The 115,343-nt window shown below is 42.8% G+C and carries 108 protein-coding genes (1 of these 108 only partly in view); 48 read left to right on the forward strand and 60 right to left on the reverse strand.

Annotated features, from left to right (window positions below; genetic code table 11):
* The first annotated feature begins 173 nt into the window (after positions 1 to 173).
* From ACRD67_RS08720 to ACRD67_RS08735, 4 genes are all read left to right on the forward strand, one after another.
* On the forward strand, positions 174 to 1,265 hold the full coding sequence (locus tag ACRD67_RS08720) for a sensor histidine kinase (RefSeq protein WP_430966747.1): 1,092 nt from the start codon (positions 174 to 176) through the stop codon (positions 1,263 to 1,265).
* Positions 1,246 to 2,001: a LytR/AlgR family response regulator transcription factor gene (locus ACRD67_RS08725; RefSeq protein WP_430966748.1), complete on the forward strand. Its 756-nt coding sequence runs from the start codon at positions 1,246 to 1,248 to the stop codon at positions 1,999 to 2,001. Before ACRD67_RS08720 ends, ACRD67_RS08725 begins: the two co-directional genes overlap by 20 nt.
* 122 nt (positions 2,002 to 2,123) lie before the next feature.
* A complete protein-coding gene (locus ACRD67_RS08730; RefSeq protein ID WP_430966749.1) occupies positions 2,124 to 3,776 on the forward strand; it encodes a tetratricopeptide repeat protein in 1,653 nt (550 codons plus the stop codon).
* Positions 3,777 to 3,984: 208 nt separating this feature from the next.
* Positions 3,985 to 4,782 carry a hypothetical protein gene (locus ACRD67_RS08735; protein ID WP_430966750.1) on the forward strand — a complete coding sequence of 266 codons (798 nt, stop codon included), beginning with the start codon at positions 3,985 to 3,987 and terminating at the stop codon, positions 4,780 to 4,782.
* Between the two features lie 388 nt (positions 4,783 to 5,170).
* On the opposite strand, the gene ACRD67_RS08740 is transcribed toward ACRD67_RS08735, so the two are convergent.
* Positions 5,171 to 6,574 (reverse strand): alpha/beta hydrolase family protein, encoded by a 1,404-nt coding sequence (locus tag ACRD67_RS08740; RefSeq protein ID WP_430966751.1) that lies wholly within the window; start codon positions 6,572 to 6,574, stop codon positions 5,171 to 5,173.
* Between the two features lie 411 nt (positions 6,575 to 6,985).
* Here ACRD67_RS08740 and ACRD67_RS08745 point away from each other — a divergent pair, with 411 nt between their 5' ends.
* Positions 6,986 to 7,420, forward strand: a complete 435-nt coding sequence (locus ACRD67_RS08745; RefSeq protein WP_430967156.1) for a LytR/AlgR family response regulator transcription factor — start codon at positions 6,986 to 6,988, stop codon at positions 7,418 to 7,420.
* A 610-nt stretch (positions 7,421 to 8,030) separates the two neighbouring features.
* Positions 8,031 to 8,291: a transposase gene (locus ACRD67_RS08750; protein ID WP_430967157.1), complete on the forward strand. Its 261-nt coding sequence runs from the start codon at positions 8,031 to 8,033 to the stop codon at positions 8,289 to 8,291.
* Between the two features lie 285 nt (positions 8,292 to 8,576).
* Here the strand turns inward: ACRD67_RS08750 and ACRD67_RS08755 are convergent, their stop codons facing one another.
* The 6 genes from ACRD67_RS08755 to ACRD67_RS08780 all read right to left on the reverse strand — a co-directional run bounded on the left by ACRD67_RS08755 (position 8,577) and on the right by ACRD67_RS08780 (position 12,470).
* Complete coding sequence (locus tag ACRD67_RS08755) at positions 8,577 to 9,089, reverse strand: hypothetical protein (protein ID WP_430966752.1); 513 nt, start codon at positions 9,087 to 9,089, stop codon at positions 8,577 to 8,579.
* Between the two features lie 146 nt (positions 9,090 to 9,235).
* Entirely contained in the window at positions 9,236 to 10,033 is a 798-nt protein-coding gene (locus ACRD67_RS08760; RefSeq protein WP_430966753.1) for a hypothetical protein, read from the reverse strand.
* 273 nt (positions 10,034 to 10,306) lie between these two features.
* Positions 10,307 to 10,639 (reverse strand): helix-turn-helix domain-containing protein, encoded by a 333-nt coding sequence (locus ACRD67_RS08765; protein ID WP_430966754.1) that lies wholly within the window; start codon positions 10,637 to 10,639, stop codon positions 10,307 to 10,309.
* A gap of 10 nt (positions 10,640 to 10,649) precedes the next feature.
* The gene (locus tag ACRD67_RS08770) at positions 10,650 to 10,982 is read right to left on the reverse strand and encodes a type II toxin-antitoxin system RelE/ParE family toxin (protein ID WP_430966755.1); all 333 of its coding nucleotides are present in this window, start codon (positions 10,980 to 10,982) and stop codon (positions 10,650 to 10,652) included.
* 219 nt (positions 10,983 to 11,201) lie between these two features.
* Positions 11,202 to 11,825, reverse strand: coding sequence for an FMN-dependent NADH-azoreductase (locus tag ACRD67_RS08775; protein WP_430966756.1), 624 nt, complete (start codon positions 11,823 to 11,825; stop codon positions 11,202 to 11,204).
* Positions 11,826 to 11,888: 63 nt separating this feature from the next.
* Positions 11,889 to 12,470, reverse strand: a complete 582-nt coding sequence (locus ACRD67_RS08780; protein WP_430966757.1) for a Crp/Fnr family transcriptional regulator — start codon at positions 12,468 to 12,470, stop codon at positions 11,889 to 11,891.
* 995 nt (positions 12,471 to 13,465) lie between these two features.
* Here ACRD67_RS08780 and ACRD67_RS08785 point away from each other — a divergent pair.
* Both ACRD67_RS08785 and ACRD67_RS08790 read left to right on the forward strand, forming a co-directional pair.
* Positions 13,466 to 13,597, forward strand: a complete 132-nt coding sequence (locus tag ACRD67_RS08785) for a hypothetical protein (protein WP_430966758.1) — start codon at positions 13,466 to 13,468, stop codon at positions 13,595 to 13,597.
* Between the two features lie 26 nt (positions 13,598 to 13,623).
* Positions 13,624 to 14,181: a hypothetical protein gene (locus ACRD67_RS08790; RefSeq protein WP_430966759.1), complete on the forward strand. Its 558-nt coding sequence runs from the start codon at positions 13,624 to 13,626 to the stop codon at positions 14,179 to 14,181.
* A 242-nt stretch (positions 14,182 to 14,423) separates the two neighbouring features.
* On the opposite strand, the gene ACRD67_RS08795 is transcribed toward ACRD67_RS08790, so the two are convergent.
* Positions 14,424 to 15,107, reverse strand: a complete 684-nt coding sequence (locus tag ACRD67_RS08795) for a LytR/AlgR family response regulator transcription factor (protein WP_430966760.1) — start codon at positions 15,105 to 15,107, stop codon at positions 14,424 to 14,426.
* The gene (locus ACRD67_RS08800; RefSeq protein WP_430966761.1) at positions 15,100 to 16,119 is read right to left on the reverse strand and encodes a sensor histidine kinase; all 1,020 of its coding nucleotides are present in this window, start codon (positions 16,117 to 16,119) and stop codon (positions 15,100 to 15,102) included. The genes ACRD67_RS08795 and ACRD67_RS08800 overlap by 8 nt, the downstream gene beginning before the upstream one ends.
* 182 nt (positions 16,120 to 16,301) lie before the next feature.
* On the opposite strand from ACRD67_RS08800, the gene ACRD67_RS08805 reads away from it, so the two are divergent.
* On the forward strand, positions 16,302 to 17,219 hold the full coding sequence (locus ACRD67_RS08805; RefSeq protein WP_430966762.1) for a hypothetical protein: 918 nt from the start codon (positions 16,302 to 16,304) through the stop codon (positions 17,217 to 17,219).
* Positions 17,220 to 17,381: 162 nt separating this feature from the next.
* Entirely contained in the window at positions 17,382 to 19,379 is a 1,998-nt protein-coding gene (locus tag ACRD67_RS08810; protein WP_430966763.1) for a serine hydrolase, read from the forward strand.
* A gap of 410 nt (positions 19,380 to 19,789) precedes the next feature.
* On the opposite strand, the gene ACRD67_RS08815 is transcribed toward ACRD67_RS08810, so the two are convergent.
* The gene (locus tag ACRD67_RS08815; RefSeq protein ID WP_430966764.1) at positions 19,790 to 21,283 is read right to left on the reverse strand and encodes an amidohydrolase family protein; all 1,494 of its coding nucleotides are present in this window, start codon (positions 21,281 to 21,283) and stop codon (positions 19,790 to 19,792) included.
* 547 nt (positions 21,284 to 21,830) lie between these two features.
* Between ACRD67_RS08815 and ACRD67_RS08820 the strand changes: the two genes are divergently transcribed.
* The 8 genes from ACRD67_RS08820 (at position 21,831) to ACRD67_RS08855 (ending at position 32,664) form a co-directional block, all read left to right on the forward strand.
* Complete coding sequence (locus tag ACRD67_RS08820; RefSeq protein ID WP_430966765.1) at positions 21,831 to 22,100, forward strand: hypothetical protein; 270 nt, start codon at positions 21,831 to 21,833, stop codon at positions 22,098 to 22,100.
* Positions 22,100 to 22,948, forward strand: a complete 849-nt coding sequence (locus ACRD67_RS08825; protein WP_430966766.1) for a hypothetical protein — start codon at positions 22,100 to 22,102, stop codon at positions 22,946 to 22,948. Before ACRD67_RS08820 ends, ACRD67_RS08825 begins: the two co-directional genes overlap by 1 nt.
* A 294-nt stretch (positions 22,949 to 23,242) precedes the next feature.
* Entirely contained in the window at positions 23,243 to 23,809 is a 567-nt protein-coding gene (locus tag ACRD67_RS08830; RefSeq protein WP_430966767.1) for a hypothetical protein, read from the forward strand.
* Positions 23,810 to 24,277: 468 nt separating this feature from the next.
* A complete protein-coding gene (locus ACRD67_RS08835; protein ID WP_430966768.1) occupies positions 24,278 to 25,000 on the forward strand; it encodes a DUF2971 domain-containing protein in 723 nt (240 codons plus the stop codon).
* Positions 25,001 to 25,008: 8 nt separating this feature from the next.
* Complete coding sequence (locus ACRD67_RS08840; RefSeq protein ID WP_430966769.1) at positions 25,009 to 26,406, forward strand: hypothetical protein; 1,398 nt, start codon at positions 25,009 to 25,011, stop codon at positions 26,404 to 26,406.
* An 82-nt stretch (positions 26,407 to 26,488) separates the two neighbouring features.
* Positions 26,489 to 27,217: an HNH endonuclease gene (locus tag ACRD67_RS08845; protein ID WP_430966770.1), complete on the forward strand. Its 729-nt coding sequence runs from the start codon at positions 26,489 to 26,491 to the stop codon at positions 27,215 to 27,217.
* A 191-nt stretch (positions 27,218 to 27,408) separates the two neighbouring features.
* A complete protein-coding gene (locus ACRD67_RS08850) occupies positions 27,409 to 28,770 on the forward strand; it encodes an SIR2 family protein (RefSeq protein ID WP_430966771.1) in 1,362 nt (453 codons plus the stop codon).
* Between the two features lie 381 nt (positions 28,771 to 29,151).
* A complete protein-coding gene (locus tag ACRD67_RS08855; RefSeq protein WP_430966772.1) occupies positions 29,152 to 32,664 on the forward strand; it encodes a BspA family leucine-rich repeat surface protein in 3,513 nt (1,170 codons plus the stop codon).
* 26 nt (positions 32,665 to 32,690) lie between these two features.
* Here ACRD67_RS08855 and ACRD67_RS08860 read toward each other — a convergent pair whose 3' ends face one another.
* Positions 32,691 to 33,248 carry a Riean_0653 family protein gene (locus ACRD67_RS08860; protein ID WP_430966773.1) on the reverse strand — a complete coding sequence of 186 codons (558 nt, stop codon included), beginning with the start codon at positions 33,246 to 33,248 and terminating at the stop codon, positions 32,691 to 32,693.
* Between the two features lie 12 nt (positions 33,249 to 33,260).
* Positions 33,261 to 34,550 carry a M43 family zinc metalloprotease gene (locus ACRD67_RS08865; RefSeq protein ID WP_430966774.1) on the reverse strand — a complete coding sequence of 430 codons (1,290 nt, stop codon included), beginning with the start codon at positions 34,548 to 34,550 and terminating at the stop codon, positions 33,261 to 33,263.
* A gap of 854 nt (positions 34,551 to 35,404) precedes the next feature.
* Between ACRD67_RS08865 and ACRD67_RS08870 the strand changes: the two genes are divergently transcribed.
* The 13 genes from ACRD67_RS08870 to ACRD67_RS08930 all read left to right on the forward strand — a co-directional run bounded on the left by ACRD67_RS08870 (position 35,405) and on the right by ACRD67_RS08930 (position 49,485).
* Entirely contained in the window at positions 35,405 to 37,516 is a 2,112-nt protein-coding gene (locus ACRD67_RS08870; protein ID WP_430966775.1) for a DNA/RNA non-specific endonuclease, read from the forward strand.
* Between the two features lie 93 nt (positions 37,517 to 37,609).
* The gene (locus ACRD67_RS08875; RefSeq protein WP_430966776.1) at positions 37,610 to 38,692 is read left to right on the forward strand and encodes a hypothetical protein; all 1,083 of its coding nucleotides are present in this window, start codon (positions 37,610 to 37,612) and stop codon (positions 38,690 to 38,692) included.
* A 491-nt stretch (positions 38,693 to 39,183) separates the two neighbouring features.
* Complete coding sequence (locus ACRD67_RS08880) at positions 39,184 to 39,477, forward strand: hypothetical protein (protein WP_430966777.1); 294 nt, start codon at positions 39,184 to 39,186, stop codon at positions 39,475 to 39,477.
* 77 nt (positions 39,478 to 39,554) lie between these two features.
* The gene (locus ACRD67_RS08885) at positions 39,555 to 39,806 is read left to right on the forward strand and encodes a hypothetical protein (RefSeq protein WP_430966778.1); all 252 of its coding nucleotides are present in this window, start codon (positions 39,555 to 39,557) and stop codon (positions 39,804 to 39,806) included.
* Positions 39,807 to 39,977: 171 nt separating this feature from the next.
* Positions 39,978 to 41,108: a hypothetical protein gene (locus ACRD67_RS08890; RefSeq protein WP_430966779.1), complete on the forward strand. Its 1,131-nt coding sequence runs from the start codon at positions 39,978 to 39,980 to the stop codon at positions 41,106 to 41,108.
* Between the two features lie 175 nt (positions 41,109 to 41,283).
* On the forward strand, positions 41,284 to 41,994 hold the full coding sequence (locus tag ACRD67_RS08895; protein WP_430966780.1) for a restriction endonuclease: 711 nt from the start codon (positions 41,284 to 41,286) through the stop codon (positions 41,992 to 41,994).
* Positions 41,995 to 42,269: 275 nt separating this feature from the next.
* Positions 42,270 to 42,572 (forward strand): hypothetical protein, encoded by a 303-nt coding sequence (locus ACRD67_RS08900; protein ID WP_430966781.1) that lies wholly within the window; start codon positions 42,270 to 42,272, stop codon positions 42,570 to 42,572.
* 1,277 nt (positions 42,573 to 43,849) lie between these two features.
* On the forward strand, positions 43,850 to 44,710 hold the full coding sequence (locus ACRD67_RS08905; protein WP_430966782.1) for a DUF4238 domain-containing protein: 861 nt from the start codon (positions 43,850 to 43,852) through the stop codon (positions 44,708 to 44,710).
* Positions 44,711 to 44,732: 22 nt separating this feature from the next.
* The gene (locus tag ACRD67_RS08910) at positions 44,733 to 47,114 is read left to right on the forward strand and encodes a hypothetical protein (protein ID WP_430966783.1); all 2,382 of its coding nucleotides are present in this window, start codon (positions 44,733 to 44,735) and stop codon (positions 47,112 to 47,114) included.
* Positions 47,115 to 47,545: 431 nt separating this feature from the next.
* A complete protein-coding gene (locus ACRD67_RS08915) occupies positions 47,546 to 48,133 on the forward strand; it encodes an Xre family toxin-antitoxin system antitoxin (RefSeq protein ID WP_430966784.1) in 588 nt (195 codons plus the stop codon).
* Entirely contained in the window at positions 48,130 to 48,594 is a 465-nt protein-coding gene (locus ACRD67_RS08920) for an RES family NAD+ phosphorylase (protein ID WP_430966785.1), read from the forward strand. Before ACRD67_RS08915 ends, ACRD67_RS08920 begins: the two co-directional genes overlap by 4 nt.
* A gap of 167 nt (positions 48,595 to 48,761) precedes the next feature.
* The gene (locus ACRD67_RS08925; RefSeq protein ID WP_430966786.1) at positions 48,762 to 49,031 is read left to right on the forward strand and encodes a hypothetical protein; all 270 of its coding nucleotides are present in this window, start codon (positions 48,762 to 48,764) and stop codon (positions 49,029 to 49,031) included.
* 217 nt (positions 49,032 to 49,248) lie between these two features.
* Positions 49,249 to 49,485 (forward strand): helix-turn-helix domain-containing protein, encoded by a 237-nt coding sequence (locus tag ACRD67_RS08930; protein ID WP_430967158.1) that lies wholly within the window; start codon positions 49,249 to 49,251, stop codon positions 49,483 to 49,485.
* 22 nt (positions 49,486 to 49,507) lie between these two features.
* Here ACRD67_RS08930 and ACRD67_RS08935 read toward each other — a convergent pair whose 3' ends face one another.
* Positions 49,508 to 50,326 (reverse strand): universal stress protein, encoded by an 819-nt coding sequence (locus tag ACRD67_RS08935; RefSeq protein ID WP_430966787.1) that lies wholly within the window; start codon positions 50,324 to 50,326, stop codon positions 49,508 to 49,510.
* Positions 50,327 to 50,612: 286 nt separating this feature from the next.
* The gene (locus ACRD67_RS08940; RefSeq protein WP_430966788.1) at positions 50,613 to 51,557 is read right to left on the reverse strand and encodes an alpha/beta hydrolase family protein; all 945 of its coding nucleotides are present in this window, start codon (positions 51,555 to 51,557) and stop codon (positions 50,613 to 50,615) included.
* Between the two features lie 215 nt (positions 51,558 to 51,772).
* On the opposite strand from ACRD67_RS08940, the gene ACRD67_RS08945 reads away from it, so the two are divergent.
* The 3 genes from ACRD67_RS08945 to ACRD67_RS08955 all read left to right on the forward strand — a co-directional run bounded on the left by ACRD67_RS08945 (position 51,773) and on the right by ACRD67_RS08955 (position 55,175).
* The gene (locus ACRD67_RS08945) at positions 51,773 to 52,144 is read left to right on the forward strand and encodes a hypothetical protein (protein WP_430966789.1); all 372 of its coding nucleotides are present in this window, start codon (positions 51,773 to 51,775) and stop codon (positions 52,142 to 52,144) included.
* A 96-nt stretch (positions 52,145 to 52,240) separates the two neighbouring features.
* Positions 52,241 to 54,292, forward strand: a complete 2,052-nt coding sequence (locus tag ACRD67_RS08950; RefSeq protein WP_430966790.1) for a TonB-dependent receptor — start codon at positions 52,241 to 52,243, stop codon at positions 54,290 to 54,292.
* 28 nt (positions 54,293 to 54,320) lie between these two features.
* Positions 54,321 to 55,175 carry a hypothetical protein gene (locus tag ACRD67_RS08955; RefSeq protein WP_430966791.1) on the forward strand — a complete coding sequence of 285 codons (855 nt, stop codon included), beginning with the start codon at positions 54,321 to 54,323 and terminating at the stop codon, positions 55,173 to 55,175.
* Positions 55,176 to 55,295: 120 nt separating this feature from the next.
* Here the strand turns inward: ACRD67_RS08955 and ACRD67_RS08960 are convergent, their stop codons facing one another.
* The 4 genes from ACRD67_RS08960 to ACRD67_RS08975 form a co-directional block, all read right to left on the reverse strand.
* A complete protein-coding gene (locus ACRD67_RS08960) occupies positions 55,296 to 55,880 on the reverse strand; it encodes a GIN domain-containing protein (RefSeq protein WP_430966792.1) in 585 nt (194 codons plus the stop codon).
* Between the two features lie 112 nt (positions 55,881 to 55,992).
* A complete protein-coding gene (locus tag ACRD67_RS08965) occupies positions 55,993 to 56,349 on the reverse strand; it encodes a hypothetical protein (protein ID WP_430966793.1) in 357 nt (118 codons plus the stop codon).
* Positions 56,350 to 56,530: 181 nt separating this feature from the next.
* The gene (locus tag ACRD67_RS08970; protein ID WP_430966794.1) at positions 56,531 to 57,562 is read right to left on the reverse strand and encodes a hypothetical protein; all 1,032 of its coding nucleotides are present in this window, start codon (positions 57,560 to 57,562) and stop codon (positions 56,531 to 56,533) included.
* A 91-nt stretch (positions 57,563 to 57,653) separates the two neighbouring features.
* Positions 57,654 to 58,202, reverse strand: coding sequence for a DUF4251 domain-containing protein (locus ACRD67_RS08975; protein WP_430966795.1), 549 nt, complete (start codon positions 58,200 to 58,202; stop codon positions 57,654 to 57,656).
* Positions 58,203 to 58,357: 155 nt separating this feature from the next.
* Here ACRD67_RS08975 and ACRD67_RS08980 point away from each other — a divergent pair, with 155 nt between their 5' ends.
* The 3 genes from ACRD67_RS08980 (at position 58,358) to ACRD67_RS08990 (ending at position 59,723) form a co-directional block, all read left to right on the forward strand.
* Entirely contained in the window at positions 58,358 to 58,546 is a 189-nt protein-coding gene (locus ACRD67_RS08980) for a hypothetical protein (RefSeq protein ID WP_430966796.1), read from the forward strand.
* 38 nt (positions 58,547 to 58,584) lie between these two features.
* Positions 58,585 to 58,722: a hypothetical protein gene (locus tag ACRD67_RS08985; RefSeq protein WP_430966797.1), complete on the forward strand. Its 138-nt coding sequence runs from the start codon at positions 58,585 to 58,587 to the stop codon at positions 58,720 to 58,722.
* A gap of 71 nt (positions 58,723 to 58,793) precedes the next feature.
* Positions 58,794 to 59,723 (forward strand): ketopantoate reductase family protein, encoded by a 930-nt coding sequence (locus ACRD67_RS08990; RefSeq protein WP_430966798.1) that lies wholly within the window; start codon positions 58,794 to 58,796, stop codon positions 59,721 to 59,723.
* Between the two features lie 11 nt (positions 59,724 to 59,734).
* Here the strand turns inward: ACRD67_RS08990 and ACRD67_RS08995 are convergent, their stop codons facing one another.
* The 7 genes from ACRD67_RS08995 to ACRD67_RS09025 all read right to left on the reverse strand — a co-directional run bounded on the left by ACRD67_RS08995 (position 59,735) and on the right by ACRD67_RS09025 (position 67,938).
* On the reverse strand, positions 59,735 to 60,247 hold the full coding sequence (locus ACRD67_RS08995) for a hypothetical protein (RefSeq protein WP_430966799.1): 513 nt from the start codon (positions 60,245 to 60,247) through the stop codon (positions 59,735 to 59,737).
* A gap of 3 nt (positions 60,248 to 60,250) precedes the next feature.
* Positions 60,251 to 61,546 (reverse strand): hypothetical protein, encoded by a 1,296-nt coding sequence (locus ACRD67_RS09000; protein WP_430966800.1) that lies wholly within the window; start codon positions 61,544 to 61,546, stop codon positions 60,251 to 60,253.
* Between the two features lie 104 nt (positions 61,547 to 61,650).
* A complete protein-coding gene (locus ACRD67_RS09005) occupies positions 61,651 to 62,778 on the reverse strand; it encodes a helix-turn-helix domain-containing protein (protein ID WP_430966801.1) in 1,128 nt (375 codons plus the stop codon).
* An 86-nt stretch (positions 62,779 to 62,864) separates the two neighbouring features.
* Positions 62,865 to 64,325, reverse strand: coding sequence for an alpha/beta fold hydrolase (locus ACRD67_RS09010; RefSeq protein WP_430966802.1), 1,461 nt, complete (start codon positions 64,323 to 64,325; stop codon positions 62,865 to 62,867).
* 25 nt (positions 64,326 to 64,350) lie between these two features.
* Positions 64,351 to 65,844 (reverse strand): M61 family metallopeptidase, encoded by a 1,494-nt coding sequence (locus ACRD67_RS09015; protein WP_430966803.1) that lies wholly within the window; start codon positions 65,842 to 65,844, stop codon positions 64,351 to 64,353.
* A gap of 101 nt (positions 65,845 to 65,945) precedes the next feature.
* On the reverse strand, positions 65,946 to 66,992 hold the full coding sequence (locus ACRD67_RS09020) for a helix-turn-helix domain-containing protein (protein WP_430966804.1): 1,047 nt from the start codon (positions 66,990 to 66,992) through the stop codon (positions 65,946 to 65,948).
* 70 nt (positions 66,993 to 67,062) lie between these two features.
* A complete protein-coding gene (locus tag ACRD67_RS09025) occupies positions 67,063 to 67,938 on the reverse strand; it encodes an alpha/beta hydrolase family protein (protein WP_430966805.1) in 876 nt (291 codons plus the stop codon).
* A gap of 94 nt (positions 67,939 to 68,032) precedes the next feature.
* Between ACRD67_RS09025 and ACRD67_RS09030 the strand changes: the two genes are divergently transcribed.
* Both ACRD67_RS09030 and ACRD67_RS09035 read left to right on the forward strand, forming a co-directional pair.
* Positions 68,033 to 69,250 (forward strand): multidrug effflux MFS transporter, encoded by a 1,218-nt coding sequence (locus tag ACRD67_RS09030; RefSeq protein WP_430966806.1) that lies wholly within the window; start codon positions 68,033 to 68,035, stop codon positions 69,248 to 69,250.
* Between the two features lie 51 nt (positions 69,251 to 69,301).
* A complete protein-coding gene (locus ACRD67_RS09035; RefSeq protein ID WP_430966807.1) occupies positions 69,302 to 70,570 on the forward strand; it encodes a mechanosensitive ion channel family protein in 1,269 nt (422 codons plus the stop codon).
* 1,010 nt (positions 70,571 to 71,580) lie between these two features.
* Here the strand turns inward: ACRD67_RS09035 and ACRD67_RS09040 are convergent.
* Entirely contained in the window at positions 71,581 to 72,381 is an 801-nt protein-coding gene (locus ACRD67_RS09040; RefSeq protein WP_430966808.1) for a hypothetical protein, read from the reverse strand.
* Between the two features lie 112 nt (positions 72,382 to 72,493).
* On the opposite strand from ACRD67_RS09040, the gene ACRD67_RS09045 reads away from it, so the two are divergent.
* Complete coding sequence (locus ACRD67_RS09045) at positions 72,494 to 73,555, forward strand: bestrophin family protein (protein WP_430966809.1); 1,062 nt, start codon at positions 72,494 to 72,496, stop codon at positions 73,553 to 73,555.
* A gap of 1 nt (position 73,556) precedes the next feature.
* Here the strand turns inward: ACRD67_RS09045 and ACRD67_RS09050 are convergent, their stop codons facing one another.
* The 4 genes from ACRD67_RS09050 to ACRD67_RS09065 all read right to left on the reverse strand — a co-directional run bounded on the left by ACRD67_RS09050 (position 73,557) and on the right by ACRD67_RS09065 (position 76,598).
* Positions 73,557 to 74,159: a hypothetical protein gene (locus ACRD67_RS09050; protein ID WP_430966810.1), complete on the reverse strand. Its 603-nt coding sequence runs from the start codon at positions 74,157 to 74,159 to the stop codon at positions 73,557 to 73,559.
* Positions 74,160 to 74,279: 120 nt separating this feature from the next.
* Positions 74,280 to 75,215, reverse strand: coding sequence for a pyridoxal-phosphate dependent enzyme (locus tag ACRD67_RS09055; protein ID WP_430966811.1), 936 nt, complete (start codon positions 75,213 to 75,215; stop codon positions 74,280 to 74,282).
* Between the two features lie 58 nt (positions 75,216 to 75,273).
* Positions 75,274 to 75,792 (reverse strand): DUF4251 domain-containing protein, encoded by a 519-nt coding sequence (locus ACRD67_RS09060; protein ID WP_430966812.1) that lies wholly within the window; start codon positions 75,790 to 75,792, stop codon positions 75,274 to 75,276.
* A 65-nt stretch (positions 75,793 to 75,857) separates the two neighbouring features.
* Positions 75,858 to 76,598: an NUDIX hydrolase gene (locus ACRD67_RS09065; RefSeq protein ID WP_430966813.1), complete on the reverse strand. Its 741-nt coding sequence runs from the start codon at positions 76,596 to 76,598 to the stop codon at positions 75,858 to 75,860.
* 106 nt (positions 76,599 to 76,704) lie between these two features.
* Here ACRD67_RS09065 and ACRD67_RS09070 point away from each other — a divergent pair, with 106 nt between their 5' ends.
* Together ACRD67_RS09070 and ACRD67_RS09075 are read left to right on the forward strand one after the other, a co-directional pair.
* Positions 76,705 to 78,639 carry a glycoside hydrolase family 3 protein gene (locus tag ACRD67_RS09070; protein WP_430966814.1) on the forward strand — a complete coding sequence of 645 codons (1,935 nt, stop codon included), beginning with the start codon at positions 76,705 to 76,707 and terminating at the stop codon, positions 78,637 to 78,639.
* 70 nt (positions 78,640 to 78,709) lie between these two features.
* Complete coding sequence (locus ACRD67_RS09075) at positions 78,710 to 79,588, forward strand: alpha/beta fold hydrolase (RefSeq protein WP_430966815.1); 879 nt, start codon at positions 78,710 to 78,712, stop codon at positions 79,586 to 79,588.
* A 7-nt stretch (positions 79,589 to 79,595) separates the two neighbouring features.
* On the opposite strand, the gene ACRD67_RS09080 is transcribed toward ACRD67_RS09075, so the two are convergent.
* From ACRD67_RS09080 to ACRD67_RS09095, 4 genes are all read right to left on the reverse strand, one after another.
* Complete coding sequence (locus ACRD67_RS09080) at positions 79,596 to 80,693, reverse strand: hypothetical protein (RefSeq protein ID WP_430966816.1); 1,098 nt, start codon at positions 80,691 to 80,693, stop codon at positions 79,596 to 79,598.
* Between the two features lie 9 nt (positions 80,694 to 80,702).
* The gene (locus ACRD67_RS09085) at positions 80,703 to 81,119 is read right to left on the reverse strand and encodes a nuclear transport factor 2 family protein (RefSeq protein ID WP_430966817.1); all 417 of its coding nucleotides are present in this window, start codon (positions 81,117 to 81,119) and stop codon (positions 80,703 to 80,705) included.
* 91 nt (positions 81,120 to 81,210) lie between these two features.
* The gene (locus tag ACRD67_RS09090; RefSeq protein ID WP_430966818.1) at positions 81,211 to 81,861 is read right to left on the reverse strand and encodes a class I SAM-dependent methyltransferase; all 651 of its coding nucleotides are present in this window, start codon (positions 81,859 to 81,861) and stop codon (positions 81,211 to 81,213) included.
* A 51-nt stretch (positions 81,862 to 81,912) separates the two neighbouring features.
* Positions 81,913 to 85,164, reverse strand: a complete 3,252-nt coding sequence (locus ACRD67_RS09095; protein WP_430966819.1) for a WD40/YVTN/BNR-like repeat-containing protein — start codon at positions 85,162 to 85,164, stop codon at positions 81,913 to 81,915.
* 204 nt (positions 85,165 to 85,368) lie between these two features.
* Here ACRD67_RS09095 and ACRD67_RS09100 point away from each other — a divergent pair, with 204 nt between their 5' ends.
* Entirely contained in the window at positions 85,369 to 85,968 is a 600-nt protein-coding gene (locus tag ACRD67_RS09100) for a hypothetical protein (RefSeq protein ID WP_430966820.1), read from the forward strand.
* Between the two features lie 97 nt (positions 85,969 to 86,065).
* Here ACRD67_RS09100 and ACRD67_RS09105 read toward each other — a convergent pair whose 3' ends face one another.
* Both ACRD67_RS09105 and ACRD67_RS09110 read right to left on the reverse strand, forming a co-directional pair.
* Complete coding sequence (locus ACRD67_RS09105) at positions 86,066 to 87,154, reverse strand: hypothetical protein (protein ID WP_430966821.1); 1,089 nt, start codon at positions 87,152 to 87,154, stop codon at positions 86,066 to 86,068.
* 166 nt (positions 87,155 to 87,320) lie between these two features.
* Positions 87,321 to 88,415 carry a DUF2652 domain-containing protein gene (locus ACRD67_RS09110; RefSeq protein WP_430966822.1) on the reverse strand — a complete coding sequence of 365 codons (1,095 nt, stop codon included), beginning with the start codon at positions 88,413 to 88,415 and terminating at the stop codon, positions 87,321 to 87,323.
* Between the two features lie 161 nt (positions 88,416 to 88,576).
* On the opposite strand from ACRD67_RS09110, the gene ACRD67_RS09115 reads away from it, so the two are divergent.
* On the forward strand, positions 88,577 to 89,944 hold the full coding sequence (locus tag ACRD67_RS09115; RefSeq protein ID WP_430966823.1) for a glycoside hydrolase family 113: 1,368 nt from the start codon (positions 88,577 to 88,579) through the stop codon (positions 89,942 to 89,944).
* Here the strand turns inward: ACRD67_RS09115 and treF are convergent.
* From treF to ACRD67_RS09145, 6 genes are all read right to left on the reverse strand, one after another.
* Positions 89,941 to 91,530, reverse strand: coding sequence for an alpha,alpha-trehalase TreF (gene treF, locus ACRD67_RS09120; protein WP_430966824.1), 1,590 nt, complete (start codon positions 91,528 to 91,530; stop codon positions 89,941 to 89,943). The two genes, ACRD67_RS09115 and treF, sit on opposite strands and share 4 nt — an antisense overlap.
* Before the next feature lie 40 nt (positions 91,531 to 91,570).
* Complete coding sequence (locus tag ACRD67_RS09125; protein ID WP_430966825.1) at positions 91,571 to 91,984, reverse strand: DUF3052 domain-containing protein; 414 nt, start codon at positions 91,982 to 91,984, stop codon at positions 91,571 to 91,573.
* A gap of 29 nt (positions 91,985 to 92,013) precedes the next feature.
* Entirely contained in the window at positions 92,014 to 94,524 is a 2,511-nt protein-coding gene (locus tag ACRD67_RS09130) for a TonB-dependent receptor plug domain-containing protein (RefSeq protein ID WP_430966826.1), read from the reverse strand.
* A 270-nt stretch (positions 94,525 to 94,794) separates the two neighbouring features.
* On the reverse strand, positions 94,795 to 95,250 hold the full coding sequence (locus tag ACRD67_RS09135; protein ID WP_430966827.1) for an MORN repeat-containing protein: 456 nt from the start codon (positions 95,248 to 95,250) through the stop codon (positions 94,795 to 94,797).
* A gap of 141 nt (positions 95,251 to 95,391) precedes the next feature.
* Positions 95,392 to 95,994 (reverse strand): hypothetical protein, encoded by a 603-nt coding sequence (locus ACRD67_RS09140; RefSeq protein ID WP_430966828.1) that lies wholly within the window; start codon positions 95,992 to 95,994, stop codon positions 95,392 to 95,394.
* Between the two features lie 3 nt (positions 95,995 to 95,997).
* On the reverse strand, positions 95,998 to 96,486 hold the full coding sequence (locus tag ACRD67_RS09145; RefSeq protein WP_430966829.1) for an RNA polymerase sigma factor: 489 nt from the start codon (positions 96,484 to 96,486) through the stop codon (positions 95,998 to 96,000).
* A gap of 179 nt (positions 96,487 to 96,665) precedes the next feature.
* On the opposite strand from ACRD67_RS09145, the gene ACRD67_RS09150 reads away from it, so the two are divergent.
* A complete protein-coding gene (locus ACRD67_RS09150) occupies positions 96,666 to 96,800 on the forward strand; it encodes a hypothetical protein (protein ID WP_430966830.1) in 135 nt (44 codons plus the stop codon).
* 21 nt (positions 96,801 to 96,821) lie between these two features.
* Here the strand turns inward: ACRD67_RS09150 and ACRD67_RS09155 are convergent, their stop codons facing one another.
* The 15 genes from ACRD67_RS09155 to ACRD67_RS09225 form a co-directional block, all read right to left on the reverse strand.
* Positions 96,822 to 97,301 (reverse strand): nuclear transport factor 2 family protein, encoded by a 480-nt coding sequence (locus ACRD67_RS09155; RefSeq protein WP_430966831.1) that lies wholly within the window; start codon positions 97,299 to 97,301, stop codon positions 96,822 to 96,824.
* An 11-nt stretch (positions 97,302 to 97,312) separates the two neighbouring features.
* Positions 97,313 to 97,579, reverse strand: a complete 267-nt coding sequence (locus tag ACRD67_RS09160) for a protealysin inhibitor emfourin (RefSeq protein ID WP_430966832.1) — start codon at positions 97,577 to 97,579, stop codon at positions 97,313 to 97,315.
* Positions 97,576 to 98,592, reverse strand: a complete 1,017-nt coding sequence (locus tag ACRD67_RS09165) for a M4 family metallopeptidase (RefSeq protein ID WP_430966833.1) — start codon at positions 98,590 to 98,592, stop codon at positions 97,576 to 97,578. Before ACRD67_RS09165 ends, ACRD67_RS09160 begins: the two co-directional genes overlap by 4 nt.
* 111 nt (positions 98,593 to 98,703) lie before the next feature.
* Positions 98,704 to 99,795 carry an amidohydrolase family protein gene (locus ACRD67_RS09170; protein WP_430966834.1) on the reverse strand — a complete coding sequence of 364 codons (1,092 nt, stop codon included), beginning with the start codon at positions 99,793 to 99,795 and terminating at the stop codon, positions 98,704 to 98,706.
* Positions 99,796 to 99,820: 25 nt separating this feature from the next.
* Positions 99,821 to 100,411: a nucleotidyltransferase family protein gene (locus tag ACRD67_RS09175; protein WP_430966835.1), complete on the reverse strand. Its 591-nt coding sequence runs from the start codon at positions 100,409 to 100,411 to the stop codon at positions 99,821 to 99,823.
* Positions 100,411 to 101,421, reverse strand: coding sequence for an XdhC family protein (locus tag ACRD67_RS09180; RefSeq protein ID WP_430966836.1), 1,011 nt, complete (start codon positions 101,419 to 101,421; stop codon positions 100,411 to 100,413). Before ACRD67_RS09180 ends, ACRD67_RS09175 begins: the two co-directional genes overlap by 1 nt.
* A gap of 1 nt (position 101,422) precedes the next feature.
* Entirely contained in the window at positions 101,423 to 102,622 is a 1,200-nt protein-coding gene (locus ACRD67_RS09185) for a molybdopterin molybdotransferase MoeA (protein ID WP_430966837.1), read from the reverse strand.
* A complete protein-coding gene (locus tag ACRD67_RS09190; RefSeq protein WP_430966838.1) occupies positions 102,619 to 103,404 on the reverse strand; it encodes a sulfite exporter TauE/SafE family protein in 786 nt (261 codons plus the stop codon). The genes ACRD67_RS09185 and ACRD67_RS09190 overlap by 4 nt, the downstream gene beginning before the upstream one ends.
* Positions 103,395 to 104,465 (reverse strand): ThiF family adenylyltransferase, encoded by a 1,071-nt coding sequence (locus ACRD67_RS09195; protein WP_430966839.1) that lies wholly within the window; start codon positions 104,463 to 104,465, stop codon positions 103,395 to 103,397. The genes ACRD67_RS09190 and ACRD67_RS09195 overlap by 10 nt, the downstream gene beginning before the upstream one ends.
* Positions 104,462 to 105,064, reverse strand: a complete 603-nt coding sequence (locus tag ACRD67_RS09200) for an NTP transferase domain-containing protein (protein ID WP_430966840.1) — start codon at positions 105,062 to 105,064, stop codon at positions 104,462 to 104,464. Before ACRD67_RS09200 ends, ACRD67_RS09195 begins: the two co-directional genes overlap by 4 nt.
* An 11-nt stretch (positions 105,065 to 105,075) precedes the next feature.
* Positions 105,076 to 106,059 carry a GTP 3',8-cyclase MoaA gene (moaA, locus tag ACRD67_RS09205; RefSeq protein ID WP_430966841.1) on the reverse strand — a complete coding sequence of 328 codons (984 nt, stop codon included), beginning with the start codon at positions 106,057 to 106,059 and terminating at the stop codon, positions 105,076 to 105,078.
* Between the two features lie 19 nt (positions 106,060 to 106,078).
* The gene (locus ACRD67_RS09210) at positions 106,079 to 106,333 is read right to left on the reverse strand and encodes a MoaD/ThiS family protein (protein WP_430966842.1); all 255 of its coding nucleotides are present in this window, start codon (positions 106,331 to 106,333) and stop codon (positions 106,079 to 106,081) included.
* Positions 106,334 to 106,335: 2 nt separating this feature from the next.
* Positions 106,336 to 108,570: a xanthine dehydrogenase family protein molybdopterin-binding subunit gene (locus ACRD67_RS09215; RefSeq protein WP_430966843.1), complete on the reverse strand. Its 2,235-nt coding sequence runs from the start codon at positions 108,568 to 108,570 to the stop codon at positions 106,336 to 106,338.
* Between the two features lie 54 nt (positions 108,571 to 108,624).
* On the reverse strand, positions 108,625 to 109,086 hold the full coding sequence (locus ACRD67_RS09220) for a (2Fe-2S)-binding protein (protein WP_430966844.1): 462 nt from the start codon (positions 109,084 to 109,086) through the stop codon (positions 108,625 to 108,627).
* A gap of 128 nt (positions 109,087 to 109,214) precedes the next feature.
* The gene (locus ACRD67_RS09225) at positions 109,215 to 110,156 is read right to left on the reverse strand and encodes a polysaccharide deacetylase family protein (RefSeq protein WP_430966845.1); all 942 of its coding nucleotides are present in this window, start codon (positions 110,154 to 110,156) and stop codon (positions 109,215 to 109,217) included.
* A gap of 135 nt (positions 110,157 to 110,291) precedes the next feature.
* Between ACRD67_RS09225 and ACRD67_RS09230 the strand changes: the two genes are divergently transcribed.
* The 3 genes from ACRD67_RS09230 (at position 110,292) to ACRD67_RS09240 (ending at position 112,758) form a co-directional block, all read left to right on the forward strand.
* Positions 110,292 to 111,380, forward strand: coding sequence for a vWA domain-containing protein (locus ACRD67_RS09230; protein ID WP_430966846.1), 1,089 nt, complete (start codon positions 110,292 to 110,294; stop codon positions 111,378 to 111,380).
* A gap of 158 nt (positions 111,381 to 111,538) precedes the next feature.
* The gene (locus ACRD67_RS09235) at positions 111,539 to 112,366 is read left to right on the forward strand and encodes an OmpA/MotB family protein (RefSeq protein WP_430966847.1); all 828 of its coding nucleotides are present in this window, start codon (positions 111,539 to 111,541) and stop codon (positions 112,364 to 112,366) included.
* A gap of 227 nt (positions 112,367 to 112,593) precedes the next feature.
* Positions 112,594 to 112,758: a hypothetical protein gene (locus ACRD67_RS09240; protein WP_430966848.1), complete on the forward strand. Its 165-nt coding sequence runs from the start codon at positions 112,594 to 112,596 to the stop codon at positions 112,756 to 112,758.
* Between the two features lie 3 nt (positions 112,759 to 112,761).
* On the opposite strand, the gene ACRD67_RS09245 is transcribed toward ACRD67_RS09240, so the two are convergent.
* The 3 genes in view from ACRD67_RS09245 to ACRD67_RS09255 are tightly spaced (at most 34 nt apart) and all read right to left on the reverse strand, a layout consistent with a single transcriptional unit that may run on beyond the window.
* Positions 112,762 to 114,246, reverse strand: a complete 1,485-nt coding sequence (locus tag ACRD67_RS09245) for a M14 family metallopeptidase (RefSeq protein WP_430966849.1) — start codon at positions 114,244 to 114,246, stop codon at positions 112,762 to 112,764.
* Complete coding sequence (locus tag ACRD67_RS09250; RefSeq protein ID WP_430966850.1) at positions 114,243 to 114,917, reverse strand: N-acetylmuramoyl-L-alanine amidase; 675 nt, start codon at positions 114,915 to 114,917, stop codon at positions 114,243 to 114,245. Before ACRD67_RS09250 ends, ACRD67_RS09245 begins: the two co-directional genes overlap by 4 nt.
* 34 nt (positions 114,918 to 114,951) lie before the next feature.
* Positions 114,952 to 115,343, reverse strand: the 3' portion of a protein-coding gene (locus ACRD67_RS09255; protein WP_430966851.1) for a 3D domain-containing protein. It continues 43 nt past the right edge of the window; 392 of the gene's 435 nt are visible here — the last part of the coding sequence; the start codon falls outside the window, past its right edge — the gene reads right to left on this strand; it ends in the stop codon at positions 114,952 to 114,954.

The following is a 115,343-nucleotide window of genomic DNA, read 5'->3' on the forward strand; positions in this document are numbered from 1 at the left end:
TACATTAGCCAGTGACTGCGTGGAACCGTATTCACAACAATTCAGAAACATATTACGACGCTTCAAAGTATTATGGTTTCATTTTTTTGTCGATCCCAAGATATTTGAACGGCTGACAACAGCTCATTTTTTTTGGTTTGCATGCCATCCAAATAATTCCGTTATTCACATTTATGCCGCTGTTCAACAAAAAGAAACGTATACAATATTTAGGGTTCGATGATCTATGGTATTCCATCATTGCCATTCTCGTCTTAAGTTTTATTACGAACTTTCTTTTTAATAATCCCAGTGAACGTAACACTTTGGATCTAAAATTAATTGGATGGAGTGTGGCCCTATTTTTTACCATTTGCGATTGGAGCATTATACGTAGTATCTTAATTTTCCTTAGAAAGAAATACCCCGACTTTAAGGATGACAAAAAGCGCATCGGTATCCTTATACCCGCTATTTTTGGTACCATAGTAATGGTAGATCTCTTTGTGGGTTGGTTGTCAAGTACGCTTGTCAACCTATTGTCCGATTATAACTCGCGTCACATAACACGCTTAAAAGAACTTATTCCGATTACCATAATCACCATTATGGTCATGGCAATTTATGAGGTGATTTATTCGTACGTACGGTTAAGAAAATCGATACGGGAAGAGGAGCAAGCAAAACAGGTAATGATACAGGCCCAGTTGGACACCTTGAGAAACCAGGCACAACCCCATTTTTTGTTCAACAGCCTAAACACCTTACGCGATATTATTGACCAGGACACCAAGGAAGATGCCAAGGATTTTGTAGATAGTTTGTCTGGCGTATATCGTTTTATTATCGAGTCTGGCAGTTCAAATTTAATTTCCTTGGAAAAAGAGTTGACATTTGCCAAAGCCTATATCCATATTCAATCAGAAAGATTTGGGGACAACTTAAAGCTGAACTGGAACATTCCCGAAGATAAACTCTTGTTGATGATAGTACCTATGAGCTTACAGCTTTTACTGGAAAATGCCATAAAGCACAACATCGTTTCCAAAGCCAAACCTTTGTTCATCACCGTGGCCATTAAAGACGACACCTTGGTGGTGGGCAACAAGATTCAAGCAAAATCGACCCAAACACCATCCACAAAAATTGGATTGAGGAATATTGAAAAACGATATCAGCTTATATCAAGTAAAACGCCTGTTATCGATAATGACGGGGAGTATTTTACAGTTTCCCTTCCATTATTAAATCATCAAAAGAAGAGTCATGAAAATACTGATCGTTGAAGATGAACCCCGTGCTGCAAGTCAATTACAAAACTTATTGAACAAAAGCGTTTTTGATTTTGAATTACTGGCCATTATCGATTCCGTTGAAGATACTGTTTCATGGTTTGGAAAAAATATGGCCCCGGATCTAGTGTTCATGGACATTCAACTGGCAGACGGCCTAAGTTTTGAGATTTTTCAGAAAATAGAGGTAACCGCACCCATTATTTTCACTACGGCCTTTGACCAATACGCCATCCAGGCATTTAAAGTGAACAGTATCGACTATTTGTTAAAGCCCATTAAACAAAACGACCTAGATGCCGCATTGAACAAATTCTCAAAATCCAAAAGCCTATCGAATCCCATAGGACCGAATATTTTAAAAGAACTTTTAAGCAGTATCCAGACCCCGCAAAAACGCTCGGGAATATTGGTAAAAGAGGGGAGTGGCTTTGTACAGATAAGGGTATCGGAGCTTTTATATATCTATTCGCAGGACAGTATCACTTTTGGCGTTACCCATAACAAACGCTACATCATAGATGAGACCATGGACCAATTGTTCGGTTCCTTGGATGACACCAAGTTTTACAGGATCAATAGGGGCCAGATCATCTCCAAAATTTCAGTTCAGAAAATAGAACCCTATTTCAATCATCGCGTAAAGTTATCGCTGTCAAATCCCCGTGACCAAGAATTTATTGTAAGCAGGCAAAAAACCAGCGATTTTAAAGACTGGATGAACAAATAGGAAGTCTGCGATGTTTCAAGCAACAATTCCTACGTTTCAACACAAAGCACTACTCTTGGGAACGGATTAAGACCATATTTGCGATGTAATAAATAATCAAATTCGGATTAAAAAACAACATCATGAAAAATGCACTTATCATCCTCAATCTATTATTCTTCCTTCATTCATCGGCACAGAACACCCTAAGCGCAACGGAATGGCAAGACGACCTTCGTTTTATTCAAAACACCGTACACAAAGACTATTCGTTTCTTTTTGTAAAAACAACAAAACAAGATTTTGACGACCAGGTGGAAGCACTCTATAATGCCATCCCCAACCTAAAAGAACATGAGATCCGTGTGGGATTGGCACGCATCGTATCCCTATTTAAGTACGGCCATACACAAATTACGTACGGCACAACGGCCAAAAGCGGAATGCTACCCATCAATCTCTATCATTTTAGCGATGGTATATATATTGAAGGAGTCCACAAGGACCAAAAAAAGGCTTTGGGCGCAAAAGTCTTGAAGATAGGTGATACTTCCATAGACAAGGCTTTGGAGTTAATTTATCCTGTAGTTCCTGTAGAAAACGGGCAATACTTTAAAGCCTATGGCCTACGATTTTTAACGTCGCCAGAGGTATTACATGCGCAAGGCGTTATCCCAGAACTTTCAGAGACCGTTACGTTCACTTTGGAAAAGGAGGGAAGGGTCTTTGAACATGTGTTTGGCACCATCAATATTGAAGATAAACCAAGAGCCTTCAATTTCACTTTACCGACAGGGGAGTGGTCAACAGCACGGAATACCGGGACAACCCCTTTGTATTTAAAACATTTGGAAGATAAACGGTATTATTTTGAATATTTGGAAGACCTAAAGACCATCTATGTTAGACAAAGCTCCGTATTTAATGATGACAACGAAACACTTGAGCAGTTTTATGACCGACTGTTCCAATTTATTGATACGAACCCCATAGAAAAGTTGGTCTATGATGTCCGCCTTAACGGTGGTGGCAATAATTACAACAATCTTCCCTTGATAAAGGGCATAATGGCACGACCAAAAATCAATAAAAAGGGCAGTTTCTATTTCATTATTGGTCGTGATACGTTTTCGGCCTGTCAAAATTTGACCAATGAGATCAGCAGGTATACAGAGGCCATTTTGGTCGGGGAGCCGACTTCGGAAAATGTCAATTTTTATGGCGATTCGAAACCCGTGGTATTACCGAACAGCAAGATCACGGCCTATTTGTCCTATTTATGGTGGCAGGATATGCCCGCTTTGGAAAATGCGGATTGGACAGCGCCCAGCATCCCCGTTACCATGAGTTTTGATGAATACACAACCAATCAAGACCCTGTATTGGAGGCCGCATTGAATTTTAACGCTGCGGATTTTGAACCCAGGCCCATGGACTATATAACCAAGTTATATGTAACCGGACAAACACAAAAATTAGGGGAAGAACTTCCTAAAATGATACAAGATCCACGGTATGCTTTTTGTGATTTTGAAACAGAATTGAACAAAAAGGGAAACCTTTTATTGCAAAGTGGTCGTGCACCGGAAGTTCAGGCTTCCGTTCAGGTATTTTCCATGATCGCACAACTGTTCCCGAATTCCGCAATCACCTATAAAAATCTAGGGGAGGCGTACACCGTGTTAAAAGACACCCATAAGGCAAAGGAAGTGCTCGAAAAGGCCATTGCTTTGGATACCCATGGAAAAATTGGCAAAGCTGCAAGAGAGATGGTATTGGAGATGGACAAGTTGTAGCTTGCGAACATAAAATAACTTGGCCGTAAAACGGCTGTGGAATGATTGTAGCTATAGCTCTAAAAGGACTATAGCTACAATGGCTTCAAACCGGCGACATGCGGATGGCGACTTGCGGATAACGGAGGAGGGGACTGGGAAAAACAGGGCAGGAATGCTACCTATATTATGAATATAGTTTTATATTGGTAAGAGAGAAATATAAAAAATGTTCCGAACCAAAACCATATTCATAGCCGTTCTTCTTTATATCGGTTTCATATATCTACAAGCGGAACACTACCCACACATAGCAAGCTGGCCAAAATGGATGGTAGTTTTAGGTTGTTTGGTGGCGGCATATCTCTTGCAAATTCCGACTGGTCCGGTGTTGCAAAAAGGATCCCCTAAAAAAGACGGGGAAGAATCCAAAGATAGCGGGGACACGGAAGACAAGGAAGCCCAGACCATTGCTCCTTCAGCCAATCCGTTTAGAGCTGATTATGAAACTGTTCCCCCACCATTTGATTCGGACAGCGCCTATGTCAGATTGATGCGAAGAACACAACAGGAAATAGGACATGGCATTTTGATACGGGTGGGGTTCCTGGTTCCCATGCACGGGGAGCAAGTGTCGTTGTCCAAATTTTTAAAGCACTTCCAGATAGTCATGCCCCTTGTAGAAGCAGCCAATGCTATTCGGCCATTTTCGGAAGACGAGCTATATACCAACACCCTGGGTAGTGAAGTGCTCTTTACGGATCGCACATTTTATATCACATCGGAACCGCCCATCTTTCTCGATCTTGAATCTATTGATACCCTAACCTATACATTTAAATTTTGGTCAAAAGATAGTATTGATATCACTTTAACCGATGGTACTGTTTTGAGCCATGAAGTGAAAACAGGCACAGGCACTCAAAATGATTTGGAAAAAGGCCTAAAATTTGCTCTGGATAAAGAGGGCATTGCCTATTTAAGGAAGACAACTGCTGAGGGCATTGCTAAAAATAATGCCCTTTAATAGGGCTGGTTGTGATACTGTGTCAACACGTTTTCCAAGCCTACGACACGCCCTCTGGAGCTTGTGCCTCCGCTATCCACATGCGGACGATGATATGTAGATAGTGTTTATGCATCATGATTAACAAGTATTACAAAACATTGATATAAGCGCGACAATGCGATAGAACTGCATCTTTTATTGTGGCTAACCACCAAAAATAGTTGTCTAGTTTGCTGCAGATTAATTGACACCATCGTACTGTCTATGTAATTTAGCGTAGTTCAATGAAACAATCAACCTCCAAGGTCTTGCTCAAAAAAACTCATTGTTCAAACGAGTCATTTGGAACACACTATTTCTGTTAGTTTGAGCAATATTATTTGCAAAGCCTGTATGGACATTGGCACTATTGTTCATATAAGCTTTTCATCCAATTCCGGACATCTTGCAATGGCTTTTCCGCACCAATTAAGTCGTTTTCTATCTTTCGTTGCCCCCCATAACCATGAAGTGCAGATTTATGAGAATCAAAAATCTCAAAACTATGATCCGTTGAAGGATAGACATTCATTTGAGCAAATCCCATATTTACGCTGTTTACGGCATTGACCAATAATCTTGACGCTTCTATTGATTCATATTGGTCATATTCTCCTATGAGCACCAATGCACGTGCACCACTTTCAATCCAAGCTCGGGCAAAATCATGTTTTTGTGCCTGCTGGTGAAACTCAATCGGCCTACCGTAATGTTTTGATTCACTATTATGGGAAATCAGATTGTCCCAAACATCTTTCATTGTTGGATGTAACTCGAATATTTTATCAAGAGGCATGGCTTTAATGAGATAGTAATGAAAGAATTCAGTAATTTTTTTAATATCCCTGTCGATTTCAATTATTGATTGATCCAAAAGTTCCCTTTGCAGTCTTTCAAACATTAACATACGTTCAAACCATGTCGAAGCACCACCTGCGCGTACAAAAATACCCTTAACATTTTCACCCTTGGCAACAAGGGGGGCCATAAATGAACCAACACTTTCACCATCGATAAAAATATTGGTGGTATCTACTTTTGGGTGTTGTTTTAGCAATTTCAAAGCTTTCTTTTGATAGGCAATTGTTTCATCAAAATCCAGTTCGGAACAGTGGCCCATACTGTCTCCACATCCGGGTTTGTCCACCCTGAGCACAATTGCACCTGTAGTCTGCACAATTCCCCTTATAAAGTTGACCCACCCCCTTTGATACTTCAATGGAACCTCTGTACTGCTGCAAGTTGTCCAATCAGAAACCAGAACAGCGGGCAACTTCCCTTGTGCCTTTTCAGGAATTGTTAAAATTGTTCTAAGCTCAATATCATCATCTGTAAACAACGAACCGTAAATTGTTGTTACTCCACTTAAGTCTTCCAATGCTGAAGAAAGTGGAACAAAGGAAATGACAAGTTCCTTTTCGTCTCGTACAATCCGAATGTTAGTGCTTTTCTCTCCTGGGAGGTTGTTCAATAGTTCTGACCCTAATATGCCTGTATTGAAGTTTTGTCCATTAATGGATAAAATGATATCTCCTTCCTTTAATCCAGCCAGCGCAGCCGGCGACCCAGGCTGTAATTTTACGACCTTTATCTGTTTGGCATCATACAAAAGTCTACCATCAGCTGAAGCCACTTTAAACCCCAATTCTGCATGTCTAGGCAAACTACCTTCTCTGAAAGAGTTGGCATAGACGTCCCATATCTTTTGTTCCTGGGCATTAAAAATTAGCGGCGCCACTAGAAGCGAAAAAAGTATTCTGTAGTGAGTCATGTTCTTTTTTTGGTCTAATATGATAAAAATGTTGATTGAAAATATTGATTCTATATTATTAGGACCAATAGCTATGTGAATTGCGTATATTTCAGGATAGGAGATAATGAAATGAAGAAAGACAAGTACATATTTGGCTCTCGAATCCTAACACATATTTTGTTTTGGGTGGTTTACTATGTTTTGTTCAGCTTAATCTGGGCAAAAGAAAATCAATATTATGAGAGTTTTGGGTTGGAATTTTTTCTGCTACCTATTCGCATCTCAGCATCCTATTTTGTAATGTATTATCTCATGCCTCGGTTATTATTTAAGGGCAAGGAGGTAGAATTCATAGTTAAATACCTTATCACTATTGTTGTTAGTGGACTATTGCAAAGGATATTTACACATTTTTACTACGAAGCACTGATGTTAAAGACAACTACTGAACTGTTTACAGTTCAATCCATAGTTAAATCCATCATTCGAATAAATAGCACGGTTTTGCTTTTGTCCGCTCTTAAGGTTTTTAAACACTGGAAATCTGATAGGGAAATCTTTCGAAAACAAGAGCAAAGGCACATATATATCAGAGCAAATAATCGAAACTATAGAATAGTTACTGCCGATATATTATATGCGGAAGGATTGGGAAACCACGTAATATTCTACATGAAGAAAGAAAAAAAATTGATTAGTTACATGTCCTTGAAACAAGCAGAAGAACAATTACCAGAAAATTTTACACGGTCTCATAAATCATTTCTAATCAACAAAGATGAAGTTGAGTCCTATAATTCCGAGACAGTCGAAATAGGTGGTCGGATATTACCTATAAGTAGATCTTTTCAACTTGACCTCTAGAGTACAGGTTATTTATCTTAAAAGAGAGGCTCCAGTTGGATGATCCATGGTTTCGAGGCTTACAATTAATAACACCCGAACCTAAAATGGAATCGGAATAGCCTAGATTAGGGAATTATAGTTATCAAAAGAATAATGTAAACGACTTGGCAACCTAGAAAATTTTCGTCCCAAATAGATAAAATTCTAGAATGGTCAGCGTCTTTATGAGCTTTTATATACTCTTCTTCCAATTCCTATAATAAATCTTCTTGGTTTTCCGCTGTTAGACTTTTATCTGTGCACGATAATACAAATCCTATTATTGAAATTGATAAAACAATAAATGGTAGTTTTTTAAAATATTTCATTCAGTTGGTTTTTCTTAGCAATGAATGGAGTTTATGTCTTTTTCAAATTATTGCTAACGTGCTCGGCTATGATTTCGTTATTTTTTTTTGAACAGATTCATAATTGTTATCAATGTAGTTGATCAAAAATGCCGTTTGTTCTTTGCTTGCTTCAAGGTCTTTAAGAAATTCCCTTTCTTTATATCTTTTCAGAAATAATAGTCCACGAAACTTACCAGTGAAATCCTTTTCATTTATTTCAGTCCAAGTGAAACATTTGGCTGGCCCCAGGGGTATACCAGAGCGGGGACACCCACAAGGCCATGGGAATGAGCGTGCGGGCCCATCGATTGATCCGCTCCTATTTTGTAGAGGCTGCTTGGCAGGCCATCCGTGCGGATCCGGTCATGCAGGCCTATTACCGTAAACACTTGGGCAAGGACACCAAGAAGATCATCATAAAAGTGGCGCGGAAGCTGCTTTCAAGGGCCTTGGCGGTAATCAAAACAGAGACCCCGTATCAGATAGGGGTCGTTCAGTAAAAATCATGATAACAAAGCTCAAATACGAACAAAACCCGGACTATAAAACAATGTGGGTGGTCACGCCAAGGGCGTGGATCACATATTTATAGCAAGTGGCCAGGTTTTATAACCTACGATCATACAGATGCCGGTGACCCCGAGTACTCGGGGATCACATATAGGATGCCGAGCAAGTTATACGAAAACAAAAAAAGTGGTTTAAAGCAAAAAGAACATATTCGCTATCTTTGGGAAACTCCAGTAGTGCTTTTCATAGGAGGCATTGTTAGCAAACGTGTTTTTTTATTCTACTGGCCAATTTTTAATTATCTGTTTATCCTCACAATTTTCCATTCGGTCCATTAGTTCATTTTTGTCATAATACATTTTGAATCTTTCTGGCACAATTTTGTTTATAATTTCGATGGCAGGACTTAATTCATGGTGATAGTAATTGTTCAATTGTATTCGTTTTAAGGTGTCATTTTTTTTAAAGAGTAATACCTTAATATCCCCATCTGCAATACAGTCATTCGAATAATAGGCGCTTAACGAATCAATTCGTATTTGCGATAATTCTCTAATTTTATTCTTGGGCAATTCAGTGGTAGTAAAAATAATGCTATCCCTTTCGTTTTCTAATTCCCCTCTGTAAGTAATAGTCAAGCTATCGTTGGTAAGTCGATATAGGATAGAGTAGGCCATAGAATAATTGAAGTCGGCTACACTTAATTCGAATGGTTCAATCGGTTCATTTTTACACCCATTTGTTATAAGAGTGCACAATAAAAATGTCAATGCGATTGATCTTCTCATATGTTTGCTAACGGTCTCGTATAACCGTCAGTTACGGGTTAATATGCGTTAATTTTCGGTTGGGCACAGACTTTAGCAATTCCGAGTGGATTCGGACGCAGTCGAATCCGCCGTAATTGCGGTTATACATTGTTGGCAATAGTTTATTAGTCATTTATTAAGATATTAATCATTTCAGATATACATATATTAAGAGTGTCTAATCTTGATTTTAGTATATAAGATAAACTTACCTCTTCAGGATTAGAAAAGTTGGGTCGCATATTTTCCCCACCACCAAAAAAAATCATCCCGCTTTTGTTTAAGTTAAAGGTCAGGGCAGGAACATATTCATAATGGGAAATTTTATCACGAATTGATTTTCGATTACCACTAGACATTACAAATTCGAATTGTGAAGAAAACTTGTTGTGAGTTAAAATTAGTTCATCAGCAATTTTATCTCCACTAAAGTTTTCCAGAAACTTATCAAGTTTTCTAAATGAATGAAAATCGTTCTTAAATCTTGCAGAAATTGCTCTTGTAAGTAAATCTAAACATCTTCTATAAGCTAGTACAAAAGCTTGATATTCAAAGTCAATACGTTTGGTGTCGCCTAATTTAATAGAACTTTCGCCAATTAATTTCTTATAGTCAAACTTATCTATACTATCGATTAGTGCTTTTTCTAATTGTTCAATTCGCTCATAATGGTAGTTTACGCAACAAAAACTACTCCGAACATCAATCAAAATTCCGACTGCGAGACGACGATACCATATTTTTAGCTTTGGACTTTCGGGCCAATCGGCCAGTGATGTTGATTTATAGTTTTCAGTATATTTTCGAAATGAACTAAAAGATTGGGAATATTCGTCACTTAATTTTTGTCCAGTTATTTCATTGACTGAATTAAGAATTCCTTGTATTTCGGGGCTGTGAAAAATATTATTATGTTCTTTCAATAGGTTCTCTCTAAATTATTGCCAACGGTTCGGTTATGGCAAGTAGGGCAGGCAAGGAAACTTTTCGTTTCCGTCCGAACTATGAGCCAAAGCTTTTTGCCCGCCCGTACCGAAAAGGTACTCTCGGGCGGGTTTTGTAATTAGTTTTATTTTTTAACTGCCAAATCCAATCCCGATAGCCATCGGGATGACAGACTTTGCAAACACGCCCAAGCCTTTAAATTTGTCACTTTATGCCCTATTTGCTATAGGCATTGTTATCTTTAGTGCTTTCTACGCTACCTTGAATTCGGCATCGTTCATTTGTACGCTGAACTTTATGTTTGCTTTCAGTGCGTTAAAGACCTTTAAAATTGTTTCGATAGTTACGTTCTTGGCACTACGTTCCAATTTTGAAATCTGTGACTTTTGAACTCCGATCAATTCCCCAAGTTGTGTTTGGGTCAATTTCCTTTCTTTCCGAATCGACTTGATCATTTCGCCAAGAACCTCCATTCGCAGATCGAACTCGTACTTGTCGCGTTCCGCTGTTCCGATTTTTCCGATGTCCATGTCTTTCATTTGGTCAAGGGTCATCATTTTCATCTTTTTCTTTTTTGTAGCCATAATCTTGTTTTTATTGCTTGAAATATTCAGTCCGAATCTGTTTCGCTTTTTCGATTTCGGCTTTTGGAACCTTGTCCGTTTTCTTGACCATTCCATGAGTTGAAATCACAAGCGTTTCGGTTTTGCCCGTCCTGTCCCAGAATGCGAAAAGTCGGTATTGAAGTCCGCCGTACTTAGTCCTGAATTCCCAAATATCGTCCGTCAGTTTTTTGAACAGTTTTGGGTCAAGTCCAAGTTTTGCCTTGTCCAGATTATAGTAAATTTTCGCTTTGGCTTTTTTATCGACCTTGGCCATAAAGTCAATGGCCTGTTCAAGAAAAATGACTTCAAATCTTCTTTCCATTCGGTTTAAATGTCCTTTTAATAGACAAATATAAGAAAATAAGTTGAATTATATGGAAACTTTTAAAAATGGACAGCATTAAAGATAACGGTGAGTGTATGAGCAGTAGCGGATTTTTAGCTGCTACTTTTCGGTAAGAAATATACTTTAATAAAATGAAAAACGGTTCAAGTTTGCACTTAAACCGCTATTGCTTATACACGTTGTTGGCAACAGTTTTTAAATCTGTTCAATCCTTTGGTAGATTTTCTTTTTAGAGTTCTCAAATATTTCTCCACCAAACTCTTCATTATCCAATGAGATTATAGAAATGTCTTTTATTCCCATAATTCCGAAAACGAATTTCAAATAGGTTGTTTGAAAATTCATATGTTCGTTTTTCTCGCTTTCTCCATAACCTGTGTCGCCACGACTTGACAGAATGAACATTTTTTTGTTTTCAAGAATTCCAACATAATCTCCGTCAGGTTCTCCTGAACGGAATTTCCAAGTTTCGTTAATTCTCATAAGTTGGTCTATATAAGATTTTAGCCCGCTCGGTATTGACCAATTGTACATTGGCGTTCCTAAAACATAAATATTATGTTCCTTGAATTCCTTAACTAATTCATTGCTGAACTCAACCCCTGACTGGTTTTCTTTTGTCCTTTCACTTGGTTTGATAAATGCACTTGCAATCCATTTTTCATTTATGGGTGGAATTTCCTCCAGTCCAACTTCTCGGTGGGTAAAATTGTCGTTAGGATTTTTCTTTTTCCAATTCTCCTCAAAAAGTTGCGTTAGTTTTCGGCTATGGGATTTTTCATTTCTTACACTTGCGTTGATGATTAATACTTTGTTCATATTCCTAAATTTTGATTATGAGACAAAGTTCTGAATTGGGAAAGTGAAAAAAATTGATGTAGTTTAAGACGCTTTGATTTTTTTACGCATTCTGCTCAAAAATTCGGGAGTAATTCCTAAATAAGATGCAATTAGATAGTTGGGGACTTTCTCTGAAATTTTAGGGTAATTTTCTAAGAAATCCGAATATCGTTGTTCTGCATCAAGAATGTTATTTAAGATTATTCTCCGTTGTAAACTTCCAAGATAATTTTCGAGGATGATTCTAAAAAAGCGTTCAAGTTTTGGAACTTTTGTTAACATTTCTTGAAAAGAGTCATAACGGATTTGTATTAATTTAGTTTTTTCAATGGCTTGAATGTTATAAATCGAAGGCTTTTGTTTTTGAAAACTATCAATATCCGTTGCCCACCAATTTTCAATTGCAAAGTATAGGATTTCTTCCTTCCCTGTTTCGGGATTTATGTAAAAAGCTTTCAATGTTCCTTTAAGAACAAAATTATCCGTTCTGCAAGTCTCCCCGTTTCTCAATAGATAATCCCCTTTTTCAAGTATTTTTTCGGTCCAAAACGTTTCGATTAAATTTTCTTCTTCGGAGCTTAATTTAATATATTTTGAAATTGATTTGATTAGTTGCTCTTTCATTCAAATTGTTGCCAACAAATGTATATGATCATTGATCATATACCCATTATACGCCTAAGATAGCAAAACATCGAATTTCATGAAATATCTTGTTACGATAAAGATTGTTTTCACTCTACCTAAAAAGTACATAAAAACCACCGTTTTATTAAACCTCGTTTAAGTGCCATGTTTATCGGGCGCTCCGGGTTTACTTTGCCGTATCGATTAATTTGTTCAGGTCGACAGGTTTTTCTGAACTAGTTGATCATTAAAAGGGCGGGTTTTAAGGGTCAGTCGTGGCGAATGGATTTTTCTACTCAAAACGTTCCATTCGTGGTCTTTTTTAGTTGTCTCAGAAATTGTGGTTTTATGGGACACCAAACTCTTTAAATTTCGCGCTGCTATACTACATCCGAAATCTTCGTAAGACCCATAATTGATATGAATAAAAAGATGGACCCTTTACATTTTGGGGCTTTTATAAAGAGTTAATCGTTTAATGATGAATCGAAACCTTGTTTATTAGAAAACACCAAAATCAATACACGACCCGGTTAATTTGAAGAAAACAATTTGGAAAATCATATACTCAGGTTACAAGCTGATGTGAATTGTACATTTTAAAATATCAGATCGTACTTTTTAAATTGTCAGTTACAAATATCGCTTGAATGCGCTATTCCGGGAATTTCTTAGAATGAACTATAATCCTTCTTCAAAGCTTTAGTGACCTGCGGATAGCGGAGGAGGAGAGTAGGGGGGTGCCGAGTCCTCCGTTTTAACCCTTACCACAAAACCCCTCTTTTTCCCTCCAATTTTCCCACCTATTACCCTATATGCCCAGTTGTTACATAGGTTTTTCTTTCCTGTCATTTTATGTGCAGTTTTATGGGATAACAGGGCTTAGCTTGCCTGCTGGTTTACCTGCCTGCCGGCAGGCAGGCCCGCCGTGGAGGGTAGGCATGGCCAATGACTCGATACCATCTGGTAAGTTGGGTCAAGAATTTATGGATATGGAGCATACCGAGCAGTTCATTGGACAGTTGAACATTGTACCGCTATTGGCCGAACTTTGGCTGGGCTCCTTAGGCCCAGGTTGGGGAGGAAAGAAAACCGTGAGCTTCCAATATCGTAAAAGATGGTAGATTTACATGCATTAAAAAAGAAACCAATGATGGACAAGCATGCGTTTTTTACATTTTTACTGGTGATAGCCGTATCCGGAACCCTCTGGGCACAGCCCAAGACCGGGCAGTTCGTGAATATTTCTGTAGGTCTTGGTATTTCGGCCTATGATGAGGAGGTAGATTTTTCGGGCACGGGCTTCTATGTTCAGAGCGAATATGTGCATGCCCCCAAAAAATGGTTGGGCCTAAGGCCCTATATTGGTTTGATATTGACCTCTGGCGACGACAATACTGCGTTTCCCAATTCCGACGTATCCACAAATGCGTTGATGATCGGAGGAAAGACCCGTATCCTGGCTCCCATTCCCTGGGTGGCCCCGTATATTGAATTGGGCATCGGGACCTCCATAGGCTCCTTTAAAACCTTGACCCCCTTTACCAATATATCCAAAAGTGGTTTGGTGGCACATATCCCTTTTTCGATTGGACTTGCGGTGGGCAAGGATAATGGCGTTGATATCGCATTCACTTACTACTACCATCCCTCCATAGACCAGTTTGCCGGGGCTGCCGCCTTTGGCCTTTCCTTTAGGCTCGATTAAACTATTTCCGTTTTTTTGATAATCCCGATACGTTGAGGGTGCACGTCTGTGAAGAACACTCATTTTTTGGGCCCACGACATATCCTCCGGAGCTTGAATCTCCACTATAGCTTTAGCGACATGCGGATGGCGAAGGCGGGCACTCTTTTTCTGAGCCTATGACAAGACCTCCAGGCTATTTTCAGCATAGGAGGGAAGGAGGGGAGTGTGTGAAATGGGAATTAACTATTTTATTGTTTTACTTAAACTTCTAATTTTTCAAGAACAATAATCTTATACATAGCACTCACAGGTACTTTTTTATTTTCAATTAACAAATGTGTTCTGCTTGCTTTTGTTACTCTATCCAAATTGGCAATATATGATTTATGTGTGCGTTGGAAATTTTCAGATAATAATGTAGTGATATTAATAAGTGTTTCGGAAATCAGGTACATTCTTGAATCTGTAAAGATTTTCAAATAATTTCCAAAACTCTGAATATACAGAATTGATTTAAATGAAATATTAACAGGCATGCCGTCATGTTTTATTTGAAGTTCTTCACTTCCGCTATTTTTTTTGGACTGTTTAATTTTTGATGATGAAACCTTGTTTATTGCTTTCAAAAAACGTTCAATTTTTACGGGTTTCAATAAATAATCCACAACACCATAATCATAACTTTCCAAGGCATACTCAGAATAAGCAGTAGTTAAAATAACTTTCGGTGGTTTTATCATGGAACGCAAAATTTCCATGCCATTAAGTTCAGGCATTTCTATGTCCAGAAAGATGAGATCAAGGTCATTTTGCTGTGTGAAATTGATGAATTCAAGTGGATTTCCTGTACTAAAAACCAATTCAAAATTGTCAATTTTAGAACAATAATCCTCTAACACTTTTCGTGCAAGTATTTCATCGTCTACTATGCCAACTTTAATCATTGACCGCTTTTTTTAATTTTGAAACTGCTAAATCAATAGATAAATTTACATGATATTTTTCTTCTTTATCATCCATTTCCAATACGTGGGAATTAGGATATAATAGATTTAAACGTCTTCCCACATTTTCGAGGCCCAGTCCTGTTCTTTTCAATGAAGAAACTTTGTGGGGCTTTGAATTATCGACACAAAAGTGAAGAGTGGAGTTTTTTATAGTGGCAGAAATATCAATGGTACTCTGTTCATTCGTACTTTGGGCACCATGTTTAACCGCATTTTCAACAAATGGGATGAGCAACATCGGAGAAATCCTTAAGCCCGACGCGTCTCCGTCAATTAAAAATTCAATAGTACAACGTTTACTCAATCTTTTTTCTTCAAGCAATAAATAATTTTCTATAAACTCAAGCTCTTCTTTTAATAAAACGGTCTCTTTTTTAGAACTCTCCAATTGATACCTCATTAATTCTGAGAGCTGCATAACAAGGTCAGGAGTTTCTAACGATTGTTTCCGCGAAAGTGAATAAATACTATTTAAGGAATTGAATAAAAAATGTGGATTTACCTGTGCTTTTAAATAATTAAGCTCCATTTCTTTTTGTAATTTTTCTTTCTCGTCATTTTCTCTTCGAAACATTATATTTCTTCTTAAAAAAAATGCAGACATACCCGTTCCGGTAGTATAAATAAGAAAGAAAAAGAATTTGGAAATACCTAACCAACCATCCTTCCCATATCCCTTTAAATAAGAAACTAAAAATATGCTCCCCATGAGTAAGATGCCATATAAAAAATAGCGTCTCTTATCTAAAAAAAAAGGAATGAGAACAAAATGATTTATCCATATAACAGCCATAATAACAATGGCATAGCCAAGTCCCCATAAATAAAAAGAAAAAAGCGTATCATATCGATCTATGAATATCCACCCGCTCATTAGTTCAAGAATAAGCACCAATAAAAAGGCGCCTATGTTTATAAGGATGGTATTCTTTAATGACTTTTTAAGCATCAACTTTATGATCAAACGAACTAAAGGTACTATCTAAGAATTCAAATTGGTATAAATCTATGCATATGCGCTTTAAAAATGACGAAATGACTTTATCATTTAATTGTTGTGTTTATCCTATTAATGGACTTGGACATTGAATATACCATACATTTATTCAACATTTATAAATACCAAGAATTATGAAAAACAAAATTGGCCTTCTGCTTTTAGTACTTGTATTTACAATGTTTTTCAATTCATGCAATACTAAAAAAAATGAATCAAAAGACAGTGGTCCAACAACGATGGAAAACCCCTATTTTGGACAAAAACCACCAGGTTTAATTCCAGAAGTTTTTGCGCCTGGAATTGTTTCGATCAATGGAAGGAATGAATCGGGTATTTCGTTTTCTCCTGATTTGGACGAAGTATATTTTACGGTCAATAAAAAAGATGAAGAAACAGCTATCTATTTCTCAAAACGTAAAGGCAATAAATGGACTCCCGCTAAAAGGGCAAATTTTACCAATGGGAAAAAAAATGAGGAATTATATCCATTCGTTGGTCTTAATGACAAAAGGATTTACTTCACCGCTTTGGATTCTATTTTTTCGGATGAGAAAATTTGGTACGTAAACCGTTTAGAGGATTCCTGGAGTGATGCCATACAACTTGATTCACCTCTAAATGATGACCTGGTTTTTTATATTAATCAAGCTAAAAACGGAGATCTTTTTTATACCAATATATCAAAGCGAAAAATGTATTATGCACCCAACAGAAATGGTGAATTTCCCGAAGTACAGGAAGTTGAACTTGAATTTGGTCATCACGGGTTTATTTCCCCATCTCAAGAGTATTTGCTGGTATATACCCAAAATAAAGAAAATGAAAAAAGAAAAGACCACGATATCTACGTCTGCTTTAAGGAAAAAGACGGGACATGGACAAAACCAATTCGCTTTGGAAATGAAGTAAATTCTAATTTTAACGAAGGGTGCCCGAGTATCACGCCAGATGGCAAATATTTGTTTTTTACTAGATCTAACGACGAAGATGGGTTATCAAATTTGTATTGGGTGAGCACAACGATTATAGAAAAACTTAGACCCAAATAGGGAGGAACGTATAGAGGGCATTATGAAAATGGCAATGATTTACCACTTGAATGATGGGTGAGTAGACCTTTTTGGTAGGACAAAGTATTGCTTTGGGCCAGACGAAGCGCAGATACCATTTGGCGGGTCGGGATTATAAATTGCAAACACAAAGAAGAAAACATGAAAATTACCAAATTAATACTATTGACATTTGCTATAGCGCTAAACACTGCCTTTGCTCAAGAAAATAAAGTAAACGATAACACGCATACAGTAGATAAGTCTTATTTAGAATTGCCTCGAATACAAGTAATCCCTATAGAGGATACTAAAAATGACAGGCAATATGAACTGTATGTTAAACTTCCTGAAGGGTATTCGGAAAACAAGGATAAAAAATACCCTGTACTATATTTCACGGATGCTATGTGGCATATCGAAATACTATCTGCCTCCACAGAATACATGCTGGAAGACGTAATTCTAGTTGGAATTTCCTGGCAAAAAGACATAAATAAAGACCTGAAAAATGAAATGGGAGAGCATGTTAGTCGGTTCCGGGATTACAGCTTTCGACAATCAAATAAACCTGAAATTCAAACAAAATTTCAATTAGGGCAAGCTAATAAACATTTAGATTTTATCCGCAATGACGTAATTAAGTATGTTGAAAATATGTATCGAACTGACCCAAACAGTCTTACTTATTTCGGTTATTCAATGGGCGGAGAATTTGGTGCTTATATACTACTGTCCCAACCTGATACCTTTAACAATTACATTCTTGGCAGTCCATCGATCAAAAATGAAGTTGCCCATTTATCTGAACTTAATATGAAGTTTGGACCTTTCGAGGCGTCAAATAGAAACTCGAGTCTGAATGCCAATGTTTTCATTTCATATGGCTCATTGGAAGAAGAGATGGTTGAACCTATCGAGGAGTTTGTTAAATTATTAAATGATAGAAGAGATGACGGTTTGTCCGTTTTAAAAGAAGTGATCGATGGTAATCATGGCACTGCATTCCCTATGACAGCAGTGCGCAGTGTAGCTTGGTTGTCATCCTTAATGAGTCATGTTTCAAGCCATAACTATGAGGTCTCATTCTGGGAGATTCCACATCTTAACAATGCATATATCAGTCCAACACCAGAGGATAGAAAAGACGGTATATCAGTTGATACATTAGCGGTGAACAGTAATGACCAAAACGCAATCCTCAACCTTTCCCAAGATATTTTTGATGGCAAACATGGAAGCTATGATGCCTTACTCATTTCACACAAAAACAAACTGGTTTTTGAATCCTATTATAAAAAAGGTCGTATCAACTTACCTCATGGACAAGCATCAGCGGTAAAAGCGTATACCAGTTTGGTTTTGGGCAGAGCTATTCAAATGGGTTACCTTTCCATGGAAGATCTAAACAAACCTTTGATCAGTTTTCTAAAAGATGTCGATCCTGAAAAAACTACCAAAGGCGCCGAAAAAATTACACTTCATAAGGCATTGACCATGCACGGAGGATTGAATATAGATAGAGATAAATGGAAAGAAATTGAGAAAGATTCGGTTCAACTAAAAGGCCAGGGGCTGGTCCGGACGCTCCTTGAGCAAAGCGGACCTATTACCTCAGGGTCTCAGACGTATCTGTATGGTAATTTTAATCCAATGTTGGTGATGACGGTCATTGACGCAGTTGTCCCAGGAACGGCTGAGAACTTTATTAAAAGGGAGCTGCTTGACAAACTCGGCATTACAGAATATAAATGGTCAAATCATATTAGTGGTTTGCCAGAAGCAGGGTGGCGTGCAAGTATCATGTCTCGCGACATGCTCAAATTGGGTAATTTAGTTCTCAATAAGGGTAAATTAAATGGCGAGCAGCTTATTTCTGTAGAATATCTTGCCAAAGCCACTAGTGGCATTGTGAAACCTACTCAAGATTGGATGCCAAAAGACTATCGTTACGGTTATTTTTGGTATCAAACACTCGTAAAAGTAGATGATAAAAGTTATGATACCACATTTGCTTGGGGAGGCGGTGGACAACGTGTAATAGTGATAGACGAACTTGACTTAACCATTGTAATTTCTGGTCATGATGGTGAGGATGAAATAATGACTCAAATTTCTGAAATCATTATACCTGCGTTTTATCGAATACGCGATTTTTAATAGGAGCAAAAAGCTTAGCTTTTATTTTGGCGCTGGCAAGCGGCTGCAAATTATGTTTAAAATTCATGGCAGATAAAATTATCCTGTGGATGATTTTATCGGACGGCGAGATGATGAGGCTGCCTTTAAAGCTTCCAGCGTAATTACCTTGTGTAAAAGGTAAATTAAAATGTACAACTAGTTAATATTGAAGTTTTTTATAACTAAGTGATACAATGCTGAAATGTGGAAGTCGCGGTCGCAAGAAGTTACGATCAAAAGGAAGAGAAATGATACATTCTGGCCAGTACTTAGGTTTGATGCATGTTTTTAATGCTATGAAGTCCAATTCAACATCCGAAATTCATGGGGTGACCGCTCTACTATTTTCACAAAATCGGGAATAGCCATAATATACATGTGGTACCCAGTTATTCTTTGACCTCCAAATCTTGTCTTTTTATGACTTTGCCTCCAATAACAACTTTCTCTATAGCATCATATGCTTCAATATCCATTAAAGGGTTTTTGGCCATCATAATTATATTTGCTTTTTTTCCGATGGCCAATGAGCCAAGAGAAGAATCTAAATGAAAAGCTTTGGCATTATTAAATGTAGCGGACGCAAGTATTTTATTTAAAGGGACTCCAGCTTCTTTCATCAATTTAAGCTCCCAATTACCATTATGACCAGGTTGATTGCTATAAATTGGGCCAGATGGGGTATCTGAGCCAAATAGGATCAGGCCATTGTTATCAGAAAGGTACTTTAAAGCTAGCATTGCATGACCTTGCACATGGTCATACATTGTATGAATCTCCTCTACAGTAAGTCCGCTAAAAATTTTTTTGCCAAACCATTGTGCTTCTTCCGTTTTATACCATTCAAGTAAATTTTTAGGTACCACCCTTTTTAAGCCAGGTCGATCAAGAAATTCAGTATCGACCAGTGCTTCCTCTCCTTCAATAACAGTCAATGTAGGGGTATAGCCTATTTGCTTTTTAATTTGTAAATCCAACATGTTTTTTATCTCTATTGGAAGAGAATCAGAGGGCACATCCTTATATTCTTCCCAGTTCCAAAGCCCGTGGGATATGATATCAACTCCTATATCCGTTAAAAATGAGTGTTCTTCAAATGAATTGGCGTGAACTGTCAAAACAAGCCCGTTGGAATGTGCTTCCATAAGCAAATCTTCCATAATGTCCTTGGTTGGCAAGGGCAACCCCTTCATGTGACCAAAACCTGATTCGTAATACGATTTTACAGCAATGGCACCAGAATTTTTAATACGCTTGACCACTGCTTTGGGAGTGTGGTTTGTTGGACTATACTTATCTGGTATATTTTCTGCCTGACTTTCCATATATATGAAATTTGGCAGGGCTTCAAATCGATATTCCATAGGTATATTGTTCATTGGGTAGCCATTTGCAACCGCAGCCCCTGAATGTCCAACATGATATAGATCGGGTTTTGCTTCTTCCATGTTAAAAGAAGTGATATCTTCTTCATACATGCCCCCAAGATCAATTAAAGTGGTAAAACCGTAGTATAAATAGCTTCGAGGCATTTGGCTTTTAAACCCGGTGGCCAGTTCAGGGTATTTTTCTATATGATGGGGAAGCATTCCCTGCACTCCTGGAAGATGAACATGACTATCGATCAACCCTGGAATTACGAATTTCCCGGTTCCATCGATCTGTTCAAATGTTCCGCTTATACTTGGCTCATCTTTGCCTACATAAACGATTTCATCTTTTTCAACCACTAAATAACCTATATAAGGGCTGTACGTGCCATCTTCTGTTGAGATTATGGTAACATTCGATAGGTATACACCTTCCGTAAGATTCAGTTGTTCTTTATTCTCCTGACAAGAGAATAAAATTGTAGCAAGGAGAGTAGTTAGTAACTTTTTCATTGATTATCGTCTTTGGTCGTTTAACCGAAGACGATTATATCTTAAGATCGTTACAGTTATTTGAATTTTCAGACTAACAGGTACGTATCAATTCTATGGTGCAAAACGGCAATATCTGTCATTAGGGCCAAGAAAGATAAAATGCTAGGGAAGGAGTCTTTCCGGAATCCTCTACAATTGAACCACAATCCTCCTTTATTTCATTTCGGCGGACAGGTGTACTGGCGTTACCTGCCCGCCGTGGGGGGCAGGCGGGCACTCTTTAACCGAAACGATAGAGTAGGGGAATGCGGAGCACACCGAAGCTTGTGCCTCCGCTAAAGCTTTAGCGACATGTGGATAGCGTAGGTGAGTGTGTGGAATGGGAAAACATACTGAAATTTACGGTTTTTCCGTAATTTATTTCTTGTTAAATTTTGTACATTTAACTACTCCAAAGAATTTACTTCCTACAGTTTACTTCCCCCTTTTACGAAAAATACCCCTTAATGGGTATTGCTTTGCTATTTAATAAAAAAGAATTTTAACGAGTAAAATTGATTTAAATATGCCTACTAAAGAAGAAATTCTAAATAAGGTTCATCTTGATATAGCTGAGTATGCCAGTTATCCAAAGGAGAAATTAAAGGATGAATTTATTTTAAAAGAAAATCCATTAAAAATGGATAACCCGAGCCTAAATTTTATGACTCTTTCACTAAGGGGATATGTAAAAAAACACAATTCTAAGCAAACTTTACTAGCGAAAGAGGTTAAAAAATCAAAATTAACAGTGAAACTTTTAGGAGAATTAGTTTTTGGAAAAATCAAAGGATAATGAGACACATATTTTTTTTAATTTTTCTCCCTGTAGTTGTTTTGGGACAAACTACATCAAAAAAAACGTCTTGGTTCGAAGAAAACGTAAGTATTCGTAAAACTTTTGACGGTTCAAAAAATGAGAACAAACCTGCCACCTTTGCTTTATTTGAAGATCATAGATCTGATAATGATTTTATAAGCGCAGATATAGCGATTAAAATTGTAGAGTGGGAGTTATTCGAAAATACCGGCAGTATTCTTTCCTTATTTCCTGTTGTAGAATATCATCGATCTTCAAATGATAATGATGAAAAAGATAAATTGAGTGCAGGTTTAAATGTGGAATATTATCTTGGAAATCAAGGGATTCTTAGACCTTATTTGCTTTCAAACTTTGCCTTTAAAAGGAATCTACTCGAAAGTACTAATGAAATTAAATATGTCGGACAATTATCTTTATTTGGCACTAAACCTGGACAACCAGGTTATAAATTAAGATTTGATAATGAAGAAGGAGATTATAAAGGAACGTACTATCCATATTTGGGATTTGAATACAATGAGATACCAGATTTAATTGCCGAAGGTGAAATAGAGAACTTATCCATCATATTCGTTAGAGTTTTCTTTGAATATTGGTTTTCACCAAAATCAGTTCAATTCATATTAAATGGAATATATCGGAATTTAATTTCGGCTAGCACAATCAAGAATGATTTACCACTTGTAAACCTTTCTTTAAATTATTATCCAGGTAACCAGGATAAAATTAGTATCGGATTGGATTATAAAAACGGTTATGACCCAGATTCAAAATTCACAAAAGTTGAAAGTACATCTTTAAGCCTGAAATTAAATTTTTAGAGCTTATTACTAAAGAAACCAATAAAACTTAAAAGTTATATCAACCCAATCATTAATCATTAAAAAATTTAATTATGGCTTATCATTCTATCATGAGTAATATTTATCATGTGTACCAAAGGTGTACGGTAGGGAATAATATTGAAAAGGACAATCTAAGAAGCGGAACCGGCGGTAAGAGACTTTGCAAAACCTGTCAAGAAATAAGGGAAGGTAAAAGGTCTAGATAGGGTTTTGAATATTATTAACGTATTGCCACAATAATACAAACAAGTTACAACCAAAATATTTCAAATGGCTTTAGGAAAAAGGTCCTTATCGAAACCAAAGGTTTACAAGTTCGTGCACCAAGATGATGAGTATATACAGACCAATATCAAGGGAATCGAATACAAGAATGAACGAGGTTGGCTCGAAATTAATAAGAATGGTAGAATCTATTTAAATACTTCGTGTTATGATGGATATGCGTGGGATGGTTGTACGCCTAAATTCGAGCTATTTGATTTTTTGATTGGTACTCCTGATGGAAAATTAGATTATGGAACCGAAAAGCCCATTACCTATTTTGCTTCAATGACACATGACCTGCTATACCAGCTAAAAAGAGAATTACCATTATCGCGCAAAACCGTGGATGTTCTGTTTTATTTGATATTAAAGGATTCCGGATTTATTTGGTCTGGGGTATACTATTTTTTTGTTCGTGCATTTGGTGGAATTTTATTTCCTGGTTGGAAAACAAAGGAAAAGATCAAAAACATTGTAATTGAAGAGTGCTCATGGATAGAAAGAACTAAAGAGGAGCTTAAAAAAATTAATTTACCAAATGAGGTAAATCATCCGTTCTTGAAAATTTAAGGCTTAAAAAGCGATAAGCATTGAGTACGGTGACAATCCTGTCATCGGATTAGAATATGTTCATGATCAATAGGTATAGTTTTTCCGGCTAACAAAACCAGATTTGATGGCATACTGAAGAGCACGCCGAAGCTTGTGCCTCAGCTAAAGCTATGGCGACATGCGGATAGCGTAGGAGGGAAGGAGGGGAGTGTAATGTAATGTAATGTGTGTGGAATGGCTATACTACTACAATTTTTAATATCCTTGCAGTTTTTCGTAATGAATTACTTGTTAAAATTTTGTACATTTAAACACTCCCAAGATTTCACCTTCTATATTCTGCTTTCACCCTCTGGTACATAGAATACTATTGCATAAACCTAATATGAAACAAATAAAACTATATAAAAGAAGTATAGAGCATTAATGATCTATATCCAATCGTCACAGCAATTCCTTGTCAACATGGTTAGAAATCTTTTGAATATGACGGAGAAGCAAAAGGATAAAAACATTTATCGTGTTTTTTCCGTTGATAGGCTCTTTGAAATTTTTAACTCAAAACAATTGACTCTTGTAAGGCCTAAACTATGGGATGATCCGTTTGAAAACGTAATCATGAATTCAACTGGAGAATTAGAGTCAGGAGAGATATTCACGATTGATTCTAGAAATAATTTTTATGGACAATGTTGGACATACACAAATGAAAGTGATGCCATTTGGAGAATTTATGCTCCAAACAAGGATGGAGTGAGAGTTCGGACTACACCCAGAAAGTTATTGAAATCATTATACGAGAGGTCAGATGAATTTAGAGATCTTCATTGTTTCATTGGCAAAGTGGACTACTACAGCAAAAAGAGACTTAATGCTCTGCTCAGCAACTCAAAAACAATCTCATCTTGGCTCTTGGATTCTACAGGGGTGGGGCAAGCAATGACACTTTTATTTAAGAGATATGCATTCATGCATGAGAACGAAGTGAGAATATTGTACAATAGTAACGGGAAGGTTAAAAGTGACTTGTTCAAATATTCTATTGACCCTATTGACCTAATTGAGGACATAGTTTTTGATCCTAGAATGGATTATAAAAAATTCAGGACCCATAAATCTGACCTTAAGAAACTAGGTTTTAAAGGACGTATCGTTAAATCGAATTTGTATACGGTTCCAAAGCTCAATTTCAAACTTGTAACTCAATAGTTGAAATCATGATTTTCATCTATTTGGATTGGAATGTAATCTCTCAAATGAAGTCTGGTCATCATAAGCATCTTAGTGAATATCTTAGGCAACCGAACAGAATTGTCACGCTTTACTCAACTTCACATATTGGCGACTTATTTTCAAGCTACAAGGATGAATCTGACCAACTCAAAACCATAGAAGAAGACCTAGAATTCATTACTTCTGTAACTGATAATTGTTGCTTATCAAATAATGGTAAAGAGGTTAGGTTGGGTTATGATGATCCAAAAAGATTGTTTGATCAAAGGGTTGATCAAAAGGATTTATTTGAAAACTTCAGTCTTGACAAATTAGCAGAGATATTCGAAGGCGATCCTTTGACTTCATCATTAGGAAAAACATTTGTCAAACTGATTAAATCCATGCCCCTTGATAAGGCATTTAAGGATGCTCTTTCTAATCCTGAAAGTGCAAATCAATTGAATAAAATATTCCCCGGACTTAAAGAAAACCCCACAATGGAAGGGTTCTTTTCGAGTTTTGGAAAAATGATTACCAACTTGAATCACAGCGAAGATTACAAAGGCCTAAGGGGAATGGTTCAGTCGGGATTAAAAATCAATCGAGACAAATTATTTGACACAAACAACCCGCATGAAAGCATAGACAAAGCGTATGAAAAATTAGGTATTGGTGATTTATCTTACAACCAACAAACGGATAAGAACGCTCCCAAATGGTTTAATGAGATTTCCAATGACTACATCATGTTAGATATGCACGGTTATCAGGAGGATCGTGTCAATACTCGGAAAGGAAGAAAAGAAACATTTTCTAACACAACTGAAGACTCATTCCATGCAGGTTTCGGATCGACCTGTAACTTCTACATAATCAATGACAAGCGAGCTTATAAGAAGACTAATAAGGTTTATGAAAAGTTTGAGTTAGATACATTAGTTTTCAAACCACAAGAATTCATAACATATTACGATACGTATTTAGTTCCTCGGTCTTATGAATTTGATTTGCAAATCCCTTTCGAATATTTGAAGCTAGACGATTATATCGAAGAAAAAACAGAGTCAGAGATTCTTAGAACTTACCATGTTCCTCACTTTCTATTTGATTTCTTCAACAAGATGCTAGTTGTTGCAAACGAAGATGGGAAAATCGATATGATCGTCTTGAGTCAGATTGCGCCAACAAATAAAAGGATAACCTACTATTTTGAAATAGAAAGATTATCTCCAAAGCTATTTCAGGCTCTTGGTGAAGATGACGATGGATTAGGAGAGATTAAACAGCCTGAATTAGAACAAGAAGAGTGGCAAGGAAGAAAGTGGGAATTCGAAAGTATTTCCTTAAGGTTTATTAGAACCCAAGGAATTTATCAGCTTTATTATGACTTCAAAGACTAAAAAAGTTTTAAAAAATAATAAAGAAATATTGATTATTGATGATCAATATCTGATTGTTGTGTACAATTAAAAAAACATAAACTTGAGAGAAAATCTAATTGTTGGGGATAGATTTGAAGGAGTCCTTTTAGAAACCATTCGTGCGAAAGGTTCTTCAAGACCCAGAGTTCGACCTTTGGAATATTTCGACCAAGAAATAAGAGTTGAGTTTCCGAGGCACTTAAGAGAAGAAAATCCTCTTGGGACTCGATTCAGAGCTGATGTAAAAGTCTCTCAGAAGACGAAAAATGGTCAACCTTGGGGTAATCCTTACCTAGTCGCAACTGACAGTAGTATAAAGAAGCTGGACTTTAAACCAAAAAAATCCTTAAAAGCAATAAATCTACACACCGTTAGTGACAGGGCTTATGAATATATCGAGAAAGAATTCAAAACGGAACCGACATCCATAAATTTTTTGGATTTCAGGGAAAAAGCATATCAAAACGCGAATGTTAGTCCTGAAAGGCTGGAATCGACTTATAATTCCACCAAACGGTCGGATATTATTAAAACATACGCTCTTTCTAGAGCAAATGGTAAATGTGAATCCTGTGATGATGACGCACCATTTTTAAAAAGAAATGGAGAGCCTTATCTAGAGGTACATCATTTAGTCGAGCTAGGTAGCGGAGGGAGTGATTCACCAAAAAATGTCGCAGCTATTTGTCCGAATTGTCATGCAAGAGTAACACATGGACAAGATGCAACTGAATTTAATGATAGACTAAAAAATAAAATAGTCGAATTTGAGGACCAGTTGACGGAATAAAACTGTACACAACAATATCTATAATTCATTGCAATACTAATTGGTTAAGGGGAATATCTTTTCTTACATCTACTTCAATAACAGGCAAAAAACAAGAAGGTTACAAAACTGCCTATTCGCAACGAAATCATAGCCGAGACAGTTATGTGCAAGACGATATAATTGTTTAGCTTAGTAGAAAAGAAATTTGAATGTCAAATTATTCGAAGTATAAAGAAGAGATTTCTGAGGATTTGCAGTCATGTTTAGAAACGATGGCATGCCAACCAATTATTTTTTGCGGAAGTGGGATGTCGCAAAGATATTTCAATGCACCTAATTGGAGTAACTTATTAAAACAATTGTCAGATGAGAATCCTAGGTCCAAAGATTTTGCATATTATCGTCAGGTACATGGGGACAAATACCCTGAAATTGGCACCACTTTATGTGATGATTACCGAGAATGGGCATGGAATGAGGGAAAGAATAATTTTGATCCTGAACTTTTTTCAGAGTATCATAATTCTGACATTTTCCTTAAAACGCAGATTGCAAAAATACTTAAAGGTTCAACACCAAAAAAACTAAAAGAAATTTCTCCGAAGGAGTTACGAAGTGAAATGAAATCACTGATATCTGTCCGTCCTCATTCCATAATAACAACAAACTACGACAAATTTCTTGAACTACTCTTTAACGATTATAGCCCTATTATAGGGGAAGAATTATTAAGTAGTAATTATTCAAGTATAGGCGAGATTTTTAAAATTCATGGTTGCGTATCAGATCCAAAATCAATAGTAATTAATAAAAATGACTACGATATTTTTACTACCAAGAAAAAGTATCTTACTGCGAAATTGTTAACTTACTTTTTGGAACACCCTGTGATTATCATGGGCTATAGTGCAACTGACCCGAACGTTCAGGCAATATTATCCGATATAGATGAAATATTGGCTTCAAAAAATAAATTGGTAAATAATATTTACTTAGTAACATACCAGCCTGAGATTGATCCAGATGAAAATTTTGCCAAAGAAAAATTAATACGACTTGAAGGTGGTAAAAGCATAAGAGTAAAGAATATAGTGGCGAACAAATATGAATGGATTTTTAACTCATTGGTAAATGAAAATGCAGTTGAGAGAGTCAATCCTAAACTATTAAGGGCGCTACTTGCTAGGACATACGAACTTGTCCGAAAAGATATTCCAAGTAGAAAAATCGATATTGATTATGATATTCTTGAACATGCCCTAAGTATTGATGGGGAAATCAAGTCCATTTTTGGAATAACTAGGGTTTCGGAATCGACAGGAGTAAACATTCAATATCCCTTTTCACTTACCCGAGTTGCTAAGGAGCTCGGTTATGACTATTGGTCTCACGCCGATGTCCTAATAAAAAAAATTAAGGAGGATAAAGGTGTGGACATAAAAACGAGTGATAATAAATATCATATTAAAATACCTACTGGTACAACTAGTTTTTCTAGAAAGTACTCTTTACCCTTAGTCGATTTACTCGAAAAAGTTAAAAATGGCGAAGAGTACAATGTTGAAGTTTAAAAAGTCCAGCATATAACACTGTACATAGCAAATTGGGCTTTTGGGCGATTAGCAAAGTTCAGTGTTATTTACAAACACTGCCAAATCGTTGATTTGGCTTTTAAGAATAAATAAAATAAAAACAAAATACAACGTTTTGGCTCAGTGCAAACCCCATAATTGTGCATTGCTAATTGTTCCCTGTTCATTGTAAACACCCTCATTTCCCCTCCAATTTTCCCACCTATTCCGCTATACGCCCAGTTGTTACATGGGTTTTTCTTTCCAATCATTTTATCCGCAGTTTTATGGGATTTAACGGGGGCTTACCTCAAAAGGAAGGTAAACCTGTGAACAGGCTTACGAGGCCTCCGGTCAAAACTAACCTCAAACCACCATATCATGACAAAACCACTGCTTAGTTTCCTCCTTTTTTTGACCGTGCTTATCAGCCTTAAAGGGTTTGCCCAAACAAACGCGTTTGTATCTATTTGGCAAACCAACTTGCCCAATGAACGGATTACCGTCCCCACCACGGGTATGGGGTACAATTATACCGTAGACTGGGGCGATGGCACCACCACTACGGGTCACACGGGCAACGCCTCCCACACCTATACTAGGGCAGGAGAACATACGGTGACCATAACCGATAGCTTTCCACGAATCTATTTTAATGGTACGGGCGACAAGGACAAAATCCTGGCTATTACCCAATGGGGGACCAACCGCTGGACGTCTATGGAGAGGGCTTTTGTAGGTTGTGGCAACCTCCGTATTTCGGCCACTGATGCGCCCAACCTTTCCGGGGTGACCAGCATGCATTATATGTTCGCCTGGGCCTCGGCCATAAACGACCCCATAGGGCAATGGGATACAAGTACTGTCACAGATATGGGAGGTATGTTCTTGAGAGCATTTAACTTTAACCAGGACATTGGCAATTGGAACGTAAGCGCGGTTACAGATATGAGTTATATGTTCTATAATGCAACCAACTTTAACCAGGACATTGGCAACTGGGACGTAAGTGCAGTCACCAATATGGGCTCGATGTTCGGGGCTGCCACCAACTTTGATCAAAACATTGGTAATTGGAACGTAAGTACGGTCACCAATATGGCATATATGTTTGTGAGAGCCTCTAGCTTTAACAAGGACATTGGCAGCTGGAATGTAGGTGCGGTCACCGATATGAGTTCCATGTTTTATGATGCTGCCCGGTTTAACCAGGATATTGGCAATTGGGACGTAAGTGCGGTCACCAGCATGTATGCTATGTTCTATCGGGCATCTGACTTTGACCAGAACATCGGCAATTGGGATGTCAGTGGGGTCACCAATATGCTAAATATGTTTAACGGTACCCTGTCCATTTCCAACTATGATGCCCTCCTTAGCGGTTGGAGCTCACGGACGCTGCAACGATATGTTTACTTTAATGCCGGTAACAGTAAATATTGTAACGGCGAAGCCGCCAGAAATACGTTGATAAACGCCTATGCTTGGACAGTTATCGATGATGGCAAAGATTGTACCGATGCTTTTATCACCACCTGGCGGACCACCACGCCCAACGAGCAGATTACCATCCCCACTGAAGGCACCGGATATAACTACACGGTAAACTGGGGCGACGGCACCACTACTACAGGTCACACGGGCAACGCCTCCCACACCTATACTACAGCAGGATTATATACGGTGACCCTTATCGGTACTTTTCCCCGGATCTATTTTAACAATGAGGGCGACAAGGACAAGATCATAGCCGTGACCCAATGGGGCACCAACCCCTGGGCCTCCATGGAAAGTGCATTTCACGGTTGTAGCAATCTCCGTATTACGGCCTCGGACGCACCCGATCTGTCCGAAGTGGCCAGCATGTACCGCATGTTTGCTGGTGCCTCAGACATGAACGACCCCATAGGTCATTGGGATGTAAGTAACATAACCAACATGAGCTATATGTTCTGGAGAGCCACCAATTTTAACCAGGACATTGGAAATTGGGATGTAAGCAATGTCGCCCATATGAACTTTATGTTCCATCTTGCCACCAGCTTTAACCAAAACATAGGCAACTGGAACGTAAGTACGGTCACCAATATGGGCAATATGTTTTATGGCGCCACTAGCTTTGACCAGGACATTGGCAGTTGGAATGTAAGCAATGTCACTGACATGGGAAGTATGTTTTGGGCGGCAACCCATTTTAACCAGGACATCAGCAGTTGGAACGTAAGTGCGGTCACCAATATGGGTAGAATGTTTTGGTATGCTATCAACTTTGACCAGGACATTGGGAACTGGAACGTAGGTGCGGTTACAAATATGCCTTATATGTTCTATGGTGCCACCAGTTTTAACAAGAACATTGGCAATTGGAACGTAAGTGCGGTCACCCATATGGAATATATGTTCTATAATGCCACCAGCTTTGACCAGGATGTCGGGAACTGGGACGTAAGCAACGTCACTGATATGTACGCCATGTTCCAGAATGCCACTAGCTTTAACCAAGCCATTGGCAATTGGAATGTTAGTAGCGTTACGAATATGAGGGGGATGTTCAGGAACGCCTCCAGCTTTGACCAGAACCTAGGAAATTGGGATGTAAGCTCGGTTACGGATATGCGTGATATGTTTTTGGGCATCGACTTGTCCATCCCTAACTATGATGCCCTGCTTATGGGGTGGAGTGCACGGACCTTGCGACCAAATGTTAATTTCAATGCCGGCGGCAGCCAATATTGCAATGGTGAAACCGCCAGAAATACCCTGGTAAACACCTATAACTGGACGATTATCGATGGCGGCCGGTATTGTGCGGATGAATTTATCACCACTTGGCGGACCACCACACCCAACGAGCAGATTACCATCCCTACTGCCGGTACCGGATATAACTACACGGTAAACTGGGGAGACGGTACCACCACCACTGGCCATACAGGCAATGCTTCGCACAACTATGTAACAGCAGGAGAATATAGTGTGACCATCACCGGTAGCTTTCCGCGCATCAATTTTTTTAATGACACGGAAAACAGAAGCAAGATTACGGCCATTACCCAATGGGGCACCAATCCCTGGACATCCATGGCGGACTCTTTTACGGGCTGTAACAACCTTCGCATTACGACCACAGATGCACCCGACCTGTCTGGTGTGACCAGTACGTACCGCATGTTTGCTGGGGCCATAGTCATGAATGACCCCGTAGGCCATTGGGATGTAAGCGCTGTTACGAATATGGAAAATACGTTCCTGGCCGCATCCAATTTTAATCAGGACATTGGTAGTTGGAACGTGGCCAACGTCACAAATATGAAAGGGATGTTCAGTTTTGCCTCCAAATTCGACCAGGACATCAGTGATTGGAACGTAAGCAAGGTTACCAATATGAACCGGATGTTCGCTAATGCATCCGTCTTCAATCAGGATATTGGTAGCTGGGAGGTAAGTGCAGTCACCGATATGGGATGGATGTTTCAAAATGCATCCAATTTTAACCGGAACATCGGTAATTGGAATGTGGACAACGTAACGGACATGAGCTACATGTTCAGGGATGCGACCAGCTTTGACCAGGACATTGGAAACTGGAACACGGGCGCCGTTACAAATATGGAACAGATGTTCTACATGGCCACTAGCTTTGATAGGAACATCGGCAATTGGAATGTAACCAGCGTTGCCAGTATGGATTTTATGTTCTTGGGGGTTACCTTGTCCACGCCCAACTACAATGCACTGCTTACGGGGTGGGAAGCGCAGGCAGTACAAAATAATGTTACTTTTCACGGAGGCAATTCCAGTTACAGTCCGGGAAGCGCTGCAGCCGCACGGGCAAGGTTAATCAATAACTACAACTGGACCATTACCGATGGAGGCCCTATCAGGGATAGATAGGGGAGTCGTTATATAGAGGGTAAGTATCAGCTTTGGTCCTTATAAATAATATCAAACCGGCCATCGGTGACGTGGATCTGCGAGTCATCAATGCTGAACAGTATAAATTCAAAGGTGCCCGAAATAATTTGGGCATCCTGATCAAAGCGGGTAATGATCAACTTTCCGGGCATTTTGTCTCTTGTACCTACCGGAGCAGGAAAACCATCTCCCCACAAAACATAACCGGCACTAAATTTCCCACGACCTTGTGTGACAAGGTCATATTCGGTTTCTGTAAGTGCAGCTACAGCATCTGCAATTATCCCGACAGAAATCCCTGGTTGTTTCCTATACTTTGATCCACCAATATCCAGGGTGTAGGCTCCATCGCTAAAACTGTAAAATGCGGAAGGTTTCCCCAAGCCGGTAGTGTCCGATATAAAAGGTTTCCCGTCTATCAGGCAGGCAAAGACCTGTTTGCCAGACCGTGTGGGTGGGGGAAGGGTATCTGCCGGATTTTTTAATCCCTCTTGTCCGTCGCTACAGCCTATGGATAGAAACAATAGCGATAGTAATACTAAAAATGGATTTCGTTTGTACATCGCATCGATAATTTAATTTCGTATCATCATCTTGGGCGTTTCTATTATTTGCTCGTTCCGCTCATCGCGGATGGGAACAGCATAGAGTCCCGGTCGTATCTGCGCATCTGGCCCCGATTGTATGCCAGCCGTTTCGGTGGTCATTAAAGGAATCCATATAGGGCAATGTATATAGCTCACATATCCCGCACTTCCACGGGAACTATAAGTAGGATTGGGGCTATAACTCGTTATTTTGGCATTGTAGGAGTAAGAACTGACCGAAACATTGACAACAGGGTTTGTTGTTGCAGTAAAATTATAGGTAGATGTAGTATTCAATGTCCTATTGGTCACCCGAATGTTATAGTTGAACCCTCTTTGAAATTGAAGTTTGTCCGTCTCCCAATAAGAAATATTAAAGCATCCGCCCCTTGTGCGGGTCCTTCTGTAGTTTGTCCGGGTAGAGGATATTTTTAAGGGTTTCGCCAATTGGCTGGCCGATACCTGTACCGTTTGCAAATCATCGTTCAAGACCAGGGCCTCGCGCATTCTGCTGATCTGGCCCGCGGTAAACCTGTTCCCACAATTTAACCTGGTGTACGACATAAAATTACGCGTATCCGGACTATACGTATTATTACCGGTAAACCCACACTGATTGTTGACAGTTCCCTGGTTCATACAAGGGTCTGCCGGTGTGTCGCATACCAGATCTCCAGCTGAGGCACAATTAGAGCCGTTGGCGAGTTCTTCAGGAATGCTATTATCCCTTTCACAAGACATACCATGAAAGGTATGGAACAGGTTCAGGTTATGTCCAAGTTCGTGGGCAAAGACAAAGGAGTTCCTGTAATCTTTTCTTAAAGCCATAAACCTACCTGGAAGTTCCGCTCTACCAATGATTCCGGTATTGCCGTTGATATTAAATCCATCGATTAAAAAGACCTGGATACTGCTTGTATTTCGGTTAATGTTTCTTAGTCCTTCATACTCTGTTCGGGAATTGATTACTGCCGAAGCATTGTTGTAATAGTTCCCATATCCATTATACCTGAAAACAATGTTGGATGCAGCATATCTTCGGTTCAATGTTACCAGGGCATCCTTGCACTGTTGCACCGTAACATTGGATGAGCTTCCTGCATTCAGGATGTTGAAGTAAAGATTGATAACAATAGGGGCGTTACTGTTTATCCTATTGGTAAGACTGGTTGTTCTTGCTTTCTTGGAAGTATTCCCATCAATTCCTGTTGTGCCGCACATCTGGGCATAGGAACTGCCAGATAGCATGAACAAGATACTAAGTAAAAGTGTTCTCATTATTTCAGTTTTTTTTTGAGTTAATTTGGTTTGATATCCACTTTTAGCGGTAAAAAATCACCACCAGGAGGCCCCTTATTCAGGTTTTTTTTAGACTTTCCTGCTAAGTCTTACTCCGGAAATGAGTAAGTGTAAGGACACTGTATGTTCATAATCGGTGTTGTTTAAATGGCACAGAAAAGGAGCCTATTATAGATCGGAGCTACCTGTGTTTTCAGCGGTTCTCATGGTATTTTGCTCTTGGAAAAATCCAATATCGGGTAGTGGGGACCCAGGGGAGAAAATCCATGTTTGTGTCAAATCGTTATAGTGAAACTCGTGATAAAATGTGTAGAAGGAAAAACCCAAGTAACAACTGGGTGTGTATGGGAATAAGTGGGAGAGTTTTGATTGAACTTAGGTGAAAATTGGCCTCAGAAAAGTTTGGTTGTCGCTAGACTATTGCTTTAAACGAAGTTATGGAGCACAGAGCAGGGAGGGCACTCTTCTTCCAAGCCTACTACACGCCCTCCGGAGTGATTTTCAGCGTAGGGGGGGAGTAGGGGAGTGCGAAGTCCTCCGAAGTGGAACGAAGAAGGGGAGCATGCCATTGCTCACCGTATTTACTTACCAAACAATAAAAAAATCCCCATGAATGGGTATTGATTTACCTTATGGAGATGTATACTTTGAACTCCAAGAGGAATACACCTTTTCAATTACACTGCTCCAAAGAATTGACTTCCTACAGTTTACTTCCCCCGAAAACACCTTATTAATAGGTATATGTTTTGCGCCATGTTTTTTGAACTTTTAGCCAAATACTTTGCTAGCTAAATATATTATTAAAGAATCCATGTAAAAATTTAATACAAATGAGTTCAGCATTCCAAACCCCTAAACAACTATTACACGAATGTGCCAATAGATGGGAACAACGCGCTAAAAAAAGACAGAAGAATCTTGAAAGTTTAAAATCAGGAGATTTGACTGGAGTGGAATCCACAGAACGTCTACAAAAGAGAGTATTGCACTTAAATGAAGCAACTAAACGAATCTCTGGACAAAGACCTAGTGCAAATTTAAGTGAAGGTATAAATGCCGATATCGGAATGGAACGCGTTATTGCGAAGGACGATTTTTTGGATATCACCTTTTTAGAAAGGGGCTTGGCGGTTTCCAGATCGGTATGCAAAGTCAATATTTATCGTTCTGCAGGCAGTTTTGCTGGTTCTGGATCCGGTTTTTTGATTGGTCCAAATTTAGTAATGACAAATAATCACGTATTACCTTCATCAGAGTATGCCAAACATTCGCTATTGGAGTTTGATTATCAGAAGGATAAGTTCGGTATTCCCATGCAATCCGTACTGTTCAGGCTCAGCCCACATGAATTTTTTATCACTGATAAAGATTTGGACTATAGTATGATTGCCGTGAACCCAATTTCTGAGAATAGTAAAAAGTTGGCCTCTTATGGATGGAATAAGTTGATGGATGAGGGAAAGGCCTTGATAGGAGAGCCCTTGAATATAATTCAGCATCCTTTGGGCGGCTTTAAACAGTTAGTGGTCCATTCGAACCAATTGATAGATCTTTTGGATATGCATGCGCATTATTTGACGGATACTGAAGAAGGCTCTTCTGGTTCTCTGGTGTGTAATAATCAATGGGAAGTTGTGGCATTGCACCATGCGGGAGTGCCCAAGAGAGTGGGAGATACCATTATCGATATCTACGGCCAGCCATGGGATGGACATGACCCGGAAGACATCAAATGGGTAGCTAATGAAGGTATTAGGATTAGTCGAATTTTAAAGGACTTGGAAGCCACCGAAGTGCCCAATGATTGGGAGGCTTCCAAAAAAAGTGTTTTTGAGAGCGTTCCTCCCGACCCAATGGAATTGATTAGCAACCCCAAGGAGGATGTAATAAAACCTGCAACGAACAAGCAGAATGGTATTACTTGGAACATTCCATTGAGTGTTACTGTTTCCATAGGGGAGGTTTCCAGATATGATATAACGCCAGTGTCAGTGGAAGCAAGTTCCATAGAATCTGTTGATCCGAATCCCGTGAAAACGATAGACCAAGACATCGTTCAAGAGAAACGGGTGGTACCATTTATTGATGATGACTATACTACTCGAGAGGGATTTGACACCAATTATTTGGGGCTGGATGTTCCCTTACCAACAATTTTGGACGAGACAAAGGTGTCTAAAATGGATACTGGTTCGCATTTGATTCCCTATCATCATTTCTCTATTGTAATCAATAAGGAGAGACGCTTGGCATATTTTTGTGCGGCCAATGTCGATGGGAATGAGGAAGGTAAGCAACCGGAACCCAATAAGGATTATACACGGAAAGGTCTAAGTGGATTGGGCAAGAACGATAGGGAGGCTTGGTTGACCGATCCCCGTATTCCTGCCAATCATCAACTCCCGGACATGTTCTATAACAAGGACCGCAAATCCTTTGATAAAGGACATATCGTTCGAAGGGACGATGTGGCTTGGGGATCTAATTATGAAGAAGTAAGGATGGCCAATGGGGATACTTTCCATGCTACTAACTGCTCTCCTCAAGTTTCTCATTTTAACCAAGCTAGCAGAGGAGGTATTTGGGGGAAGTTCGAGAATTTCGTGCTTAAGGAGGCTAAAGATGAAAAATTAGTGGTTTTTTCTGGCCCTGTGTTTCGATCTAATGACCAGTTCTTTGATGGAAGGGACGATCGTGGTCGTATACAGGTTAAAATTCCTAGAGCTTATTGGAAGATTTTGGTGTGCAGGGATGGAAATAAACTCAAGACCTATGCTTTTATACTAAAGCAGGATTTGGGATCTGTGGATTGGAAAGAGATTGCGGAAATTCCAGAACGTTTTCAGGATTTGCAAATAAAAGTCACTGACCTACAGCAAAAATTGGTAAATATTAAACTACCAGAGATATTGTTTACAACGGATCAAATGGAAGTACAGTAGTATAGTAAAAGTTGGTACCAGTGCAACCGGTCGGTTTTAAATATGGTAAGCTATAACTATAGGCTTTGACCATAGCAGTAATATTCAAGCATCATGAGCAATAAAAATTTTTATATCAAACCGGTAATACCTAGGAGATTTATCCAGATTTTTCGGATAATTCTACTGTTGGTTCTATTAGTTGTTTTATTCCGCTTATTGGATAAAAATTTTGATAAAATAAATGATAGTATTGAGTGCTTTTTAGATGGAATCATAGAACTTTCAGCTAATAGTCTCGGATTACAAAAGTTGCTTAAGTTGTATGGGTTTGGTGGAATTATTGCTTTTATTATATATGTTTTTAAAAAGTTTTTTTCGAATTGGTATCAACAAATAAAGAATTATTTAAAAGCTAAAGGATTGCCGGACGAACAACTTATGAGGGAAAATTGGGTTTTTGGCAATGTCAAGGATATGATAGTCTCAATGATTCGCTTTTTTGCTAAATATCTAAGGCCAATTACGGGATTAAAGGTCTTTTTTTATTTTGTAATTACTTTTTTACTAGGATGGTTAGGCATTAAAGGTGTTGAAATAGTTAATGATGAGATTTCTGTTGGAGGTGATAGAATAAGTCATATCTATCAGTTGAACTCTGAAAATGATAATGGCTTGTCTAATCTGAAAGATCCCTTTAAACTGGTATTCAGTTTTGATCATGACGATAAGGATGTTGAAAAACATGGAACAGATGAACTCGATACGATGAAAAGATTTCTAAAATCGTTCAAAGGTTGTCTTGGGGATACAAAAGATAGGGTTAAATTGGAAATACGAGGCTATGTTAGTGAAACGCTTGATGATAATTACAAAAGTGAGATTGAACTTGCCAATGATAGAGCTAGAAATACAGAAAAGCAGCTTCTAGCATTAATGGAAAAAATACGATCTGATTATAATGAGCCAGGTAGTAAAGAAGTTGATTTAGGTTTTCTAAATCAAATTGAGATAGAAGTGGTTGAATGGCAGGATTCGCGTGAGGAATATGAGAAATTGATTAGGACCAGGATTTTTGAAGAATCCAAGGATTCCACTTTAAAAGAAGATGAAGAACTGCTACGTGAATTTACAGCGGAGTATCTTAATAGAAGAGTAGAGGTTTCAGTTATTAAGGCAGGTTCCTGCTATCCATAGTTTAAGGAAGTAAGCATTTGTACCATTATAATGCGTCTCAAGAAAACTATGATTGAGACTTTTATGTTTGAACTTGTTGTATTTAAAATTTCAGAAATTTACGAGGTCATTGGTCAAAAAAAGGACGAGTATTAAGCATAAAATAAATGAGGAATTTGTTTCAATTTGTCAACGGATATTAAAGGAAAATCTTGAGCTAAGTGATTGGGTTCTCATTGAGAGTAGTAATCAGTTTCAAACGGATAATTACTGTGGCGGATTCGATGGAATTGAGAACGAATTCACTTTCAGTTATTTTGACAAAGATAGAAAGGAATTTTGGTTTCAATTATCACTTTCTGATGTCAATCAAGTAGTGGGGAGAGTAATAACTGAAATAGACGTTAAGGAAGCAGAATACTAAAGTTCAATTAAACGATTGGTGAAAAAGACACCAAACGGAAATGGATTCACTAATTAAGAACAACAGGCTAGAGTAAGTACCCAAAGTCATGACAGAATTTAATTATGATAGTTCTAAATTGGAAATCGACTTTTACGGAGATTCTAAAGTTGATGTTTTTGATGATGATGAATTAGTACTTGAAATTAATAAAATTGACGATTCTTTATGGTTGGTTCAAGCATCATGGATTGAGGATAATTTAATTCTAATTAAGCAAGATTTAGCAAATGAATTAATTAGGTTTATTGGAAGAGAAATAAAAGAAAAGCATGGCACTGAATTACCAGTCGTCTTACATCCAAATTTTTTCCTGCCAATCAATAACTTAAACTCAAATTAATATTTAAAACCTATGTAAACAATGGCTCCTATGAAAAATCAAAATCTAGTTCGATAAAGTTCAAAAAAAGGATTTTTATGAGAAACGAGTTGAAAATACTTGCTATGAAACTTGACAAAGTGTTGGAACAGCAAGAATTAATTCTCAAGGCACTCGATAACAAAGTTGTGTTAGATAGCAGTCGCAGGATACCATCAAAACAGGAAAGAAGATCAAAAATAAAAATGGAAATCCAGCAACAGCTTAGGGAAATGTTTACTTTGAGACCATATAAAATAAAGTTGAAAAAAGAATTCAATTTGAAGGCACAACCTCACGCCTCACGGTAAAAGCCTATTTAAAAACCAATGATCCATCTGTTTTTGATGGTCTGAAAAGAAACAACTAGAATAATAAGAAAGGTTCAAATAAAGGATTACCAGTGACATCGATTTTATTCCAATTTTGGGGTAAATAGATGTATTTTACATCTATATAAACAAGTTGGCACCTATTAAATAATGACTAAGAGTGTGACAATAACAAGGTGGGTGGTTCCATGCTACTTTACTGAAGAAAGACATAAAACAGACCCAATAGAGGTTGACCTAACCAGTCACTTAAAACTCATGCTCAAAAATGAAGTTTGGAATCGTAAATTCGATTTTGGATTTAGCACTGGACTTAAGAACACAAACCCGAACGAAATAGATAAGGCAAAAGCCAAGATTTTTCCAAGATTCATTTCAGGGTATGTAAATGAAAATCGAATCCGAGATTTGATAGAACGAGAGTGTGGGAAATTTCCAGCTCATTTAAAATTGAATGACTACAAAAAATGGTCTCACCAAATAGGATTTGTTCTATTTGAAATTGAGTACAACATCAAGACAAACAATATCCCAACAAAAAAAGACCTGACTGAAGATTTTATTCCACATTTCGAGATGGATTTCGTTGAAAAATACCATCAAAAACTTGCAGTTTTAAAAGAGCTAGCGTCTTTTCTACTTGCAGGACTGCATTTGAGTTTTCCGACAGAATCAATCATGATGAGAACTGATAATCCAATAAATGACGGGATTTTTCAAATCAGGTCTGGACGGTCATCATACGCTTGTAAGATAAGTTCTAATACCTTCATGCATGAGATTCTTATTGAAACAAGTAAGTTGTCAAGTAATGTGAAACCAAATCTTAATGGACTAGCCTCAGTATGGCACTACAACCTGTGGTCATTGAAAAGGTATCTTAATGCTGTTGAATCAGACCAGCTATCTATGGATAACCTTCTGGACTTGTTATTTGCTCTTGAAGGACTTTTTGAAAAAAGTACATCTTCTGATTTTGTCAAGTCAATGTGTCTGGTGATGCTGTGTAGAAATAGAAAAGAAGCAAGGAAAATGAAAAATCTACTTGACGTTGCTTATTCAATAAGAAATGAAATCGCTCATGGCGGCCAATCATATGACCCTTATGACAAGGTAAAGCTAGAAGGCAAAGAGACTTTAGCACAAAGGATATACTGGAAGGTCAAACCAATAGTGGCCGTAATGATAATTAAAGCCATTTCGAAATTGTTAGACGACAAAAACATGAAAAATCTTAGGTTTAACTCTGACGACTTTGTTAACATTACATTTGAAAAATAAAAACTGGCACCAACATTGTATATAGTGCATGCCCTTCTCGACACGTGCCATAAACATGGCCGTTACCAAAGTTCAATTAAACGATTGATTACCACTGGTCAATTGTGCGTATATTGTAAATATGATCAATGATCATATACCATTGTTGTGTGTAATACAAAACAGCTAATATTATATGATATTCGATAATGAACCTCAAAACTGGAATGAATTACAAAATTATGTCGGACAGATGTTTCAGGAATGTGGGTTTAAAACCGAAATTTCTAAAGTTGTCGAGTTAGTGCGTGGAAAAAAGGAAATTGATGTTTACACTCAAGATATTAAAAGTGAGTACAAGCCAATTATTCTAATTGAGTGTAAGTTTTGGAATAAACCAGTTAGTCAAGAAACCATTCATTCTTTTAGGTCAGTGATTTCCGATTTTGGTGCAAATATTGGTTTCATTGTTTCGAAAAACGGGTTTCAAAAAGGTAGTTATGAGGCAGCAGATAAAACTAATGTCAAGCTTGTTACATTAAAAGAGCTAGAAACTGAATATTACAATAAATGGAAACAAGGAATGACCGCCAAATATATTCCATATGCGGATAGACTTTTTCCATATTGGGACTATCCAGGAAAAATGCCTATTGACGGTGGGACAATTGATTTCGATACAAATCAACTGATTTATAAAGCTTATTTACCTATATGCAGACTAGGGCCTCGAGATCAAATGCTTGATGGATTTAAAAGAAATTACCCAATTAAATTACCTGTCCTTGATGATGACTTCCAAATTATCGGAGAAAAAGAAATTCTGACCGACCGACAATATTTTGATTTCATAGAGCAAAATAAGGATAGAGCATATGAACAGTTTAAAAAATTATATAGAGAATAAAGTACTACACACAACATTGTATAACCGTAATTACGGTGGATTCCGACGTAGTCGAATCCACTCGGAATTCCCAGCACCAGTGATAAACCGAAAATAATAACTTAAATCCCGTAACTGAGGGTTATACGAGACAGTTATAAAAGTTCAAAAAAAAGATAATCTACTATGAAAGCCCTATTTTTTTGGTTATAGCTATTTTTATTTGCTCGAATGCAAACTCCCAAACAACGATGTTTTCTGGTAATTCATGTTCGGAAGGTCTAAACATTTCCTTCTTGAAAGCTGAAGAAGCTGAAAGGCTCTATGATAATCACGACAAGGATACAGAAAACCTCAATTTTGTCATCAATGAATATGGCGTTGTATTTAGGGGGAAATTAATAAAAAACATAGGAAATGTAGATGATGCGGTTTTTCAAACAAAAGACCTCCCAAAGAACCTTTATATAAAAATCGGGTTGAATATGGACGCTCCCGTCGAATACTTAACGAAACTATTATGTGAGATTGGGGAGATCAAGGGTACTTTTCAGCATGAAGCAAAATCAGTAGTTTGCTACTTTTATAAAAACAATTAAAGGATTCTTAAGCAATCAAATACCCAACTATGGATATTTTTTTATTCCAGATTTATTTTCAAATTGAAATTTTATATTTTTTATCAAATTCAATATTATATAAAGTTTAAATTATTAATTATTATGGCCGAAGCGGTTTTTGAAATACACGAAACCTTTAACATCACAGGCCGAGGTATTGTATTGACGGGTTTCATACTCGAAGGAGAATACCAGTTGGGGGATATTATACAGTTTAATTTCAAAGGGAATTCAATTTCAAGGAGAATAAAAGGATACATTAACCCCTAATATTAATATGAAATTATTTGACATTTTATTTTGTGTTTTGTATCGTAACATCCAAAGAACTAATAAGTCTATTACCGAATGGTCCACAATTACTGCTATTTCAATTATACTTTTATTTAATTTAGTTTCAATTCTGGCTTTTTTAGACATTCCTTTCCAGGCAATTGGCAAAATAGGCATGCTTATCGTGAGTGGATCTATTATTACCGCAAACTATTTCTACTTTCTAAAAATGCCAAATACAAGAAATTCTTAAAAAAGAACACTAATAATAGTCTTATTTTAAGAGCAGTTTGTGCCGTATATGTTGTATGGTCAATATTAGCTCTGTTTTTTTCAATGAAATTGAAATTGACGTTTTTCTACATTTTAATAGCCGGGTTGATAATGATTGAATTAATTATTATGCTCGATGTGGCAAATAGAAGAAGAAGCAAAAGAAAGTGAATATCAAAATAGAAATAACTGAAGCTTAAAAAGAACTGAGTTAATAAAGTTCAAATAAACGATTTTATAAACATCCATATTGAAGCTATCAGCAGTATTGAAGAAAAAATTATTCCAAGGGTTTTATCAATTTTGGAATACGGTTTTATCACACGATTAATCATGACTTTTTTACCCAATATATCTTAGAATGAGGCGTTTGGAATTTTCAGCGTCAAGATTTCGATTACATTTTAAATTATCCGTTCTACTTTTTTAAATTATCAGCCACAATTTACATAACGTCTGATTATAGTCATGAAATGTACTATAATGTCTTGCATTATGACACTTTGCTTGGGTAAAGCAAAGTATTTGGCACCACAGTTCTTTTAAATTTTTCTTCTAAATAGTTTCTTCTTAAAAGGTAATGGAACACTTATTAACTGACCGACAGTAGGACGGCCGGCAATGTGTGCGGAATGGCCTGCGGGTATCGAATCTTTTTTTTAATCATGAATTTGGGTTATTTTACGTAAGAATTTACCTAATTATTATTCATGAGTATTCCAAGAAATCATCATTTTGTTTCAGAAGTTCATCAAAAAAAGTTTTTCAACTATCAGTCAAATTGTATTTATGTCTATGATAAGCAGAGAAAAAATCTATATTCTAAAAGGACTACTAAGACCTTGTTTAGTGAGAGAGACTCTAATACTTCCTTCAATCATGGTACAAAAGACTTTACCAAAATAGAGGGTGACTTAAATGTAAATTTTGAACAAAAACTCTCTAATAACATTCAAATAGTAGAAGATTTCATTAAGAATAGAGAAATGAATGAATCGATAAATGATGCCTTGTTTAATATTGCAAGATTTGGCGTTATTGGAGAATTTAGAACTCCTAGAAATAAGAAAGGTATGGATGATGCCTTGTGGGAAGGTTTTTCGAAAATAATGGCTCAAAGTACCCCGGAATTAAAAAAGGGTTTAGATGAAGTTTTTGCTTATAGAAAAGAAGTTAAATATAGTAATGTTTTGACTTACTCCGAAACAGCTAATTCTATTTTAGAATTGATGGGAGGTCTAATATTTAAAATCATTATTCCTAAAAATAATGATGATTATTTTGTTTTACCAGATTGTTCGTCTATCACGGTAAGAGATAAAATCAACGATTACTTTAATCCTGATATTAAGGAAATAGCATACATCGGTGTTCCTGTAACAAGTAAAATGTTTATTCACTTTTTTTCAGAAAAACTGTTCAAAGAAAATACGCCTATTTCTGAAATAATTCATGAAAAGAGTCAAGTTATAAGAAAAATAAATATAGAATGCATGAATTTTAGTCAGGGTAAAATAGCTTGTGAAAGTGAAGAATATCTAGAGCAATTCGTTTCTAGTTTAGATGACTGATATCATTTAAAAAAAGAAAACTATGAAAGTGAACTTACAACAAGATTTAAGTCCTATAAAATTTTTATTTTTTATAAAACCTAAAAGTAGAAGTGGTTTTCTAGAATCGGTAAAAGCATTGTTTTCCCTTTGGTGTGGGGTTTACAGCCCTATTTTACCTTATTATTCGAGACTTTCTAAAAATTATAAAAATCGCTATAAATTAAATATCAACTTAATAGAATATTACCAAAATATAATTTCAAATTTTGACCCCGATGTAATTGTTTTTGAAGATGGATTAAATGAAAATGCTCTAAAAGAATTAGCGGATGGTCGAAAATTGATATCGCAAAGTGATTTTATAAAAGGTTTGAAAATCGGTCAACCAATTTCTAGCATTCATATTGATACTGTCTATGACACAATAATTAAGAAAGAATTCAAATACAAAAGAGTTGACAAGTTAGGCTTGACAATACCTAAGATTAAAGACAGAGATTTACTCCTTTGCGCTTGGCAAGGGAAAGTATTAGAAAATGTAGAGAATAAGTTTTTTGATAATTATTTACTAAAGAAACCATATGTTGAAAAAATTGATTTAACATATAATAATGTTATTCCCTTTATCCAAAATCAGCCAATATCTCTACTACTGGCAAATACTCACAAAACGCGGATGACTGGGAAAAGAGTATGGTTTAACAAGAAGGCTTTGTATTTTTTAAATCCAAATAGTATTTCAGATGTTATGGATTTTTGGAATCTAAGAGCTCTGGGTTGGACCATATTTCCTATACCAATAGCTAAAAAGAATCAAGTGACTTATGAAAAGTATATTATCAATTGTTTGGAGAATGAAGGTACTAAGGGCAAAGGATTTAATATAGCTGATGTACTAATTTCAAAGGATATTAAAAAGAAAATTGTAGTTGATTTTTTAGATGATTTAGTAAAGAAGAATAAAATAAAGGTTTCTGTCAGTTATCAGGGTTGGTTCCCGAGATTTTGGATTAATTCTACCGAGGTCTTAAAAGCAGATTTTGTTGATTGCCCTAGAGTTGTCTTCGGCAATAAATATGAATCTGTCGAAGTAGAAGTCGAAGAAAACGACTACGTAAACATTGATTTGCCAAAACCACCATTCAAACTGCGTCATACAGGTGAAATGATTTTTAAAAGTTATTTTTCATTTAATTATTGGAGTAGAAACGGAGAATATGCAGAAGTAATTGATGGTATTTCCACCAAAGATTGGCATAAAATTATCGGAAGCTATTTTTTTAGAGAGAATCAATGGAAAATTTCGGGAAGTGATATTATTCGTTATATACGATACAAGAAGGATAATGTACATTTTCATTTACCAAAATCTTTTGATTTTTTTTCTAAATACTTTAAGAACAAAGGGTTTGTCATTAATGATACCGCTTCTGGTAAGTTGGGGAGGGAAGTCTTAAAAAATGTAGGTGGAATTTATGGCGCAAATTTATTTTCTACTAAAAACGCAATTAAGATTATAGAATTATTTGAAGGAGGTAAGGTAGTCAGTGTTGAAGAGCTTGTTGGAAAGTTACAAAGGTATAAACCATATCCAGAAATAAAGGAGCCAAAGGAGGTAATAAGTCTATTTCTGGAAAAAAATATTATTGAATTTGGTCTTAGAATTCAATGTTCAATATGTAATCAAAGGTCATTTTATTTGCCAGCTGAAATAGATGATAACCTTAAATGCAATATTTGTCGAAATGATTTTGAACTTCCCAAGGCAGACCCTAAAAAGTCCATAGGATATCTTTACAGGGGAATAGGACCTTTTAGTAGAAATAATAAAGTTGATGGTATTTTGTCTGTTTTTTTGACTATTGGATTGTTTAGAAAAGATTTAGATACTGGCCCTGAAGAGATGTCTTTTATTTTCGATTTCGACGTTGCTAAGGGTACAAACAAATTTGAAATTGATTTAGCACTAATAACAAAAGGGGGAAGAAATAGCAAAGTCAATACATTTATATGTGAGTGTAAAACTTATAAAGATATTACTGAAAAGGATTATAACCGTTTAAAATTTATGGGAGAGAATTTACCAAATGTAACTTTGGTAATCTCTACATTAAAGGAAGAATTTTCAGAAGCTGAAAAGTCATTGCTTATAAAATTGACTAACAACTTCAGAGATGGCCATTATACAACCAATCCCGTTCTATTATTGACAGGAAATGAATTGGTTTCGGATGACAGATATTTTCCATTGAAAAAATATGAAGACAACATGGCCAGTCATAATCATGTAGATTATGTGAAAACACTTGCTGATTTAACCTGCGAAGAACATTTAGGTCTAAAAACATGTAATGAAATTTCAATTGAAGCTTGGGAAAAATTGCATGGGAAAAAAGACAAAAAAAAGAAGAAAAAATCATGAAGGGTTACAATACAAATTTAGCGTCTGAATATTATGTTTTGGCCTAAGAGAATTTTGGTAAAACAATCCTCCTACGCAAGCTCCGGCGGACAAGTAGGGGAGTGGAGTGTTACATATTTTAGGCGCGAGAAAAAGTAATTACCCTGTGGGTGATTGCTTTTTTCGGCGAGATGATGCGGCTGCCAAGCGGGCAACCAAGTTTCTCACAGACCTACGCCACCGCGCCGGCTGGCCCCTTCGCTAAAAAGGCCTACCAGACCTTTTCTTTACGCTCGGCCCTGTTTCTTTTTTTATCAGGAAAAAAAGAAAAGGTCATTTAACCTATTTTATAATCAATAAATTACATGAAACAATTATTTTGGTAAATTGTCGTTAATATTAAGACAAATGTCATTATTTTTTCATATCTTAGAATAAATTAAAGTCTAATTATGGCAATTAAAAAAAAGTCAGGGCAGGCGAAACAAGTCAAATACGTAAGACAAGGTGTTAGTTTGCATAAAAAAGTTCCAGCTGGGAAAACTGGGGATAAGAGAACAGTGGTGAGGGAAAAAGTAGATATCGGCAAGAATGTAGTTAAAATTACCTTTGAAGGAAAACCAAAAAAAATTCTTGAAGCAGTCTCATATGATTGGAATGATGATTCTCGCGGTTTTGAACTGGTAACGGTCATTAGAGATGGAATTGATTATGAAGCTTTTGAAAGTGTTGCAGTTAAAACACCCTTAAAAGATAAAGATTGGGCTGTTATTTTGGACACTACTTTGCGTACACTTGTTCGATATAAAAAAGACAACAAAACTTTTGCTCCAAAGCAAACTGAAAAGATTATTGAAATTCAACAATTAATGCAGTATGGTGAAGAGGTATTTGGAGATAGGGAAAATTTTCATGATTGGCTAATGAGTGAAAATATTTCCATTGGAGGCATGGTTCCTGGGGATTTGCTAGATACTTCGGTTGGTTTAGGAATTGTAAAGGATGAGTTGGGAAGAATAGAGCATGGCATTTTAGCATGATTGTATTCAGAATTTCCAAAGGTAAATATAAAACTGATTTATCTGGTACTGGAGCAGAGCTTTACGGAGGAAGATGGAATAACAAAGGAACTAAATTAATATATACGGCATCATCAAGAGCTTTGGCAATGTCAGAGGTTGCTGTCCATATCCCATTTAACAAACTGCCAAAAGACTATTTTTTAATTTCAATAGAAGTTCCCGAATCGAAAATATCTATTATTACCGAAAAAGACCTAAAAGGTATAAACTGGAAATCAAACCCTCCATTATATTTAACTCAAGAAATCGGCGACAAATTTGTTGATGAACAGAAAACACTAATTCTACAAGTTCCCTCAGCAGTAGTATCAGGGGACTATAATATTTTACTAAACCCTTTACACAAGGAAATCTCAAAAGTTAAGATACTAAACGTAGAGGTTTTTGAATTTGATATGCGTCTATTTAAAACTAAATAATTATCTCTACATTATGTCAAATAGACTCAAATAAAAGTTTCTTTGGAACACATAGGGTAGCAAGTGCTTAGAAATTTGCTCGTAGAGAAATTTCATACTTATGCGGCAAGCTGACGAGAGTTCCCTGAAAAATTTTACCAACGTACAGTTCCAAATACAACGCGAATTTGAAAACACTTAAAAGGTTTTGCTTTCCTGCCTGCCGGCAGGCAGGTTTGGCGCTGGCCGAGCGTTGGCAAATTGTGTTTAAAATAAAATGCCAAAGCATTTTGATTTTAAAAAGCAATCGAGCGTTTGCGAGCGGCTATTTTATACGCCTTCGCGGGCTACGGCGCACAGGCATAACGGTCATTACTTTTATTGTAAGGAATCCCATGGTAGAAACGACAACTACCAAAGCTATTTTACATAACGCCATTTATGACTTCTATTTCTGAATCATAATTTATATTATGTAAAATACAAATATTAATAATAACAGAAATTGATCAGTCTTTTAAATTTAGCCTATATAGATTTAGCTCGTCTTTATGCAGGCCATGAATCCAAAAAAAAGTCGTATCCCCTACCTATCTTCAAGCTCTGGAAACATTGGAAAGTGAAATAGAGTTCCATTACAAAACCAAAAAATCTGCAAAATTTTATGCAGATAAGTTGCATATCACCCCAAAGCATTTAAACAGGATAACTAAAGCCACCCTAAACAAAAAAACCATTGAACTGATAACGGAACGTGTTATATTGGAAGCAAAACGCCTTATAGTGCACTCCACAAGTTCTTTGACGGAAGTAGCCAGGATTTTGGGTTATGAGGATTACACCTATTTTTCCAGAGTGTTTAAATTAAAGACAAATAGTAGTCCCCAGAAATTTAAAAAGAGATACCAATAACCGCTTCTATCACATTTTTTGGCTATTGCATGATCAACACCGGGATATCAAGCTTCCGTAGTACGTGCTTTAAGGGGTCTTCGGTATTGCCCAATGGCGATATAGTGCCTCGGGGTTGTTTTTTTTCGATACAGAACAATTGTGTATTGGTCTTTGAAACATAAGAGGCCAAACCATCAAAAGCATTTAAACCTTCTGAAAATACATAAGAAACCGCTTCTTCTGAACTACTTTTCTGATTTTCAGAATTTTCATCAGAACCACGAACACTAAAGAATTTTATCGGTTTAGTGGTTTGTTTCTTTAAATCATTAATGATTTCAAGACCATTATCTGCAAGTTTATTACCGTATACTCCAAGTGAAATGTCCTCATAAGTATGAAATTTATGGTCCTCACCAACAATCAATATATTGGCATTGCATTCATCCAATAAAAACTCGATAATGTCATCAGCAAGAAAGTTGATCAATTTTGATTTCTTTTTTCCTAAGACTATAATGTTGGGTTGCACTTTGGCAATATGATTTTGTAAGACGCTTTTAACGTTTCCATGAGCCATATGGTATCCTATGGAAACGCCCTCGTGTTCACTTGTTTTGCTGACCAATTGTTGGAGTTTGGCTATGGTATTGCGATTGTCTTCATGTATAACGCGCATTGCAGACAATTGATTTTCTGATTTAACTACATCTGTGGGAGCCTTTATATGGAATACCTCTATGTGCCCCTTTATGGTTTTTGCAAGTTGAACTGCATTTTTTAGGGCTATTTCGGATGCTTTTGACTCGTCCATTATTACGAGTAAACGGTATTTGGAATGCGGGTTTTTAGAAACCATAGCTTATTTGTTTTCAGGTGAATAAATGGTTATTGATAGTCTTGGCTCTAAAAATAATATTATTACTATTATAAAAGAATAGTTTAACTTTTGATTAATAAAAGTATCACGGTTAGGTTACCCGAATAGGCACATGACCGAAATGATGCACTCCTGCCCAAAGCCGGTGACAGTCGCTATGTCCGGTCTCGTTAAACCTATAGTGGATGTTTCCTGTCATACGTGCTGTCCATGGGGACCATCACCTTGGTATCCGTGCTTTCGTTGCGTTCTCCATGTTGATCCATTACTTCAAGTAGTTTTCAAACCAGGCAAACAGTTCCCCAAAGTAGGCATCCCGGAACTCCTTGAGCGAATGCGTACCGCCCACATACTTCACAAGTCTATACGGTACCTTATGTTTACTGAGCTCTTTTGCAAAATCCAAGGTATAGTCCGTGTATATCGCTGTGTCATTCTCACCTTGTAAAATAAGAATGGGCACCGTCTTGGGCAGTTCATGTACCCAATAGATCGCCGATCTTTTTTTTAAGACTTCCTTCTTGTTCACATTATAATTGGGGATAAACTCGGCCCACCATTCATCCAACAACGGATCGTCAACAGCACTTCTGGAGATATCCGTTGAAGGACCTCCTATGGCCATAGCTTTTATTTTATCGGTTCTTTTTAGGGTTAAGAACGATGTCATGCTTCCCCGGCTCCAGCCAAACATGCCCAATTTTGAGGTGTCCGCCTTTGGTTGGGACGCCAATAAGGGAATAAGGTTCAGCACATCGTTGATATCCCTGCCACCATACTCTTCCTGCCCTTCGCCTCCTCCATTTCCCCGATATTGGCTCGCGGCGATAACGTATCCCCTATGCGCAAATCTGGACAGCTCCCCCAAGCCAATGGATGCTATAGGGTGCGTGAGGGAGCCAAATTCAAGGCTTCCGCCCCGATTGTAGATGATCGCAGGGTACTTTCCGGGCTTTTTGGGCTGCAACAAAAACCCCTTGACCCGTAAACTATCACTCCAATAGGTAATGCCATACACCTGGGCCTTTTCGAAATAGTCAAAACGACTCGGGTCCAGCTCCACACTGTCCCTTGCTTCGGTCGCTTTGATGTAGTCGACCAAGGCCTCAAAAGTTTTTAATTCCACCTTGTCGATCAGGCTTCCATCCGTTTGGGAAAAAACAGGAAGCACAAGGAATTGTAGCATCAAAAGAATAAGAAATCTATGCATGGCCTTTGTGAATTAGTGTTCAGAGGGTTGTTTTTTATAAATGGTCAACGTCCAGCAATATCGCCATCCTTCCAAAGATATTATTTTATGGGCAAAGGCCCCAACATCCCACCAAACCGCGACTCTCCTCCCCTAACCCATAAAAAAGACTTTTTTGTCGTTTATGCTGACATTTGTCATGTTATTTGCTAACACCCCCTCCTACTTTTGTCCCTATGAAAAGCTATGTAGTTCTTTTCGTTGCATTCTCCATGTTGATCAGACCGCTCTGGCCCATTGTGGAATACGCCATGAACTACGATTACATCGTAAACGTGCTCTGTGAGAACAAGGACAGGCCCCAATTGCAGTGCGATGGTAAATGTTACCTCTCCAAGCAACTGGCATCCCAACAAAGCGAACAAGACCCCTTTGGGGAAAATCCGCTACGGACCCAAATGCAACATCCCGTCTTTTTCCAATCGCTCTGCGATCTTCATTTACAAATCGTGCCTGCGCTGGATCGTAAAACCAATTTCAACACCCCTCCCCGCTTCCTCTCCACCCTCCTTACCTCCGACATTTCCGAACCGCCGGAATTGGGCTAATTCGATCTTTTTGTACCTGCTGTTTCCTTGGATGGTCATACCCTCCAACCTAGGCGTGTACCCTTTACTTATTGAATTGGTCTAATACAACAAATCATGAAAACCGAATTTCGGCCTGGGTCCCCTGGTGGGACGGGCCTAAAAAAGATGACCTTGGTTTTTGCACTGCTAGCCCTATCCCAGGGACATGGGCAAGAACTTAAGGTCGACCCCATAACCGACTCCATCCTACCCATCAGCCTGGAAGAGATTATTTTGATCTCCTCCTATAAAAGGATGTTGGAACACAAATCGCAACATAAACCGCTGTCTACTTTGGACGCCTACCTGGAGTCCTCCAAAAAGGTGAAAACGATCAAGCGGGGCGCCTATGCCTGGGAGCCGGTGCTGAACGATATGACTACCGAACGCCTGGCCGTCACTATTGACGGGATGCGTATTTTTGGTGCCTGTACGGATCGCATGGATCCCATAACCTCCTATGTGGACGTTTCCAACCTGTCCGCCGTACACGTGGTCAGCGGCCAACAGGGCACGGAACACGGTGCCACCATTGGGGGTGCCATAGACCTGCGTCTGGAGAAGAGCAATTTTAGGCCCGAAGGCTGGTCCGGCATCGTGGAAACCGGCGGCGAGACCAACAACGAAGCACAGATCCTTGGTGGGGAACTCAACTATTCGGACGAGCGCTTTTATGCCGATACCGATATCATTTACCGCAAGGCCGAAAACTATGTGGCCGGTGGTGGCGAAGAGATCGCCTTCTCCCAATTTGAGAAATACAACCTGTCCGTTAACGCGGGGTATAAGGTGTCCGACGACCAAAAGCTGTTGGCCAGTTTTATCTTCGATGAAGCCCGGGACGTGGGGTATCCTGCCCTGCCCATGGATGTTTCCCTGGCCCGTGCCTTTATCGGTTCGCTAAGCTGGGTGCAGGATGACTTTATAGGGGATTTTGAAACTTGGGAAACCAAGCTATACGCCAATTCCATCACCCATATCATGGACGATAGCCAACGCCCAGACGTGGCCATTCGGATGGATATGCCGGGATGGAGCGATACCTACGGATTTTACTCACAGGCACGGTTAAAATGGGATAAGCACAGCTTTTTGGTAAAAATGGACGGTTTTTATAATCGTTCCCTGGCCGAAATGACCATGTTTCCGAACAATCCCAATCAACCGGAGATGTTTATGCTTACCTGGCCCGATGTTCGTACCCTGAATGCCGGCTTTTTTGCCGAGGACGTCATCGAACTAAAAAAGAGCTCCCTGGAGCTTACCACCCGCGTGGCCGTACAAAACTTTAATGTGGCGGACGAGTTTGGACTGAACAGCCTTCGGATTTTTTATCCGGAAGTGACCCAGTACCAGACGCGCTTGCTCAAAAGTGTTTCGGCCCACTATCGGAAGAAATTCAAGCAGCTGAGCTTCAATGGCGGACTCTCCTATGGGGACCGTGCGCCATCGGTGTCCGAAGGTTTCGGGTTTTACCTCTTCAATAGCTTTGACAACCACGATTATATAGGCGATCCCGATCTAAAGAATGAAAAAGCGATCGAAGCCAATGCCAAGATCTCCCTACCGCTCAAAAAACTCCAATTGGGCTTGGAGGGCAATTACTTCCATACGATGGATTTCATCATCGGGGAGGTAAATCCAGATTTGGGCGTCATGACCATAGGTGCCGATGGGGTAAAGATCTACACCAATTTGGACCATGCCAAGCTGTACAACATCGCCCTGGATGCCGAATACAAGATTACCCCGGAACTGAGTTGTACCGGGCTGGTCTCCTATCATCGGGGCACGGACCAGGATAGTCGCAACCTGCCCTTTATCAGTCCCCTGGCCTACAATGCCATGCTGCAGTATACCCAAGGAGATTTCTCGGGTTCGTTAACGATGCGGGGTGCGGCCGATCAGGTGAATTTTAACCCGGAATTTGGCGAGGACCGCACCGGAGCCTATACGGTGTTTTCACTGTCCCTGGGCAAGGCCTTTTCCATCAATGATGACAATGTCCATGTAAAGGCCGGGGTAGAGAACATTTTTGACGAGTTCTACTCCACCTACTCGGATTGGAACAACATTCCCCGCATGGGCCGCAATTTTTACATGACCGTTTCGTATGCCATCAATTAAATCAATAAAAACAGAAAAATCCATAACAATGAAAACCATTAAATTTCTACTTGCAACATTGATCATATCCCTAAGTTTTATTTCGTGTAACAGTGATTCCGATGACCCTATCATTGTCGATGAAAACCCCCTGGCGGATTTTACACTCTTGACCAGCTTTACCGCCAACAACCACAGCATAGAGGTGTATTCCGAACAGTCGCAGTTTAGCGTGGGCTATAACGAGCTGTTCCTGCGTTTCAAGGACGAGGGCACGGACAGCTATATCTCCAATGCAATCGTTTCCTGGACCCCTATGATGCACATGACCGAAATGATGCACTCATGTCCAAAGTCGGCCGTCACCAAGACCAATGACGCCTCGGTCTACAAAGGCTTTGCGGTATTCCAAATGCCGGGAAATGCCGATGAATATTGGGAACTGGAGTTAGAGTATTCCTTTAACGGGCAGACCTATAATGTGGCCGAACGCATAGCCGTCAAAGCCCCGATCGATGGGAATAAAACCGTCAATGTCTTTATGGGTGCCGATGACAGTCGGTATGTCTTGGCAATGATGCCCTTAAAACCAAAGGTGGCCATAAACGACTTTTCGGCCGTGCTCTTTAAAATGGAAAACATGATGACCTTTTCCGAAGTGGATAACTTTAAGGTCATGATCGATCCGCGTATGCCGGGCATGGGCAACCACGGTTCGCCCAACAATGAAGATCTTACCTACGATGCATCGGCCAAAATGTATACGGGTAAACTGTCCCTGACCATGACGGGCTATTGGAAAATCAACCTAAAGGTAGAAAACGAAAATGCAGAAATAGTGAAGGGCGAGGACGTTTCGGACGAAAACGAAAGTAGTAGCCTCTTCTTTGAGATCGAGTTTTAGTGCGATCGTGCTTTAGTGTATGTTCTGAAAAGGCCACCAAAACGGTGGCCTTTTGCCCTTCTGTTGTGCCACCAACACGGCGGCACCTGCTAAAACTCAGTGAAAATCAAAAAATATTTTTTATCGTCCTCCTACCCGGACCCGCGCCAGCCCATCGGCCGACTTCCGAAGTTCAGCCGTTTCGAGCTCCCTGGCATCGATCTTGCCCATGCCGTTCAGCTGTAGATCCGCTTCGTCCGCATGTCCCGAGAGGTACATAGTACAGAGTCCGTCCAGACCGATCTTCAAGGTCTTTACGTTCACCTCCAGGTCGCCCTTGATCAATCCGTCCCCTTTGATGCGCAGCGTTTCGCTCTCCACGGGAGCTGTGGAGACCACATGGATCAGTCCGTCCATCTCTAGGCCACTGATACCGGGATGGCTAAGGTATACATGGATCTTGGGCGCGGAACGGAAACCCTCTTCTTCCCTATGTTGTATGTAGAGCGTGCCATTACGCACCTCCACATAGTATTCGGCCAAATGGCGTTCCTTTTTGGCCTCCAGTTCCACTACAGGGGTCGTTCCCCGCTCCAGGAATAGGCGGATGTTGCCATCCAGGTCTACGTTTTCGAAGGAATCAAGCTGTAGAATTTGCCTGCTTTGGGCAAGGGAGAAATGTGCCGCCAGCAGCAGGACGGTAAGTGTTAGCATCAGTTTTTTCATGAGTGTTGACGTTTGTGTTGATGATGAATAAACAAGGGCCTTTATTTATTAGACGCCACAAAACCGGCATTGGTTGCCCGGATATAGGAAATATTTTTCTAGGGGCAATTGTTTATTCGTCCTGATCGGAATATTGCGCCTCTACCATGGCACGGTATAGCTTGGAAGTAAAGGAATTTTTGTGCAGGTCCTTGAGCAGGCGCTGGCGCTTTCGCGCTTTGATGTCCATCGTATCCAACATTTCCAGGGCGCGAGCCATTTCGGCCTTTCGGTCTTTTTTCATTTGGATACGCTGTTCCACCGAGACCACCATTTTTGGTTCAAAACGCTCCATAAGCGTCCTTTTTTCCACCTGTATTTCCTCGGACGTCTTGGAAGGTGATTTGGATTTGCTTTCTTGTGCGGACAGCTGTAGTCCGCCGAAAACAAAAAGACACAGCAAATAGGTCCTTAAGGTCGATGCTTTCATTTCATAAAGGTTCTGTCTCACAAGATAGCCATTATCCTCTTGTTTACAGTGAGTTACGAAGGCTGTACAACGAGTTTTTTAAGGCTTTCATCGGTTTAGACCTTTGGTCACAGGTGATCGGCGTGCAAGCCCCTTCCAGGCCAATGCTTATGCCGGTCTATAGTTTTTTGGTCCCCAGGTGTCAGTTAGAAAACTTCTGGGCATATCGTTGCACAAATTTGATGAAGTGCTCCGGTTTGTTGGCGCTAAAGATTTCCAGTAGTGCGGCGTCCTTGTCCTCGGCCTGATCGTAGTAATATTGCGTCATCTCCAACCCCATATAGTAGCCAATCTGAAAAGGCCATTCACGGCCATCCTTGAACCGGCCAGAAAACCAGCCCTTGGCATCGTCCACATGCATGAGCAAATGGGGTTTAAAAGCCTCCCATAGCTCCCGTTCGTGCGCACGTCCAAAGGTGTTGCGTTCTGTATCCTCCAGCCCTGTGGCCAGCCTAACGATCATTTCGGCACCGCCTTCCCGTATGGCGTAGGCCATTGCCGTACTTTCTGCGGAATCTTGGTAGATACGTTCGTATCCAATCTTTCCTTGGAGCGATTGCTGCAACCAATGTACCAGCTCATGTACCGCTACATGGGAGATGTTCCCAAAATCGGCAAAAGGTATACGCCCCTTGGGCGCTATGCCCTCGGGAAACTCCCCAAGATCGTTCTCGGCCGTAAGTCCAAAATAGTCTACGCCCATAATAACGCCCAAAGGCTCCGCCGAACCGCCACCGCCCAGGTCCGTAATGAAATAATAGGTCGGTAAGGCCTGTGCAAATGGGTCTGGATAGATTTGCAGGACGGCTTCATAGCCCTGGGCAATTTCCGTTTCCAAGGCCTTTAGGCGCTCTTCCATGTTTTGGAGCGATTCAAAAAACTTGGGCCTTTTGTTTACGCGTTCGGCAAATTTCTTTGGATTTAGGTTATAGCGGTCTATCCAGGCCTTGAAACCTGGCGATGCCTTTTCGAAATAGACCGTAAAGGCCAGTTCGGCCTCCGTCCCGCTTCGAATCGATGCCAGGGCCTCGTTGTAGTTTCGCAAATCGGAATAGGAAAAATGGGGTTTTCCCTCCTGTGCAAAAACAGCAAGAGGAAATAGAAAAAGTATCAGGCCATGGGATAACAATGACCTAAAAAAGGGGGAGACAGAAGGTGTTGGGCGACGTTGCATCGTTAAGGGTTTTAAGGTTGATCTATTAAAAGATAAACCTTTACCCATAGTGTTACAGTAAATGTAGCCCGTTATGCGGGATGTCCCCCTCCTACTCCGGAAGGCCGCTTACCTGCCCATCATAACGGATAACGAAGCGTTGCGAACTGTTGACGCTTATGGTACTGCTCAGATTCGGAAAGAGTTCCGCGTTTACCTGGTAGGTCTCCGTCTTGTTGTTGATCTGAAAGCGCATCACATAGCGCTGTTTCTTTTCGTTCTTGGTAATTTCAAAGTTCTTGGGTACGCCCTTAAAGGTAATGCCCTGGTCCGCATTGTACCCACCACTCATCTGTCGTTCCCCGAAATAGGGCAAATAGGCCGATACGGTATCACCTTCCACTTTTAGATAGTTGGCCTCCCCCACCAGATTGATACGGTTAATGGTGCTGCCAGGCGGCAGCAGTCCTGCATTCGCCAATTGATTTAGACTGTTGGTCGCCATAGGTTGCGCCCAATCGGCGCTGATCTTAAAAGCCTGCTGGGCCACCAATTCATCCAGGGCCTTGGTGTCCTGAAAATATCGGGCCGTTGTTTTCTCCGAACTTCCACAGGTCCATAGAAGTAAGCTACATACAATTAGTGCTATTTCTGTTCTCATAGTCAACTACATTTAGGTTAAAGCCCGCGTTGCTGTCCCTCAAACACCAAGCCTACAACAAGTTACGAAAAAAAATCAGGGAATGGCCCATACCTGATAAATATCATCCCCAACCTAGTCATAAATTCCGAATTTTGGGCCCAAACACCTAAGCTATGACAACTACCAGGACAATTATTAAGCACCAAGGGACTAGTATTATTTACGGTCTGGGCTTTATCGGAGCGGCGGTCTATTACGTTCAAATGGCCACCGGGTTTTGGGCCGGGGTCCTAGGTATTCTCAAGGCTTTGGTATGGCCGGCTTTTTTGGTCTATGAAATTTTGGCCCATTTGGGCATGTAGTCCGCTTTTCTTTGTAATTTTAAACAATACCAAATATTATGAAAAACCTGATTAGGGCCATTATCGCAGCAGTGGGCGCCAAAAAGATTGGCGGCGGGCGTTGCGGCTGCATCGGTACTATAGTTGTCTTCATCATTCTCTATTGGTTATTGGGCTATGTCTTTGAGCTGTTCTAGCGAACCTGGCGCGCTCTTAAATATTCCTTAATTCGTTTTATAGCTTCTTTCCAGTGCCTTACCTTCATAGCATGAAACGCATCTTCATTATCGGAGCGGGCGCCGTGGGCAAGGTCTTGGCGGTGGCCCTGAAAAAGGAAGGCCGGGAAGTGGTGATTCTTCGTGGTAGTGTGGCAGACGGCCCTCCTTCCCAAGAAACCATAAAAGTACTGCTGTATGATGGCAGCATGCTCCAAGAAACGGTTGAAATAAGTACGCTTAGCCAGTTTTCCCGCTTGGACGGACTGGTGCTGCTCACCAACAAATCCTACGGAAACGAACGATTGGCACACCTCCTTAAGGACAAGGTAGGGGACTCCCCTATTGCCCTCTTGCAAAATGGCCTAGGTATTGAAAGGCCTTTTCGGGAAAGGCATTTTCCCAAAATCTATCGAGCGGTGCTCTTTATGACCAGTCAGGTGAACGATACCGGGGTAATCAGTTACAAACCCGTAGCGGTCTCTCCTATAGGTACCATTGCTTCCGAAGACAACCAATTGGAAACCGTGGTGTCCCTCTTGCACAGTCCCCATTTTCAGTTTAGGGCAGAATCGCATATTCAAGAAATCATTTGGGAGAAAGCTATCGCCAACAGTGTCTTTAATTCCATATGTCCCCTACTCCACATAGATAATGGGGTTTTTCACAGGGAGCCCCAGGTGATGGACCTGGCCAAAAGGGTCATTGTAGAGTGCATCGCGGTAGCCAAGGAGCACGGTATCGTACTCCAACAGCAACAGTTGGAGGCGCGGATATTGCAGATCAGTGAGAAGTCGGACGGACAGTTCATTTCTACCCTGCAGGACATTCAAAAAGGACGGGAAACCGAAATTGATACGCTGAACCTAGAGTTTGCGCGGGTTGCCAAGGCCTTGGGCAAGGAACACCTAATACGGGAAACGGCCCTGCTTGGGGAACTTACACTTTTAAAATCACGACTTAGTCGTGCTGCTGCTTCCTGATATCCTAGGCCTTACTCTTTTTCCGGGATATCCATAAAGGCGGTAAAAAGGCTTTTCCACCTACCATCCTCCTTGATGTGGATAGACACATTGCGCATATCCCTAACCACCGTGATGGTGGAATCCTTGGGGTCGTTGAAAGCCTCCTTTTGCGACCGTAAGTATAGGACCATATCCTTGGCTATGGGTATAAAGTCTATGGTCTCCGTTTCACTTGCCGTGGCCCGGTTACCAGCCTCGTACCAAGTCTTTACCAGCGATAGAAACTCCTCGCGCGAGCGAGTGGCATCACGCATCATGGGCCAGTTTTTATAATGTTTTGCAAAATGTGCCTCGTAAGGCGCCCAGCCTTCCTGGGCAAGTACCAGGGGCAATTCCTTGGCCGAACGTTCTATTTCCCTTCTGTCGGCCTCGGTAAACCAAGGCTCCGGCTGCTCGGCACACCCTAGCATTAAAAGCATAGTGGCCAAGCATATGTTAAGCCCGTTCTGTTTCCCGATAATCTTTTTTATTGCGAAATGCATCTGTTATGGTTTTAGTTCCTTGTGATTCGTATTGAATTCCTTTCTTGAAGTGCGTACTCCCCCTGTATCATAACTGTACTTTATATAGGCTACCCCATTGTCCAAACGGTTGATGGGCTTACCCTGCCTGTCCAAAAAGGATACTTGGGACAATAGGCCCCTGTCATCGTAAGTGTAGGTTATGCTGCTGTACCCCCTGGTTTTGTGGTCGATAGGTAACTTATCGGTACCCAACAACTGCGTAGATACCCGTTTCATTCCTTTGGTATCCCAGGTATAGATGGCATAGGTATATCCAGAAACCACATTGGGAGCGGGATTCCCAATGCTATCGGTAAAGTAAGAGCGTGATAGGTTCCCGAAGTCATCATAAAACCTTCGCGAACCCCAGAAGCCATGATCGTTCCTTTTGGGATTCCCGTGCCTGTCCTCATATCTAATGGCCGTTTCATACCCGAACTCGTCCGGGGTGTTGATGCCCTTGGCCACATTGGGACCGTTCCCCTCGGTCAACCGGCCTTCCTTGTCCAGTACCTTCCACCCCAGCCATCGGCCTTGATGGTCGAACTCTAGTTTGTCCTGGGCCACTCCGGTGCTGTTTTCCACAAGATTTCCGTCCGCATCCACATTTTGCATTAGGGAGATGTATCCTTGGGGATCATAATGCAGCCGCGTGGTGTAAAACAGGAAGTAGGGGCGCAAAGGTTGGGGTTTCCCTTGAAGGTCCTCGCGTTTTTCAATTACGGAACCATCGTCCTGTAGTTGCCAATGATAGGCTGCTACCCCCCATTCGTTTTCTATTTCACTGCCGTTCTTGTCCAAAAAATACAAATGTTTACGGTTCCCCAGGGAGTCCAGCTCGTAAACTTCCAGATATACCTGCCCCCGAACGCTGATCTGGGTATTCAGATGGTTGTAGAAACTTTTGATCTCGGTGTTGCCCTCGTATTTGGTACGTACCACCGGAGCGGGGAATTGATAATAGCCGGTCGTATGGTTGGGGGTTTTATAGTGCTCCCCTTGCATAAAGGCGATTTCCACAATGTGCGCTTTGCTATCGCGCGTAATCCGGTAATGGCCCCTTTTTTTTGCTTGTACGGCACTTAGTTTTACCAGTCCCTTTTGTTGTGCGTAGGGTGTTTCCCGAAAGACCAGCGAAGTATAATATCTTACATCGTGCGCTACGGGCAGTTCCACGGGGAGCTGGGCATCGCTCTGACAACTGATTAAAAGACCGATTAGCAATAGGACGGGGATACGTAGTAGTCGCTTGACATTTTGTGATAACAGATTTCGCATATAACTAGGGTTAAAGTCCGAATATCCCAAAATACGGGACAAGCCAAAAATGTTGAACCCCTAGGTTTCTACCAATTTATAAATGGAGAGGAGTTTTTAATCGCTTAGTGGGATAGGTTACGCTTAAAGGTATTGGGAGAAACACCGGTATGTTTGCGAAAGGCCCGATAAAAAGGCGAGAGCGATTTAAAGCCTACCTTTTTGGCCAAGGTATCGATGGTATATTTGTCATACTCCGGATTCGCCAATAGCTTTTTGGCCTCCTCGATGCGATACGTGTTTAGAAAGTCGTTAAAGCGTAGGTTTAACTGCGCATTGATGGCCTGGGACAAATAAGCGGTATTTATATGGAGCTTTTGCGCCACGATGGTCAAAGTAAGTTCAGGATCCATATAGGCCCGGTCCTGCTCCATAAACGTGCGCAGTCTTTCCACATAGTGAAGCATGCTGTCCTTGGATAACGAAGAACCTTCGTATTTAGAGGAATTGATATTGGAATCCTTCAATTTTAAGGCATAGAACATCAGCACGATCAAAATAAAGGACATGACCAAAAGTTCTATGGGCCACTCTATAAAGGAACAGGCAAATATCAGGTACAACTGCTTAAAGATCCAGTTTTGGAAAATGACAAAGAGCACCAAACTGATGTAACTGAAGAGCAATAGGTCTCTAATGGCCTTGTGCTGCAGTTTTGGCAGAACAGCACGGAACAATTGTATTCCGGAAAGCGAAAGCAGTGCCACGGGAAGGGCGAACTTTAGCAGAAAAAAAGTGGGGCTTCTCCAAATAGATACGGGTCCGGGTCGGGTATCGCTATAAAACAGGTCTAGTAGTTGCTGTTGCTCTAAGGAAGACATCAAAAGGTATCCAGGGTTTTTGATCAGCAGCAGGAATAGCAACCCTCCCAACAAGGCCCAATGCACTTTTGCAAGGGGTACCTCCCCCCTATTTCCAAAGGAACGGAAATACAGAAAGAGAAGCAGATAGATCAACACGTCCAGATGCCTGCCAAACATAAAAAACCAGGGGACGTGATAGATCAACCTGGAATGCACCAGGTAATTGTACAGGATAAAGAGGATAAAGAGCGTCAATATGTAGAGCAAGATCCGTTCTGTTCTTCGGCCCATCCGTTTGGTCCCCACAAAGTAAAAGATGAAAAACATCCCGATACTCAGGGAAGCAATGGTCGCTATAAGATATAGATCGATCTTAATCTCAAAATCCATTTTTGGTACCCTTCTAGAATTGCCCTGCTAAAGTTAGCCTAATTTCCACAAGGGAAAAATTGCCCAGCAAAAGAGCACATGGAACCCTAGTCCACCCCAAAATCCAAGGGCGCCTCCAGTTCCTTGGGCAATGGGTAGGTAACCGGATCGTCCGCCGATAGATAGCCCATCATAATTGGAGCAAGCGTATCCAATACCTCCCGATACAGGTCATGTGAGCCGTATTTTATGGTAAGGAGGCGGCCCCGTTCAAAATTGGCCATGATCTCCCTTGCGTTCCTCAGTGGCGTCCTGGCGTCCTGACTTCCACAGATCAGCAACAGGGGTACCCGGGATTTGAAATTGGGTTCTAGCTCGGCGCTCACATCCTGTAAGGGCAACAGATCGCTGACCTCAAAAATCACATTGTTCAGCACATCGCCCAGAATGGCGTCCTTGGCCTGTGCAGCTACCTCGGCCTTTCTTTCAGGGGTACCCCCCGATGTGCAATCGGTCAGTACGGCCATTAAATTTACACTTTGGTTATACCGAAAATACAGGGCATAGTTGGCCAGCCAGGAATAGTCGCCCGACTGCATATTCAAATAATGTTGCGGCAACTCCCGATACCCTATTCTTCCCAAGGTCATACCTGTGGCCAATTGCAGATCATACTTTCCCAGAACGATATTCACGGGTTTTTGGGTCTCGGGGTGCGTGACTTCCACAGTGACCCGTGATTTTTCCAAAGCTTGAAGCACCTCCTTTACCAGTCCTACAAAGGAGGGTATCTTTTTGGACCATAGGCTGTCCTTTTCCACTAGGGCGGACAGTTGAGTGAGGACCTTATCTACCTCATAGGGCAGTTTAAGTGTGTGTTGCAGGCCTTCGGGACTGTCCAACAGAATACGGTCCACCCGATCGGGGTATTTCTTTACATAGGTCAACGCATGGTGGGCCCCGAAACTTCCTCCAAAGAGCATAATCTTGTCATAGGAAAGGAATTTCCGCACAGCCTCGGTATCCTCGGCCATCGCCACCACATTATATCCTTGCAGGTCCCGCTTTTTTTCCTGCCAATGCGCCGCACAATCGGCAATGTATTTCCGGTAATACTGTCGAAAACTTTCCTTTTCCAAGGGAAGGTCCAAAGGTAGGTTTAGGGAAATTGGGCAACCCAGCTTGGGGACGGATTTCCCATTGCCCCGTTGATCTACCAATACCACATCACTACGTTGGGCAAAGGAGGAAAGTATGGGTGCAAATTCTTGTAAGCGTTCCAAGGCAGATGGATCGTCCCCGGGTCCGCCCTCGAAAACAAAAATGGGCGGCAGGGGATTCGGATGTTTCGTTTTAATTCTGAAAAAGGGAAGTTCAATGAAGGCTGATTTCCCGTTCTTCCTGTTTTCGGGTACCCGTATATGCCCCATCTCGCCGGTATAGGTTTCCCCGTTGCCCGCCGTAATGGAGTGCGGCTCCAAAGCGCCGGATTGGTCCAAATTTTGTTGTGCGCAACCACTGCCAAGGCAGCCCAGCACAAAGCCTATGCAAATTATTTGCTTCTTCATGTAAATTGGATTTGTTGGATAGCCGTTATTGCTGGTTATCCAATAGTCCCAACATCCCTTTTATCATTGCCTCCTGGAGCGGTGTGGGCGTTTCCTTTTTGGCCACTTTGAGCTGATCGTCCGTTATCTTGGCGTCCAATCCAGCTTTGGATAGGTACTGATCTATGGGAATCCGCTCTGTACCCCGGATATAGGTAGTGAAGAAATCGGACTGGTCCTTCCCGTTCAGTGCCTCAAGGCGTTCCTGGAGCTCATCTATGGTATAGTGCTCGTGGGTGCCTCCGTATTTTTTGAATAGCCCTGTCATAAGGTCGTCCAAACTCTTTTTGTTGTCCGAAGTCTCACGGATCATCATGTCCTGGGCTATGGCCACAAAGAGGCCACCGCCGTAGATCAATCCCCAATGGGCATGTTTTTCCTGGCCCTGGGTCATGGAGAGCCTTCCTACCCCATCATCGGTGGTATAGCGTTGGAAAAACAAATTGTTCAATGCATCAAAATAGGCGGGTTCGTTTAAAAAGCCGATATGGTACAGTGCCTTTAGGGTATAGTAGTTGGTAAACCCTTCCTTGAACCATTCGGTTTCCTGATCTTCCGGTATCATTGACTTGCCGTTCCACAAGTGGAAGAACTCATGCGCAAAAATAAAGCGCGAGATCATTTTGGACATATCGTCCGCATCTTTTTGGATCAGAATACTGATGTTATTGCCTATTACCTCTCCATCGGTCTGGTCGGTCTCGTTGATAATGACCACGGAACGGTCTAATACATTGTCCGGCGGCGGATTGGGCAGTCCGCCCATCAGGTCAATATAATAATCCAGCACCCCTGAGGCCATATGCTGATACTCCTCCTTATTGCTCTGCACCGAGCTGCCCCCTAAAGCAAAAAGGAGTTCAAAACCCTCCCGTTTAAAGGAAAGCTCCTCGTGGGTCCCGGCAAAGAACATCCCCAGGGAGAGGGCCGACTGGTTAGCGGCCACAAACCGATGCTGGCCTTTGTCAGTCCTTTTCCAAGGGGTGGTTACCTTCCATGTCGGGGGAAGTTCAAAGCTGACGGGAATCTGCTCCCTTGCTTCACCATTAAGGACCAACAATGCCCTTCCGGTATAGAACACGCCCCAGTCCGTGGCATAGGCCACCCCATCGAGACCGCCGCCCCATTCATGCTTGTGGTGCTCCAGGTGTACTTCATAATGTACCTGTATCCGTTCCTTTGGCGTATATGCCATGGCCCAACGGGCATCGGGCAGTTCGGTGACGGTTATGGGGGTACCTTGGGCGTCCACCACCTTAAGATGGTGCACGAACTGTGCCCAGCCCCGTGGAAATTGCCCTGCACCCTGGGGCATGTACAACAGGCTGTCTTGTGGAATCATGGAGATGCTTACCCGGGCCAAGTGCGGGTTTTGTTCATCTATACCAATGGCATAGGAAATGGAAGGGTCTTGGGCCCCTAACTCTTGGAGGCCCAACAGGGCACAAATCAACAATAAATAATGGACAACTGTTTTCATGGATTTCTGATTTTAATTGATGAATAGGTTACAAACCTAGCCAATCCGAAGTTCCCTAGGGAAGGATGACTGTTTGTATTTACAAATCAGAACAGCTTGGTTTAAGCGAGACGTTTTAGGAAGTCAATAGGCGTGGTGCCCTTTTCCTTTTTAAAGGCGGCATAAAATGCGGAGGCCGATTTAAAACCGGCTTGCTGGGCAAGGCCCATTATGGTATAGGATTGATGTTGTTGGGTCTTTAGGGCCTCGGATACTTCCTCAATACGGAACCTGTTGATAAAGGTATTGAAGTTTTGATCGTAGTTCCTGTTGATCCAGGTACTGAGCTCGTGATAGGGAAGCCTTAGGTGCCCTGAAAGGGTTCGGATATCCAGATCGGGATCACGGTAGTATCGGTGCCGCCTAATGGCCGCTACAATAAGATCTTTGCCTACCGCAGACGGTTTTTTTCGTTTTTTACGGATCCTTCGGGCTTCGGTCAAACTTATTTTATGATAAAAAAGATATACCGTAAGTGCCGAGAACAAGAGGGTTATGTTAAGGTAGACCACGATGGGTAAGGGACCTATCCACAGTCGAAAAAGATAAAAGGAGAAGTTTAGGAACCAAATCGAACCCACGCCCCACACCAGGAGCTGGGCGGTCCATCCAAAATATTTTGGGCTCTTCCAAAAACGATGGATAATCGCGACCAAGTAGGCCAGAAAATGTAGGTTCCAAAGCGAAATCATCGCCAAGCTGTCCACAAAGCGAAGCCCCCATTGCCCAAAGGTGCTATGGGGAAAAGAAATGGATAGCACGGTGATACCCAAATAGGCATAAAAATGGGCCAGATGGCCAGACCGTAGGGTGTGGGTCTTTCTTCCTTCCAAATTGCACACGTAAAGATAAAGCAGTGGCGCAATGGCAAAGGCCATGGCATTGGAAATAGGTTCAAAACCACTTAACTGCCGGCTATAACCGCTCAGGTTAAAAATGGTGTTCAGGATAACGATTCCGATTACAAAAAAGAGCGCGGAAAGAAGGGGTTTGGCGGTTGGACTGCCCGGGGCTTTCCTTCTGAGATAGGCCATGGACAATAAAAAGCAATTCCCAACGCCAACGGCGTTCAGTAATAAGGTCACGTCTTTTAGCATGCTGATTTCCACCCGTGGTTCTTTACCTATATATTAAATGACGGTTTTTTCTGGAAAATGTTACAGGAAAACGCCCCAAATTTTAATAGAGTTCGGACAGTAGCCATTGGCGTACATCCCTACCATACGGAATCCGTTCCTTGGTGTCCACATCGTAAAGACTATGGTTGGCATTGGGATACACAATATACTTAAAGGGCCTTTCGGGTGCCCTGGCCAGGATGGTGTCCAAGTTCTGTTTGCTAAAGGTCACGGGCATGCTGGTGTCCTTCTCCCCAAAGAGCCAAAGGCTTGGGATAGCCAATTGGGTCACGTATTCTTCGGAGTCAAAACCACGGTCCGCATTGAACGCACGGAGTTTTGTATTGATCTCTTCCCAATCCACAGGTTCTTTGCCCCGGGCATCGCCCGCCAATTCGCTGAACAGCGTTTCATGGCCCAGGGAACATATGGGACCGGAAATCATAATCGAGAATTTTATAAGATCCGATTTGCAGGCGGCCAGGGGGGCTATCCACCCGCCTTGACTAAAACCCAGAACACCAATGCGTGTGGTGTCTATACCGGCCTGTCGTTTGGTCCATTCGGCCACGGCCACCACATCATCGCTCAGGATATCAAAGACCTCCTTGCTGGTTTCGGTAGCTACTTTTAGGAAACGTCCTCCCGAAGCCCCGGTACCCCGTTTGTCAAAAAAGACCACAGCCAATCCTTGCCGGGAAAAACGGGAAATCAAGGGTTGATAGCTGGTCCAGTTGCCACGTCTGCCCGAACCGTGTACAATAATGACCACGGGCGGCTTTTGGGCCAAAGGTGTTTCGGGGAGGATCAAACGGGCCATTAGGGAAACCTCACCACTGGCTACCCTACTTTTGGTCTGGGTGCCGAATTGCGCATGGGCGGCCGTTCCGATAAGGAACAAGCACCATAATCCCCACTGTCCTAATAGCCTTTTCATCCTAAGCGTTAATTTATTGTAAAGATGCAAAATTATCCAAATTTTTGCCAGCATTGGGTGCCGCTTTCCCCGGGAATGTTCCTACTTTTGTCTGATGCTAAAATCGCGGTACTCCCAATTCGAATTTATCGCCCTCATGGCATCGCTGATGTCCATCGTGGCCCTGGCCCTGGATGCACTTTTGCCCGCCCTGGATGTCATAGGTATGGCCATAGGCACTACAGAACCTGTGGACAATCAATTGCTGATAACCATGATCTTCCTGGGCCTTGGTGTTGGTCCCCTCGTCTTTGGTCCCATATCGGATAGCTTGGGACGCAAACCGGTGGTCTATATGGGTTTCGCCCTCTTTGGACTGGCCAGTTTTATCTGCATCTATGCCAACAGCCTGGAGATGATGATTGTGGGTCGGATTCTACAGGGCATTGGTCTTTCGGCACCCCGTACCATAAGTATTGCCATGGTACGCGATCTGTTTAGCGGGGATTATATGGCCCGGATCATGTCGTTTGTCACCGTGGTCTTTATTTTGGTTCCCATTATTGCCCCGGCTGTGGGCAAATTGGTTTTGGATCAGTTTAATTGGCAGGCCATTTTTTATGTGCAGCTTGTTTTTGGGCTTTTGGTGTCACTTTGGTTTTGGAGGCGACAGCCCGAGACGCATCCTGTGGAAAAACGGGAAAAGTTCACTTCGCATATCTTTATGGACGGACTCAAGGAACTGATGAGACATAGGGACACCATTGGTTATACGTTTATTTCCGGTTTTATCGCGGGCTCCTTTATGGTTTACCTGAGCACTTCCCAGCAAATCTTTGAACAACAATACCTTTTAAAGGAAGAGTTTCCCTATATCTTTGCGGCCCTAGCCATTTCCATAGGCAGTGCCACCTTCCTGAACGGGACCCTGGTATTGCGTTTCGGTATGGAGAAATTGGTGACCACTTCCCTCCTAGCCTTTTTTGGGATTTCGCTCTTGTACCTCCTGCTGTTTTACGGTAGCTCGAATCCCAGTATTTGGGTGCTGCTCGCTTTCTTTGGGGCACAATTTTTTGCTATCGGTTTTCTCTTTGGTAACCTCAGGGCTTTGGCCATGCAGCCCGTGGGACATATTGCGGGCATCGGGGCCGCCATCACTGGATTTATTTCAACCATCATGGCCGTGCCCATAAGCACTTACATTGGGCGTTATGTGGGCGATACCGTCTTGCCGCTCTTTATCGGCTTTCTGGTATGTGCCCTACTCTCCATCGGTATTTTGACCTATCTAAAGCTTACGGCCCGCAAAGCGCGTCGTATCTGGGCGAAATAAATTGAATCCAGGATACCCTGATTTCGTGCAAAGCATAGTATTTTTGCACCTATGAAACAGTTGCAGATCATAGACCGTGCCCTAAGCCATTTTATTTACGACTACTTTGTGCGCTTGGGCGTGGCGGAAAGTACCGCAAGCTATTTGAACATGATCGCACTCTTCGTGGCCATGCTGTTGGTGGTTTTCTTGTTGGATTTTCTAAGTTGGAAGGTGATTAGAAGCTTTTCGGCACGCTTGGCGCGAAGATCCAGGACCAATTTTGACGACCTATTGGTGGCCAATCGGGTACCCCGATATCTGGCGCATATTATGCCCCTCTTGCTCGCCATTGAACTGGTGCCCCTGGTCTTTATCGATTTTCAGTACGTGGAAAATATGGCGATGAAGTTTCTGCAAATCATGAGTATACTGCTGGTGGTCCGCATAGTGCGCAAGGTGTTGGATACCTTTAAGGACTATTTTAAGACGCTGCCCCGCTTTAAGGACAAGCCCATAGACAGTTATATACAGGTGTTTATGATCTTCGCATGGGCCGTGGGCATTATGACCATCTTTGCCATCATCACGGACACCACCATTTGGAAGTTCTTTACCGCACTGGGTGCGGCCTCGGCCATATTGCTCCTGCTCTTTCGGGATACCATCCTAGGATTGGTGGCCAGCATACAGGTCACGATCAATGATATGGTGCGTATTGGCGATTGGATTACGTTTGACAAATACGGCGCGGACGGCGATGTGATCGAGATCAACCTGGCCACGGTGAAGGTGCAGAATTTTGATAAGACCATTACCACCATTCCTACCTATGCGCTCACGGCCGACTCCTTTAAGAATTGGCGGGGCATGCAAGAATCCGGTGGGCGACGCATTAAACGGGCCCTGATCCTTAAGCAGGACAGTGTAAAGTTCCTCAGCTTCCAAGATGTGGGCCGCTTGGAAAGAATACAGTTGTTGGAGGGGTATCTTAAAAACCGTCAGGAACGGATCACGGCAGATAATTCGGAGAACGGAGTGGATACCTCTCTACCCATCAATGGTAGAAACCTTACCAACCTAGGGGTCTTTAGAAAGTATATTGAACTCTATTTGGAAAAACATTCGGCGGTGAATAAAGAAATGATGATGATGTCCAGGCAGTTGCCCCCCACTTCCCAAGGCATTCCCCTGGAGATTTATGCCTTTAGCAAGGACAAGCGGTGGCAGAACTACGAATATATCATGGCCGATATCTTTGATCACCTATTGGCGGCCGTACCCTATTTTGAACTGGAACTGTTTGAGCTTCCGGCAGCGGCCAATTTCTCAAAAAAGTAGTTTCCTTGGCCCAATGGATGGTTTAGAGCGTCAATTGCCGGGTATTTGAACCAATCTGGGCCACAAAATCAGCTTCCCTTTCCCCCTATTTGTCCTTCAACCTAAAAAAAATCACTTTTTTTCAAAAAAAATGATATTCCCATCAATTTAATTGTAATAAGTTGATAAACAATAAATTACATACTTTATCAAGATATAAAAAGCCCTTGGATAGTGTTAAAAATTGCTTAAAATAGTACCTTTTTATACATAGTACTGTAACAAAAATGTTAATGGGACGTCTAGTAAGTGTAATCAAATTGATAATAACACGACAAAGTACAGTCATTAACCATTTAAAAGACAAAAAGATGAGAGCAACATTAAGCAAAACACCGACAGAAACAAAAACCTTCACCCTGTTGACCAATTTTAGAAACAGCAAAAGGGTTCAATGGTCCTCCTACCGCAATTACAGATAGGATTCCAAGCAAATAACATTACATAGTTAACCTAAAAAACAAAAGAAATCATGAGAGCAACATTAAGCAAAACACCCACTGAAGCCAGGACCTTTACAGTATTTTCCAACTTCAGAAACAGTAAACGAGTAAGCTGGTCCGGATACAGGAACTACAGATAGACTGTACCGACCTCAAACAAAAACAACACAACAAAAAAACAAAAGAAATCATGAGAGCAACATTAAGCAAAACACCCACTGAAGCCAGAACCTTTACCGTATTTTCAAACTTCAGAAACAGTAAACGAGTAAGCTGGTCGGGATACAGGAACTACAGATAGACTGTACCGACCTCAATAAAACAACACAACAACAAAAACATGAAAACATTTAGTAGGCCCACACCAACCGCCTCCAGAACCTTTTCCTTCTTCTCACAACTTAAGGACAGTAAACGAGTGCGTTGGGCCGAACACAGGAACTTTGGCCGATAATACCAGACCTGACCAAAAAAAAAGGAGCTATACGATATAGCTCCTTTTTTTATTTTTAAAATGTCCTATTGGGGTCAATCGTCCAGTTCAACTTCTTCCGTAGTACCATCGGGATAGATGATCGTGGCGATATTATCGCAGCTGCCATCACCAAAATCCACCGAGACCGCTAGACCATTCTTGCTGACCTGCATAACACCGCTTGTAAGGTAGTCACAAGCCAGATTTCCTTCCAAGGTGGTATCGACCATTACAGCGTAGGTATTCTCATCTATACTTACGGTCCAATTTCCATCTATGGTGAAGACACTGGTTTCCAAAGTGTCCCCAAAGCTGAAACCGAAGGTTTTGCTCCCCGTCTCGTCTATGACCGTCCCATCGGCCAGGGTAATGGTCATATCACTGGTTACGGTAAACGTAAAGGCCTCTTGGTCTACCAAGCCTTCGAAGACATAACTTCGGGTACCGTTGATCTCTATACCGTCCACGGAAAAGTTGTCAAAGGTAGTGGTAAATGACAGGGTCTCCCCTTCTGAGGTATAGGTAACCATTACGGTCCCGTTCACATTTTCATTGCCATCTACTGCACAATTGGTGAAGGTTACTGAAAAACCGGTATCGCTGTACTCGGCCACATAACAGTCTGGATTGGTTTTGCCGGTAAGGGCATTGGAACTGTTCATGAACAAACCGGTGACAATGTCATCGGCTACGCCAGCAAGCTCATCGGTATTCAGAATTTGTTGTAGCTCGGCTTGTGAGAGCACGGCCTGATCCCCAATGGCATCCTCTTTGTCGCTACTACAGCTGATTGCCAAAAGCAGCACCGTTAGGGTCCATAATAGGTTTTGGGTGTTTCGTTTTAATTTAGTCATGTTCATTTGTATTGGGTTACGGCTTATGAACGTTTTTTTGGCCGTTTTAGTACCTGTTTTGTCGATCCATATTTTGTTTATTTTTAAAGGAACCTATCATACAAACAATTCTATGCTCGTCAAAAAAAGATATTCCGTGCTCGATATGGCACGTTGGACCCGTTGGGAAACCTTAGTTTTCCTGGTCATTGCCACCATTGTGACCGTTTTGTACAACCTCTTCGGTTATACTTTTTTACATGTTCCCTGGACTCCCGTGGCCCTAATCGGCACAGCGGTGGCCTTTATGGTAGGTTTTCAGAACAATTCGGCCTACGGACGCATCTGGGAGGCCAGAAAGATCTGGGGAGGCATTGTGAACACCTCCCGTAGCTGGGGGATGAAGACCAAGGACATGGTATCCAATGAATATACGGACAATCCGGCTGTGCTTCAAGAACTTCAGGAGCATAAAAAGGTACTGGTGTATCGGCATATTGCCTGGTTGACGGCCCTACGCCATGCCATGCGACAACCCAGAAAATGGGAAGCCTTCGAGGACAGTCATACCAATCGGGAATGGTCTAACATGATACATATCCCCGAAAAGATGTTTACCGTGGACCAAGACTTGATGCATTATTTGAGCGATGAGGAACGCGCTTATGTACTCAGCAAGAAAAACGGTCCTGCTGCCCTACTCTATCTACAGTCCGATCACTTAAAGCGACTCAAGGAGCGTGGACTGCTCTGGGAGTTTTCCTTTTTGGAGCTCGAAAACGTGCTGCAGGAACTGTTTACCCTTCAGGGCAAGTCCGAGCGCATCAAAAACTTCCCCTACCCCCGGCAATATGCCACCCTGTCCTACTCCTTTGTATGGATCTTTTTGCTACTGCTCCCCTTTGGAATTGTGCCCGAGTTTTCGAAAATAGGGTTGGGATTAGCGGATAGTTTTCCCATATTGGCGCCCTATTTTGGCTGGTTGGCGATTCCGTTCTGTGTATCGGTATCCTGGGTGTTCCATACCATGGAGCGCATCGGGCGCGTAGGAGAAAACCCCTTTGAGGGTTCCGCCAACGATGTGCCCATTTCCACCATTTCCAGGGGCATAGAAATTGATTTACGACAACTCTTGGATGAGGACCACGCAAGCATTCCGGAGCAGTTTCCAGAGGAATACGGGGTGCAAATGTAAACTACTTCCGTTCTTCCAGCTTTGCCCCCTGGCCCTCTACTGTTAGGTTAAATTCGGTGATGGGCATATCGGAAAAATTGGCAACATTGGTCCGTGTGTACTCCGTATAGTTGGCATTGAACCGGTAGATATCCTCGTAGCGTTCAAGAAGGCCCTTTTGTACGTCCAGTTCTCCACGTATTTCCAGGGTCCTTGCTTCGAAATTATAGCTGAGCGTTTCGAGGGCCGTTGCCGGCCAGTTGCTGTACAGGCCTATCCGTTCAAAGGCTTTTTTGATAAAACTGCTGTACCGTATGGCTTCCCTAAAGCTCCTGGTACGTCCTTTGAACACTCCGCTATCGACGGTTACCTCACCCTCGCAGGTAATGAACATCGGGACCCCGTTCAACTCCATGTCATAGCGACATTCCTGGGTACCTGTTTCTGTAAAAATCACCCCTCGTTCGGGCTTGTGCGTATCGTAGAACGAGAAGCTGATCTGCCAGGTGCCGATAAGGAAGTCCAAATCTTGTACCGACGGTTTGGAAGGCGGCTTTTCCTGGGCTGTACTGTACAAACTGCCAAAAAAAAGGAACAACAGAAAAAATTTATAGAAACCCACCATGATTACAACTATTTTGGTTAGAACACAAAAATGGTCCTTGACCCTATGGGTTTTCCGATCTTTTTAGAAATCGATCGGCCCTATTTATAAAAAAAGGAAAGGAGTCCCTAAAAACTGGATTTAAAAGGGCAGTTGCCCCAGATCTACATTGCCCCCCGAGATAATGATCCCCACTTTTTTGTCTTGAAACCTTGTTTTTTCGCGCAGCAGGGCTGCTAGGGCCACCGCGCTGGAAGGTTCCACCACGAGTTTCATACGCTCCCAAATAAACTGCATGGCCGTTATGATCTCTTCCTCGGTAACCCGGATGATACGGTCTACATGCTGCTGGATGATGGGAAAATTTTTATCCCCCAATTGGGTTTTGAGTCCGTCAGCGATGGTATCCGTAGTGGCATTGCTTTCAATGACCCCGCTTTGTAGGGAACGATAGGCGTCGTCTACCGCAAAGGGTTCCCCACCCACTACCTTGCAGTTCGCACCAAAATGATGTACGGCCAGAGCCGTACCGGCAATAAGGCCACCCCCGCCCACCGGACAAATGATGTACTCCAAATCTGGGTGGGCCTGCAAAAGCTCCAGTGCCGCAGTGCCTTGACCCAGAATGACGTCCATATCGTTGGATGGATGTATAAACGTAGCCCCCTTGCCGTGTTCAATTTCCTCAGCGGCAGCTGCCCTGGCCTCTAGTGTGGGTTCGCATTCAATGATAAGCCCCCCGTATTCCATAACGGCATCCTTCTTTACTTGGGGCGCATCGGTGGGCATGACAATATAGGCGGTTACACCTAGGCTTTGGGCCGCAAGCGAAAGGGCTTGGGCAAAGTTACCTGAGGAATGGGTGACCACCCCCCTTTTTTGCTGTGCGGTGGTAAGTCGCAAGATGGCATGGGTAGCGCCGCGCATCTTATAGGCACCCATGCGTTGAAAGTTTTCGCATTTTAAAAAGACCGTTGCCCCCGCCATTTTATCAATGAGCCGGGAAGACAATACCGGGGTATTATGGATGTAGGGAGCAATGAGTTGGTAACAGGCCGTAAGATCTGCTTTACGCATCTAACTGGGTTTAAATCACCGCAAAGATACGCGTTAAACACAGAAAATATGGTAGGCCCTACTCTACTTTTTCCAGGGGGAAAAGTACACCGTTGTACGAAATGCTGTTCCTAAAGCTACTGTTGACATTTACCGAGGCCTCCCCATTGTTGTAGACGGTGAGCACAAAGTTAAAGACCTCCGTTTTGTTCCGTCCAGTGAATTTTATGGTCGTCCGCATTTTTTTATCGTTATGGACCATGCTGTATTCAGAAACTTCACCGTTGAACACAATACCCGGGTCTATACCATAACCACCGGAGCGGGCCACTCCAAAATAGGGTAAAAGGATATCGGCCTGCCCCCCGTCTATTTTTAAATGGTTGATGTTGAGTTGCAGATTGATCCGCGGACTCCCGAGGGGATTGGACCAATCAGCGGTAAAGTGATAGCTACCGGAATCGATCAGGTCTTTGATCTCGGCATAGGCGGCTTCGGCCTTCTCCCTCTTAGCCGCTTTCCTGTCAGCCTTGGTCTGTGCATTGGTGACCGTACCACCAAGCGCAATCATAAGGCATAAGAGCACAATTTTTTTCATTTTTTTTTGCAATGGATTATAGCCTTGGAGTATTCAAATTCTGTGCCAAGTTGCTTGTTGGCAGCCTATTTATTTGCGGGCAATTTGTAGCTGTAGAGATAGGGCCGTTTATGGGGTACTCCTTCCCTACGTTCCTCGAGGCGCTCAAAAACGGCATACCCCAACATTTTCTTTTGGAAGCGGCTGCGATCCATTTGCCTGCCAAGAACAGTTTCGTAAACCCGGTGCAATTCTGGCATCGTAAATTTTTGTGGGAGTAGATGAAAGGCTACGGGATCTACCTGCAGGTCGGCACGGAATTTTTGCAGCGCTGCTTCTACAATTTCTTTGTGATCCAACAGCAATTCGGGGAGGGCATCCAAACGAAACCATTGATGCCTTAATGAGAAAAAGCCCGCAGTGGGTCTGGTCATGGCCATGTGCACCAACGCATAGTAACCCACAGAGATAAAGCGTTGGCTAATCCACAAATCCTTGTCCCATGGGATACCTATTTTCAAAAAAAGCTGCTCCATTTCGGTGGGGAATGACCGATTCGGGTCCCCAAAGGTGTAAAACTGTTTTAGGTAAACCTTGTTTAGGCCCGTACGCTCGTTTAAGATACGGACGGCCGCCTGGTCCAGAGGTTCCTGACGCTCAATAAATCCCCCGGGCAACATCCATTTGTCCTCCACAATTTCCAAAAGCAATACGTACAGACTGTCATTTTCATAGCCAAAGATGACATTGTCAATGGAGATATGGGGAAGAAACAGTTCTTCTCCCCTTTGTAACAACTCCAGTACTTCTTTCGGATTTTTGGACATAGCGCAAATATACGACTTAAAAAAAACCAAAATTTTTGGTCAAGTTAAGAAATTAAATTACATTGTGTCAAATTGTCACAATGAAAATATTTTAAAACCACATCTAATGAAAAAATTTCTAAAAGTTTTACGTTGGACCCTAGGCATCCTCCTCATTCTTTTGCTCGGGATTTTCCTCTACGGCTATTTCAAGATACAGGGAATCAAAAACCGTGGCGAGGATAAACTTGTAGGTCCGGCAACGGTTTTAGTGATAGACGGTCACTCCTTTAGGGACTTGAACAAAAACGGGAAGCTCGATACCTATGAAGATACGCGGCTTGCTCCGGAAGTAAGGGTTAATGACCTTTTATCCCAAATGACTATAGAGGAAAAGGCCGGGCAGATGTTCCATCCCTTTCTGTTCTCCACCAAATTGGACATTATGCCCATGCGGATTCTGGCCCTGTTCTACCCTCCGGAAGAATACATCGCTACCAGGGGCATTACCCACCTTACCTCTCCCCTGGCCCCGGACGATCCCTTGGTCCATATCGAGTGGGTGAATGCTTGCCAAAAAATAGCCGAACAAACACGCTTGGGCATACCCCTGAGCTTCAGTTCGGATCCCCGGCATAGCAACAAAAAAGGTGCGGCCGTATTCATGAAAAGCCTTTCCCAATGGCCCGATGCCTTGGGTTTTGCGGCGCTGCGTGACTCTTCCCTCACCGTACGTTTTGGACAGATTGCCGCCAGGGAATACCGGGCCATAGGCCTGCATACCTCACTACATCCAGTGGCAGACCTGGCCACGGAACCGCGATGGGGCCGAATTGCCGGCACCTTTGGAGAGGACGCAGAGCTATCGGCCATGCTAACGGCCGCCTATATTTATGGCATGCAGGGCGATAGCCTAAATAGGAATTCCGTGTCCACCATGACCAAACACTTTTCAGGGGGCGGACCTCAAAAGGACGGATGGGATGCCCACTTCAAATACGGCAAGGACCAGGCCTATCCCGGTAATAATTTCGCCTATCATCTGATTCCCTTTAAGGCAGCCATAAAGGCCAAAACGGCCCAAATGATGCCCTATTACGGCATCCCCTTAGGCCAGACCAGTGAAGATGTAGGTTTTGCCTTCAACAAAGAGATTATTACCGATCTGCTTAAGGACAGTCTTAATTATACCGGCATTGTGTGTTCGGATTGGAACATTATCAATGATCCGGACAGTGCCCTGGCCAAATTTGGGGAACCTATGGACCACGGCGTTGAGGACCTGGACGCCCTTACACAAGTGGAGAAGGCGATACATGCCGGTATCGATCAGTTTGGGGGTACGGACAATCCGGAACTCCTTGTTAAATTGGTAGAGAGCGGACGGGTGTCCGAATCGCGACTGGACCAATCGGTGCGCAAATTATTACACCAAAAGTTTGTGCTGGGCCTCTTTGACGATCCCTACATCAATGAAAAGGAGGTGTTATCCGATATAGGCAGGCCCGAGGATGTACGCTTAGGGCTTGAGACCATGGTGCGATCAGCAGTTTTACTTAAAAACGAAGCAGGAACGTTGCCCCTATCCGGGAAGCCCAAGGTTTACATAGAAAATATGGACAGGGACTTGGCGGCCTCCTACTTCGATGTCGTGGATGAATTGGCCGAGGCCGATTTTGCCCTATTGAATTTGGATCCGCCCTTTGAACCCCGGGAAGGCCTACTGGAGAGCTTTTTTCACCAGGGGCGATTGGATTATGCACCTGAGGAGTTAGAGCGGATTCTGGACGTCATGCAACGTAAACCTACCATTGTAACCGCATATTTAGAACGGCCCATTGTGATACCGGAAATCAGCGAACAGGCCAAGGCCGTATTGGGCCATTTCAGTATCTCGGACAAGGCGCTCTTTGAGCTCATCTCCGGGAAGGGTCGGCCCGAGGGCAAACTGCCCTTTGAAATGCCTTCCAGCATGCAGGCCGTAGAAAAACAACTGGAGGACGTACCCTTTGATTCGGAAAATCCGCTGTACCCTTTTGGTTGGGGCCTTCGCTATGACTAGGCAACGGTTTTGGAAGCGGCAGGCCGCGTTACTTTTTTTACTCAATAGCTTATGTTATAATCTACAGTCCATGCATACGGAACACACCATTACACTACCCGACGGAAGAACCCTGGGCTTTGCCGAATACGGAGACCCCAACGGTTTTCCCGTGTTCTATTTCCATGGGGGGCAGGAAAGCCGTTTGTCCAGTATTTTTATGGACCCCATGGCAAGGGAGCTGCAGCTGAGGATCATAGCTCCCGACCGACCCGGGATTGGACTTTCTTCCTATCAGGAAAACCGGACCTTATTGGATTGGGGCAAGGACATTGCCGCTCTTGCCGACGCCCTGGATATGGCCACGTTCTCCGTTTTTGGCCTATCAGGCGGGGGTCCGCACGTACTGGCCTGTGCCCTGGGCATTCCGGAAAGGATCGCCAAGGCAAGCATTGTTTCTGGAACCGGTCCCCATAACTATCGGGGCAAGTTAAAAGGCGTATGGTTTCCAGTAAAGCTGTTGCATTGGTTTGCAGGGAGCAAAAAGGACAGGAATTTGAGGAAATTCATCGCACAAGAATACAAGACGCTCTATAAAAAACCGCAAAAAAGACTACGACAGCTCCAAAAATTCCTCCCCAAACCTGATCGAATACTGCTTAAGGAAAACCCAGCCTACGGGACCGAATTTATAAAAGGTAGTCAGGAGGCCTACAGACAAGGGATCGAAGGGGTGGTACAGGAATGGAAACTCTATGTGTCCGACTGGGGGTTTGCCCTAAAGGACATCCGAAAACCCGTCGCACTTTGGTACGGCGGCAAGGATAAAATGGCTCCCAAATACAGGGGTATGCACCTGAACAAAATGCTTCCCAATACTACCTTTCACTTATTGCCCAATGAAGGTCACTTTTCATTGCTCAGAAACCATCTGCAGGAGATTTTAGAAGGCTTGAGGCCCCTTCCTTAACCGCTCCTTATTGGAGGTAGGCGTCCTTACTTTCAAAATCGGTCTGGGGTAAGTTTCCGATCTGGACCGAAGTGAAATCATAACTGAAGTGTTCTTCTCCTTGTTGAAAGGTGGCCGTGTCTACCAATTGAATCCCGTTTTGTTCCTCCCATGCCATGAATCGTACCCTTACCCTGCCACCGGGGGTTTCCTCCGGGGTATCAAAGCCCAGGGGCATGTAACTTTCAAAATCGTAATAAAACAACATCCGTCGGTTTAGCATATCGGTGAATTCCAAGACAAAGGCCGTATGTCCTTCAAATTCTTCAAAACCCACAAATTTGGGCTGGCTAAATCGGTCTTCCGGCCGTAGGCTCAGCCAATGCAGTTCATGCCCTTGAACAAAAAGTTTGGTAGCATCGTCCGGGGACTCATTAAGCTTTTGGGTGATCCGGTTATAGGTCCAGGATGTGTTCTCCCCGTATTTGAGGACCACATGGCCCTCACCGTAACGTTGTTCCATCCGAGCATCCGATTTGGAGGAAAACACTAAGGTGGTAAATGGTCTTTCCGGACCTTGACAATCGGCAAGCGCACGAATGGTAGTGCTATCGGGGAGCGTTCCAGTGACCGTCCTTGCTTTCTCCAAGATCAGGGGCGCCGTGGCGGCGGGAGCAGCCTCCGTATTGGCACTGCTAACGATTTTCCATTCGCCGTCCAACTTTTTAAGCACACTTTGCCAGGAGACCACCCAGAACATGGGTTTTTTGGATAAATATCCGCGAACGACAACCGCCCCTGCATAGGTGGCCAACGAACCATCATCGGAAATCTCTATGATCGGTTCCTGTTGGGGCGATAGCTCCAGGAACTCCATTTGATCCAAATAGTCCTGAGTGCCCGCAATGATATCGGCCTTGAGCCTTTTGCGGATTCCCCCGTCCCGGATATCGTACCAACTGTCCGTATTGGGCGCATAGAACTGTACCGCATCCTTTTTAAAATGCGCCTCATCAATGCTGGCAATAAGCGACTTGATCTTTTCCTTTTCGGCCTCCTTGTCCACTTTGGGCTGGCAGGAAATGAAAACAAGCGCCAAAAAAAAGACACTTCCCTTTTTTATCATCTTTTTTTATTAGGGCATTGACTTCTTCTCCAAGTAGAAACTCTTGTTTACAATATACCAGCGATCCTTGAATTTCTGTAGCGTCATAAAATCGTGGAATATTTTCACGTCGTCTTCGATTTTAAGTCGGGCAATTGCGGTATGGCCACCCACATCAATACTTACAATTTCATTGGTACGCTTTAGGGGTTCTCCCGGTTTCATTTTTGAAAAGAACTCCCGGGCGTTTACCTGCTTAAAGCTGCCCTCCTTTTGGTCGGCAATGGTCATAATGGCATCTTCGTGGAACGCTTTCTTGAGCGTATCGAAATCGCGGTTCATGGAGCCTTCCATGTAATAGTTTAGAGCAACCGTAATGGCTTCTTTATCAGCATCGGAGGTTATCGTAAACGCAAAAGCCAAAAGGGCGATACATAGTGTTTTCATGATGGAATTGTTTTAGGTTTATGAGTGTTGAACAATTAGTTCTATTGATAGTTCAAAGTGATTATGGTCCATTTGAAACAGGGTAAGTACCTTACTTGGTCGCCACCAAGACCCACATCTTTTTGTTCTTTTCATGGTTCCAAACCCCCAGATCTTTAACTTCCTTGCTTATCGTAAAGCCCGCCGCCTTCAGTTCCTTTTTCACGTAGCCCATGGATAGCGTATGGGCACCGGTCTGCTGTTCCCTACTCTTGCCCTTCATCTGCTGTTTCAGCTTTTCGAGCAGCACGATACGTCCACCGGCCTTGAGTGAGGCCTTAATATGGGTTAGGATGGTCATATAGTCGTCCATTTCGTGATAGGTGTCTATAACAAAGACTACATCGAGCTTATTTTTTGGAAGTTGTGGATTATCGTAATCGCCAAGGACCACCTCTACATTGTTCAGTTTTCTTTTCTTGAGGTTTTCCTTGAGGTTATTGAGCCGATCTTGTCTTACATCAACCGCATAGACCTGGCCTTCCTCCCCTACTTTTTTGGAAAGGCGTATACTCAGGTAACCTTCATGACAACCCACATCGGCAACGGTATCACCATTCCCAATTTCGGCCAACTGGAAAATTTGTGGCAGCCGCATCCACTGGTCTCGATCCTCCCAATCGTTCTCCTTGTATTGGGCGGTGGCGCCTAAATGGATCAGTAAGGCCAACCCCAGGGACAAAAGACTATAGGTTCCCTTCATGAGCTTAAATTAGTAAAATTGCCCATAGGGTTTCCTTAAAGTTCTCTTAAACTATTCCCGCAGCCCCTGTCCTTCTATCCAGGGCGCACCGGCAGCCTTAAGGTCCTGCTCCAATTTAGGAAGCACATCGTTGACCAGGGTCTTGAGTTCCCCTTTGATTCCCGCCAGTTGTTTTTGTGCCCTGCTCAGGGCCGCCTTGTGGTTTGCCGTGGGTCCATAAGTGGTGGAACTAAGTGCTACCTGGCCAATGAAATTCCCGCTGCCTGGCGTAGGCTTGGAACGTTCCCCAATTTCCCCTTTGGTCTTATCCCCATCCAGTTCTTTTTCAAGGGCAAGGAGCTGTTGTCGTGCACTGTGGATCCGATCCGAAAGTGCCGTGGTAGGGTTGGTGGATTTATCGAGCGCCCTTTTCATTGCGCCTACTAACAGCAGTCGCTTGGAGACCACGGAATTTGCCGCACTCAACTCTTGCTGAAAGGCCTGATAGGTCTCCCTGAACTGATCGATCTCGGCATAGGAAGCCCCTTTGAGCGCTCCTTCTGCCAGTGGAACTACCTTAAAGGCCTGCGGCCCTGCCAAGGGAGTCACCTTGCCATCTACCCGCTTGGACAAACTCACTGTATAATCTCCGGGTGTTGCATAAACGGTACTTCCAAAAAAGTCGTCCCCGGCTTTTTTCACCTTCAGGGGTTCCCCGCTCCTGTCCGGATAATTCAGTTTCCAACTCACCCGGTTGAACCCTTTTTTATTGGTCCCCGCTACCGTATTCACTACGGTACCCTCACTATTGCGGATGGTGAGCAACAGCCTAATGGAGTCTTGCTGTGTTTCGGTCTCCAAGGCCTCCCATCCAGGGAAGGGAACGGCGCTTTTTTGTTCCTTCAGTTTCTTCTCCTTTTCCTGCCGTACTTCTTTGAGCGATTTCAGTTTTTCTGGAAGAAAATAAGTGAACACGGCCCCAAAGGGCGGGTTTTTGGCTTTGTAATCGTTGTCGCCCTGCCCATAGATACCATCGTTTTCCACGTACCAATAGGCCTTTTTTACAGGAAAGAGGGTGGCATCGCCACTTTGCTGTTGTGCACTGAATTCACGTATGGGGGTGATATCGTCCAGCACATAGAACCCTCTTCCAAAAGAAGCTGCCACCAGGTCATTTTCCCTACGCTGTATGGTGATATCCCTAAAGGAAATGGTGGGCAGGCCACCCTTTAGTTGGATCCAATTGCTCCCACCATCGGGCGTGAAATAGATACCAAATTCCGTGGCGGCAAACAAGAGTTCCTTTTTTACATGATCCTGTACCAAGCGCCATGTAAGCAGGCGTTTGGGCAAGTTGCCATTGATCAGGTTCCAGGTCCTGCCCATGTCCGTACTCTTAATTAAATACGGCTTAAAATCACCGTACTTGTGATTGTCCAACGCGGCATACACCGTCCCGGCATCAAAAAGATCGGCACGGATATCGTTCACAAAAGCGGTAGCGGGGATTCCCTTGATGCTACCTGCTTCTACCCTTCTCCAGGAAGTACCGCCATCTTCCGTTACCTGAATAATGCCATCATCGGTACCGGCATAGATCAGGCCTTCTTGCTTCGGTGATTCCGAGAGGGAAGTTATGGTATTGTACACCGACATGGCTCCCACGTCCCAGGCGTTGTCCCAACTCTGTTGTTGGCCCATAATAGGAAGGCTTATACGTTCCTGATTTCGTGTGAGGTCCTGGGAAATAGCTGTCCAGGCATCTCCCCTGTTTTCGGATTTCCAGACCCGGTAGGAAGCAAAATACAAACGCGTTGGATTATGTGGGCTTACCAAAATCGGCGCATCCCAGTTAAAGCGTTCATAGGGTTCCCCTTCGCCAGGTTGTGGTTGTATAAAGACCGTTTCCCCGGTGGTCTGATCGATCCGCCAGAGCCAACCTTGTTGGAATTCCCCGTAGGTGATGTCCGGATTGCCTGGTTCTACGGCCGACTGGTGACCATCTGCACCCAGGGTAATCCACCAATCTGCGTTTCGTATACCGTCCTCGTTGCGTGTCCGCGACGGCCCTCCATGGGAACCGTTATCCTGGGTGCCTCCATAAATGTTATAGAACGGGGTGGTGTCGTCCACAGCCACCTTGTAGTATTGGGTTAGCGGTAGGTTGGATACATAGCGCCATTTTTGTGTCAGGTCAAAACTCTCGTACAATCCCCCATCGGTACCGAAGAGCACATAGTTGGGGTCCGATTTTTTAAAGGCCATGGCATGGCTGTCCACATGCTTGTTTTTTTCGTTCATAAACCGAAAGGTCTTTCCATGGTCATCCGATATTTGCACCGTATTACTCATCAGGTACAACTTGCCCTCCTGGTGTGGGGATGCGTACAATTCTTGGTAGTAGTGGGGCCCCGTGCCCCCAGATACGGCATCGGACTGTTTCTTCCAGGAAGCGCCCTGGTTTGCAGACATGAATACCCCGCCTTTTTTTCGGTCCAGTTCAATGGCCGCATAAACAACATTTGGGTCAAAGGGGGACAGGGCCAACCCTATTTTACCCAGATTTGATTTGGGGATACCTTCGGTCAGTTTTGTCCAAGTTTCCCCACCATCGGTACTCTTGTGGATACCAGATTCGGGTCCTCCACCCATATACGCGGCAACGGTCCTATGCCGATCCCAAGTGGCCGCATATAAAACGTCGGGGTTCCTGGGGTCCATAAGCAGATCGGTTACCCCAGTCCATTGATTGTTCCCTAGGGTTTTTTTCCAGCTAGTTCCCCCGTCCGTAGACTTGTAAAGGCCCCGCTGATCCCCGGAACTCCATAAAGGGCCCTGGGCAGCCACCCACAGGATGTTGGAATTTTCGGGATGTACCAAAATTTTGGAAATATGTTCGGATTGTTTTAGGCCCATATTCTTCCAGGTCTTCCCATCATCGTGACTTACATATACCCCGTCCCCGAAGCCCACATGACGGCCGCCAACGTTTTCACCTGTACCCACCCAGATAGTCCTGGGGTTACTCGGGTCAAGCGTAATACAGCCTATGGAATAGCTGGCCTCTTTGTCAAATATCGGTTTCCATGTGGTACCCGCATTCACAGTCTTCCAAACGCCGCCTGAACCTACCGCTACGTACCAAACATTCTCATTATCCGGATGAATTGCGATATCTGCGATTCTTCCAGAAGTAAGGGCCGGGCCCAAATTTCTGAACTCCAGACCTTCAAAGGTCTTAGAGGTCAATTTTTGGGCATTCATGGTTGTTGCCATGCCCAAGATCCAAAAAAATACAATTGCTGTCTTTAGAAATTTATTCATTAGTCGCTTAAATTAAAGGGTTTTGATCTACTGGTTCTTGTGAAAGCAAGATATGAATTTCGTAAATATTTTCGGGACAATCAGCTATTGAATTTGAAGGAATAATCGTATGCGCCGTTTGTCGTTCCCTTTGTGCGTTTCATTGGATTTAAGCATCTAAATACCAATGATTTTCATATCTTATTCCCTGCAAAATCTATGAAAATGAAAAAGATACTCCCCCTATGGCTCGTTTTGGTGTCCATAAGCCTAGGTGCACAGGTAAAACCCGTAAAAGTGACTACCGAGGACCTTAAAAACCGTTTGGCCTTTTATGCGACCAACGAAACAGAGCAGGATTATGACGTGCAAATAACCATCAGTGGCACCAATTTTAGGCAGAGTGCCGCACGCCCTCGATGGATACGTGTTCCGGCAGCCTCCAAGGTGCACCTGAAAACCATTATTCTGTTCCGTGATAAACGCCCTTCCTATACCTATGACCTGGTCGTGAACGACAGCCTGTCGCGCAGGGCCTTGCGAAAAGAGTTTAAACCGATTAAAATAAAGCCCAAAAAACAGATTACACTTTATATAACCGACAAATGCGTTGGTTGTGATAGCCTGGTGATACCATTGACCGAAAGCAAGTATATCTTTAGGACCTATACCCTAAGTGAACACCCCGAGGTAAAGGACCAACTAAAAAGGGCTTTTGCCCAACCCCTGGATTCCATCGCCACGCCCATCGTGAATCTTGGGGGACGTTTGTTTACCAGAATAGAGAATTACGCCCAGTTGCTGGAGGAATTGAACAAGGAATAAAAGAAGAAGCCGTTCAAAAAACGGCTAAGACAAGGTAGTTCCCTTGGGCCTTAGTTATTTTTTGAACGGCTTTTGTATGGTCAACGGGAGGTACGTACTACCCTTTCTTTTTTTTGCTTTTGGTTTTCGTTTTTTTTGCACTTCGCTTAGCCTTAGCGGAGGTTTTCTTGGCCTTGGATTTCTTGCTAGTCGATTTTCCGGTTTTCACGCTTCGCTTACCATCGGCACTTTTGCTTACGCTAATCGCTTTTTTGTTGCCGTTCGGATCTTTTTTTACGGCAACGGTCTTGCGGCTCCCGTCCGCTTTTTCAACAGAGGCCACTCGTTTTTTGGTACCGTCCGCCTTGTTTACTCCGGCAATTTTCTTGGTAGTGCCATCGGCCTTTTGCACGCCGGCGGCCCGGTACTTGTCCCCATCGGCTTGGTTGACCCCGGCTACCCCATGGCGCTTACCCGTTTGGACGGTGCCGGTGGTCCTGAAGGCATAGGACCGCTGTGGGTACTTTCTACCATAATCGTTCCGCCTTGTTCGGGTATGAATATGAACGGCGGTAACACTTTTGCGAACATGTACCCGATGAAAACTATGGCGCCTGTTGATGTGCACATGCACATGCTTGTGATAGGTATGCAGGCCAAAAGGGCTCCAGAACCTATAGAAACGCGGGTAATGCCCCCAGTAGAACACGGAACGATAGGGCCTGTAGTAGGGTCTCCAGAACAGCACGAAAATCACCGGCCGGCGTACGTATACGGGCTCTATGATATAGTTGGGGCCGTAGAGGTATACATCGCCCACCACCTGTACCTGGGTGGCTCCATCCTCGTCCTTTTCCACCTCTATAGTGGCTACATCCTGATAAAGGTCCTCCCCTACCACGGCTTGCAAGGCTACGAGATGGGTACCCTCTTCGACAGTTTCGACGACCCTGAGGTAATCTACCTGAAAATCTCCGTTGAGGTCCAGATTGGAAATCTGGGTCTTTGGGTCGTTCAATCGTTTTTCAAAATCTTCCAGGTCCTTAGCATCCCCAAATAGGGAAGCAACCGCTTCAAGATCCAAATGATCACCAATGCTTTCGTTCGTTGCACTTACCGTGGTCACATCCTGCGCGATAAGGAAAGTGTTGCTTAAGAATACCATTGCCAGGGCCATGGGTATTCCAAATCCAGTTTGCTTGTTCATAGTATTATTTTTTAGGGCTTTGGGATTTTGACACCCCTCGCTATCAAAGGTTTAGCCAAGCTATTAACGAATTGTTAAAGTGAATAGTATTACCGATGAACAGTATACGACGAACGGTAAGGGCCAATAAGGCATTGAAAGTGGTAATTTCAGGTGTATGGGAGAACTAGTCCCTGTGCTGATCTGAACCTTGTGAAACGAAAACGAGTAGTTTTTCCGCGGCGTTCACCATATTTTTTTTAAACACCTTCTTGACCAGCAGGGCAATCATCAATTTCTTCCGCAGCGATCTTGCTTCCCAATATACCTCTATCCGAAGCTTGCAATTTTCGCCTTCCAGGGGTGTCAAAATGTAGAATTGGTACAGTTTGTCTACCGGCGGGGGACTCATGGTGAGTTCACCATAGACTAGCTGTCCGGGTTCCACTTCCTTGCTGACCGTCACAAAATTCAGGTGTTTCCCATTGATCACACAAATATGCTCGGTGCCCAAACGAGTGACCTCGTTTTCGTTGTATTCAAATTTGTCTACCCCTTTCACCCAGTGGTGCCGATAGGTATAGTTGGTAATATATTCCATAAGCCGCTGTGCGGAGATTGGATATTCCCTTTCATGGCTCAAGTTGGGCGGACTATCAAAATTTATTTTTTTTGGCTGTTCAAAAGCCCGTAAGTTTAGTTTTTTTTGATCGATAATAGAATAGATATAGGCTACTTCCCTATCGTCATAGGTATCCTTTCCCTGCTCAAAACGGAATACTTTGCTAAAGTAATATTTGGACAGTTCTATGGTGGTGGCGAGTTCTTTGCTGATAAGGATATAGTGCTCGCTGTCCACGGAATTTTTAAGTAAACGATGCGCCTCAATGACCTGCTCTCCAAAAGGTTTGCGATTGCCCTGTACCTCTATATGTTGCAGCTCGCCACAGTGCGCTATGATCTTTAATTCCAGGTTGGGTGCCGTTGCACAGGCGTTGCACGGACAAATGCGATTCTTCTCCAACATTTTTAAATGACTGTAAAAAGCCGTGAACATCAGTTCTATTTGGGCCAACAGGTTTTCTTGGGAGGGAATTTCGTCCTCCTTGTAGAAAAAAAGGGCATCCCCTTCAATTTCGGCTAGTTTTAGTTCCTGGGTGTTGGCTCCGATCAACACTTCCAACAATTCGGAAATCACATGCTGACTGTGTTCTACCTCGGTGGTCTGGATAAATTTGGTATAACCGGAAATATCTGGAATAAAGAGTAGTGATTTTGGCATACTATAAAGGTCGTTAACGGAAAGTTACACTTTCATAATAAATTCTTAAAACTCGCGACTTTAAGTTGGGTATCACAAATTTTTGAGGTATTCTGGGACGCCTGCGTAGGTTTGCGTAACATTTTTTAACTTCATTCTTCTAATTGGGAACTGGATCCACTATGCGTAAAAAGCAATTCCTTATCGCTATCACGGTTTATGCCCTGACCTGGGTACTGGTACTGGGACTTTTTCTTATAAGGGTCCTAGGAAACGACACGTCATTTTCTGAAGCCATTCATTTTTTTCTGGATCTGTTGGCCTACCGAAATTTTCAAATAGTCGTACATCTCATTTTCCTGGGTATATATCTCCTTTTTTTAGTCTTAAGGTATTTTCACCGCACCTATAGAAAAAAGGGCCTTGTCGTGATGGCCAGACAGTTTGGCCTACGGTTTTTAGCTCCGATGCTGGGTCTGGGCCTTATTTTTAAACTCTTGGTCTTCGCCAATAGTAACGAGGCCTATACCTACCAATGGGATTATTCGGTGGAAAACGGAAGCGGAAGGGCCACAGATTTGTACAGCGCTGATGAAAAACATCGGGGAATGAGTGTTTTTGGCTGGCGCGATGTGGACGAAAGCGCCATAGACGCCTTGATCAAAAACAACATTGAATGGGTGGCGTTAACGCCCTTCTTCTATCAAAAAAGCGAAGAAACCCCTACCATGGGAATTCCTGAGAAAATTGGCATATGGTCCAGAAGGGATTCGGTCTTTCTAAAAACCATTAAACGTTTGCACGCTAAAGGGCTGCGGGTGCAATTGAAGCCCCATTTGTGGATGGACGAAGGCTGGCGTTCCAATATACGTATGCCTTCCCAGACCGCGTGGAGAACCTGGTTTGAATCCTATCGAAAGAATATGGTGCACTATGCGATGCTGGCGCAACATACCGGCGTAGAACTATTTTGTGTTGGAACCGAATTAAAGTCCTCCTTAAAAAATCAGCCCGAGCAATGGCGTTCCCTAGTCCGGGAAATCAAAAGTATATACAAGGGTAAACTGACCTATGCGGCCAATTGGGACGGCGAATATCGGTTAATCGATTTTTGGGGCGAACTGGACTATATCGGCATCCAAGCCTATTTTCCACTGACCAAGCATAAGAATCCGGATTTGGAAGCCATCAAAAAAGGGTGGGACCGGCATTTGAGCAGTCTTGCCACGCTTTCAAAAGAACACAGGAAGCCCATTTTATTTACAGAAGTAGGGTATAAAAGTGAAGCATCGTCCACGATAAAACCCTGGGAATGGGGTTCGGCTTTCAGTGTACTGTACCATCAAAAATCGGATAGGACCCAGCAGTTGGCCTTTGAGGCCTTGTTTGAAAAGCTGTGGGAACAGGAGTGGTTCCGGGGCACTTATATCTGGCAATGGGACACTAGAACCTCTCCCGATAGTACCTTTGAACGCATGGATTTCTCTCCCCGCTACAAACCGGCCGAGAACACCATTGCAAAGTGGTATGGTAGTGGACCTATAGACTAGTCCTTCTGAGCTTCCAGTTGCTCTAGCAGCGCCTTGAATCCGAGTGCGACACCGTTGGTCCAGCCAAATCCGTCCTGGGTTTCGTATTCCCCGCCCCCTGAGAGTAGGCTAATATCTTCCACATTGTACTTTTCCATCATCTTCCCGGTGTTTTCATATACTTTTTCATTGAGGGCCAGCCAACGCTGCATAATTTCCTTGGCCTCTTCCTCGTAGCCATAGTTCAAAAGACCCTTGACGGCAATCCATTGTAGCGGCGCCCAACCGTTGGGGGCATCCCATTGCTGCCCCGAATGCTTTAAGGTGGTGACCAGTCCGCCATCCTTCAGAAAATCGGCCATTAACCGATCTTTGACCGCCTGTGCCTGTTCTGGACTGGCCAGCTTGAAGAAAAGCGGGAAAGCTCCGGCCAGCGTCAACTCGTCTGTAGTGTTTTTAAGCTTTAGGTCATAGTCCATAAAGAACTGTAGATCATTATCCCACAGGTATTCTTGAATTGTTTTTTTTCGCACTTCGGCCTTCTTCATAAAACGGTCCTTATTTTCGGTATCTCCCTGGATGCCATACGCTTCGGCCAGTGTAATTTCCGTAAAATACAGGAGACTGTTTAGGTCTACAGGAACGATGGTGGTGGTGGTGGTGGAACCAAATTCGCCATCGACGGCAAACCAGCGACTGCTATAATCCCAGCCCGAAGCGGCCCCTGCCCTTAAATTGGCATACAAATTGGCCTTTTCGGCCTCGGTACCCAGGTCGCTCGCCAAATGAATATCTTCTTTGAATGCCTCCTGTCTCGGTGTATTTTCCCTGTCCCAATAGCGGTTTAAATGGCCTCCTTCCAAATATACCACATGGTTTTTCGCGTTAAAGGGTGCTTGGGCCTCCGCTGCCCCGGCCATCCAAAATTCGTATTCTTTCAGGAGCTGTGGGTGATATTTGGAAAGCACAGATCGGTCCTTGCGTGCAAGGGCATCCACCATCAACGTATAGAAAGGGGGTTGCGAACGGGAAAGGAAATAATCGCGTGTGCCGTTGGGAATAAATCCGATGGTATCTATCAGATAACTAAAATTATCCACCATTTGGGTGGCAAGCTTTTCCTCACCATCTACCAACAGCCCTTCCATGGTAAAATAACTGTCCCAATAGTAAATCTCCTGAAACCGGCCACCTGGTACCACGTACGCATAGGGCAATGCCAAACGGGAGGAATGGGGAATAACGGAATCCGGCCCTCGGGTAAGCTTGCTCCAAATACTACTGATATGTTCATACATGGTTTTTGTGGTATCGGTGGCGAAGGAGAGCGTTGCCATCGATTGGTCACTAAACTGTTCCTCCACAAAGGTCTTAAGATCAAAACCGGGTTTATCCTTCTGTTGCTCATAGAGGGCGATCAGGGAGCCATACGGTTGTTTAGGTACCAAATCCACCAGGGTTTTGGAATCAGGAAAGACGGCTTGGAGCTGTATGTCCTCAAAAAGTTGGGTCTTGTAAAAGTCGACTTCGGCCGTGGATTCGGGTTCCGTGCGACAAGCAAGAGTCAGAAGAAAAAGAAAAAAGAAGGAAAGTCGTAAACGGTGCATAGGATACTGTTTTGCCCAAAAGTAAGAACAAAATTTTAACTTACCCCCTATCCTTTAGTCGGTACACAAATTTGAGTCCGCTCCAATCCTGGTCAATAGCGCAGACCTTAACATCTACCAGACCATTGGCCAGTAGATATTCGCGGATGGGGTTCTCGGAAAGGTCGTTGGGTATTTTGGAGCTGCCCTTGGGCCAGCTCACCCAGAGCATCCCGTTTTTCTTTAGAAGGGGTTTTAGGGCGAGTGCCCGTTTTTCAAATGCTGATTTTTGGGTGCAAAAAAGGTGGATAAAATCGACCGTTTCCATACCGGGAGATTCAAGTACCTGTACTTCCGGTAAATCAGGTAATAGCTTGAAATAGTGCTCGGGGATGTTTTCAAAGTATACCACATGTCCTATTTTAATTCCCAATTTCTTGACCAGTGGCGTTCCCGAATATCCAGATGTTTTCATGGTCTTTTTAAATCGTTGTTTTACTGGCCCTAGTCCACTTCAAATGCATAGTTTGTGCTCACCGGCCTGCCATCCCTGGTCATGCCCTCCAATTTAACCCAGAAGGTTCCCCTGCGGTCCCCGGTATAAAAACTGATCGGACGTTGGTTCTTTCCATTGACGTACATATTGGGTTCCCAGTAGAGCGTGGTCCTTTGATCCGGTTTGCGATGCTCCGGCTTTGGTGTTCTGTAATTCGGAGTATAAAACTCCCTGGCCTTGTAGAACCCTGCCATGCTGAAATTGGTAATGCCCGGATAGCGCTCCTGCTCAAATCTAAAACGCAGTCCGCGGTCCGTATAGACCGCGATGACGCCATTTGCAGCCCGGACGCCGTAAATGGAAGCCTCGGCGCCCGTAAGCACATCAACAAACAGTACACCAAAGGTTTGCATTCCCTGAATCACATCCTGCGGCACTTGAATGCCGTCTAAAAGGTACATGGGCTCTATGGACAGATTGATGCTATTGATACCTCCACGGATCTTTACGACTTGATTGGGGTAGCGCCCTTCCACCTCCACTCCAGGTATCATCCGCAATACGTCCATTACACTTGCCCTTTCCGCTCCCGGGAAGGAATCTATAAACATCCGGTTCCTTGCCTTTCCATGAAGGGTCAACGAATTTATCTCTTCGTTTATGATCTCGGCCCTTGTTTTTTTCTTCTCCTTCACCACCGCTTCATCGAGCTGTATGACATCCGGATCATAGGTAAAATTGCCTGTAGTGCCGTTATCGGCCTGCTGCGTAGCCCGTGCATACGGAAGAGGGAATTTAGCCTTCCGGATACTTTTTGAAACTATCTTGGGCAATACGGGATCTACAATAATGGCAATGTCCTTCTCCTTCCCCTTCTTTCGGGCAAAGGGATCAATAGCGTCCAAGACCACCTTAATACTGTCCTGAAAGCTGAAGGGGCCAAAACTGAATTTCCCCTGGGCATTGGTGTTCTTTTTTTCCTGATATACCCCTTCATCAAAAATACCAAGGGTGACCACGGCCGGCTTTACTTTATAGGAATTCTTAAAAGCTGTAGTCTTTCCACTTATCATTAGTCCCTTTTCTGGAGGAAAAAGCAGCTTTTTGCTCACCTTTTGTTGTACCAATTCCTTCCATACAAACCGTCGCCATCCATGGGTCAACATAAGGGCATTCAACAACTCCTTACGTTCGGCAGAAGGGGCTCTAAAAAAATAGCCAGGATCCTGAACTGTTGCGCCAAGATCGGAATCCAACAGCAACCAACTTTTTATGTTCGGTACGGCAGTTCCATTGACGATGGAATCGTTCCGTGACGACACGCTGATGGAAAAATTGCCTGCCAAGGGCTTTTCATTGCTGTCCTTTAGCCTTAAGTTTAGGAAAACTCTATCGCGCTGTACATAGCTATCCTTATAGGAAAGCACGGAGAGTTTTGCATCGTTTTTGGGTTGATCAATAAAGACAAGCCGTTCACAAACGGGTTCTCCCAGCGCTGTGAACAAAGTAAAATGTGCCACGCCGTCATCCAGTCTATCGGTAAGGAGTTTTATGGTGTAGGTGTCTTTTTCTTCTGATTTGCCAATGTGTTTGAAGAAAAGATTACCCCGGAGGTGCCCCAGAAGCATGGTGCCCACAAGACCATTCACAGTGTTCGCTTTTATATCCAGCAGCAGATGGTCTCCCTTATTCTCTATGTGAAGCACATACCCTGAAGGCATGATTTCCGGTAGTTCAAAAGTCTTCCCCCTCCCATTGATGTCTACAGTAGCATGGTAGGTTGTATTGGAATTGGGTATAAAACCAACGGTTCCCAGACCAAACTCCTTAGTGGTGAATTCCGCTACGGGTTTATTTTCTTGATCCCGTATATACCCCCTAATCGCAACCCCATTGCCCTGGGCGCCCGTAATTTTGACTCCCAGAGTGTTGGTCATACCGGCCACAAGATGGCCTCCCTCAGGGAAAAAGGAGACTGCAAGTTGTTCTATGGTCGTGCCGATTGTTGTATCCCTCGTGACAGTTACACCAGATGCATCATAGGTTGCGGGAGGGCCAGGGCGTATGGGAATGGCAATCGGCAGTTGTTTTTGAAAAAAAACAGGGTCTTCATTGTTCAGCATATACTTGGTATAGGCACGTAGCAGGTAGTTTCCTGCTGCTATCTGTTCCCCGAGTTCCATTTCCCCGCCGACGCCCAGCGAATCTGCATACACTATGCGTTGCTCTACGACACGGTCCAAGCTATCCAGTAACTCTACATAAATCACATTACTCTTATTGCTTGCCCTATGGGTAATGCCATCTACCAAGTAGGTACTGAACCAAATGGTTTCTCCTCTAGTATAAAAGTCCTTATCTGTATGCAGGTATACCTTTTCAGGACTTTCTTTAGTGGCATAGATGGTAAGCCTCCCCAAAATTTGGTCGAACAGTCCACTTTGTTGCATAGGGATATGAAATCCAAGGAGCCCCATTAGGGAACCGAAGATCAAAAGCTTTTTAGTGGTGTTTTTCATTGAGCAGCATAGGTTGCTCTATAAATTTATGGGGAATTTCGGAATTTGCAATACACAAGGGAAAGATAATGGGGCGAAAACTGTTTTAAGCCTCCCGGAAAAGGTCTTTTGAATCGATTTCTGAAAAATAAGGAATACGGCCCTTGCCGGTGGTTCCAATAATAAAGCCCCGATCGTAAGACCAGGGCTTTTGTTACAAGGGAGCTTAATCCATTCATAAGCTGTTAGGTATTGGGTCCCCATATCAAAACCCAAATACCTGGCAGGCGGTCATTTCTTTTTCACAAGCACATCTTCTTCCCAAACACCTTTTACTATGGTTCCATCGGTCTCCCATAAGGTACCCTTACCATTTCGTTTGTTGTTTTTCCACTTGCCACTAAATTTTGCCCCATTTTTCCAGTGCATGGTGCCTTTTCCGCTCCTTTCATTGTTTTTGAAAGCCCCTTCGTAATAATCGCCATTGTCCCAGGTGTACGTGCCTTTTCCCGATATGACGTTTCTAGAAAGGTCTCCGGAATAGGTGTGGGTATCGAACCAACGAATGTTGCCCTTTACCAAACCACCATTGGTTATTTCCACATCGTAGTTGGAACCTTCCGAAACAAATTTGTACCAGCCGTTGGCCAAAGCTTCAATTCCGGGCACCGAAATCGTGTTCAAATCCTGGGCATGAAGACCTAAAACGCCAAGGGTCAGACAGGCGAATAAAATACTTCTTCTCATTATTTTTTTAAAAGTAGTCGGTCCAAACGCCAATGCTTACAATAGGGTATTGCATTTTAATGGTTGGTGTATAAAAAAAGACTGTCCGAACAGCATCTACGCACTTCTCGGATAGCCTCTTTATTCCAAACGGACCTATCATTATTCCCCTTCTTCCAACTCCCGGATAATATCCTCCGCGGAATGGGTAATATGCTGGTAACATGTATATCCCCAACGTGCAAATAGAAAGAGGAAAATCAACATAAGGGGTATGTACCACGACCAAATTTGACCTTCCAAAAGCATATCCTTGTTTCGGAATACCTTCCCAAAGACCGGCAGGCTCACCAAGGTTAGCACAAAACCCAAATAAATGCCGATACGTTGCATGAGCAGCAGTTGGTTTTTTGCCTTGGTATATCTCAAAAGGGTTTCTGTGTAATTGCTGTTCGTAATGTTGATGCGTTTTATCTGGCTCAATGACCTCAGCACCAATACTGGCATGATCAAAAGGATGAGCAAGGTGAAAATACCGCTTAGTATCAGGTACCAGTTATCCAGTCGATTAAAGTGGAGAAGGATGTAGATGGCCATGGCAAAACATACCACCGCTCCGATACTTTCATAGGTTGAAACCTTACCGAACTTATTGGAGTACCGCTGTTGCGTCATTTTTAGAATGATTTCGTTTGTCAATTTTTTTTGTTTGTCCAGTTCCGTGGTCATTTGAGACCACACTGCTTGCATTTCTTCTAGCTCCATAGTTTAATTTTTTACCAGTTGTTCTTTTAATTTTTGTTTTATGCGGGAAATCCGCGTACCTACATTACTTGGGGAAAGCCCTGTAATTTCCGCTATCTCCTCGTATTTTTTTCCTTCCAACAACAAGAGCATAATTCCCTTTTCCAGTAAATTCAATTGTTTTATATGGCTGTAAACCAGTTTTAAGCGCTCTTCAAATTCATAATCATAACATTCGGTTTCCTGTAATACTACACGGTCTATGGACACGGAATGTCCGCCACGCTTACTTTTCTTTAATCGTGTCAATGCGGTGTTCAGCGCTATGCGGTACATCCAGGTACTTACCTTGGATTCCTTACGAAACCCTGGAAAGGCCTTCCAAAGTTGATATACAATATCCTGGTACAGGTCTTGCTGGTCCGTTTTATTGTCCGTATAAATCGTGGTAATCTTAAAAATAACGCCTTCGTTCTGCTTTATGACGCGAACAAATTCCTCTTCCTTCCCCATATTTTGGTTTTGGTTCGCCCTATTAGTGTACACACTTAAAAAAAAATCACACTGTTTTCGTAAAAAGAGCGAGGAACTAAAGTACAATGGTAAATCTAAGAAGTCAACAAGGGCACACCAGGCTGGAGAACAACATTTTGGAGTGCTTTGCGTTTTGTAAGTACCTTAAACCTGTACCCATGCAATATTTATCAAAGGAAATCGCCCAATTGGCCAAAAAGAATCCAGATCGCTCTTTGATTGCGCCACAAAACTCCTGTGGCATATTCCAGGACTATGGACCCCATGACCCGGACAGCTCCGAAAAAAAGTAGATGCCCGGGGAATTAAACCCATCAACGTATTTTCCCATCATGGAAGGCAGCGCGTTTCCATGACTTGCCATCCTTGACCCATACATTGGTCGTACGGTATTCATTTTCTCGATAGGCTCCCATATTGGTGCTTTGCACGCTTATTTTTGAGGTCACCACGCCGACCTCACCGAAGAGCGTTAGCTGTACATCCAACATTTCGTACTGATGAATGGTAAGCGTACCATTTTTGATTTCCGATTCCCTTTTCTCCAAATATGCCAACCAATCCGTTTTTCCGATAGGCTTGCCATTTCCGTTCGTGTGCTGGTAGTTTTCCGTTACCATACTTTCCAATGCCATCAGATTACTTTCCTTAAATGCGGTGTTAAATTGGTCCACACGCTCCAAAAGCGCTCTTTCGGCTTCCAGGGTATTTTCCTTTTTGCAGGCGCCGGTAGAGGCAAACCATAGGAGTGACAAAAGAATACCAATAGGTTTCAAATAGGTGTGTTTGTTCATAGGTTCCAGTTTTAGGCTCCTTGTTTCAGTTGAGTTACAAAGTTTCTTATGGCATTAGGTAAATCAGGCTCATTGAATCGCTTATCATAAATGCGATTACCGTGCTCTAGCCGTATGTGATAGCTAAATGCATCGCGAAGCGCTTCGTTTGGCGCGGGTAGCACTGCTTCCATTGCGGTAAAAAGGACATCCATTTCTTGTGATGTAAGGATTACCTCTCCCTCATACCGCTTAGGAATGGCCGCAAAGCCCCCTTCTATGAGAATCTTATATTTCATACGGCTACTTGGACCAGGCCAACAGCCGCAAAACTCTTTTCAATGGCTTGTGTGGCACCGTCGCATACCTTACCTTCATCGGTGAGCTGCCCGGTCGTTTTTAGGATTACTTCCAACATATCATCAAAATCGGCTGTGCGCCAAAGGGCCTTTAGGGTCTCGAACCATATAAGGGCACACTCGTCCAATCCTATTTCCAGACAACTCAGGTAAAAGGCCTTATTGGGTATTCCGGAATTGATGTGTACTCCTTGATTATCGGCCATGCCCGAATAATAGTTGTCCATATGATCGGGTTGCTGGTCAAAATCGTTGGCCGTACCCGGGGCTTTCATAGACCGGATGGCCACGCCGGGAAAGGCATCGGTAACCACGGTATCACCAATGAGCCAATCGGCCTCGGAAATATCCTGCTTTAAAAATTTCTGTTTGATCACGGTACCAAAAACATCCGAGAAATGTTCGTTCAGTGCTCCAGATTGACTAAAATATTCCAAATTGGCCAAGAACTGGGTAATCCCGTGAGCCAACTCATGGGCCACTACGTCTATGGCGCTCGCAAAGTTGGTAAATTCCACACCATCCCCATCGCCATAGGTCATTTCATCCCCATCCCAAAATGCATTATTGTATTCCATACCATAGTGGACATTGGACACGATATCCAAGCCGGCGTTATCCACGGAGTCCCAATCAAAAGTATCTTTAAAAAAGTCCCTTACAAAACCTGAGGTATCGTAGGCCTTATTAACGGTCACATCGCCTGTTTCCGTTTCACCTTCCTTTCTAACCAAGGCCACACGTTGTTGATATTGGTTCTGACTATCATAGATCAGCCGATCGGCGTTACCTTGTAGCGCTTCCCTTTGCAGGAGATTGTTCAGGATGGATTTCCTTTTTTCCATGAACCGATAGGTATCGTTCAAGGTTTTTTTGCAACTACTACTACCGCGTTTTGCCAATGCCTCCAGGATATGAGGAGGAACAATATGGCATTGATGATTATTGCACATGATTATAAGATTTTAGGGTTACTTCCTACAAGTACGTGCCTTTTGTCTGTACTGACAAATTATAAAAGTTAAGATCTTTTTAAATGTGGGTGTCCCGCTTTGTGTTAAGAACTAGTTCAAAAACAAACGCTGGTCCAGACCAGGGATAAGCTTTAAAGCGTTCTTGTAATACACCTTTTTGAGGACTTCCTCTGGTAGATCAAGGCCGTACATGGCCCAAAAGGCGTGATATTTCTTATAGTAGGGAAAGTACTCGTCCCCAGTTTCCAAAACCCTGAAATAGGTTGGGAACTCATCGGGTTGCCAACTGTCCTTGCCAAAGAGTATCCGGTCCTGGTACTTTATAAAAAACTGTTTGGCTGCGCGCGGCTGTCTGCCCAGTTCCGCAATGACCGCTCCTATGCCCACGGACATGTTGGGCATCTCGTCCATGAGTTCGCCCAACTTCCCTAAATTATTGGCATACCATCCCATATGTGCATTGATAAATTTGGTTTTGGGATGTTTTTTGAACATATTGTGCTGTTCCTCAATAATCTGCTCCCAGGGAGCTGGGTCGGTAGCCGAACGTTTTCTCCTGGGGCGCGTTTTCAATTCCAACCAACGTTCGTTTTTACTGTCAACAGGGTCCCAGAAAGGTTTTGGGTCGGCAGAATGGATAAGCACTGGAATACCCAGTTCCCCGCATTTGGCCCAAACGGGGTCTAAACGCGGGTCATCTATGGCCAGACGCTTGCCATTGGTATCGGTATTCCTAAGCCCAAGGCTTTTATACACTTTTAGGCCCTTTGCACCCGCTTTTACATCGGCTTCAAGCTGGGCTGCTGCCCTTTGCCCCCAGCCTTCCTTTCCCACGCCCCTAAAATCAACATTGGCAAAAATGGCAAACCTGTTCGGGTAGTTTTTGTTGACGTTTTCCAACATCTTCCTCAGATCCTCGCCAGAGCCCCCACTTAGATTTACCATAAGGCCCATATTCAATCGGTCCATGTCCGAGATAAGTTCGGACAGATCCTGAGTGGCCATTCGGAACTGATGGCTGTGCACATCAATAAACGGAAATTTAGCTCGTTTTACTTCATTTTTGGAAACCACCAGGGTAGCCGTGGGGTTGTATTCCTCAAAACCCATTTCTTGCGCCTTTACAGCATGGGATGCAATAAAAAAGAATAGAAAAATAAGTTTTAAATTCTTGAAATACATAGTTTTATATAAAAAACATTAATAATTACTTTAAATTTTTATAATCTTCTGGGGTATCCACATCCGCCGTTTTCCCGACACCATTAAGTACAATAACGTCCTCACGGTGACGTAGTAATACCTCACGTGCACCATAATCCTCCTTTAGTAGCGCGAGCTCCTGAAAAAAAGTTTTGGAAAACAGGGCCGGAACCCCTCTTCTTCCCCCATAGTCCGTGGCCACAATGCCATTGGCTGTAAAGGTATCGATCAGGGTGTTCAGGTAAGCGGTATCTACCAGGGGTTGATCACATAACATGACCAACACACCGTCCCAATCTTTTTTATGGGACGTCAGATAGGCGACCCCACAGGCGATTGATGTACCCATCCCCGATGCCCATTGTTCATTTTCTACGAGGGTTGTACCGTTCTGTCCAAACTGTGATCGAAGCTTGGAGGCCTGCGCTCCGAGGACAATGAACACATCATCTGCCTTGGAGGCCTTGGCCTGGGAAATGGCATGTCCTAACAGGGTGGTATCTTTCCATGGCAGCAATTGTTTTAAGGCTCCGCCCATTCTTGTGGATGCTCCTGCCGCAAGCACAAGCACGGCTATTTGTGGTTTTTCTCCCATTAGCTATGTATTCCGGCTTCTTTATCCTTTAAGGGTATTGGCTTCTTTTGTCGTGCCACACTTAAGATTTCGGCAATTATTGCAACGGCAATCTCCTGTGGTGTTTCTGCGCCTATATCCAATCCTGCCGGGCCATGGATGTCTTCAAAAAAAGCTTCCGTTACCTCCGGACAGCGTTCCAAAAACTCATTAAAAAGCTTCTCCCTGCGCTTAAAGGGACCTAGCATACCCAGATAGAGCGGGTGTGTATCCCTTAATGCCAAGAGATACTTAAGGTCTTTAACGTAGCTGTGCGACATAAGCATTACCGCGGTCTGGCTGTCTACCAGTTTCATATCCAGGGTTTCTGCTTCCTGGCTAAGCAATTGCTGTGCCCCAGGAAAATCCGTACTCTTTTTTTCTTCCGCAGGAGTGGTCACTACGGTAACCTCCCAACCGGTCATGCTGGCGTATGAGCATAGTTGAACGGTATCGTGTTCCGATCCGAAAATAAGCAATTGCAAACAGGGTGCCATCTCCTGCTCAAAGACTTGGAGTTTGCTCCCGGTCTTGTACTCCGGCCGTAGGGAAAGGATTGCTTCCTTAAAGTGGACCAGGGTACCATAGTCCCTATGGGCATTGTCCTTTAGCTCAAAATGGGAACACATGCTAAAATTTCCCCTCAGCTTTATCGCTTTATCAAAATGAGCCATGAATTCCGAATTCGGGGCAAAGGGTTCTATTAGGATATACAGCAAACCTTCACAGCCCAGCCGATAACGTCCATCATAGGTCATTACTTTAGGGATGTTGGTCCTAAAAACGGTTTCTGCCTGGCGCAATACCTCCTTTTCCACACAACCTCCGCTCACGGCTCCTATCATTGTGCCGTCTCCCCGTATGAGCATACGTACCCCGGGCCTGCGATAGGAAGAACCGTCCAGGGCCACGACAGTGGCAAGTACCGTCTTTAGTTTTTGCTCCCTCGCTCTGAGATATGCCTGAACAATTTTCTTGAGTTCGTGGGTCATACTATAAAATATTGCGTGTGGGTATAAAAGGAACTTTCATCCCTTTTTTATAGGTGTCTTTTTCTGGGTCGAGTCGTACGAAGCCATCGGATTTGGCCAAACTGGTCAGGTCGCCCGAACCGTTGCCCCGGACCAGGGAAGCCGTAAGCGCTCCCTGTTCCAAATGGAGTTTAGCCCTTACAAAACGAGTTAGTTTTCCGCCAATAGCCATATCTTCCTTTAAAATTACTTCAATTTTGGGGATGGGCAATCCCAAAGATTTGTTAAACCAATCCTTGAAATAGACGTGATAGTTGGCAAAGGTGGAAACCGGATTGCCCGGAAAGGAAAAAATCAGGGTGCCCAAGGCCTCATGGATGCCAAACCAAAAGGGTTTTCCCGGACGTTGCAGGACCCTGTGAAATATCTTTTTCACCCCGAGTATATCCAACACCTCGGGGATAAAATCGTATTTTCCCTTGGAGACCCCTCCACTGAGAAGAAGCACGTCATTGGCCCTTAAGGCGTGTGATAGCTGTTCTTCTATGACCCTCTTGTTATCGAGCATATGTAGTTGTCCTGGTATAATCTGTTCTTTTGAAAGCGCAGCAAAGAGCACATGTACGTTAGACTTTCTAATTTGGTGCGCCAAGGGGGTCTCCGTGACCTCTACCAGTTCATTTCCGGTAGAGAGTACGGTAATCCTCGGCAGCTTTCGTACGCGAACCTCTGCCTTGCCTACCGATGCCAAAACCCCTATTTCTGCTGCCGAGAGCTTGGTGTTTGCTTCCAGCACCATGGCGCCCTTCCTTTCATCTGTTCCCTTTCTGTGTATGTTCTGTCCCTTTATTGGTTTGATTTTTAGCTCCGCCTTTCCGTTGGCAATGCTGATATCTTCATACATGATAACCGTATCGGCACCTTCCGGAACCACCGCTCCCGTCATGATTTCCATGCAGGAATGAATTTCTTCCAAGTTGGTTTGTGCCGTGCCGGCAGGAATGACCCCTTCAACCCCAAACTGTGTGATTCCCTTTTCGATGGCTGCATAACTAATGACTATTCCATCCTTCGTGGCCCGATCAAAGGGAGGGAAATCCCTGTCGGCATAAACAGATTCGGCCAATACCCTGCCCATGGCAGTATTCAAGGGAACGGTTGCCATGCCAAAAGCCTTGCTTTGGTCCAGAACGTGCCCGTATGCTTCTTTAAACGTTATCATTGAACAAAAGAAATTTGAAGTCCATTGCTTACCAATACCCGTGCGCCTACTATAAAGACAAGCAATGCGGTAATAAGGCGTATACCATTGCCGGTCAATTTGTCCAGACTTAGGCGGAGTCCCAATTGCCCACCCAAAAACACAGCGAGCAGGAGCCCCAACGCTATAGACCAGGGCACCTCAAAGGTACCGCTGCTCCACAAACCACCCAGGCCAGCCACAGAGTTCACCAGAATAAAAAAACTGGCCAAGGCCGCGATTTTTACTGGAGTCTCCCAGCGCATATGATTTAATACAGGGGCTAAGAAAATACCCCCACCAATTCCGACCAGACCCGACAGCAGTCCTATAACTCCGCCCAAAACATAGCTCATGTACACGGGGTATCCCCGCTTTAACTTTATCCTTGCGGCCGACTTAAAACTTTGTACTACCAAGGCCACTGCTGAAGCAATAAGCGCAGCGCCAAGAATAATAAAAAAGACGTTTTCCTTTAGCTTAAAAGAAGCTCCTATAAAAGCCAAGGGAATGCTTGTGACGATAAAGGGGAGGAATTTCCGAAAGTAGAGATGTCCTCTTCTAAAATATAGATAGCAGCTGCCCGATACCACTACTAAATTACATAGTAAGGCCGTTGATCGAATGGCAAAAAAGCCAGTGAATACCAAGGCCAGAATAGCCAAATAGCTGGATCCTCCCCCAAATCCGACTGAGGCATATAGGGTTGCAATGATAAAAAACCCAAAAATGACCCAGATAAATTCTTGTCCGGTCAGGTGCATGTGGCTAGAAATGTATTAATCCCCCCTAAGATATTGTAAAATACAGTCTCCGGGTATTTTGGACCCAGTTTTTGAATAGCCATTTCGCTCCGCTTCCCGGATTGGCAAAGGAAATATACCGTTTGTTTTAGATTGAGCTCCTGAATTCGATTTTCCAATTCGTCCAAAGGGATATTCAAGGTCAGGGGAAGTTTGTAATCGGCGTATTCCCGCGCGGTCCTTACATCTATTACCTGAACGGATTTGGAACCCGAAAGCATGGTTTGAAGCTCGTTGACCGTGATGGACGTTACGGAAACGCAAGGTTCCTGTCCATAAGAATCTTCCAAACGGGTCCTATTGAGATTTGCTGGAATAGCCGTTAGGGATATCTTGTTATATGATTGACTTAACCCATTGAATAATAATAATTTACCTGAAAGTATTTCACCTATTCCTGTAATTATTTTTACCACTTCCAGTGCTTGTAAATTTCCAATAATTCCAGGAATAACTCCCAGAACCCCATGGGTATCACAATTGGGAATCTCCGCTGTGGACGGCATTGTAGGAAAGAGGCAGCGATAGGTAGGGCCGTCCTTATAATTGAAGACGCTCACCTGCCCCTCAAAGGCATGTAGCGCACCATAGACAAAGGGTATCTTTAGTATTACGCAAGTATCATTGATCAGATAACGTGTCGCAAAATTGTCGGTTGCATCTACCACTACATCGTATTCGGCAATAATTCGCAAGGCGTTATCCCGTGTAAGGAAGGTATCGTAGGCGTGCAAATACGTTCCTGAATTTTGTGCCTTTAGCTTTTCCAACATTACTTGGAGTTTAGGCCTACCAATATCGTTTTCACTGTAAAGTACCTGTCGCTGTAAATTGGTCAAATCCACGGAATCCCCTTCTACGAGACCCAAGGTACCCACTCCCATGGCATTGAGGTATTGTAGCACGGGAACGCCCAGACCTCCAAGACCTACCACCAGGACCTTCGCCTCTCCCAACTTTAGCTGTGCGGCAAGGCCAAATTCCTTCAAGCTTGTCTGGCGTATGTATCGGTTACTTGTCAAATCGTGTTCAATTTATGCACCGCTGCTTCGTATTCTTCCTTCGAATTGGCGTTGAGCAATACGTGTTCCTCTTCTGGAAATACCAGGGTGGTATTGGAACGAATTAAAAACTTTCTCGGACAGGTACCGTTGCCCTCGTTTAAATACTGAACGGATTCCCGAAGGCCCACCGGTTCCCAAATGGCTGCCAAGGGTTCCGGTAAACCACTTTCCCTTGTCGCAAAAGCCGTTGCCCACGCATTCTTATTCCTATTGGCCTTCAACTGATGAAGTGCTTTGAGATCTATCAAGGGTAGATCACAGGCAAGTACCATCCACGCCACCTCGGGATATTGACTGTGTGCGCTTAGTAAGCCATTATAGGGCCCTTTGTATTCGTTTTTATCCAAAATGAGGTTCTTACCCCCTGTTAGCATGGCCTCCTGTTCAGGGCGAATGCTCAAAAACACCTTATCACATACCTCTTCCAACAGTTGGTACAAATAATCGCGTTGGGGTATATTGTGATAAGCTATGGACCCCTTATCTGTGCCCATGCGGGTGCTTTTGCCCCCGGATAGTACTAAGCCGTATATTTTATTTATGTTCTCCATATGCATATTTACCAATCCTAGCCCCCTATGGAAGTCATGGAACTGTCAAAAACCCCTGTGTGCTTTTCCTGCGCTTCAAAACCAGTTTTTGCGCGGCTTCCAACAGCCCTAAGGATCTCTTTTTTTACATTTTCCTCCGCATTTTCATTACGCATTAGGGTCCTGAGGTTCATTTTGGGTTTACCGTACAAACAGGTAATGACATCACCTGTAGCTGAAATCCGGAGTCTGTTGCAACTCCCACAAAAAGTACGGGTAAATGAGGGTATGAGACCAAAGGTTCCCGCATGTCCCTTGATCTTGTAGTTGATCGAGGTGGATGTTTTTGGGGATTCCAGTTTTTCAATTTCGGGATACTCGCTCCGGATATGTTCCAGGATACGTTTGTAATCCCATGCAATGGTATTGAATTTCTTGCTGCCGCCATTAAAGGGCATCTCTTCCAAAAAACGCACCGAGACCGGGTAGTGCTTCATCAATTCCAGGATGGGCAGAATATCCTGGATATTCTGATGCTCCAAGGCGATGAAGTTGATCCGCACGTTAAACCCTTCCGTGATAAGGCGAATCAGGTTGTTATGAACGGTGTCATACTGATCCCGCCTGGTAATGCGTTCAAAGGTCTCCCGGTTGATCGCATCCAGACTTACATTAATGTTTTTAATGCCCAGCTCCTTGAGTTCATCAATATAGGGCCCGATCAAGGTAGCATTGGTGGTAATGGAAATATCCTGCAATCCGTCCAAAGTGCTTAATTGACGTAACAAGACCATCAGGTCCTTACGTACAAAGGGTTCTCCTCCAGTTAAACGGATCTTGTCCACGCCCATTTCTACCATAATCTTGCTCAGACGGGCCAACTCATCAATGGTGAACAGTTTGTCGTTCTTGGAAAAGTTGATTCCCTCCGAGGGCATGCAATAGTTGCAACGAAGATTGCACCGATCCGTTACGGCCAGTCGCAGGTAATTGATTTTTCTATTGTGATTATCTATCAACATAAACGCATCCATCTGTGCCCTATCCCCCACTTACAGGGGGTATCAGCGCAATTTCATCAAAGGTATCAATTTTTGTATCATCCTCGGCATAGGCATTGTTTACGGCGATGGCCAGGGAAGAGAGCTTACGAAGCCCTGGATAGGTATTTCCCAAGTACTCCTTAAGCTCTCCCACGGTCTTGGATTTTTTCCTGCCGAATTCACTGGATGCGGGCATCGACAAGGATGAACTGCCTACGATATCCTTGGTAATGCCAAATAGCAAAATAGTCATACTTATCCTAAAATTTCCTTAGCGGGAACCTGTAAGAGTTCCGGATTCTTGATAAAAGGTTGTTGATAGATTCTTTTCCCCGTTGCTGCTTTTAAAGCATTGGCCACCGCACCTCCCGCAGGAGGTAATGTGGGTTCCCCAAGTCCCGTAGGCGACAGCTCATTTTTGATAAAATGTGTCTCCACCAGTGGCGCTTCTTTCATACGAATCAATCGGTACGCATCAAAATTCTTTGTAGTGGGTGCCCCATCCTCAAAGGCGAAGTCGCTATACATGGAATGTCCGACGCCATCAATTACACCGCCCTCTATTTGGTTTAAAGCACCAAGCGGGTTCACCACAATACCGCAGTCTACCACGCAAGTAATCTTTTTTACGACAGGCTTGCCATCTTCGATCACCACATCGGCCACTTCAGCAACATGTGAGTTGTGGCAGTAGTAGTTTACGAAGCCCTGGTAGGTCCCTTCCGATTTAGTGCCCCATCCGGATTTTTCCACGGCGGTCTTGATTACTTTTTCCATACGTTCCGGATCGTACTGGATACGTTCGTCCGTGGTTCCCTTAACCTTTTGGAGCAGGTCCAGACGAAGCTGAATACGATCTACTTCCATCAACTCGGCGAGCTCATCAAAGAAGCTCTGTTCGGCATAAGCGAGGAAATTGGTGTACGGGGCGCGCCAGGCTCCGGTAGTGACATTACTGTCATAGTTGGCAACGTCTACTTGATAGTTTTCAATGGCGCCTGCAGGGAAAAAGTTCGGTATCAACCCGTACATATTGGAATTGATCGACGCTTCTTTTAGATGATAACCCGTAACCTTTCCATCCTTGATGGAAGCTTTGATCCTATATTTGATGGACGGACGATAAATGCCCGTGGACATATCATCTTCCCTTGTAGAAACCATTTTGACCGGTTTCTTTATGGCATCGGATATCTCCGTTGCCTCGAGTACAAAATCCCCATAAAGCCTTCTTCCAAAGCCTCCACCCATACGGGTCATCTCCAGATGCACATCGGTAGCTTCCCGGCCCAGCATCTTGGCTGCAAAGTTTGCCGTGCCCTCGGGCGTCTGTATGGGGCCTACCAAATGGATCTTCTCATCGGTGACATTGGCATAGAAATTCATGGGTTCCATGCAGTTATGTGGAAGAAAGGGCGATTCATAGGTGCGTTCCAAAGTCTGATCGGCCTGTGCAAAGGCTTTCTTTACATCACCATCGGAACGGAGCGTTTCGAAAGTGTTGCCATCCAAGAGGCCCATCAACTGTTCGTTCTGAAATTCCGTACTTTCCATAGGGGTACCATCGGTCCAGGTGGCCTTTATTGCCTTCTTGGCCTTCATGGCTTCCCAAGTAGTTTTGGCCACAACAGCGACCTTGTCACTCGCCACGATCATATTCTGCAATCTGGGAATCTCCTCGAACAGGCTCTGTGCTTTTGCACCAATGCGTACCACATCTATTACTCCCGGCATGGCCCTGGCCTCTGTATCGTCATAGGATTCCAATACCTTTCCAAAAGCTGGTGGACGAAGTACGCAGGCATATACCATACCCTCGGCCTTATAATCCAACCCGAACAAGGGTTTTCCAGTGATGATCTTATCGATATCCACATTGCCGGCATCCTTGCCAATAATCTTATAATCCTTGGGTTCCTTTAAAGTAACATCTTCCGGAACTTCCAGCGCAGATGCCTCCTTTACCACATCGCCATAGCCCAACGTCTCCCCCTTCGTATTGGTGATGACACCCTCACTGGTGGTACATTCCGATGCATCTACCCCCCATTTGGCGGCTGCTGCGTTCACCAGCATTTGTCGGGCTGTGGCACCCGTCTGCCGCAGGGCGTCCCAACCAAAACGAATGGACTGACTTCCCCCCGCCACTTGTCGCGTATAATTATTGGTGTCCAGGATGCCTTGTTGCACAAAGACGTTGTCCCATGCCACGTCCAATTCCTCTGCAATGATCATGGGCATGGAGGTCTTTACGCCCTGTCCAATTTCCGGATTCGGAGAGAAAATAGTAACGGCACCGTTATCCGCTATTTTGATAAAGGCATTAAAGTCGTTGAAGTTAAGTTGAGAAATATCAATGGGCGGCGCTGCTTTAGGTTTACAGGCCTGGAACAGATTAAACCCAATTAAGAGTCCGCCGCTCGCCAAGGAAGAAGTTCGTATAAAGGACCTTCTGCTAAAGGTTATGGATGATGATGTTGATGTTGACATGTTGAAAGTGTTTTTGATTGGACTCCCCGCTATAAGGAATTTCAATACCGTTGATTAACTCATTTTTTCTGCAGCAATTCCCACCGCTTTATGGATACGGTTATAGGATGCGCACCTACAGATGTTGCCATGCATGGCATTCTTGATTTCCTCCGAGCTAGGACTTGGATTCTTTTCCAAAAAGGCGGAAGCGGTCATGATCTGTCCGGCTTGGCAGTAGCCGCACTGAGGTACGTCCACTTCTTTCCAGGCTTGTTGCACCGGATGCGACCCATCGGCGGATAGCCCCTCAATGGTAATCAGGGACTTGCCCTCTACCTGGGCCATGGTCAGGGAACAACTGCGAACGGCCTCGCCATCCAAATGAATGGTGCAGGCCCCGCATTGTGCGATGCCGCAACCAAACTTGGTACCCACCAAATTCATGTGGTCCCTTAGAACCCAAAGGACAGGAGTGTCCTCGCTGGCTTCCACGGTATGTGACTCGCCATTTACTTTTAACTGATACGTTGGCATAATGGAATTTTTTAGATTATTGGATTGTTGTTAGTTCATTTCCCTACAAGGTACCAAAAATAAAACCCAACTATTTTCACTTTAACAGTGGAGGATTTCAATTTAACAATTCTTTATCATTGCCCTCGTTACTCCGCCCGGGTGATTTTATCGCGCAGCGTTCTCCAGGTCACCAAAACAATATTTTGTTCCTTTAAAGCGGCAGCACATTCCTTGCTTGTAAAAAAATCATAATCGGCCTGCCGCCATGCAGCACCCCAATGCGGGTGGTCTACCGTAACGGCCTTCATTTCAGTGTCGTCATAGGCTAAGTGGATCAAGAGGCAGTTGAGTCCGGGCTGGAGCCCTTTAAAGACCTCCAGGTAGTACTGGGCCATCCCTTTTTCATAATCGGGCGGAAGAGCTGTATAAATCTGGTCAACTATGACGTCCTTATCATTCAGGAGTTGGGGTATGCCCACCTCTCCCATTGCTTGCACCCGTTGGTCCAACAATACGGGAAGCTTAAACTCTTGTCCCACCTTGATATAAGCGGCAAGGTAGTCTGGGCGACTTACCGCAGCGCCCATATGTGCGTCCAAATGGGTAACATCTATCCCAAAACGATAGGCCTTTTTTACCTGGTTGCGCAATTCGATGGCTACCTCCGAAGCGGTTCCATACATACCCAAACTATCCACTGCCGAATAAAAATACCCATCCTTGTTCACCAGACTGGGAACCGAATCCCTAGAGGTAACCGGGCCCCATTTATAATATTTCCATTCGCTAGTGAGCGTAAGGTGCAACCCAAGATCTTGTGTTTTGTTTTCCCGTGCATAGGCCGCAATTTCCGGAAACCAGGGACAAGGAACCATGATACTGGCAGAGTTCACCGGACTCTCCTCCAGCCCCGAAATGCTCGCTTTGTTTTCCGAATGGGTAACGCCCAAGTCATCAGCATGGATGATGAGGAGTTTGGCATCGGCGGGGTACCCCAAACGCTCCGCGATTGTTTGGTTTTGGGCAAAGACCGAACTAAGGCCAAAAAGCAGTGCATACCCTAAAGCGTGTAATTTCCTGTTGTTCATATGTGTTGATTTATCCAAGAAAGCTACAAAAATATTTGCGTTCCCCTTTAACATTGTTTAACAATCTTTCTTGGCAGCTACCATAATTTAAGCGGTTTTTGGTCGTTGTGCTAAAGGAACATAAAAACTTTGAAAATGAAACCATACGCTAAGCTATTCACTGCTTTTTGCAGTTTTGTTTTGCTATTTTCCTGTGGGAACGCAGATGATGATGTGAATTTTGATTTTGGCCAAGGCGGCCTCGGCCTGGGCAAACCGGTGGATGATTGCCTTGCCCTAGGTGAAGATCAACTGATCCTATCCATTCAAGATCAATTTACCACCCCACCCGGTAAGGTATCTATTCTCTTTAAAGTGTCGGATACCAATGGCAGCCCAGTTTCGGGCCTAACGGCAGACCAGTTTACGATATTTGAACAGGGACGGAACGATGATTGTTTCAATACCATCTCCACTTCGGAGTCCCTGGCCCGTATCTCTCCCAACTCCCAAGTTTTCAACAACAACACACTTTTGGTGCTCGATTTGAGCAACAGTGTATTGAGCAGTAGTTTGGAAGAGCTCAAAACGGCTTCCATAAGTTTTATCGATAAGGTTATCCCCGCAGCAGAGACGGACTCGTTTAAAATGGCCATTTATTGGTTCGATGGGGAGGACGAACTACATTTGTTGAACCCACTTACCTCCTCCAAAACCGAACTGACCAATGCTATTGAAGGGATAGGTCCGGATATCAGCAATGATCCCTCCACCGATTTGTACGGTGCGGTCATAAAATCTACCGATATCGCTGAAGGGCTACTGCGAGAAAACAGTAACAACAAAATCATAGGTGCGGCCTCCATTGTGGTGTTTACAGACGGCACGGATCAGGCTTCCCGTTTTACCGAAAGGGATGCGTTGAACAAAGTGAACGGGGCAAACCCCAATATTTCCTTTTTCACTATAGGCCTTGGCAGCGAAATAGATACGCAGATCTTGGCAGATATCGGTAAGACCTTTAGCGTGTTCGCGGGAAATGCTGCAGAACTCGAAACTACCTTTAACGATATCTCCTTTAGAGTGGCCGAACAGGCCAACAGCTTTTATCTTTTTGAGTATTGCACGCCAAAACGGGACGGCAGTGGTGAGAACAACCTGGCCATACAGGTGAAGGACGGGAGTCAGCAAGGTGCCGTACAGACCAAGTTCAGTGCCAATGGTTTTACTGGCGGTTGTGAATGACCTCAAAATCCATGTGACTAAAATATAAAGAGGTGCTGCAAGGCGCCTCTTTTTTTGCTGGGCACATAAGTGGGAATTTTTTTGTTCGCTAACGTCTTTTCTTCGATCAGCTACGTATAATAAGAGGAACCTTAACTATTAATTTAAAGAAGAACGTAATGAAAAGATTAACCGTAACGGGCGCAGCGCTCTGTATTGTACTAGCTTCATGTGTATCCAAGAAAAAATATGTGGCCTTGGAAGACAATTTGGCAACTACCCAAAGCCAATTGACCAAGACCCAAGTTGAAAAGGAGGAACTGGAAGCCAAAGTTTCCAAGATTGAAGCGCGGGTTGCCGAATACAACGAAAGAATAAACTCCCTTAAGGAAATGAACGATGGTCAAATGACTTCCGTGGACGACCTTACCGTAATGAGCAACAATACCAAGGAAAAAATGAGGACCACACTTAGCAAGGTGGATCCCAGTGAATTGGCCAACGCCAAGACGCTGGAGGATTCCATCAACCTTGCGGTTTCCTATAACCTTAAGAAATCCATTGCGGATGAGGACGACGATGTGGATGTGAATATTGACAAGACCGTGGTGATGATCAATATTTCGGACAAACTATTGTTTAAGAGCGGAAGCTACAAAGTAAGCAGCAAGGCCGACAACATTCTGGGCAAATTGGCCGAGGTAATCAATTCTGAGCCTAGCATGGAAGTGATGGTGGAGGGCCATACAGATTCAAAGACCATTAGCACGGAATTGTTCCGCGACAACTGGGACCTTAGTGTAAAAAGGGCCACGTCTATCGTGAGAATCCTTCAGGAGGAGTACCAGGTAGACCCTGCGCGTTTGATTGCGGCCGGAAGAAGCAGTTATATTCCCTTGGTTGAAAATGACACAGAGGAGAACAGGTCTAAAAACCGACGTACCCGTATTGTAATCATACCGAATTTGGACAAATTCTTTGCGCTTTTGGATTCTGAAAGCCTATAGGAATAACGTAACCTAAGGGAAAGGGCCGAATCATACCATTCGGCCCTTTTTTTGTTTCCATACATCGATTAAATACGGGATTTGGTCCAGTTTTGACAATATTTAACCGGAATAAGTAGGGTTTTTGGCCCGATAATTGTTTCCTACATAACAACCCCCAAAATAACTATTGCAACTTATATACATCCTAAAAACTATGAAACTGTTTAATTTAAAAGAAAGAAATCATGGATGTAATCAACGAAATTATCCGTCAGAGCGCAATAGGACCCTTATCCAAAGGCTATAAAAGTATAGTACTCCTATTATTTTCATCGATTGTAACCACCTTAATGATCATGCTTGTGGTGCTGTTGCTGAACGGCCCCAATACGATCCAATTCGGTTACTAGTCTTTATCTGTAGATCATAGCATTGGCTTGCTGGTTCCCCCACCTGGAAACCATGGTTTCTCGGTCCGATTTTAGGTCCACTAGAAAGCCATTGATTACCGCGTAACGGATCTCCCCATCCTTTTCCAAGAGAAAAGTGGGGTTTATTCCAGGCTGTAGACGAAATTCAGGTAGCTCGTACGCCTCGCTGATCAAATGAAAAGGTAAGGATGAAGTGAGCATCTTGTCCGAAAGATTTTTTACCCTCAGATAGGTATGGCCCGCGCGTAAGAGGGAAATAAAATCTACCTCCTCCATACTGCCTACGGTTTCCGGATAAACGGTTCCGGGCCGCAGCGTATAGCCGGCCGCTTCCAGGGTCTCGTATCCATAGTAGGTAGAAAGATCGCCCTGGTCCAAAACCCGACTACTGTAGTAAAATGAGTTGTGGGACTCATCGTCCACCTCCGGACGATTGATGCCAATATCCAAAACGTAGTCTCCTCCCAATAGTTTATAATTGAGCCCAGTAATCTTTAGGTCAAAGAGCTTCCTGTCATTTTTCGGGATTTTTTCATAATCCTCGATGGGAATGTCCGCATAGTTGCCCTTGGCAATGGTATAAATGGCCGAAAGTATGGAAACATAGTTCAATTTGCGTATCTCCTGTTTTTCGATATCATTGGCATAACCACCGGATTCGATAAGAATGGTGCTTGTGCCCCACTTTTGGATATTGTCCCCAAAGGCCCTGGGTTCGAAATCATCACTATAGCGGCCCACCTGTCCCGGAGCGTATTTCTGTATGATGTTGTTCATGAATACAATGACCTTCATGGCATTTCCCCTACCCTCGTTAATGTCCTTTTCATAATTGTAGGGAGGCGCCAGATAGGAAATGGTGGCAGGTTTTTCTGTACGTTCGGCATTGTAATAGGTGCTCTGATCGTGCAGGTTAAAACCAAAATCGGCCTCCAAGCTATCCCGGACGCTTTTTAAGGTTCTTCCCTCGGGCGATTGCAGTCTAAGCGCATCCCGATTGATATCAATGCCCAAGGTATTCCGTCTTTGGTACACCTCTGCCCCGTCCGGGTTCAACATGGGAAGGAAGTGCAAGGTTAAATTGCTCAGTATGGCATCCTTTTCAGCCGCAAAATCCCCGCTATCCAAGAAATTGAATATGTCAAAAATGGCCTGGGTGGCAGTAGGTTCATCGCCGTGCATCTGGGACCACAAAAAAACGTCGGTTTCTCCTGTGCCGATACTGATAAGCGATAGTTCCCGGCCCTCAATGGATTGGCCTACCTGCTGCACCTTAAACTTTGGATTGTTTTGGTATTGGGCAACCAACTGCTGAATTTCCTTGTGTTTTACCCTGCGCTTATCCAGGGCAGACTCTTTATATTGGTCGTAGGTGTCATATAGTTTAGCTGTGATGTCCTGTTCCTGTCCGGCACAGGTGTTGCCGACTAGTAGAAAAAGTAATACGATTAACGTCTTTTGAATCATAAGGATTTGTTTTGTTCGGGCACGGGTTTAAAGTTAAAACTTTTGGTTGCGGTTCTCACCTTAGTAAGAAATTCTTTTCCTGGATCTGTTTTTTTTGTCCGATATCCAGCATCTTTTTCCAACCATAGGTCGTGATGCTCAAAATGGGTGTATTCATAATGTCCTATCAAATAATCGATGGGATATTTGGATGCCAAATATTGCACCAAACGAATATTCGACTCCAGTTGGGCCTGGGTCAAGGGCATATCATTCGTACCCCCTACATTTTCTATACCGATGGCGCAATGATTGAGACCAATAACATGACGGGCCATGGTCGTTTCCGGTAAAAGTCTGTAAATCGTGCCATCCTGGTCTACCAGGAACTGTGCGGATACATTGAGACCGCTTACGCTCTCAATGTCCGGTCTCCAATTGGGAAGTGTGGGCTGCTCAAATGCCTCAAAAGACGCTTTGAGCGTAGGAAATACCGTCCAATGCAACACGATCATTTTAGGGGTTATCGTGGGAGTTTCCTGTTCCAAACCGTAGCGTTGCTCGAGATATTCCAAGGTCAGTTGCTTCCGGGTTTCATCAAAGACGATGGGTTTGTCCACGATATCTATAGCTGTGGACGGCCTACATGAAACAAGACCAAAAAATACCATACATAGCAATCCCTGCTTCATATGCGTTCAAATGCTTTGGTGTAAAAGTACAAAATCACTGGGTATCGTCTTCAGGTGGGATGCTGTCATTTTTCACCGCATATTGAATCATGACCTTCTGCTTTCCCCATTGTCTTGCCAGTTTTTGATCTAGTCCCATATAAATATCTATTCGCTTGCGCCAACGCCAATGCATCTTATCCTTTACCAAGTAAATATCCGGAAAGGTATCTATCCTAACCATGGTATTGTGCTTCAAACCCAGACCGATCAAATCCCGGGAGACGGCTATGCTTTTCATTCCCGGTTTTAGGGTATCTCCCCAAGCCGCAATGGTCGGGTTCCCATCGGTTTGGGAGGGCACGGAGTTAAAAGCCGTGGCGGTGACCTCCAGGGTTTTCCAGATATGGTCTTCCCTGGGCTCTTTTTTCTCGGAACAGCTTATAA

This window comes from Eudoraea algarum, from assembly GCF_050589645.1.
GTDB lineage: Bacteria > Bacteroidota > Bacteroidia > Flavobacteriales > Flavobacteriaceae > JBNGOQ01.

Coding starts and splice junctions, on each gene's coding strand:
- ACRD67_RS08885 (WP_430966778.1), top strand. CDS start 39,555: ATGAGAAACGAGTTGAAAATACTTGCTATGAAACTTGACAAAGTGTTG.
- treF (WP_430966824.1), bottom strand. CDS start 91,530: ATGCACCGTTTACGACTTTCCTTCTTTTTTCTTTTTCTTCTGACTCTT.
- ACRD67_RS08950 (WP_430966790.1), top strand. CDS start 52,241: ATGAAAACCGAATTTCGGCCTGGGTCCCCTGGTGGGACGGGCCTAAAA.
- ACRD67_RS08920 (WP_430966785.1), top strand. CDS start 48,130: ATGATTGTATTCAGAATTTCCAAAGGTAAATATAAAACTGATTTATCT.
- ACRD67_RS09050 (WP_430966810.1), bottom strand. CDS start 74,159: ATGGTGGGTTTCTATAAATTTTTTCTGTTGTTCCTTTTTTTTGGCAGT.
- ACRD67_RS09180 (WP_430966836.1), bottom strand. CDS start 101,421: ATGACCCACGAACTCAAGAAAATTGTTCAGGCATATCTCAGAGCGAGG.
- ACRD67_RS08905 (WP_430966782.1), top strand. CDS start 43,850: ATGAGTATTCCAAGAAATCATCATTTTGTTTCAGAAGTTCATCAAAAA.
- ACRD67_RS08820 (WP_430966765.1), top strand. CDS start 21,831: ATGCCTACTAAAGAAGAAATTCTAAATAAGGTTCATCTTGATATAGCT.
- ACRD67_RS08890 (WP_430966779.1), top strand. CDS start 39,978: ATGACTAAGAGTGTGACAATAACAAGGTGGGTGGTTCCATGCTACTTT.
- ACRD67_RS08830 (WP_430966767.1), top strand. CDS start 23,243: ATGGCTTTAGGAAAAAGGTCCTTATCGAAACCAAAGGTTTACAAGTTC.
- ACRD67_RS08875 (WP_430966776.1), top strand. CDS start 37,610: ATGAGCAATAAAAATTTTTATATCAAACCGGTAATACCTAGGAGATTT.
- ACRD67_RS08935 (WP_430966787.1), bottom strand. CDS start 50,326: ATGGTTTCTAAAAACCCGCATTCCAAATACCGTTTACTCGTAATAATG.
- ACRD67_RS08975 (WP_430966795.1), bottom strand. CDS start 58,202: ATGAGAACAGAAATAGCACTAATTGTATGTAGCTTACTTCTATGGACC.
- ACRD67_RS09160 (WP_430966832.1), bottom strand. CDS start 97,579: ATGAAATATAAGATTCTCATAGAAGGGGGCTTTGCGGCCATTCCTAAG.
- ACRD67_RS09065 (WP_430966813.1), bottom strand. CDS start 76,598: ATGTCCAAAAATCCGAAAGAAGTACTGGAGTTGTTACAAAGGGGAGAA.
- ACRD67_RS09045 (WP_430966809.1), top strand. CDS start 72,494: ATGCTCGTCAAAAAAAGATATTCCGTGCTCGATATGGCACGTTGGACC.
- ACRD67_RS09095 (WP_430966819.1), bottom strand. CDS start 85,164: ATGAATAAATTTCTAAAGACAGCAATTGTATTTTTTTGGATCTTGGGC.
- ACRD67_RS08740 (WP_430966751.1), bottom strand. CDS start 6,574: ATGACTCACTACAGAATACTTTTTTCGCTTCTAGTGGCGCCGCTAATT.
- ACRD67_RS08765 (WP_430966754.1), bottom strand. CDS start 10,639: ATGGCTACAAAAAAGAAAAAGATGAAAATGATGACCCTTGACCAAATG.
- ACRD67_RS09165 (WP_430966833.1), bottom strand. CDS start 98,592: ATGTGCAATAATCATCAATGCCATATTGTTCCTCCTCATATCCTGGAG.
- ACRD67_RS08775 (WP_430966756.1), bottom strand. CDS start 11,825: ATGAACAAAGTATTAATCATCAACGCAAGTGTAAGAAATGAAAAATCC.
- ACRD67_RS08995 (WP_430966799.1), bottom strand. CDS start 60,247: ATGCATTTCGCAATAAAAAAGATTATCGGGAAACAGAACGGGCTTAAC.
- ACRD67_RS08840 (WP_430966769.1), top strand. CDS start 25,009: ATGATTTTCATCTATTTGGATTGGAATGTAATCTCTCAAATGAAGTCT.
- ACRD67_RS09175 (WP_430966835.1), bottom strand. CDS start 100,411: ATGGGAGAAAAACCACAAATAGCCGTGCTTGTGCTTGCGGCAGGAGCA.
- ACRD67_RS09145 (WP_430966829.1), bottom strand. CDS start 96,486: ATGGGGAAGGAAGAGGAATTTGTTCGCGTCATAAAGCAGAACGAAGGC.
- ACRD67_RS09055 (WP_430966811.1), bottom strand. CDS start 75,215: ATGCGTAAAGCAGATCTTACGGCCTGTTACCAACTCATTGCTCCCTAC.
- ACRD67_RS09060 (WP_430966812.1), bottom strand. CDS start 75,792: ATGAAAAAAATTGTGCTCTTATGCCTTATGATTGCGCTTGGTGGTACG.
- ACRD67_RS09085 (WP_430966817.1), bottom strand. CDS start 81,119: ATGAAAACACTATGTATCGCCCTTTTGGCTTTTGCGTTTACGATAACC.
- ACRD67_RS09010 (WP_430966802.1), bottom strand. CDS start 64,325: ATGAAGAAGCAAATAATTTGCATAGGCTTTGTGCTGGGCTGCCTTGGC.
- ACRD67_RS09105 (WP_430966821.1), bottom strand. CDS start 87,154: ATGAACAAGCAAACTGGATTTGGAATACCCATGGCCCTGGCAATGGTA.
- ACRD67_RS09215 (WP_430966843.1), bottom strand. CDS start 108,570: ATGTCAACATCAACATCATCATCCATAACCTTTAGCAGAAGGTCCTTT.
- ACRD67_RS09240 (WP_430966848.1), top strand. CDS start 112,594: ATGGATGTAATCAACGAAATTATCCGTCAGAGCGCAATAGGACCCTTA.
- ACRD67_RS08785 (WP_430966758.1), top strand. CDS start 13,466: ATGGAGCATACCGAGCAGTTCATTGGACAGTTGAACATTGTACCGCTA.
- ACRD67_RS09235 (WP_430966847.1), top strand. CDS start 111,539: ATGAAAAGATTAACCGTAACGGGCGCAGCGCTCTGTATTGTACTAGCT.
- ACRD67_RS09075 (WP_430966815.1), top strand. CDS start 78,710: ATGCATACGGAACACACCATTACACTACCCGACGGAAGAACCCTGGGC.
- ACRD67_RS09025 (WP_430966805.1), bottom strand. CDS start 67,938: ATGAAAAGGCTATTAGGACAGTGGGGATTATGGTGCTTGTTCCTTATC.
- ACRD67_RS09005 (WP_430966801.1), bottom strand. CDS start 62,778: ATGGATTTTGAGATTAAGATCGATCTATATCTTATAGCGACCATTGCT.
- ACRD67_RS08720 (WP_430966747.1), top strand. CDS start 174: ATGCCGCTGTTCAACAAAAAGAAACGTATACAATATTTAGGGTTCGAT.
- moaA (WP_430966841.1), bottom strand. CDS start 106,059: ATGTTGATAGATAATCACAATAGAAAAATCAATTACCTGCGACTGGCC.
- ACRD67_RS08880 (WP_430966777.1), top strand. CDS start 39,184: ATGACAGAATTTAATTATGATAGTTCTAAATTGGAAATCGACTTTTAC.
- ACRD67_RS08745 (WP_430967156.1), top strand. CDS start 6,986: ATGTTAAAGACAACTACTGAACTGTTTACAGTTCAATCCATAGTTAAA.
- ACRD67_RS09080 (WP_430966816.1), bottom strand. CDS start 80,693: ATGATAAAAAAGGGAAGTGTCTTTTTTTTGGCGCTTGTTTTCATTTCC.
- ACRD67_RS09250 (WP_430966850.1), bottom strand. CDS start 114,917: ATGAAGCAGGGATTGCTATGTATGGTATTTTTTGGTCTTGTTTCATGT.
- ACRD67_RS08970 (WP_430966794.1), bottom strand. CDS start 57,562: ATGCAACGTCGCCCAACACCTTCTGTCTCCCCCTTTTTTAGGTCATTG.
- ACRD67_RS08865 (WP_430966774.1), bottom strand. CDS start 34,550: ATGAGAACACTTTTACTTAGTATCTTGTTCATGCTATCTGGCAGTTCC.
- ACRD67_RS09070 (WP_430966814.1), top strand. CDS start 76,705: ATGAAAAAATTTCTAAAAGTTTTACGTTGGACCCTAGGCATCCTCCTC.
- ACRD67_RS08825 (WP_430966766.1), top strand. CDS start 22,100: ATGAGACACATATTTTTTTTAATTTTTCTCCCTGTAGTTGTTTTGGGA.
- ACRD67_RS09155 (WP_430966831.1), bottom strand. CDS start 97,301: ATGAACAAACACACCTATTTGAAACCTATTGGTATTCTTTTGTCACTC.
- ACRD67_RS08860 (WP_430966773.1), bottom strand. CDS start 33,248: ATGTACAAACGAAATCCATTTTTAGTATTACTATCGCTATTGTTTCTA.
- ACRD67_RS09040 (WP_430966808.1), bottom strand. CDS start 72,381: ATGACTAAATTAAAACGAAACACCCAAAACCTATTATGGACCCTAACG.
- ACRD67_RS09220 (WP_430966844.1), bottom strand. CDS start 109,086: ATGCCAACGTATCAGTTAAAAGTAAATGGCGAGTCACATACCGTGGAA.
- ACRD67_RS09225 (WP_430966845.1), bottom strand. CDS start 110,156: ATGAACAACAGGAAATTACACGCTTTAGGGTATGCACTGCTTTTTGGC.
- ACRD67_RS08985 (WP_430966797.1), top strand. CDS start 58,585: ATGAAAAACCTGATTAGGGCCATTATCGCAGCAGTGGGCGCCAAAAAG.
- ACRD67_RS08940 (WP_430966788.1), bottom strand. CDS start 51,557: ATGCATAGATTTCTTATTCTTTTGATGCTACAATTCCTTGTGCTTCCT.
- ACRD67_RS08850 (WP_430966771.1), top strand. CDS start 27,409: ATGTCAAATTATTCGAAGTATAAAGAAGAGATTTCTGAGGATTTGCAG.
- ACRD67_RS08800 (WP_430966761.1), bottom strand. CDS start 16,119: ATGCTTAAAAAGTCATTAAAGAATACCATCCTTATAAACATAGGCGCC.
- ACRD67_RS08755 (WP_430966752.1), bottom strand. CDS start 9,089: ATGAGAAGATCAATCGCATTGACATTTTTATTGTGCACTCTTATAACA.
- ACRD67_RS08855 (WP_430966772.1), top strand. CDS start 29,152: ATGACAAAACCACTGCTTAGTTTCCTCCTTTTTTTGACCGTGCTTATC.
- ACRD67_RS08895 (WP_430966780.1), top strand. CDS start 41,284: ATGATATTCGATAATGAACCTCAAAACTGGAATGAATTACAAAATTAT.
- ACRD67_RS09015 (WP_430966803.1), bottom strand. CDS start 65,844: ATGAAAACAGTTGTCCATTATTTATTGTTGATTTGTGCCCTGTTGGGC.
- ACRD67_RS09190 (WP_430966838.1), bottom strand. CDS start 103,404: ATGCACCTGACCGGACAAGAATTTATCTGGGTCATTTTTGGGTTTTTT.
- ACRD67_RS08910 (WP_430966783.1), top strand. CDS start 44,733: ATGAAAGTGAACTTACAACAAGATTTAAGTCCTATAAAATTTTTATTT.
- ACRD67_RS08725 (WP_430966748.1), top strand. CDS start 1,246: ATGAAAATACTGATCGTTGAAGATGAACCCCGTGCTGCAAGTCAATTA.
- ACRD67_RS08835 (WP_430966768.1), top strand. CDS start 24,278: ATGACGGAGAAGCAAAAGGATAAAAACATTTATCGTGTTTTTTCCGTT.
- ACRD67_RS09150 (WP_430966830.1), top strand. CDS start 96,666: ATGCAATATTTATCAAAGGAAATCGCCCAATTGGCCAAAAAGAATCCA.
- ACRD67_RS09135 (WP_430966827.1), bottom strand. CDS start 95,250: ATGAGAAGAAGTATTTTATTCGCCTGTCTGACCCTTGGCGTTTTAGGT.
- ACRD67_RS09200 (WP_430966840.1), bottom strand. CDS start 105,064: ATGCATATGGAGAACATAAATAAAATATACGGCTTAGTACTATCCGGG.
- ACRD67_RS09170 (WP_430966834.1), bottom strand. CDS start 99,795: ATGTATTTCAAGAATTTAAAACTTATTTTTCTATTCTTTTTTATTGCA.
- ACRD67_RS09100 (WP_430966820.1), top strand. CDS start 85,369: ATGAAAAAGATACTCCCCCTATGGCTCGTTTTGGTGTCCATAAGCCTA.
- ACRD67_RS09090 (WP_430966818.1), bottom strand. CDS start 81,861: ATGAAGGGAACCTATAGTCTTTTGTCCCTGGGGTTGGCCTTACTGATC.
- ACRD67_RS08955 (WP_430966791.1), top strand. CDS start 54,321: ATGAAAACCATTAAATTTCTACTTGCAACATTGATCATATCCCTAAGT.
- ACRD67_RS08915 (WP_430966784.1), top strand. CDS start 47,546: ATGGCAATTAAAAAAAAGTCAGGGCAGGCGAAACAAGTCAAATACGTA.
- ACRD67_RS08795 (WP_430966760.1), bottom strand. CDS start 15,107: ATGATTAAAGTTGGCATAGTAGACGATGAAATACTTGCACGAAAAGTG.
- ACRD67_RS08960 (WP_430966792.1), bottom strand. CDS start 55,880: ATGAAAAAACTGATGCTAACACTTACCGTCCTGCTGCTGGCGGCACAT.
- ACRD67_RS08780 (WP_430966757.1), bottom strand. CDS start 12,470: ATGAAAGAGCAACTAATCAAATCAATTTCAAAATATATTAAATTAAGC.
- ACRD67_RS08805 (WP_430966762.1), top strand. CDS start 16,302: ATGAAAAACAAAATTGGCCTTCTGCTTTTAGTACTTGTATTTACAATG.
- ACRD67_RS08870 (WP_430966775.1), top strand. CDS start 35,405: ATGAGTTCAGCATTCCAAACCCCTAAACAACTATTACACGAATGTGCC.
- ACRD67_RS08810 (WP_430966763.1), top strand. CDS start 17,382: ATGAAAATTACCAAATTAATACTATTGACATTTGCTATAGCGCTAAAC.
- ACRD67_RS08945 (WP_430966789.1), top strand. CDS start 51,773: ATGAAAAGCTATGTAGTTCTTTTCGTTGCATTCTCCATGTTGATCAGA.
- ACRD67_RS08735 (WP_430966750.1), top strand. CDS start 3,985: ATGTTCCGAACCAAAACCATATTCATAGCCGTTCTTCTTTATATCGGT.
- ACRD67_RS09000 (WP_430966800.1), bottom strand. CDS start 61,546: ATGCGAAATCTGTTATCACAAAATGTCAAGCGACTACTACGTATCCCC.
- ACRD67_RS08980 (WP_430966796.1), top strand. CDS start 58,358: ATGACAACTACCAGGACAATTATTAAGCACCAAGGGACTAGTATTATT.
- ACRD67_RS09130 (WP_430966826.1), bottom strand. CDS start 94,524: ATGAAAAACACCACTAAAAAGCTTTTGATCTTCGGTTCCCTAATGGGG.
- ACRD67_RS09110 (WP_430966822.1), bottom strand. CDS start 88,415: ATGCCAAAATCACTACTCTTTATTCCAGATATTTCCGGTTATACCAAA.
- ACRD67_RS08730 (WP_430966749.1), top strand. CDS start 2,124: ATGAAAAATGCACTTATCATCCTCAATCTATTATTCTTCCTTCATTCA.
- ACRD67_RS08815 (WP_430966764.1), bottom strand. CDS start 21,283: ATGAAAAAGTTACTAACTACTCTCCTTGCTACAATTTTATTCTCTTGT.
- ACRD67_RS09115 (WP_430966823.1), top strand. CDS start 88,577: ATGCGTAAAAAGCAATTCCTTATCGCTATCACGGTTTATGCCCTGACC.
- ACRD67_RS08790 (WP_430966759.1), top strand. CDS start 13,624: ATGATGGACAAGCATGCGTTTTTTACATTTTTACTGGTGATAGCCGTA.
- ACRD67_RS09030 (WP_430966806.1), top strand. CDS start 68,033: ATGCTAAAATCGCGGTACTCCCAATTCGAATTTATCGCCCTCATGGCA.
- ACRD67_RS09230 (WP_430966846.1), top strand. CDS start 110,292: ATGAAACCATACGCTAAGCTATTCACTGCTTTTTGCAGTTTTGTTTTG.
- ACRD67_RS09140 (WP_430966828.1), bottom strand. CDS start 95,994: ATGGAGCTAGAAGAAATGCAAGCAGTGTGGTCTCAAATGACCACGGAA.
- ACRD67_RS09035 (WP_430966807.1), top strand. CDS start 69,302: ATGAAACAGTTGCAGATCATAGACCGTGCCCTAAGCCATTTTATTTAC.
- ACRD67_RS08990 (WP_430966798.1), top strand. CDS start 58,794: ATGAAACGCATCTTCATTATCGGAGCGGGCGCCGTGGGCAAGGTCTTG.
- ACRD67_RS08770 (WP_430966755.1), bottom strand. CDS start 10,982: ATGGAAAGAAGATTTGAAGTCATTTTTCTTGAACAGGCCATTGACTTT.
- ACRD67_RS09245 (WP_430966849.1), bottom strand. CDS start 114,246: ATGATTCAAAAGACGTTAATCGTATTACTTTTTCTACTAGTCGGCAAC.
- ACRD67_RS09210 (WP_430966842.1), bottom strand. CDS start 106,333: ATGACTATTTTGCTATTTGGCATTACCAAGGATATCGTAGGCAGTTCA.
- ACRD67_RS09185 (WP_430966837.1), bottom strand. CDS start 102,622: ATGATAACGTTTAAAGAAGCATACGGGCACGTTCTGGACCAAAGCAAG.
- ACRD67_RS09125 (WP_430966825.1), bottom strand. CDS start 91,984: ATGAAAACATCTGGATATTCGGGAACGCCACTGGTCAAGAAATTGGGA.
- ACRD67_RS08965 (WP_430966793.1), bottom strand. CDS start 56,349: ATGAAAGCATCGACCTTAAGGACCTATTTGCTGTGTCTTTTTGTTTTC.